The sequence below is a fragment of the Bacillus sp. AG4(2022) genome, from assembly GCF_031844465.1.
In the GTDB taxonomy this organism is placed as follows: domain Bacteria; phylum Bacillota; class Bacilli; order Bacillales; family Cytobacillaceae; genus Bacillus_AB; species Bacillus_AB infantis.
Genome location: NZ_JAUZVH010000011.1, coordinates 1 through 113,288 on the forward strand (window position 1 = coordinate 1; position 113,288 = coordinate 113,288).

Sequence of the window (113,288 nt, forward strand, 5' to 3'; positions counted from 1 at the left end):
CAAACTCTCCATATGAGAGTAAGATTTAGCTCTGATAAAAAAATTAAGATTAACGTTGACGTTTTTGTTCGTTCAGTTTTCAAAGAACAATCTTTATATTGGAGCGGGTGATGGGAATCGAACCCACGACATCAGCTTGGAAGGCTGAGGTTTTACCATTAAACTACACCCGCATATTAAACTTAAAATACTCATGGTCGGGAAGACAGGATTCGAACCTGCGACCCCTTGGTCCCAAACCAAGTGCTCTACCAAGCTGAGCTACTCCCCGTAAAATATGGCGCGCCCGAAAGGAGTCGAACCCATAACCTTCTGATCCGTAGTCAGACGCTCTATCCAATTGAGCTACGGGCGCATATTTTAATTTGCTTTTTTAGAAGCAACTTTTATATCTTATCACAACCAACTTCGGTTGTCAATAAGTTTTTTTGGTGCGGCCGAGAGGACTTGAACCTCCACGGGGTTAACCCCCACTAGGCCCTCAACCTAGCGCGTCTGCCATTCCGCCACGACCGCATATTATAAGTGACAGCAAAACTTAGTATACCAGGTAATTAAGTGAATATCAACTGGTAAATAATGCTGATGCGGGTGAAGGGAGTCGAACCCCCACGCCTTGCGGCGCCAGATCCTAAGTCTGGTGCGTCTGCCAATTCCGCCACACCCGCATATAGAAATTAAATGGTGAGCCATGAAGGACTCGAACCTTCGACCCTCTGATTAAAAGTCAGATGCTCTACCGACTGAGCTAATGGCTCAAAAATGGCTGGGCTAGCTGGATTCGAACCAACGCATGACGGAGTCAAAGTCCGTTGCCTTACCGCTTGGCTATAGCCCAATGTTTTTTGAGAAAAATGGCGGTCCCGACGGGAATCGAACCCGCGATCTCCTGCGTGACAGGCAGGCATGTTAACCGCTACACCACGGGACCATCTTTAAGAAAGAAAACAATATATTACAAGTGACCCCTACGGGATTCGAACCCGTGTTACCGCCGTGAAAGGGCGGTGTCTTAACCGCTTGACCAAGGGGCCATCATAAAACCAGGTTGCATCTGGCGGAGAAGGAGGGATTTGAACCCTCGCGCCGGTTGCCCGACCTACACCCTTAGCAGGGGCGCCTCTTCAGCCACTTGAGTACTTCCCCATATGGCTCCGCAGGCAGGACTCGAACCTGCGACCGTTCGGTTAACAGCCGAATGCTCTACCACTGAGCTACTGCGGAATGTCTTTAACATCTTATCGACTCTTACTATTATAAGAACCCAGAAACCAAAAGTCAACTATGTTTTTAAAAAAGTTTTAATAGGACTATCTAAACTTAATCTGCCTTGATTTCTCCTGACTTCACGAGCCTTCCCCTGCACTTTCCGCATACATATTTTGATGTATTGATCGACCGCCTTCTCTTATAGAGCTGGCCGCAGCCTGAGCATGTATAGGCAATTACTTTAGCCGCCTTCCTCTTTGGCCTGTCCGGTAAAGCAGAGCAAAATCTTGGTGCACCCACTTGTTCTAACAGCAATCTGAAATCCTTGTCTTTATGCTGGTATCCCCTCCCCTCCAGATGGAGGTGATAATGGCATAACTCATGCTTGATGATGCCGATCAGCTCTTCTCTTCCCAGCTGATCAAGATAGCTTTTATTTATATCAATATTATGGGTGCTTAAAATATATCTGCCTCCGGTTGTCCGCAAACGAGGATTAAAATAAGCTTTGTGCCGGAATGGCTTTTGAAAATATTCTTTTGAAATCCTTTCGGTCAGCAGTTGGAGTTCTTGATCGTTCATTCCTTTGTATCCTTTCTAGTTATGCCCTTTTTACTTTGTTTTATCAGCACCGCAGGTTCACGTGACAACCTTGCCCTGCATAGGCTATATATACAGATTTTACTACAGGAGGGTTCCTATGCCTACATGGTTTCAAAATCAGATTCAGCGTGCATTCCTGGAGAAAAACCGATATCAGATTAAATTGCTGAACCAGTGCTGGTATTTCTATAGAAAGAAACACTTGCAGTGAATTAATAAAAAGGGGGAGCGCATACTGACACTCCTCCTCCTGTAATTATTATTGATCAGAAAGCATGGTCAGGGCCACTCTTCCCTTTTGGCTGTCAATACTGTCGACCCACACTGTCACCACATCTCCCACCGATACAACATCCAGTGGATGCTTAACAAACTGTTTTCGCAGCTTTGATATATGGACAAGCCCGTCCTGCTTTACGCCGATATCGACAAAAGCGCCAAAATCCACTACATTCCTGACTGTTCCCTGAAGCTCCATGCCAGGCTTTAAATCTTCAAGCTTCAAAACATCTGTTTTAAGGATAGGCTTAGCGAGATCATCTCGCGGATCTCTCGCAGGGCTCCTAAGAGCATCAATGATATCCTTGAGCGTCAGTTCACCTGTTTCAAGCTCTTCCGCTGTTTGTTTGATATCAATTCCGGCAAGTGCTGCTTTCAGCTCTTCTGATCCAATATCAGTTGTTTTAAACCCAAGCCTGGACAGAAGCTTGACGGCATCCTGGTAGCTCTCCGGGTGGATACTCGTCCTGTCAAGCGGCTCCTTTCCACCTGCAATGCGCAGAAAGCCGATAGCTTGCTCATAAGTTTTGGCTCCCAGTCTTGGAATCTTTTTCAGCTGGACCCTTGATAGGAATTTGCCTTCTTCCTCTCTTTTCTTAACAATATTATTGGCAACTGTCTTTGATAATCCTGCCACATACTGCAAGAGAGAAGATGAAGCCGTATTAACATTAACGCCGACCTGGTTTACGGCTGTTTCGACGACAAATGTAAGGGATTCGCTCAGCCTTTTTTGAGATACATCATGCTGGTATTGGCCTACCCCTACAGATTTAGGATCAATTTTCACCAGCTCGGCCAATGGATCCTGCAGGCGGCGGGCGATAGATACAGCACTGCGCTCTTCCACCTGGAAATCCGGAAATTCTTCCCTGGCAAGGTCTGATGCTGAATAAACACTCGCCCCGGCTTCGTTAACAATAATATAATAAATATCGCCGCTCAGTTCTTTTAGGATATCTGCAATGAATTGCTCGGTTTCTCTTGAAGCTGTACCGTTTCCGATCGCTACCATCTCGACTTTGAAAGTTTTAATGATTTGTTTTACTTTTTCTTTTGCATCCTTTGTTTTAGAGACCGGCGGATGAGGATATATAACGCCAATGTCCATTACTTTTCCCGTCTCATCAACAACTGCCAGTTTGCAGCCTGTACGGTACGCAGGATCCACCCCAAGAACAACCTTTCCTTTAAGAGGCGGCTGAAGCAGGAGGTTCCTCAAATTCTCCGAGAATATATGGATGGCCTGTTCTTCTGCCTTCTCCGTCAATTCATTCCGGATTTCCCGCTCGATGGACGGCTGGATCAGCCTTTTGTACCCATCCTCAATCGCTTCGCTTACCGGTACAGCAGAGGGGGAGGAAAGATTCTTGATCCATTTTTTCTTCAAATAGCTCTGCATCATATCTATATTCGGCCGGATTGCCGTTCTGAGGATATCTTCCTTTTCTCCGCGGTTTACAGCCAGTATTCTGTGAGGAACGATTTTACTGATCGGCTCCTCATATTCGTAATACATTTCATAGACCTTTTTCTCATCATTGTCTGCATCTTTTACAGAAGTTTCAATTTTACCGCTTTTGAAGGTTTCCCTTCTGATCCATTTTCTGCTTTCCGGATCATCAGAGACCATTTCAGCAATGATATCCCTGGCACCAGCAATCGCTTCTTCAGCTGTATTCACACCTTTTTCCTCAGAAATAAATGCAGCCGCTTTCTCTTCAACCGGTTCTTTAGTGAACGCTAGCATCCACTCTGCAAACGGCTCAAGCCCTTTTTCTTTCGCCTGGGTAGCCTTTGTCCTCCGCTTCTGCTTATAAGGGCGGTACAGATCCTCTACCTCCTGCAGTTTGACCGCTTTTCCGATTTGGGCAGCAAGCTCCGGCGTCAGCTTACCCTGTTCCTCTATCGTCCGCAGCACTTCTTCCTTCCGCTGTTCAAGATTCTGTATGTATTGCCATCTCTCCATAATGTCCCTGATTTGCACCTCATCCAATGCACCAGTCTGCTCTTTCCGGTACCGGGCAATAAAAGGAACCGTATTCCCATCCTCGAGCAGGCTGATGACACTTTTCACCTGTTTGCTGTTTATCTTCAATTCAGCTGACACGAGCTTTAACATCTCTTCCTGTTTATGTGCAGTCTTCTCCAAATTCAATCCCCCACAACCTTCGATTTTCTACCACTATTTTATCAAATGTATTGAAGTTTCCCAAACAAAGAAAAAAAGCCGGCTCTCATTAGAGCAGGCTCCCAATAATAAAGGTCGAATCATCAGTGCTGTTTGAGTATTTGCTTTTAATCTCTTCGGCAATACAATCAATCGGCATAAAGCTTTTGAGCAGGGACTTTACTCCGCTGATATTAAAGCCATCCGAGTGGATAAGAAATTTGGATTTGGCTTCATAATTGAACCGCTGTGTATTGAACACCTGCGGCCTTCCGGACAGATATCCTGTTACTGGGAGCGGATAAGTCAATTTGCCTGCTGCTGAATACAAAAAGAATCTGATATTCCCGACACAGCTATATACAAATTCTTTATTGATAAGATCAACCTTGAATACCGAAACAGCCGCTCCCCTTTTCTGAACCAGCACTTTATTGCACAGCTTCATAAGGGTATCAACATCTTCCTGATGGTTTTCTTCTACCACCTGGATGACAGCAGAAGATGCTTCATGGGCATATTGGCCGCTTCCCAGTCCATCTGCCAGGACACAGACAAAGTATTCCTCTGTTGCTGTAAAAAAATAGCCATCCCCACATTGAGATTTTCCTTCTTTTGCTGTCTGATGAGCGAGGACCTCAAGATTATCTTTGACAATATGCGTCATGAAAGGCACTCCGAGTTATTGCTTTCAGCATTGATCGCTTCCTGGAGCTTTTTAATGGCCCTTCTCTGCAGCCTTGACACATGCATTTGGGAAATCCCAAGCTTGTCGCCGGCATCTTTTTGGCTCATATTCTCCAGATAGGTGTATTGAATGATTTGTTTTTCACGGTCTGTCAGGACATGGAGCACTCTTTCAAGCACCATCCGCTGATTGACCTTTTCGAATCCTTCATCCACATTACCTACAATATCTAAAAGGGTAACCGTCCCTCCATCAGAATCGGCTTCAATGGAGTGATCGACAGAAAGGGCCTGATAGCTCTTGCCCATTTCCATTGCTTCCAGTACTTCCTCTTCGGAGACCCCGATTTCATCCGCTATTTCATCAACCCTTGGTGAACGGTGGAGCTGGGTCGTCAGTTCTTCGACCGTTGTTTTAATCTTCGGCCCCAATTCCTTTATCCGGCGAGGTACATGAACACTCCATGTTTTATCGCGCAGGAATCGCTTGATTTCCCCGATAATCGTCGGGACAGCAAAAGCTTCAAAGCTTTTCCCGAAGGTTTCATCATAGCGGCGTATGGCCCCCAGCAGGCCAATGATTCCCACTTGTGCGATATCCTCATGATAAGAGCGTCCCTTTGAATACTTCCTGGCTATTGTCTCAACCAGGGCTTTATAGTTTCTTACCAGAATCTCCTGGGCTTCTTCATCCTGGTTTTCCTGGTAGGCTTTGATTAATTCGTTTATTTCTTCTTTGGATCTCTGGTTAGGTTGAGATTGTTTCTGCATCCCTCTCCACCTGCTCTCCTTCCAGGTACTTGGTCATAAAGACCGTCACACCCTCTTTATGATGGATTCTAACCTCGTCCATCAATGTTTCGATCAAGTAAAGGCCCAGTCCTCCTTCACGCAGAAATTCGACAGAATCCGTTTGATCATAGGGACCGATGCCTTCGCGTGCAGATTGGAAGTCAAAGCTTTTACCGCTGTCAGCCACCATAACCTCGAGACGGTCGTTATATAGGCCAAAGCCAATAACCACTTCACCTTTTTCGCTCGTTTTATAAGCATGCTGCACAGCGTTTGTGCAAGCTTCACTTGTCGCGATCTTCAAATCTTCTATTTCATCATAAGAAAATCCCATTCGGCTTGCAATGCCTGACAATGTCAGCCGGATAACTCCGACAAACTCGGGCTTGGCCGGAATTTTCATTTCTAAGTAATCAAACGGTTGATTCATTGTACCCCACCCTCAATCTGGCTGTTAATATCAATAATATCGGCTAGGCCCGTAATTTCGAACAGTCTTTTCAGACGTTCAGAAAGGCCGACAATCTGAAACTTGCCATTGTTGGAGCGTACATTTTTGAAAACCCCGACAAAAACGCCTAATCCTGTACTGTCCATATAAGATACTTCCGAAAGGTCCACAACCATTTCAACTGCCTCTTTTTCAGAAAGCGGGAATAATGATTCTCTTAGCTTCGGAGCCGTATATGCATCAATTTCTCCGCTGATTTTAGCTTGTACCAGTGTATCATTCTCTTTCAAATCTATCGTAATATTCATAACTAGACCCCACCTCTTAACATGTCAATTGCTCTTACCTTATACCCGGCGCGATGAGACGCTAAACATTCCTTTTTAATATTATTAATGTAAAATCATCACGCAATTGAAAATGCTGAAGCTTTTCAAGTTCTTTATAAATATTTGTGACTATCTCCTGCGCGCTGAGATGGATGTATTTGCGTATATATCCAATCAGCGTATCTTTTTCAATAAAGCCCTCATCTGTCCGGCACTCAGTCACCCCATCAGACATAAGCACGATCATGTCCCCGGGATGAACCTCCTTCTCGAACTGCTTATACTTCGTCCGCTTGTCGACCCCGAGCAGCAGCCCTTTGGCAGTCGTCTCGCTGAATTCATCTTTTTCAGCATTATAATAGAAACCGGGTTCATGGCCTGCAGACGCGTAATGGAAAAGATGGCTTTCCGTATTGTACATTCCGTAGAACATGGTAATGAACATGCTCGGGTCGACGTTCTGCTCTACAACCCTGTTCAGGTTCTCAAGCACACTGCTTGGCTCATGGCGGTTTTCCGGCAGGCTGTCCATGGCATATTTGATCATTGACATGCACAGGGCCGCTGGAATCCCTTTGCCGATGACATCGGCGATGGCGATGCTTATGTTATTATGCTCATCCTGAACAAAATGATAATAGTCCCCGTTCATATGTTTTGCCGGAACACTGATTGCCCCAATGTCAAGGGAATCGACATCAGGTACGCTCGTGCCGAGCAGTGTCTGCTGGACGTTCGCAGCAATTTCCATTTCGGACCTCAATTCTTCCTGTTTATGCCTTAAGCTCTGATGCTCGCGGTATGCAAGGCCGTAGCCGATCATCACTTCAAGCAGCACATCAAAGGAATGAAGTACATTTTCGGGAAGATCAGGATAAATTTCAAACAGAAGACTTTTGTGAAGACTGATGATTTCCTCTGGTGATATTTTATGTTCAATGGATTTTCTACTGAATTTTTGACCTTGATACAGCGTCTGTTCTGACTGGTCTTTTAAATAATTCTCTAGAATATCCCGATACTTTGATTCCATCATTTCTCGGAAATCCATAATGCCTCCCCCTAACGAAGCCATTTAGTCGCTCTTATATCTGTACCGTCTCCGGGTGATGAGCTGATATAGAATTCATCCATCAGTCTCTTAACCCCTGGCAGACCGGCTCCCAGTCCGCCGGAGGTAGAGAACCCATCCTCCATGACTTGGCGCATATCATTTATTCCAGGGCCGCTGTCCACTGCTACGATCTGCAATCCCGCTTTGCCGCCGTCATAAATTTTCTCTATACATATTTGACCTTGTCCGGCATATAAGTATATATTCCTGGCCAGTTCACTGATGGCCGTCGTAATACGGGCCTGGTCCACTGTACCGAACCCAAGCTCCTTTGCAACATTACGCCCCAGCTGGCGTGCTGCTACGATGTCCCATTCATTAATGATTTTTACGCAGGATTGGATACCCATACAGTTTAATCCCCCAATTCCTGTTGAAGTTTCTCCAAACCTTTTTCTAGATCTAATGCAGTAAGGACATCATCTAACCCTATGCCTAATTCAATTAGCGTAATAGCTACAGCTGGCTGTATACCGGTAATGACGACTTTTGCACCCATCAGTTTGGACATGTTTATAACGTCGCCAAGGACCTTGGCAATAAAAGAATCGATAAAGTCAATGGATGTTAAGTCTATAACAACCCCATTTGCACTGGTTTCATGGATCTTATGAAGCAAGTCTTCCTGAAACTGGAGTGCTGTCTGGTCATCAAGTTCCCATTGAATGGACACTAGCAGACAGTCATGCAATTTTAATATAGGTATTCTCACTGTTCTCCCTCCACAGCTACAATTTTACGGCTAGTCAGCTCAAGTGCTGCTTCAATTCCCTTTTTCAGTGTGTTCTTCGTTGTAAATTGATTCAGATCAATCCCCAGATTCACGATGGTCTGGGCTATTTCAGGCCTGATCCCGACAAGCATGCACTTGGCGCCCACCAGGCGGACGGCATCTGCTGCCTGAATGATATGATGAGCCACCATGGTATCCACGACAGGCACACCTGTGATATCTATTAAAACCACTTCCGATCGATGTTTGACCACTCCATTCAGGAGATTCTCCATGATTTGCTTTGCACGTTCCGTATCTATGGTGCCCACCAGGGGCATTACAGTAATACCTTCAAAAACAGGGATTAATGGAGCGGACAGCTCTTGAAGGGCGATTTTCTGCAGGGAGACGGTTCTTTCCCAGGTCGAGGAATACATATCGACAATTTCATTGGAGACGGGCGTCATCCAGCTTTCAAAGTCCTTGACGATTTCCAGCTGGTTCTCAGAGGTAATCAGCCCTTCCCCCTGCATTCCATCAAAAACGATTTTTCCGAAAGTCTGAAGCCCTTTCGTCACAAAACTCAGCGGCCAGCCGAGCCGGACTACTTTTTCGGCAAAATCGGACAGTTTGGAGGTGAACTCCTCATTCGTCCCCTTTATATTCGATATAATCAAATCGATGAACTCATAGCTCGTACCTGTGAAAACCTGGTCCGAAACTACGCGTATCACCCTTTCATCCGCGTTTTCCTTCGTGCTGCTAACCCATTCATTGAAGATCTCATCTTTTCGAGCTTGAATATAATCCAAAACCTTTTTATCCATTTGATCCTCCCCATTTTAACATACAAATATTTCTAAAGATGGAGTTACCCGGCACTTGTAAACCAAATTTAAAAATGTAAACAAAAAATATATATATATACCATTTAATGATAACAGTTAGGCACAGTCAAATAAAACCTCTAAGTATTGGAACTAGAAGAAAGACTTTTAATTTTACCCGTTTTTCGGATGATTAAACCTTTGCAATCTATCCTGTCCAGCAAAAATAGACATAATAAAAGACAAGCAACACACATGCTTGTCCTCAGCAGATACACAATATTAAGTAGGTTAAAATTTGATATGTACCCGAGATAAAGCAAATCCTTTATCTCTTGGTTTTCCGGAAGACACAGCGAATCTGTGTGTTATAAAAAGACACCCTGAAAGAGCGTGCGTGCTTATAACTAGAATTCAATTAGACCCAAGCTTATTTGCAAAGCTTCATCCACTTTTTCCATCATTTCGTCATCGAGATGGGTTATCTTATCGGTTAAGCGTTGTTTATCAATTGTACGAATTTGTTCCAACAGAATGACAGAGTCTCGTTCAAAACCGTAACGCTTCGCATCAATTTCAACGTGAGTAGGCAGCTTAGCTTTTTGAATTTGGGCTGTAATGGCTGCAACTATTACTGTGGGACTGAACCGATTCCCGATGTCGTTTTGGATGACAAGTACTGGACGTACGCCGCCTTGTTCTGAACCAACAACTGGGGATAGGTCTGCAAAATAAACGTCGCCACGTTTGACAATCAAAGGATTATCCTCCGCTTACTAGACGTTCAACTGTGTGTTCTGCCTCATATTCCGCTTGGAATGCCTCAGATGCAATCGTCAGATTAATTTTTGCCATTTCCATGTAGCCTCTTCTCATCGACTCACGAATTTGTCTCTTCTTCCGCTCACGCAAATACATTTTCGTTGCCTGATAAATGAATTCGCTCCGATTGACATTCTCCTGCTTAACAAAGCTTTCTAACTCGGTTAAAAGATGCTGCGGTAACTTTACCATGATCTCTGTTGTTGCGCTGGACTCAGACACAAACATACACCTCCACCATCACTACACACCATTTTTTATCTCTACCATTTTTTATATTACCATTATTCAGCTGCTGTGCAAAGGACTAATCAGCAATTCCTCTGTATTATCGGCCAAAAAAATATCCTTTTATGCATTAATACGCATTTATTTCCTGAAATATGAATGAAATGGCTTAGCTGGAACGGGAGCAGCAGGGAGCTCCCCCGTTCAAAGCTTGCCCTGCTTGCCGAGAAGCGGGTTATTCAGATCCACAGTCTTTTCTTCCTGCTTATACACGCGCGGCACCCGGCTGGATATCATGCAGGTGACCTCGTAATTGATGGTCTCAAGCTTTGCCGCAATTTCATTGACGGAGATCATACTGTCCCCCTGCGCACCTATCAAGGTCGCGGCTGTTCCAGGTTCCACCCCGTATGGCAGGCGGATCATGCATTGATCCATACAGATCCTTCCTACAATGGGGACTCTGTTCCCGTTCACCAGCACTTCCTGTCCCTGCAGCCTGCGGATCCAGCCGTCTGCATAGCCGATTGGGAGGGTGCCGATCCATTCGTCGCCTTCTGCTTCATAGGTGGCGCCATAGCTGACTTTATCACCTTTTTGGAGCTTTTTCACATGCACGATCCTGGCATGAAGCGAGAAAGCCTCCTTTAGCGGGAATGGCAGCTCATGCTCAATTTCCGGCGATGGGGTGAGGCCGTACATGCTGATTCCCATTCTGACAGCATTAAAGCGTGCTTCTGGAAATCTGAGCGAAGCAGCACTGTTGCTGGTATGGACCATTTCCGGCACCTTGCCGAGCCATGACAGCATTTCCCTGAATCTGCCGAGCTGCTCCCGGAAATAGGAATCGTCCAGTTCATCAGCTGTTGCAAAATGGGTATAGATGCCTTGCAGCTCAAAGGCATCCTCCCGCCCGGCAAGCTTTTCAATGGCAAGCAGCTCGTCCTTCTCCCTTACGCCGATCCGACCCATTCCGGTATCGAGCTTCACGTGAAAAGCCAGTCTTTTCCCCTGCAGACAAGGGAGTGCCTTCTCGAGCCAGCTTTCCTGGAAAACAGTCAGGGTTATGTCCGCAGATGCAGCCAGGGATGCATCTTCAGGTCTGCTGGCACCTAATACCAGAATCGGGGCCTCAATTCCCCTCTGTCTGAGGGAAAGAGCTTCATCCATAAAGGCAACAGCCAGGCAGTCCGCCCCAGCCTCAAGGGCTGCCCTGGCAGCCTGGAAATCTCCATGCCCGTATCCGTTTGCTTTTACCACAGCAAAGAGCTTCACATCTCCAGGAAGAAGCTTCTTCATTGATTTCACATTTTCTTTTATATGATCAAGATTTATTTCAGCCCATGTATCCCGGTAAAAACCTGTGGGATAATCCATTGCAACTCACGTCCTTTTCCTTCCGTGCAAAAAGTATACAAATACGATTATCAAACTCTCGAATCTTAATGTCAAATACGAAATGCGGAGGGCGCTTGCTCAGCCCCGACAAGCATAAGACGAGCAGGACGGAAGGTTGTTCTTTAACCTTCCGGCCTGATTGGCTTATGACTCGAGGGGCTAGCGCCCGGAGCTGGACAAATCGAAATGCGGAGGTGGCTTGCCCAGAGCCGACAAGCATAAGACGCACAAGAATAAAAGGCGTTCTTTGCCTTTAATTCTTGGGTGGCTTATGACTCGAGGCTCTAGCCGCCGGAGCTGGACAATACGAAATGCGGAGGGCGCTTGCTTAGCCCCGACAAGCATAAGACGAGGAGGACGGAAGGTTGTTCTTTAACCTTCTGGCCTGATTGGCTTATGACTCGAGGGGCTAGCGCCCGGAGCTGGACAAATCGAAATGCGGAGGGCGCTTGCCTAGAATTAAGGAACGCAGGCTAAGAACGCCACGTCCTGTGGCAACGCCTGCATGACCCGCGTCCTGCGGGCCTCAAGCATAAGACGAGCAGGACGGAAGGTTGTTCTTTAACCTTCCGGCCTGATTGGCTTATGAATCGAGCACCTAGCACCTGGACAACAAGAAACACGAATGACAAAAAAGGCAGCTGCCCGTCCCCGGGCAACTGCCTTTCCATTATTTCACTGCATCTCCCTGCACTGATTGTGCAAGCATGACCATTTCTTCCCTTGTCAGGTCGCTGGATGCGATGATATATTCAACCCCGCCGTGGGTCCAGCTGATTTTGTTATCGTCAATCGCCCCAATTGTAAATCCTAGGTCTACCGGCTCCCCTGATTCAGAAGTATAGGAGGTGTTTGCCGGCATGACATTTGCTTTTTCCTGGATGAGCGTAAAGGACTTGTCGCCGCCGTAAGTCAGGATAAAGCGTTTGCCGTCCTCCATGCTGATTTCCTTTTCATCGATCAGGCTGACATTTTCAAGCTCGGCCTGCGGATATTTGACAGAGAATTCCTCGCTGGCCGCTTCTTCTGCCATGACTGGAACCTCAATCTGGGCCCCGGTCATATTTTTCTGGGTGTCGAAATCTTTTTTATCAAGGGCAGCCTTGAAGTCAACCTTGGAGAAGTCGACGGTCACCAGCGGATTTCTGTCTGAATCCATAACCTTGACGCTCACAGGGGCAAGATCCTTTTTATCAAGGGTGATTTCCTGGTAAGGAAGCATCTTGTTGTTCTGGTATCTCGTCTTTGTTTCAAAAACATAATGTTCCTTAGTAGCGTTGAATTTCGCCTCTTTATCTTCGAGGATATCCTGCAGCAGGGACTCATACAGATATGCCTGGCTGCTGTTCTGCGGCCAGTCGCTCTGGAACTTGAAGCTCTTGTTGAGGGCCGGTGTCAGGACAAAAACGCCTTCCTCATTGCGGAGGATCATCTGGCTTTGGTTCTTTTCAGGATTCTTCAGGCTGACGCGATAGTAATCAGGTTTTTTATGCCAGATCTCAATTGCATAAGTCTGTGGCTCAGTTCCCATCTGAAGGGTCATTTTCGCTTCTGCTTTATATCCCTTCAGTTCCTCCACTTTTCCGCCAAGCTCCTTCACCACATCCTCTTGTGATTTAGTTCCACAGGCAGTTAAGGCAAAGATGGCCAAAAGCCCGGCGAGAAGCATGAACAATCTTTTCTTCATTCCTTCAACCCCTTCTGTCTCATTTCATCAATTGTGCGCTTCCTGCCTGCATACAGGCATTCCGCTTTCTGAAGGAGAGACAGGGCAAGCCCGGACAGCTGGTTCCGCATGAAAATGCCGGCTGGCAATTCGGGGCATAGCCTTGTCTCTCCTGTCGCACTATGAATATATGAGACAACCTCCGGGAATATGACTTGGCCTATGACAGCTTTTTAGTACCGTATTCCCGGCAGCGGGGTTTCAATGACAACCTGGGCAACAGCATAGCTTTCGCTGTGGGATATGGAAAGATGGAGGCCATCCCTTTCAGGCTTGCTGAAGAATGGCTTCCCTTTGCTGTCATTTGATATCTCAATATCCTGAAAAGACAGCTCGCTTCCTATCCCTGTGCCATTAGCCTTTGAAAAAGCTTCCTTTGCCGCAAACCGGCCTGCAAGGAATTCAAGCTGCCTCTTTTCGTTCAGCATGATGTATTTAGCCATTTCCCGCTCTGTCAGAATACGTTCTGAAAACTTAGCCCGATTGGCCATCCTGCCGATTCTTTCGATTTCAACGATATCAATGCCGATCCCTTCAATCACATTCATCATCCTTCTAATTGGTTTGCATCTCGCATACACAATAGTATACAAGCAGTGGCCATTTCCGGCTCTTTCAAGCTATAGTATAATTAACCTTCCATTACAGATAAAAACAGAAAGGGGACTGTTATGTTCACAAGGACAGAGAGCTTTAAAGAATTCATCCGCTTCTATCCCATTGTCTCCATCATTTTGCTTTTGAATATACTATTCTATTTGCTGACTGTATTGCCTGTATTCCCGAATTCCTACATATTTGAAAGGCTCGCCGGAGTCAATTTATTCATAAGGGAAGGCGAGGTATGGCGGCTTGCCACCCCGATGTTCATGCACAGCGGATTTGCCCATGTCCTGTTTAACAGCTTTTCCCTTGTCCTGTTCGGCCCTGCCCTGGAGAGTATTACAGGAAAAGCGAGATTTGCCGGCATCTATCTTATCACCGGCATCTCTGCCAATGTGGCCACCCTGCTGCTTGAGCCGCTCACCTACACGCATGTCGGCTCGAGCGGGGCCATTTTCGGCCTGTTTGGCTTCTTTGCAGCGGTCGCATACTTCCGGAAAGACTTGATGTCACGCGAAAACTCACAGATTATCATCACTATAGCCGTCATTGGGCTTATTATGACCTTCATCCAGCCAAACATCAATATTTCGGCGCATATCTTCGGATTCATCTCCGGTTTTCTTATAGGAGCCCTTTCATTAAAAAGGAATAGATAATGCAAAAAAAGCGCCGGCTGGCGCTTTTCTTTATGGCTGTCATTTTTCTCTGGAGTACCATCTGTAAATCTGTTCTGCATCACTTATATCCAGGTCAGCCGCCTTTCCGCCAGACCCGCCCGAGCCGGACTTGACGGCAGCTTCCACTGTCGCAAGCTACTTCCGTTTTTGAAAGCGGCTTTCCTTCAGGCTGAGTGACTGCACCTTATTTTTCATCATATAGACTGTATGCTTGCTGAACGCCCTATAACGGAGTGTCAGCTGGCTGCCGCTTATATGCCACCCCGCCGCCCTGAATTTCAATAAGGGCCAAGCCACAGCCGGCAGGAGCAGCAAAAGGGACAGGAATCCCCATGGACGAAAGATGGCCGGCGGAACAATAATGAATAAAGCTGCGGCAAGAAGCCCCCTAAAAAGGTACCGGGGCAGTGCCCTTTTCGGGAGCCCCGCAAGCTGAATTCCAGCATTATAATCTGTAAGATGACGACCAACCAGTTCCTGCAAGTCTTTTTTCTGGATAAGCGGGAAAAGCATTACCTTGGCACTATCCCTATCTACAGCTGACCCGCCCGCGCTTTCCACATATAAAGTACCGAACCCGAGCGGCTGCCTGGCAGGATTTTCACTGAAGCGGAGCGCCTGTATTCTGTGCAGGGGAATCGTGAGCTGCTTTTTCTCCAAGAGCCCCCGGGAGATGACCAGGTCATCTTCCTCTCTTCTGACGGTAAAGCCTGCATACTTCAGCATCGTCCCGATGACAGCAATGATCCATGCCAATAACAGGAGAAGAAACACAGCGCCGCTGATGAAAATCACGCCATTTTCTGCGAAATGCTCAAAACGGTGAAAAAGAGCTTTATAGGGAATAATCTCTTCAAACTGAAAGAAAAAAGCAATCACTGCGGAAATGACCACCCCCGCCCCGCCCGAGGTGGATGCAAGCAGCAGAAGCTGTCCGAGGGAGATCTTATAGATGTCTTGCCCGGCTTTGAGGGTCTTTTCCTTCTCTAAGTCCCCGACGGCCTTCTCCGCTGTAAGCTCAGCCTGGATGGCGGCAGCCTCCGCCTTGGTAATGGCTGTAAGGGTAGCCTCTCCCTCCTGGGTCCCGCTCGTCCCTGCTGTTTCAACCTTAACCTTCACAAGCCCGAACGGCCGGTGCAGGATGCCCTCGGAAAAATCAAGGCTCTGAATCCTTTCAAAGGGGATATACCTTTTTTTGCGGACAAAGACCCCATATTCGATCCGGAGCTCGCCCTCCTCCACCCGGTAGGTAAAGCGGAGCCACTTCAGGATGCCGCCCGCCAGTACAAGGAGGACAACGGCTGCAGAGCCAATAAGGTAGAAAAGGTCCCAGTTTGAATTTTTGAACCCGAAAACAATGAATACCAAAAACGGTACAATAAGTTCTTTAAGCTGCTTAAAAAAGTTGGCTGCCGCAGAAATCGGATGCAGCCTCTTAGGCTCAGACATCTTCATCAGCCACCCTTGCCAGCTTTGAAATGGAGAGGCGCAATTCTTCTGCTTCGTCCATATCAAGAGCAGGTATCTCATGGACAGTAGCTGCCGTAGACACAGCGATAGTGGCCAGCGCATATTTCCTGAGAATCGGCCCCTGCCTTGTATCAACATGCTGCACCCTGACCATCGGGACCAGCGTCCTTTTGACAATGAATATGCCATGCTGAAGCTCGATCTCCTGCTCCCGCACCTCATAGCGCCATCTTTTCCACTTCAGCGAAGGGAAAAGTATAATAAAAAAATACATATACACGCATGCCAGGATGACGGCTGCCGGGATGATCCATCCAGGCCCGTCAAAAATAAAGGCAAGTGCCGCAGCCCCTCCTATTGCAAGCACAAAAATGCCTGAATGGATTGCCCCTGATATCCTCCATACAGGGAGAGCCCTTTTTGAAATCCATTTTTTTGGTCCGGTGCTCATAAATAATTCCTCCTGAAAAGGCACTTTAGGATATAAGCCGTCCTTCAGGCTTCATACCTTCCAGTATACAGGACTTCAGGCAGCCCGTGAGGAAATTATTGCTGCATTTTAAACGCTGCCTGGTCCACCTCTTCCATACCCGCCTCATTCCGGAGATAGTCCGCCAGCTGGAAAAGGGCATCATCCTTCTTTTTCGCTTCAATCATGCAATGTATTTCCGGTACGCTCCCATTGATGTTCTTCAGGAAGTCCATGAACATCACCGGATCAACATAATCAGCGTGAGCCCGAAAGTCCTTGGCGGAACGGGGGCTGGATATATGCATCTTGATGGGAAGCTTTGCATGCTTCCAGGTCGCGGTGACCCTCTCCCAATTGCTTATCCAGTCTTCATTTTCGAAATGGGCCAAATGATGGTGATAGTCAAAGACAAGCGGAATGCCAAGCTTTTCGCACAGATACAATGTATCGTCCAATGTGAAGGCCGTGTCATCATTCTCGAGCATGACCATCTGCTGGATGGCTGCCGGGATCAGCCCCCAGTTATGGATGAACTGCTCCAGCGCCTTCTCCTTGTCATTGTAAGCCCCGCCAACATGCAGGACGCAGCGGTGCTCCGGTTCAATCCCCATCCCCTTCAGCAAAGCCTTATGCATGGAAAGCGTCTTGATCGACACATTCAGGATTTCCGGCTTCAGGGCATTCAGGAGGACAAAATGGTCCGGGTGAAAATCAACCCTCATTCTATGGTCTTTAATATAGTCCGCCAGGTCCTGCAGAGCCGGCTTCAGCGGCCTCATGTATTTCCAATCAGCCAGCTCCTCATGATTGGCGAGCGGGATCAGCTTGGAGCTGAGCCGGAAGAAAGAAATATCATGGGCAGCATTATGCTTCAGGAGGCGCAGGCAGTTTTCCAGATTGGAAATCGCAATCCTCTCAAGCCTCCTGATGGCTGCTTCCCGGTCCTTAATGCCGGAAAATTGTTTATAGGTCATGGTCTGCGAAGGCGAGCAATTCTGCAGATGCACGCTCATCGCCACATATCCAAGCTTTATGATCGTCAATGAGCAACCCCCTTTAATGATCCTTATCCCGCTTAGTATGCGCCAATTTTTTTTAAAAAAAGGGGAGCTAGTTTCTATGAGGTATTTGGGAATATATGTATTTTATGTAGAATCAGTTTGCTTTTATGTAGAATCCATCTCTTTTTATGTAGAAAAAAGCAAATTTTATGTAGAATACTCCCGAAAACGGGATGGATAAGGCAATAACAGGCCTCCGCACGCCAAAAATCCAATAAAACAGCAAAAAGGAGTACGGAATGATATAAATTCCGTACCCCTTTTGCTTAAAGCACTCATGGTGCCCATTTTCTATATTCTATTAACGGCTGCTGTCGGACGTACGGTTGGAATAATTGCCTTGACGGCGTCCGCCGCCCTGACCCTGCCTTGGTTTATACTGGCCGTCTTTCCTTTTGGAATCATAGCCTCTTCTGTTGTCGCTGCCTCTTCTATTATCATTGCTTCTTCTGCGGTCATAAGGCTTTCTGTCCCTTTTGGATGGAAGCGGCTTTTCTTCTGTCAGCTTGACAGGAGTGTCGTCCGGCTCTTTCGTCAACAGCTTCAGGACAGCTGCCACAACGTCAGAAGCATCATGCTGCTCAAGAAGCTCGTCTGCTGCCTCTTTATAGCTTTCCAGGTTATTGGCACTAATGGCCTGTGAAATTTTATCGACTGCAGCCTTTTGCTGGCCTTCAAGGGCTTCAGCAAGCGTTGGCGGAACCATTTTTTCCATCTTGCGCTTTGTTGTTCTTTCAACGACAGAAAGATAAGATCTCTCGCGCGGCGTGATGAAAGTCATCGCCATTCCTTCTTTTCCTGCGCGCCCTGTACGGCCGATGCGGTGAACATAGCTTTCAGGATCCTGTGGGATGTCAAAGTTGTATACATGTGTTACGCCGGAAATATCAAGACCCCTTGCAGCAACATCAGTCGCAACAAGAACATCGATGGATCCTTCCTTGAACTTCCTCAGTACAGACATACGCTTCGCCTGGCTAAGATCTCCGTGAATCCCTTCTGCAAGAAAGCCTCTCAGATTCAGCGCCTCTGCAAGCTCATCAACACGCCTTTTGGTGCGCCCAAAAATGATGGCAAGTTCCGGAGACTGGATATTCAGCAGGCGTGTCAGTACGTCGAACTTGGTTCTTTCCTGTACTTCCACATAGAACTGCTCAATAAGCGGAACCGTCATTTCCTTTGCTTTGACACGGATGACCTGCGGGTCTCTCATGAATCTTTCTGCCATTCTCTGGATTGGTGCAGGCATGGTGGCAGAGAACAAGAGGGTCTGCCTTTCCACAGGAACGCTTGACAGGATGGATTCGATGTCTTCAATAAAGCCCATGTTCAGCATTTCATCTGCTTCGTCAAGGATCGCTGTGTGGACATTGTCCAGGCGGAGCGTTTTGCGGTTAATATGGTCAAGGACCCTTCCAGGTGTTCCGACGATGATATGAGGTGGCTTTTTAAGGGCGCGGATCTGACGGTTGATATCCTGGCCTCCATAGATGGAAAGCACGCGCGCTCTTTTTCCGTAGCCGATCTTATAAAGCTCTTCAGATACCTGGATCGCAAGCTCGCGGGTCGGAGCAATGATGATCCCCTGGATAACATCCTTGCTTGTGTCGATTTTATCAATCAGCGGAACCCCGAATGCAGCGGTTTTTCCCGTACCGGTCTGTGCCTGGCCGATCAAATCTTTATTAGCAAGGCTCAAAGGGATTGTTTCCGCCTGGATTGGGGTAGCTTCTTCAAACCCCATTCTTTTTAGTGATTTCATTGTAGCAGGACTGATGCCTAAATCTTGAAACTTTGTCAATGTATTCTCTCCTTTGTTTCTTGGCAATTATTTATGGTGATTAGCGTCAGATCAGCAGGGTCAGCTGCCGCTCGGACAATACATGGCAAAACATGCTTTCCTGCACAAGACTTGGCAGGCAAGCGTTTTGGAGTGTTCTAAGAGGACCGAAGATCTTGTATCTCTGCCGGGATCTAAGTGGAGGGATCCTGGCTGAAACCCGGTAAAGGAGATGGCAGCTTATTTAGCTGGCTATATTTCATTCAGTATTTGAACAATTTTTATAATAAAGCCCCTTGCAGTCATACCTATATATTAAAGTGAAAAAAGACATTCTCCAGGTGGAGTATGTCCGGGTTTCAAAGAAATTTCTCTTTGGCACTTTAGGGTTTATCTTACCATTTTTAAGGGCGCTTTGCAATAAAGTGCCCACTCTGGCAATTATGCCTCATGCTGCAGAAATTCCAATATATCCTGGAACAGCCCTTCACATTCGCCGCTGTGGCAGATCAGGTGCTTCGATTCTTTTAGAAAAATAAGCTTTTTGGACGATGCACCTATATTTTCATATAGGTATGTGGCACTGCGCGGCGGGACGACTCCGTCCACTTCTCCCTGGGCAATCAGGGTAGGAATCCGGATCTGGTTAATGATCGGCCTTACAGAAGACACCAGCCTCCTGAACTGCATCGTGGCTGCAATCGGGGTTTCCCTGATTTTCCGGTTATATCTCAGGAACATTTCATTCTTGAAAAGATTCCCTTTAACGGTGTCCTTTATCATTTCTCCTATATCTTTCACAAGCTGCTTCGGGTTCACATAATAGGCGGCCGCACTTAAGAGGATCAGCTTTTTCACAGGGTAATGCACAGCCAGATAACTGGCAATGATTCCGCCCATGGAGAAACCGATCACATAGACTTCATCACACTTCTCCATCAGCTTCTGCAGCTCATCTTCAGCATGGCTTATCCACTTTTTATACTCAATGCCTTTCAGCTGCAGCCTGTCCCCATGTCCAGGCAGGGTAGGGACGGCAACCTCCCACGCAGTATGTTTCCTGAGATACTCCGTCAGCGGCTCGAGCTCAAACGGAGCACCTGTAAATCCATGTATACAAAGACACCCGATCATGTCCATCACCTTCGTCTGTATGATTTGCTCTCACAGTTCCTTTATTTTACACTTTGCTATGAGTATTATTCCAACAAAATTATCCGCCCGCAAAGGCAGTCACCATAAAAGAAAAGACTGCCTGAAAAATGGCAGCCTCTGTTTGTATCTATCTTTCCCCTGTTTATATAATCCTTTATGCTGTCATAAGTGCTGCCTTAAAGGCTGAACCAATGAATTCACCAATCCCGGGTGCTCTCCAGGAGCTTGTCTATCTCGAATTGGCCTATCGCATAAAATATATTCTCTTCTTGTAATTCACTGGTTTCATCGAGCAGCCGGTCAATATCCAGATAATGCGCTCTCATACGAAACCTCCTATGCCTCTTATATGCGCCTTTTTCAGGCCAGGCTTTTCTATCTCTAGTATAACATTCTCTTCAGCAAATCGGATTATGGGGGTCGGCCGGATTTTTCATTTTATTTACCCCTTAAAAATTCTTTTAAACATTTATCTATCGGAGCACATATTTCATTTACCCACTCACCATCCTAGTAAGGGACTACAATAATGAGGTGAGGATCATGAACCAATCGCTGGGCTATCTGCGTGAACTGCTGTCCAATTACACGGACCGCTCCCATGAATGCCGGGAGCTGTACCATAAAATCACTGACGATCTTTCAGAAGGAGATAATGCGTTTGTAAGCAGACTTACCGAGCAGGAAGCCGCTTTCCTGAACAGCATACTCCCCCCTGAAATCCAGCACGCCAAAGAAGAGCTGGATTATAAAAGAGCCAATAAGCTGAATGAAATTTATGAGCTTCTTACTTAGCCGGGAAAATATTTTTCTCGGGGATTGTTTAAAGGGATAGGTAAACCTTTTAATTGTTATGAGAATTATCTCCTGCTTTAAACGGGGCTGTTGATTTCCGTTCCAGGCACTTCGCTTTCCGCGGGGCGACGCTGAGCCTCCTCAGAGCAAGCTCTTGCGGGGTCTCAGCCTTGCCGCTATCTCCCGCAGGAGTCTACGTGCCTTGCACTCCAATCAACAGGTTTTCAAACTCTTTTTGCCTCTTTCTGCAATATCTTCAAAAAAACGGCCTCCGCCGTTTTTTTATTTTTCCATTGAACCTCCCTCCCCCTTCATTTGTATAATAGATACAATGCAAGCAAGGGAGTGTCTCAAATGGGGACTGGATTCATCGTTTCAATGATTGTCACAGTATTTATCATGATCATTATCTTCTCTATCGCCATTCCGTTTCAGCGGAAATATATCGTCAAAGAAAATGGCAAGATCAATTTTCGCAAGTCGCCTGTCCTGCTCCGCTGGAATGTTTTCGACGGCCTCGCGATCGGAGTGGCCGCCTACAGCATCATCTGCATCCAGATTTTAAACTTCATGATTTCCGGAGGAAGCACCATCGAAAATCCTTTTGTCCAATTTTTCACAAACCAGGGCCAGGCCTGGGTGATTGTCGGGACAGCCTATCTTATTTCACGGCTGGCCATGGTCATCAAAGGGGTCAAGGAGCTTCAGCGGGATGACTGAGCATGCCGGAAGAGCCAATCAATTCATGATAGCCTTCCAGGAAGGGAGCGAAGAGGCATTTGACCAGTTGTATCTTTCGCTTAAATCCCCCTTATATGCTTTTCTGTTCCGCTTCACGAAAGAAGAGCAGCTCAGCATCGATCTTGTCCAGGATGCTTTCCTGAAGCTCCACCAGTCAAAAGCAAGCTATGACCCAAAGAAGGCAGGCGTTAAAACCTATCTTTTTCAAATCGCTTATCATTTAATGATCACCAAGCTGAATAGGCGGAAAAAATGGCAGAAGCTGATGCCATTCCTGCTCCCCTCATCTGAAGGGCAGATGGACCAGGCAGATAAGATGACGGTTCGGGAAGCCATCTCCAGCCTCCCTGAGGCACAGAGGGCAGTCATTATTTTAAGCTATTATCATGATATGCCTCAGTCAGAGATTGCAGAGGTTGTCGGCATCCCTGTCGGCACGGTGAAGTCACGGCTCCATCATGCCATAAAAACATTGAAAACTGTCCTGGAGGTGGATGAAATTGAACAAAGAAAAAGCCAATGATGCAGAAGAATTATTAAAACAGGATCCGTTTTTAAAAATGCATCTGGATTCCTACCATGTAGATACACCGGAAATCCCTAGGAAAAAGAGCAGTTTCGACAGAATTCTCTCTTTTTTGGCATCACCTGCGGCCAATCCGCTTGAAAATTATATTAATAAAGGGGGAAGCTTAACCCTTCTGACCGCTTCCCCTATAGCCGTCGGCGCAGTATTGGCTATTGTCCAGCTCTTGCGTCTTTGACCCATATAGTTATAAGAAAATCCCTGTTTCATGTGAAACAGGGATTTTTTTCCTTATATCATTTCAGTGCTTCAGCTGCTTCTTCCAGCTTCATTCCCCTGGAGCCTTTAAACAGCACAATTGTTTCTGCACTCGTCAGGCTCTGCAGCTTTTCGATCAATGGGCCTTTCTCAGAAAAAGCAAAAACCCGGTCCTCTGAAAACGCCTCTTGTGCCCCTTCCGCGATAACGCGGCCGAGGGATCCGAACGTTAACACATAATCAATCTTTTCCGGGTCGATCGCTTGGCCAATCTCGCGGTGAAATCTCACTTCATCATCTCCAAGCTCAAGCATATCAGCCAGCACAAGCACCTTTCTGCTATATCCTGAAAGCTCTGACACGAGATCGATTGCCGCCCTCATTGAAGTCGGGCTGGCATTATAGGCATCATTGATGATCTTTTCGCCTCTGCTTCCTTCCGAAAGCTCCATTCTCATCGCTGTCAGCTTCAAGGAAGCAAATCCTTCATTCATCTGCTCATAAGGGACTCCGAGGAAACGGGCAGCCTCCATGGCGCAGAGGGCATTCATAACATTGTGGACACCGAGCACCGGCAAATGATACTCCATATCTGAAAGATTCGTCTGGAAGACGCTCCCCTTCTCTTCCTGATTGATCTTAACAGGATAGATGCTATTAGAAGAGCTTTGGCCGAACGAACGGATTTCTGCCGGGCCGCTATAGCCGGCAAGCCTGTCTTTCAGGAGAGGCTCATCCCCATGATAGATGATCATTCCATCGTCCTTCAGCCCTTCAATGATTTCAAGCTTGGCCTTTGCAATGCCCGCTCTTGAGCCGAGATCCTGGAGATGCGATTCCCCAATATTGGTAATCATGACCACGTCCGGACGGGCGAGCTTTGTCAGGAACTCAATTTCCCCAAAGCCGCTCATCCCCATTTCAAGGACCGCAACCTCAGTATCTTCCTCCAAAGATAGCAAGGTAAGGGGCAGGCCAAGATGGTTATTGTAATTCCCCTCTGTTTTTTGGACCTTGTATTTTAAAGAGAGAAGACGGGCAGTCATATCCTTCACTGTCGTCTTTCCATTGCTGCCTGTTATCCCGGCCACCTTAATATCCAGCTCATTCCGGTACGCCTCTGACAGCTGCTGCACCGCCTTGAGCGTGTCCTCTACCATAAGGATCGGCAAATGGAGCGGCGGATTCGGAACATCCTTCTGCCAAAGTGCAGCTGCCGCCCCCTTTCGAAGGGCATCCTCTACATAACGGTGCCCATCAGTCTGTTCCCCCTTGAATGGAACGAACAGGTTGCCGGGCTCCATTGTCCTTGAATTTATAGAAACTCCCTTGATGCTGACATCAGAAAAAGCCGAGTGGTCATTTAAAACGGGGATCATCCCGGCAATCTGAGCGATTGTACGCTGAATCATCTGCTGCGCCTCCTAACTGATTCTATTAATAGAAAAGGGACACGGCCCACATAGCCGTGCCTCTATCTAAAAGTTTACATTGTATGTTTGATGCTCTGTTTTTCCGTATGTCTTTCAATAGCCAGATTTACCAGCTTTTCAATCAGCTGCGGATATTCCACGCCAGTATGCTTCCAAAGAAGCGGGAACATGCTGAACGGTGTAAAGCCAGGCATTGTATTGACCTCATTGATCATGACCTTGCCGTCACGTGTCAGGAAGAAGTCTGCCCTTACGAGTCCGGAGCAGTCAAGAGCCTTGAAAGCCCTGATCGACATCTCGTTCAGTGTGCTATATTCCTCTTCTGTGATTTCAGCAGGAATGATCATGGCTGTATCGCCATCCTCATACTTGGCTTTATAATCATAGAAGTCTTTTTTCGGTACGATTTCGCCGGCCACAGAACACTCCGGCTCATCATTCCCAAGGACGCCGAGCTCAATCTCCCTCGCTGTTACGCCTTCCTCCACAATGATCTTCCGGTCAAACTGGAACGCTTCTTCAAATGCTGCTGCCAGCTCTTCCCGGTTTGAACATTTGCTGATCCCTACACTGGACCCAAGATTGGCCGGCTTGACAAAGCAAGGATAGCCAAGTTCATTTTCTACCTTCTCATAAGCTGTTTCTCCAGCCTTTTGCCATTCGCTGCGGACGAACCATACATATTTGACCTGCGGCAGGCCAGCCTGGGCAAAGATATTCTTCATGATGACTTTATCCATGCCTGCAGATGAGGCAAGCACACCATTGCCGACATAAGGAAGGTTAAGGAGCTCAAGCATCCCCTGAACCGTGCCGTCTTCACCATTTGGTCCGTGAAGAAGCGGGAAGATAACGTCAAAGCTGCTTTCTTCAGCTGACTTGAACATTGCCGGAGCCAGGGCTGCAGGCGACATAGCCTCTCCCTGGGAGAATTCCAGCTGCTTGACGCTCTCTGCCGGTGCTTCAAGCATGGGGCCCTTCACCCATTCCCCTTCCTCGGTTATGTAAACAGGATATATATCGAATTTCTCCAAATCCAAGGCTTTAATGACAGCAAGGGCCGTCTGCATTGATACTTTATGCTCTGCGGATTTTCCGCCGTATAATAATCCAAGCTTCTTTTTCATCAAAAGGAACCCTCCATTTATTCAATCACATGTTTCATTTTACCACTCCAAAAGCGAAAAAGGCGTGATTGACTATTGTTATTTGCAGGAATTTTTTTCTTTCCCAGTCTGCCCTGCTTTCTATATATGTATGATTTCCTATGCCCATTTGCAACCCATTCCCCTTAATTCCTCCAGCCTCCCGGGTAACTGGTTCTAAGGAATTATTCTCGAATAGTTTTTTAGATGTTATTGTTAGAATTTATAGAATATTTTTATTTATTCACTTTTAAAAATTTCCACTTAACAAGAAAGGTATACGACTGTATAATCCACGTTATACAAACAAATGTGTTTTTAAGGAGGACAATGATGAAACGGCTAGGACTACTCCCCAGAATTATTCTTGCAATAGCTTTAGGCATTTTAATTGGTTCTTTTTCTCCAGAAGGAGCCATTAGGCTGTTCGCTACATTCAACAGCCTGTTCGGAAACTTTCTCGGCTTTGCCATCCCTTTAATCATCATCGGGTTCATTGCTCCCGGGATCGGGACAATGGGAAAGGGTGCCGGCAAGCTTCTCGGCATTACGACAGGGTTTGCTTATGCCTCTACCATCGCTGCGGGAACAGCCGCCTATTTTGCCGCTGTCAGCCTGTACCCTGCCCTGCTTAAGAATCAGAGCTTAAAGGAATTCGGAAATCCAGAGGAAGCGCTCGCTGCCCCCTTTTTCCAGGTGGACATGCCGCCGGTCATGGGCGTGATGACAGCACTTCTGCTTGCTTTTACAATCGGGCTTGGACTTGCCGGCCTGAAAAGCAACGCCCTGCAAAATGTGATGGATGATTTCCGCGGCATCATCGAAATGCTGATCGAAAAAATCATTATCCCTTTGCTGCCATTTCATATCTTCGGAATTTTTGCGAATATGACGTACGGCGGACAAGTGGGAAGCATCATCAGTGTATTCGCAAAAGTATTTATCATGATTATTGCCCTTCATTTCTTATTCCTGCTTTTGCAGTACACAGCAGCAGGGGCTGCCGCCAGGAAGAATCCTTTCTACCTGCTGAAGTCAATGCTTCCTGCTTATTTCACTGCGCTCGGGACTCAGTCTTCTGCGTCTACAATCCCTGTGACACTAAAACAGGTCAAAAAGCTGGGCGCACGGGAGAAAACAGCTGATTTTGCTGTACCTCTCCTGGCAACGATTCACTTATCCGGAAGCACCATCACACTAGTGAGCTGTTCCATTGCAGTTCTTATGCTCCAGGGTGAAGCAGTATCCTTCGGGCAGATGTTCCCGTTTATTATGATGCTCGGGATTACAATGATTGCCGCGCCAGGCGTCCCGGGGGGAGCCGTCATGGCTGCGCTAGGCCTGCTGGAATCTATGCTTGGCTTTAATGGGACAATGACTGCTTTGATGATTGCTCTCTATCTTGCCCAGGACAGCTTCGGTACTGCCTGCAACGTAACAGGTGATGGCGCCATCACAATCCTGGCAGACAAAGCAAGTGGAAAGAAAGCCGTTCCGCTCAAAAATGAAGCAAAAGCTGTATAGCCTGAAAATTACTTTTGACATCTCCTGGATAATCATCTAAACTGTTTCTAACATTCAGTAAACAGTAATTAAATAGATGAGTTATGACAGGAATCAGTAGGGTTTGCTTCCCTGTTTGAAGAGAGCCGGTGTTTGGTGCGAACCGGTACAAAAGCAAACGTGAATTACCTCCTGGAACATTCTTTGTGAACCTTAGTAGCAAAGGACGGACGGTCCGTTATCCGAACGAGCGGAAGACAAATGTCTTCAACAAGGGTGGTACCGCGTGCAAAACCACGTCCCTTTTTACAGGGATGTGGTTTTTTGTGCATTCAAAACTCATCAGGAAGTGCCGCAAACAAAAAAACATAAGGAGGATATATCGTGGAGAATTTTATAGAAAAGCTGAACCCCAATCAGGAAAAGGAGCTTGAAAGGCAATATCAGCTTTACACCAGCGGCACTCAGGATGTGGTGCCCCCTCAGGAGCTGAAAAATAAAATCGCCAAATCACTCTTTCTCGGCAAGCCGCTGAAGGTGAAGCTCGGGCTTGATCCGTCCGCACCTGACGTCCACCTGGGCCATACGGTCGTATTGAATAAGCTGAAGCAATTCCAGGAAAATGGCCATACCATCCAGCTGATCATCGGCGATTTTACCGGAAAAATCGGCGATCCGACTGGGAAATCTTCAGCAAGAAAGCAGCTGACCGACGAAGAGGTAAAGCATAATGCGGAAACCTACTTCCAGCAATTCGGCAAAGTGCTTGATATGGGCAAGGCCGAGCTTCATTATAATTCCAAGTGGCTGTCCTCCCTCCATCTCCAGGATGTCATCGAGCTGGCCGGCAAAATCACTGTGGCCCGCCTGCTAGAGCGGAATGATTTTTCTGAACGGCTTGGGGCAGGGAAGCCCATTTCCCTCCATGAGTTTTTCTACCCGCTCATGCAGGGCTATGATTCAGTAATGCTCGAAAGCGATATTGAACTCGGCGGCAATGACCAGCATTTCAATGTCCTCATGGGAAGGCATTTGCAGGAGCATTATGGCAAAGAAAAACAAGTGGTAATCCTTGTTCCACTACTGGAAGGGCTCGATGGAACGGAGAAAATGTCAAAGTCCAAGAACAATTACATTGGGGTGGACGAAAAACCGGAGGACATGTACGGCAAAGCCATGTCGATTCCAGATGAGCTGATGGAGAAATACTTCCACCTTGCAACAAGCCTGCCGCTCGCTGAGAAAAGGTCCATTAAGGAAATGCTTGAAGAAGGGTCGCTTCATCCACGGGATGCTAAAATGCAGCTTGCCAGAACCATTGTCAGCATGTACCACGGACATGAAGCTGCCAGCAAGGCAGAATCCCATTTTAAAAGCGTATTCCAGCAAGGCTCCATACCGGAAGACATGCCCGTCCTTACATGGGTTGGCGGTGATGAACCAGAGCTGCTGGAGCTGCTGATGTTTGCCGGCCTCTTTTCTTCCAGAAGCGAAGCAAGACGGATGGTTCTAAACGGCGGTGTCAGGATGAATGGCGAAAAGGCTGAGGATATCAACACGAAGGTTTCTTTGCAGGCAGAGCTGATCCTGCAAGTTGGAAAGCGGAAATTCGTCAGGATTAAAAAGGCTTAGAATAAAATAAGGGAAGACACCATTTAGGATGTCTTCCCTGTTTCTATTTTAATGGCCGGAAAGCTTGGCTCCATCCTGTTTGTGGACAGCCAGCTTATCAACCAGATGCAGGCTCGGCTCGTTGAGGCCGATCAGCTGGACGCTTGTTCCATTTTCCCGGAGCTTCATCACAATTTTATCAATGGCAGCTACAGCAGAGTCATCCCAGACATGTGCTTCAGAGAGGTCGATCACTACTTCCTGCGCCGTTTCCTTCAAATCAAAACTGCCGGCAAAATCAGTGACAGAGGCGAAGAACAGTTGTCCTGTCACTTTATAGGTGCGTTTGCCTGCTTTTTCATCTAGGACTGTTGACACCTTCACCTTTGAGATTTTGGCAACGAAGAATATCGCACTCAGGAGCACTCCCGCAAAGACGCCTTTAGACAGGTCATGGGTAAAGACAACCGTTACAACCGTTACGACCATTACAATCGAATCGGTGGCAGGAACCTTTGCCATATTGCGGAGAGAAGTCCAGTCAAATGTACCAATGGATACCATAATCATGACTCCGACCAGCGCAGCCATCGGAATCTGGACGACCAGGTCGCCGAGGACCAGAATCAGGAACATCAGGAACACACCTGCTGTTAAGGTAGATAACCTTCCTCGTCCCCCAGATTTCACATTAATGACGGATTGGCCAATCATCGCACAGCCGGCCATCCCGCCGAAAAATCCGTTAATGATATTGGCAATCCCCTGCCCTCTGGCTTCACGGTTTTTGTTGCTTTCCGTGTCGGTCATATCATCGACGATGGAAGCAGTCAAAAGTGACTCAAGCAGGCCGACAATGGCTAGTCCGAGGGAATAAGGGAAGATAATCTTCAGTGTTTCCAGGTTCAGCGGGATATCCGGAATCAGGAAGACCGGAAGCTTTCTTGTCAGCTCTCCCATGTCTCCTACTGTCCGTACATCCGAACCTGTCGTTATCGCAATGATAGAAATGACAATAATGGCAACAAGCGGCGATGGGACAGCCTTTGTAATGCGCGGAAACAAATAAATGATGGCAAGCGCACCGGCTACCATGGCATACATGACCCATGTAGCACCGACAAACTGTTCAAGCTGTGCCATAAAAATCAAGATGGCGAGCGCATTTACAAACCCGATCATCACGGACCTTGGAATGAACTTCATAAACCTGGCCAGCTTAAAGACACCCAGCAGCAGCTGAATGATCCCGGTCAGGATGGTGGCAGCAAACAAGTACTGAAGCCCGTGGTCTGCAACAAGCGTAACCATCAGCAGGGCCATGGCCCCGGTTGCCGCTGAAATCATCCCCGGCCGTCCCCCGACAAATGCGATAATGACCGCAATGCAAAAAGAAGCATAGAGACCGACCATCGGGTCCACACCTGCAATAATGGAGAAAGCAATCGCCTCGGGAATGAGCGCAAGCGCTACGACAATCCCGGCCAGGATATCTCCTCTGACATTGCCAAACCATTGTTCTTTAATTGATAAACCTTTCAAATGAACACCCCTTAGTTTATTGGATTTATAGTGTGACTTTGAACTCTCATCAAAGTCCGGGCCGACAAAAACATAGAGTATCATACCATATTCCAGATAATTTACAAGAGCTGGTGTAAGCGCCGAATTAATGGGTTTCCACTGTTTCCCTTCGATTTTCTTCGAAATACTTAACCGGATAAATCTTGTTCACGCAAAAAAATAAGCCCTCTAAAAAGAGGGCCAGGCATTTTTAGCCGATGGGTGTGCAAATCTCAATATAATGCCCATCCGGATCTTCCATATAGGCGACAGTCTGCCCCCAGGGCTTTTTCACGGGTTCCAGCAAAATGCGGACTCCTGCCTTGCGTGCCTTTTCGATTGTCCCTTCCACATCCTCCGTCACAAAGCCCAGCTCCATCGTCTGCTCTTCCCGGAAACCTGCTGGTATTGGAAGATCTGTCAGTTCACGCCCATTTTCCCTTGTGTTCATGGAGAGGATCGTGCTGCCTGTGTCATATTCTATGTAGGTGCCAAATTCATTTTTCAGCTCGAGACCGAGAAGTTCGCCATAAAACCGCTTCGTCTTTTCCAAATCCTCAACATATAAAATTATATAGCCCAGCTTCAAACTCATCTTTCCGCCCCTTTCAACAGGCCGGCCCTTCCGGCCGGCTGATCTGTCAGCTTTTCTTTTGCGCTTTTATAATGAACCGGTGCGATCGGACTTCCGCATAGCCCGTCCGCTGGATTTCCCCGTGCAGCTCCCTTAGCTTTTTTTCGTATCTTGCGGCAGTAAACCCTTCTATCTGCCAGGGAATGGCCTTCAAATAGTAGAGAATAGCGCCGACATCATAGAATCTTGTATAAGGGTATGCTTCATAAGAGTCGGCAATATGGAAGCCGGCATCTTCAAGCTGGTGAATGGACTTCTCAAGGTTCCAGCCGGCATATCCGAAGTCCTCTTTAGCGCCAAGCATACGGTTCAATCCTAAGTTATCAGTTCCGCCAACCTGCTGGGTTACAAAGACCCCGCCGGGCTTCAGGATGCGGTTTACTTCCTGCGGATCATATGATTCATGGCGGTTAATAATGAGATCAAACAAACGGTCACCAAAAGGCAGTCCCGAATCATCTTTTACCTCATAAACCTCTATTCCCAGCGGCTTTAGACGTTCTGCTGCAATCTCTATATTTGGCCCGTAACCTTCTGTGGCAGCTGTATAGGACGGAAGCGGGGATAATAAGGAAAGAAACTCTCCCCCGCCGGTGCCCATATCCAGCATGGATGCCGCATCCAACATCTCAGGCAGCACCCAGTTCGTATAATTCCAGCCCAGCGGCTCAGAGGCCATCCTCCCTGTTTCCGTCAGATAAGAGAAGTCCCATCCTGTAAATTCCTTCTCAGCTTGTTTTACTAAAAAATCAAAATATGCTCTGTTCATTCCGTCTCCTCCTGTCTATTGTTTATTAACTTGGCAAAATAGAAGGAAGGCGGCCCCCTTTTCGGGTTGCTAACTGTCGGTTAGTTGGCAGTACATTGGTTATGGCTCCTTTTTTCTTATATTTTAGCATTTATGTTGTGTTTTTTTATAATTTTTCGAATTTTTTATGAGGTAAATTGGTAATAAATGTTACACGGAAAAATTATCACTATTTTTAGGTAGAATCCAGCCGATTTCAGGCAGAAAAAACAAAAATTCAGGTAGAATAACTCTGAAATCAGGTAGAAACAGCCGAAAAAAAGCAGCAGCTCTACATTTTAGAGCTGCTGCCTCTGCTTAGCTGATCGTTTTTAAGCCAATAACCCCGCCAATGATCATCCCAATAAATACAACCCGCTTCCAGTCCCGGGATTCACCGAAAAACAGCATGCCAAGCAGCACGCTTCCGGCTGCACCGATTCCGGTCCAGATCCCGTAGCCGGTGCCAATCGGAATCTCCAGCAGTGCCCGGGAAAGAAAATAAAAGCTGATGAAGCCTGATAACGCGGATAAGATTGTATACTTTTTTCTGGTAAAGCCTTCTGACAGCTTCATGAAAATGACAAAGCCTATTTCACCGAAGCCCGCCAATACTAAATAAAACCACGACATGCCTACTCAGCCCCCTTTTCCGTCTCTTCTTCTTTGGAGGTCATTTTCAGCCCGATGATGCCGCCGAGCAGCAGCGCCAGGAATAAAAGCTTCACAGCCCCGCCCGGCTCCCCGAGGAACATCATACTGACAATTACAGTCCCTGCCGCTCCAATCCCAGTGAATACTGCATAAGCTGTTCCGATCGGGATGGTCTTCATCGCATTTGAGAACAGCATAAAGCTGATGATGATCAATATAACCGTGATGGCAGCGGGCAATGGCTTTGTGAATCCTTCTGAATACTTAAGCCCGAAAGCCCAGCCTATTTCGCATAATCCTGCTGCAAATAAATATACCCAAGGCATTGATGCTACCCCTCTTTCTTCATGATGATTCCGGCCAGGAAGATCTTCCATGCCGATTCTCTCCGTTTGTTGTATTCCTCCTGGCTGTAATAATGCTGTTCAACCAGAAGCCCGTCAATCAGGCAATAAAAAGCAGCAGCCATTTCGCCGCTTCCGGCCGCCGTGAACATCGACTCTTTTTTACCGTGCTCAAAGAGGCCCTGCAGCATGTCAGTGGAATGCTTTTCATATTCAAAAAATTCTTCTTTCAGCTTTGGCCCGAGATCAGCCGGCGGAAAGAATATCGCCCGTTTAAAAAACTGGATATTCTCATTTTCTTCCCTCAACTCGGTCAGCGCATCAAAGATCGCCTTGATCGTATCAAGAGCATTATCAGAGCTTTGATCTTCCATGGCTTCCTTAATTGTGAGCAGCTCCAGGGAAACAGTATCCCGGAAAACCGAGAGGAACAGCTCTTCTTTTGAAGGAAAATGCGCATATAAAGAAGGGGTTTTAATGCCAACCGCCTTGGCGATGGCAGAAAGCGGCGTTCCCTCGTATCCTTTTTCAGCAAAAAGCTTTAGTGCTGCTTGTTTGATCTGCTGTGAAGTCATCCTTCCTCAGCCTCCCTAACTATCGTTAGTTAGAAGTATAGCAAAATCAATCTCTATATTCAATAGAGAATATTGTTTCTGCTGCCTCACCGGCATATCCTCTAGTCATGCATCGGTAAACTTTTTTCTATACATGACTGTCTTCTTTTCCTATCAGTCATGTATCGATTAACCTTCTTTCTATACATGACCGCCTTCTTTTCCTGCCAGTCATGCATTGATTAACCTTCTTTCTATACATGACCGCCTTCTTTTCCTAACAGTCATGCATCGATTAACCTTCTTTCTATACATGACTACCTTCTTTTCCTGCCAGTCATGCATCAATTAACCCTCTTTCTATACATGACTACCTTCTTTTCCTAACAGTCATGCATCGATTAACCTTCTTTCTATACATGACTACCTTCTTTTCCTGCCAGTCATGCATCAATTAACCCTCTTTCTATACATGACTACCTTCTTTTCCTGCCAGTCATGCATCAATTAACCCTCTTTCTATACATGACTACTTTCTTTTCCTGCCAGTCATGCATCGATTAACCCTCTTTCTATACATGACTACCTTCTTTCCTAACAGTCATGCATCGATTAACCTTCTTTCTATACATGACCGCCTTCTTTTCTTACCAGTCTTGCATCGATTAACCCTCTTTCTATACATGACTACCTTCTTTCCTAACAGTCATGCATCGATTAACCTTCTTTCTATACATGACTACCTTCTTTTCCTGCCAGTCATGCATCAATTAACCCTCTTTCTATACATGACTACTTTCTTTTCCTGCCAGTCATGCATCGATTAACCCTCTTTCTATACATGACCGTCTTCTTTTCCTGCCAGTCATGCATCAATTAACCCTCTTTCTATACATGACCGTCTTCTTTTCCTGCCAGTCATGCATCAATTAACCCTCTTTCTATACATGACCGTCTTCTTTTCCTATCAGTCATGTATAGATTAGCTTCCTTTCTGTACATGACTTTAAATTTCCACTAAAAAAGCTGAGGGTCCTAGACTCTCAGCTGATTGCTGTGCGCACTTCCCACTCACCGGCAAGCTCCACTTCACGGGTTTCTATGCCCAGTTTCTCCCCCAAAATGTCCAGGAGCCCTTTGCTAGCGGCCGTCCCATGAATCATACCCTCATCCACCTCATAAAGTACCACGGAAATAGATTGGAAATACCGCTCTTGCGAGGATCCCTCTATCAGTCTATCGTGCAGATGATCCATAAAATAATCGTAGCTGGCCCTGCTCTCCCATAAACCAAAGATAACGGCATCCGCATCCCCTTCCGGTCTGGTCCAGCCGCCGAACTGCCGGATAAATCCGGGGACGTGCTTTAATGGCTCCCATCCCATTTGGGCGAGGCTGAATTTTTCCCTGGAACCTGCCTCAACCCTGCACCTGATAAATTTCACGAGCATTCAGCCTGGCACTCCGATATGGGAAAGATCGCCGGCGAGTACAAGCTCGAGCACTCCGTCCCTGTATGTCATATGGGTGAGGCTGGTGCCATGGATGAACGGGGGCTCCCATATTTCATTAACTGTCACCTTATTGGCGAGCATGACCGCTGTTTTGATGACAACCGCGTGGGTGACGATCAGGATTTTCCCTGTGCTCCGGCTGTCCCCGAGCTCCTGCAGGAACCCGGCCAGCCTGGTTTTCACATCGGGAAAGGTTTCTCCCTCCGGGTTCTCGAACTTTGCCGGCTCGTTCCAGTAATAACCGTACTGTTCAGGAAAGAGCATCTTTATTTCATCGCCCGTTTTTCCCTGCCACTGGCCAAGATGGATTTCCATCAGTCTTTCGTCCGTACGGATGGCCGCAGTGCTTCCGGCAAGCTTTTCAGCAGTCTGGATGGTCCGTGAGCTCGGGCTTGAGATGATTTCGTCGAATTGCGTCTCCCGCAAATATTCCCCGAGCCTTTCAGCATCCTCCAGCCCCTTTTCGGTCAAATTTGAATCGAGCCTGCCCTGCATCCGTCCGGCTTTATTCCATTCCGTTTCACCATGCCTTACAAAATATAAATCAAGCAAGTTTCATTCCTCCTCTAGTTGATCTCCAGCTGATGATGAAAGCTTCCCGCCTTCACCAGTATTTCCTGCTCAAGCTCTCTGGAATAGGAGGCGATGAAGCAGCAGGAAGGACCGCCTGATTTTAAGAGGTCCACGCCCTTGCAGGAAACTTCACCTCCAGTGAACTCCCTATTGGAAAAAAGCTGGTTCAGCTCATAAAGTATTCCCTTCGAGCCGACAGGCAGTGTATGGATCCCATCCATCCTGCTGATTTCCTTAAATAGAGAAAGCGGTGCGATTGCCTCATTTTTGCTCAGGACCTCCTCACCGACAAGGGGCAGCCCGATGACAGCCAGCTTCTCCCGGCCGGTGTAAAGGGGAGGACCTTCAGGGCTGCCTGTCTTTTTTCCGATAACGATCAGCCCGACCGCTGATTGGAGGAGATCAAAATTGCTTTCGGTGCTTCCTGTGACAGCCAAGCCTTCAATCCCCGCTTCCTGTGCACCCTTCTCAATGCCCCCGGCAAGGGCATTCCAATGCTCTTCCCCAGCAAAATTGTGCAGGACGGCTGCAAAAGGAGCACCGCCGGCTGAAAGATTTTCCATGACAGCCGTACGAAAAGCAAAGTAAGCAACCGTTTCATACGGGACCTTTACATGGTCAGCCTCCTTCAGGCCGATGCCGCCGCTGTTGTCGCTGCTGATGACCAGTGTTTCCCCGTTTCCGCCTGGTATGTATAATACGTCCCTCATTCCGGCACATTCCCTTCCCTCTGCCTCTCACCAAGCACCCGGCTGATGCGCGGGACTGCCCAGAAAGCCAGCAACCCATTTAGAAGCGAGCCAACCAGAAGGGAGGGGACGATCGCAATATAAAAACCAGTTCCCATTAAAAAAAGGAACGGGAGCGGTGCTGCAAACGTGTTGCCTGCTGCAAAAACGGCGAAAGCAGCCTTCCTCCGGCCGCTTGCCCACAGTTTTCCGTATATCCAGACCAGAACGGCCATTTCGGCTGCAACTAGAAAGTGAAGCGGGCCAAGCGGCATACCGCCGACAAGTGCAGACAAGAGGTGGCCGAGCCCGGCCACCACGCTGCCGGCCCCGCCCCCCAACAGGGCAGCGGCAGCTAAGGCAGGAAAGGTATCGAGTGCCACACTCCCTATGACCGCCGGAATCTTGACTGCTGCCCCAATGGCTGAAAAAGCTATGAACAAGGCAGCCAGCATCATCTTTTTATTTTTCACAATCAGTTCTCCTTGCGCTTTCCGCCGCGGAAAACCTTCGCGCTCCGAACATATTCCACATCCTTCACTTGAAGGCGGAAATTGATCACCCTCGCCAATGCGAAGAAATAGTCAGAGAGGCGGTTCATATACTGCAGGCAAACTTCAGGAACCTTTTCTTCTGTTTTAATGAGTGTGACGATGAGCCGCTCCGCCCTTCTGGATACCGTCCTTGCAATATGAATGGAAGCAGAAGGCTTTGAACCTCCAGGGAGGATGAAGCGTTCTAGCTCGGGCGCCTCTTCAATGAATTCATCGATCCTGCTTTCCAGATAATCGATGGATTCCTGCCCAAGCTTCAGTTCCCTTTTAGCCGACACATTGGCCAGGTCTCCTCCGCAGTCAAACAGCTCATGCTGAATCTTTTCCAGATCATCAAGCACATCCTTGAATACTTCCCCGTCCAGCTCAGCCATGGCCTGTCCGACAAAGCAGTTCACCTCATCAACCGTGCCATACGCTTCAACCCGGACATCATCTTTATCCACCCGGCCGCCAATGATGCTTGTCTGTCCCTTATCGCCTGTCCTTGTATAAATCCTCATTTTCATTTCCCCTATCTTTTTATTTTAATCTCCGGCTGATGCCATACCAGATCAGATCTGCCCTTTCAGCAGCTGCAGCAGCATCCTGGAATATCCACCCGGAGGCATCCCGCCAGTCCCGGTCTTCTTTTTCAATCGGTACAATCCCTTTGGTGATATCTGTTCCTATCAGCACCAGTTTTCTCTCCTGCACGCCGGCTTCCCAGCGGAGCCAATCATCCAGCCGCTCCTTCCACAGGGCTCTTGCCTGGCCCTTATCCATTCTCTTTATATCTTCGCGGATCCACTGTTCGATTCCTTCCAGAATGACGCAGTCTGTCGCTGCACCAGCACCTTCAGGAAAACACTCGCCCTTATAGGCACTATGCCAGGAAGCCTCTTCCTCTGCATACTGTCTTTTCACCCAGGCAGCTTTCCCATTGAAGCTTCCTCCAATAATAAAGTGCATCTTCCACCCCTCCTGAAACCATTGTTTTCCCAGACCAATGTGGTGGCGCCGGCATGCGGGGCTTTCCACTCCCAGAATGGCCTTTCCTCTGGCGCAAGCCTGGTCAGCAGCTGACGGATCACCCCGCCGTGCGTGACGACAGCAGCTCTTGTTCCTTTATCCCGAATCAGGCTGGTCCTGATTTTTCCCCAGCCATACATGACCCTTTCAGAAAACTGCCCATAATCCTCGCCTTCCGGTATCGGGGCAATAAAAGGATCATTGAGCCAGGCCTGGTAGGCAGGATCATTCTTCAGCTCTTCATAGACACTGCCTTCCCATCTGCCAAAATTCATTTCCCGCAGCTCCTTCAGCTCTCGGGCTTCCCCTCCGGGCAAAAGGCTGGCAGTCTCGAGGCAGCGTCCCAGATCGCTTGAAAAAGTGAAGGGATACTCTGGGAGGGATTGTGCCCAGGCTTCAAACCGCTTCTTCTCTTCAGGGCATAAAGGAGAATCTGTCCAGCCGAGATAGGCATGCCGCTTGTTTTCTTCTGTCAGGACATGGCGAAATAATGTAACAGCCACAGTACCATCCATAAAAAGCATTCAGCTCCTTCTGCAGATGCACCAAGTACATCCCCTGTAATTCCGCCAAACCATTTAACCGACTTTACAGCGGCAAATGCGAGAAAGCCTGCTGCAGCCAAGAGCAGGATCGCCGCTTGGACTGCAAGGCTGATATCCGCCATAGCATACAGCACGAACACCAGCAGCACTGCTGCCGGGTAAAAGGCCAAATCCCTGGCACTGGCAGCTTTTTGAAACAGTGCCCCCAGTCCTTCAGGCTTTGCCGGGCGCACCTGCATCAGGAGGACGCCCATGATCTGCTTTCCGAGAAAGGGAATCAGGGCAATGAGCCAATATGTCTCCGGCTCCCGCTGCAGCGCAATTTCATAGATGAACAGAAAGCGCGCGGCAAGAAGCACAATGACAGAAAGAACGCCAAACGCACCTGTACGGGGATCTTTCATGATCTCAAGCCGCTTCTCCCGATCCTGATAAGAGAAGAAGGCATCGCTTGCATCCATCCAGCCGTCAAGGTGGATTCCCCCGGTCAGGATGATCATCACAAGCCATAGGGCAAATGCCGAGGCGAGCGGCGAAAACGGGGTCCATTCCAGGAATCCATACAGCACCAGGCTGTAAAAGAGTCCCTGGAGAAGCCCGAGAATTGGAAAAGTGATCACGGCTCTTTTCAAATGTGCTTTATCCATAGGAATCTGCATCGGCACCGGGATGCTTGTGAAAAATTGAATGTTGATCAGCAGTCCTTTAATGGTTTTCATATGCTTTTTTATATCCTATTATTTCTTTGATTTTGTCCCACTGAAGATGCTGCTTTGCCTCACTGGCAAGTTTCTCAAAGCGTTCGTCCTTCATGTCTCCGATCCGTACAGGCTCCTTTTGCGGCAGGCCTTTTTCCTTCCGGATGCTCTCAAGCCATCTGTTTCTGAAGGTGTCATTATGAAAAACATGGTGCAGATAGGTCCCGATTATTTTTCCGCCGCTATAGCCTTCCTCTCGGCCATCTTCCATCAAAAATAAACTCCTGCCTGCATCTATGCCTTTTTTGGCTGTTTGGCCAAGGTGAATCTCATAGCCTTCAACACTGCCGCTGCCAAACCCGGCGGATGCTATGTATGAACCCTTCGCCTGGACGGTTAATTTGTCTCGGAAGAAGGTCGTATCAGCCGCTATCAGGCCCATTCCCTTTTCTTTCAAACCTATCGTACCGCTGTCAGTCCCTTCAGGATCATACAGCTGCTCCCCTAGCATCTGGTAGCCGCCGCATATTCCGGCAATCCTGCCGCCTTCCTCAGCAAAACAGGCAATAGAGCGTTCCAGGCCGGAAGACCTCAGAAACTGCAGGTCATGGATCGTACTTTTCGTCCCGGGGATAATGACGGCATCCGGTTCTCCAAACTCCGCTGCATCTTTCACCCAGCGCACCGACACATCTTCTTCGCAGAGAAAGGGTTCAATATCACTGTAATTCGAAATGTATGGCAGCCTGATCACAGCAATGTCAATCCTCCCTCCAGCCTTCTTGTAAAAACTGCCCTCGAGTGAAAGGGAATCTTCTCCATCAATCATATGGTTTTCAAGATGGGGGAGAACGCCGAGAACAGGAATCCCTGTCCGCTCCTCCAGCCAGGAGATGCCGTCCGCAAACAAATCCGGGTCGCCCCTGAACTTATTGATGATCAAACCCTTCACCCGCAGCCTCTCTTCAGGAGTGAGCAGCTCAAGGGTGCCGATGATGCTTGCGAACACGCCTCCGCGGTCGATATCCGCTGCCAGGATGACCGGGATGTCAGCCAGATCGGCCACCTTCATATTGACCAGCTCCCGATCCTTCAGGTTGATTTCTACCGGGCTCCCGGCACCCTCCGCAACAATGACATCAAAATCGGCTTCAAGCTTTTTCAATGATTCCTGGATCACAGCCAGGCCCTTTTCATAGAAATTCTCACGGTAGCTGCGGCCGGAATAGGTTCGAACAGCTTTTCCGAGCAGAACCACCTCTGAGCTCATATCAGATTTCGGCTTCAGCAGGATCGGGTTCATCCAGACTGTTGCTTCAGCCCTCGCCGCCTCTGCCTGAATGCCCTGTGCCCGGCCGATTTCCCTGCCGTCCGCCGTCGCATAGGAATTATTGGACATATTCTGAGACTTGAACGGCGCCACCCTAAGGCCTTCATTGGACAGCAGCCGGCAGAGAGCAGTAGCAATAAAGCTCTTCCCCACATCTGAAGCCGTTCCCTGTATCATGATGCCTTTCATGGTTTCCTTCCTTTCATAAGAAGCGGGATTCCCGCTTCCACAAGATAAGCCTGGACTGCCATCCCCACAATCTTCTGATGGAGCTGGCCAAGCAGCCTGGCGTATATATGGGACACACTCCCTGCTTCAAACGTTTCATACTGGACTTCATTGCTGACAATAATCAATGCTCCCGCACTCTCATTCAGGGAGTCGATATCAGCAAGGATCCGCTCCTTGACCGCTTCCTGGAATTCCGGACTCTCACACCTGCCGCCTGTGCCGAATAATTCATTATTCAATAGAGTGGTCAGGCAGTCCAGAAGCAGCACATCCTGCTTTGTAAAAGCGGCAGCCAGCTCCCCTATTCCTGCAGGCTGTTCCCAGGTTCTCCAACCGCTTCCGCTTTCATCCCGCTGCTTTTGATGCAGCAGGATCCGCTCGGCCATTTCTTCGTCCAAGCTCTTCCCTGCAGCAATATAATGAAGACGGCCAGTGGAGGCGGCGGACGCTGCTGTTTTTTCCGCAAAGGTGCTTTTGCCGCTGCGGACGCCTCCTGTAATAAATATCAGTCCTTTTGCATTGTCCATTCGTCGATCGCCTCCATCAGCTTCTGGTTATCTTCTGTCCCTTTGACGGCAAACCGCAGCCAGCGTCCGGAAAGCCCGGGAAAGTTATAGGTATGGCGGGGGACAAACCCTTTTTCAAGCAAAAAGTAAAACAGCTTTTCCTGATCACCAAGCTCCGGGTCACGGAGAAGATAGAAGTTGGTTTTCGATTCGGACACGTGCAAGCCTTTATCCTTGTAAAAGCTAAAGAGCCTGCTTCTTTCTTTTTCCATATAAATCTGTGTTTCCTCTATGTATAGATCTTCTTCCAGGCAAATCAGCCCTGCCTGCTGGGCAGCGGAGTTGATGCTCCAATGGTATTGAAAGCGGGCCATCCCCCTGATCAGCTCAGGGTCTGCCAGTGCATAGCCCAGCCGCAGGCCCGGGATACTGAACATTTTCGTCATGCTGCGGAGCAGGATGAGGTTCTTGTATTCTGAAAGCAGCGGCACGAGAGGTTCATATTCCGGCAGAAAGTCATAAAATGCCTCATCTACGATGACGAGCGTTTCAGGGCAACCCTCTAATAATGAAACGATATCTTCACGGCCATAGTATCTGCCTGTCGGGTTGGCAGGATTGCAGAGAAACAGGGCATCCGCTATTTTGGCGTCTTCGCAGAGCCTCATTGCATCCAGCTCCCAGCTCCCCTCATCCAGCTGAAAATAGCTGATTTCACAATCATTCACCTCACAGGCCTGTTCATATTCAGAGAAAGCCGGCTGCACGATGATGACTTTTTTACCGGCCAGAAGCCTCGCTGCCAGGCTGATCAGTTCAGAGGCACCGTTCCCGGCGAGTACATATTCCTTCCCGACGCCTTCCTTTTGAGCCAGCCTTGCAGTCAGGTCTGCTGCAAAAGGATCAGGGTAAACCGGCAGTTTCTCGAAAAATTGATGCCAGCCTGCCTTTAGCCGTTCAGGCGGCCCCATAGGATTGATATTGGCACTGAAGTCCAGCAGCTCCGATGGCTCCCGCAGCCCAAGTGCCTTAAATAAATGCTGCGGATTGGATCCATGCGACGGCCAATTCAAAGAGCATTCCCCCCAGCCATAAGAATAATAGAAATAATAAAGAGGTCCTTTTCATAATCTCAATGACGGACAATATATGGCCTTTTTCAAGGATAACAATAGGGTCGCCCATTCTTGCCCTGTCAGAAACGATCCCTTTATAGTAATTGATGCCCCCGAGCTGGACGCCCATCAAGGCTGCGGCTGCCGCTTCTCCCCAGCCGCTGTTCGGGCTCGGATGCTTCCTGCTGTCCCGGAGGAGAATGTCCCATGCTTCCTTAAAGCTGGAATGCTCCGGCTTTTTCCCGAGCAGCATCAGGAGGCCGGTCAGCCGGGCAGGAATGAAATTCAGCAGATCATCGAGCCGCGCAGAGGTCCAGCCAAACTCAAGATACCTTTCGTTCTTATAGCCTGCCATAGAGTCGCAGGTATTGGCTGCACGGTACAGGAGAGCCAAAGGTGCTCCGCCGATGAGCGCCCAAAATAGAGGAGCGGTGATCCCGTCACTCGTATTTTCCGCAACCGTTTCTACTGTTCCTCTTACAATTTCCGGCTCTTCCAGCTTTTCTGTATCACGGCCGACAATATAGGAAAGCTTCAGGCGTGCTTCAGATAAGTTTTCTCTATGAAGCGGACTATAGACCTCAAGCGCCGCCTCCTTCAGGCTTTTTTGCGCGATTGCGGTGGAAATGAGGATGGCTTCGATTATGATTCCTGCCAGAGGATGGATGTAATAGCCGGTGTATGTGATGGCACTTGCAGCAAGGAATACAGCACCAAGGACAGCCAGGACCATCATTGCCCCTTTCAGCTTCCGCTTTTCGCCGCGGTTCCACTTTTTATCCAAAAATAGAATAAATGACCCGATCCACCGGACTGGATGGGGCCATTTAGGCGGATCTCCAATAAGCTGATCGAGCAGAAATGCAAGGGTAAGGGCAGCCAGATGATGGACAATCATGATGACACCCTCTTCCGGTATTTGCGGAGCGCTTCAGCTGTACAGTCATATACGGCTTTGCTGATCAGCTTGCCAAGCGGTGTAATTGTTCCTGCAAACTCCAGCTTTTTCCCTGACTGGGCAGCAGCAATCAGGATGCTGTCTGTGCTTGTGCCTGTCGCCAGAGTGCCTGACACCTTATCCTCAATATAATGGTCATGAAGCACCTTCACCTTTGTTTCTGTGGCTGTCATGATACTTTGAATGAAGGCTTCCTCTGTCAGGTTTCCGTTGATGAAGATCCATGTGTTGATCGTGCCTGGAGAAAATTCAAAGCTGTGCAGGCCGCTGCGGGAAGCGTCAACAGCATTCCCTGTTCCTGCGGTGACAACTGCGAGGAGAGAAAAGCCATCGGACTCATAGAGCCTATAGCTAGCGTCTGCCACCTGGACGGCTGTCATCATGCCTACCGTCTCGCCTGGCTCATAGCCGTTCTCCCGCAAATATTCTTTCATTTCTGCCCGGTGGTCGCTGCAGTCATAATGGTTCGGCACCTGGCGGTTAACAAACAGTCTGTGCCAGCCGACCCCGGATCCTGCCACCCCGGAGGACATCGTACGGAGCGGGAAGGGAGATTTCACAAGCACATGGTCCTCGTATACCTGGACATCATTTTCGCCAATAGCGGCCGGTTCAGCACTCAGGTCCCCTGGCAGGATTGCCATCTGCGGGGCAGGGACGGCAGGATGGGCATGCTTCATGATATCCGTCTGATAGACTGTGCGGATCCGGTCCTCGCGGAGTACCTCATTCGGGACATCCGCCGCGACTACCTTCCCGTTTTCCATTAAAAGCAGTCTGTCGCAATACAGTGCTGCAAGGTTCAGATCATGGAAAATGGAAACAACAGTCATCCCGCATTCCTTCGCCCATGTCCGCAGCAGGTCAAGCAGCTCTTTCTGGAAAGATAGATCAAGATGGTTGGTCGGCTCGTCCAGAAGCAGGATCTCGGGCTCCTGGGCCAGCGCCTGGGCAAGGAATACCCGCTGCCTCTCCCCGCCGGACAGCTCGTGGATATAATGATCCTTGAATTCTGCGACCCGCGTTTGTTCCATCACGCGCTGGACGGTCTTTTCATCCTCCTCCGACCAGGTCTGGAACCAGCCTTTCTGATGGGCATACCTGCCCAAAGAAACTGTTTCTTTGACTGTATAAGAAAAAGACTGTGATGAATGCTGCGGCAGCACCGCAATGACCTTAGCCAGCTCTTTCACTGAGAACTCCGGCAAAGGCCTGCCTTTTACAGAAATGCTTCCGCTCTTATAGGAGAGGATGCCGCTCAGCATTTTTAAAAGAGTCGTCTTTCCGCTGCCATTTGGCCCGAGGATGCCGAACAGCTCCCCTTTTCCCACTGAAAAACTGACCTCTTGAATGATGCTCTCATCCCCGTAGCCGCCGGTCAATCCTTGTATGTTCAGCATCAGACCGCCCTCCTATTTCTTCTTTTCAGCAAAATAAGCGCAAACACAGGCGCTCCGATGATGCTCGTAATGACGCCGATCGGCAGCTCTGTGGGCGAAATGACCGTCCGGGCGACCAGGTCAGCAAGAATCAGGAAGCCGGCGCCAGTCATCATTGACAGAGGCAGCAGATGAATATGGTCAGGCCCCCAAAGCCGCCTTGTCAAATGCGGAATTACAAGGCCGACAAAGCCGATGGTGCCTGACACCGCGACGGCGGCGCCTGTCAATATGGACCCCGCCACAAGGACCATCATTTTTCTTCTCTGCACATTTACGCCAAGATGCTGGGCCCGTTCTTCTCCAAATGACATAGCATTCAGCTCTTTCGCATTTATCATTAACAGCAGGCTTCCTATTATGAAAAACGGCAGGATAATGCGGATATATGCCCATCCCCTCATCGAAACGCTCCCCATGATCCAGCCGATGATCTGCCTGAGCTCTTCGCCAGTCAGGGCAATCATAAGCGAAATAAGCGCGCCCAGAAAGGAGCTGACAATGATCCCTGTCAGGATGATAGTCTCCACCTTCATGGCCCTGTCAATCCTTCTTGCAAAAAACAGCACGGCAAAAATGGTTAAGAATGAGAATACCATACTGAGAATAGGAAGCGTAAACAGTCCGGCAAACGGGATCGATATTTGAAAAAACAGCACCAGCACTGCACCGACGGACGCACCGGATGAAACCCCAAGTGTATAAGGATCTGCAAGCGGATTCCGCAAGAGGCCCTGGAAGGCTGCCCCCGCAATGGCGAGGGAAGCTCCTACAAGCCCGGCAAGAATGACCCTGGGCAGGCGGATATTCATCACAATATTGCTGTGCATCGGGTCAACCGAAGCATCAAGCTGAATCGGCAGGAGCTTAGATCCAACTATATTAATGATAGAAGGGATCGGCACAGAGACTGTACCGATTGAAATCCCCACCAGCATGCATATGACAAGAAAAGCGGCTGCAAGCACATAGGCTGACAGCTTATTCTTACTTAAATACGTCCGGATAGACAGCTTTGGCAAATTCCTCTACTCCTTCAGCAAGCCTTGGGCCGGAGCGGCTTACTGTGTCTGAATCCACACTGAACACCTGCTTGTTTTTAACGGCATTTACATCCTGCCAGCCTTCACGGGCGAGCACCTCTGCCACAGCATCTTCATTGCGGTAACCGGAAGTGGAAATAATCACGTCCGGATTTTCCTTGATGATGGCTTCAGGATCTACCTTTGGCCAGCCTTCTTCTTTTACAATATTCTCTGCATTAATCATCGTTAGCATTTCATCCATGAATGTATTTTTCCCAGGCGAATAAATCTCCGGCGCTGGAGACACCTCTACAAACACTTTCTTCTTTTCTGTTACTGCAGCAGCTTTTTCTTTGATTGCCTCTATCTTCTCTTTCATGCCGGCAATCACTTCTTCTGCTTCTTCCTTGGCGCCTGAAGCCGTTCCGATCATCTCGATCGACTCATATACCTGTTCAAAGCTCTGGGCATCATTGACAACCAGCACAGCAATGCCTGAATCCTTCAGCTGCTGCAATCCTGCAGTTGAATTATGCGCGCTTGAAGCATGTGCAAGAACCAGGTCCGGAGCAAGGGAGATGATTTTTTCAACATTGAACTCCATTCCGCCGATCTTCTCTTTATCTGCTGTTTCTTCTGGATAATTATCAAAATCAGATACCCCAACCACTTCTTCTCCCAGACCGAGTGCAAACGCAGTTTCCGTGTTGCTTGGAATCAGGGAAACAATCTTCTCCGGCTTTTCTTCAATGACAACTTCTTCACCGGCGGCATCTGTGATGGTAACCGGAAATTCTGCTTTTTCTGTTTCTGTCTCTGTCTGTTCAGTGCTGCTGCCATTGTCCTTTTCAGGCTCTGCCGCTGAATCGCCGCAGCCTGACAGAATACCCGCTGCCAAAAGCATGCTGAAAAATAATGAATAAAGCTTTTTCATGGTAAATCCCCCTGTAGAAATAAGTGTCGCAAAATTCATGCTGCAAAGGTCTTATGCCCAAAACGGGACCAGCATCCTTCGGAACCAAAAAAAGCATCCCCAATAAACATGGGGATGCTTGGCACGGCGTGTGCAGATTCAAAATAAAAGATTCCAAAAGGCTGCCGTACACCTCCCTATCCTCGTAGGTTTATGGGTGCATAAGAATCAGGCAGGTCTCCTGGCTCATGGTCAATGCTCGCTGCGCCTTCCCATACGTCCGTACAGTGGCTTCTGCAGCTTGCTCCCATTTACAGTGGCGGGACCGCGTTGGAATTGCACCAACTTCCCTTTTAAGTCTTTCAAAGAAAAACACCTGTTTCTGCATATATATGAAATTTTCCGCTATCGCCATTATACACTATTTTTTCTTTAAAACTAGCAGAAAAAGGGCCGTCCGGAAGAAGCCCGGACGGACCCTTTCTGCTAGACGGTCGGACTGCTGCTTCTTGCTGACCGCCTGCTCTTCAATCCTGCCATCGAAACAGCGGCAGCTCCAAGCGCGAAGAGGATGAAAACTCCCCCTGCCGAAGCGTTCCACTCGACTGAAGCCTGCTCAATTACTATGCCCCCGATCAGAGATCCAAAGGCAATCCCAAAGTGCAGGGCTGAGTTATTCAAGCTTTGCTGGATATCCGATGTTTCCGGCGAAGACTCTATCAAATAGCTCTGCAATGCCGGTGTGATCGCCCAGCTCAGCATGCTCCAGATAATCATGACCGCAATGAACAGCGGCAGGGAAAAAGCAGTATGCGGAATTGAAAACAGTGCAGCTGCAAACAGTATGATAATGGCTAGGATTGTCGGTTTTGTCCCGAAGCGGTCGGCAAGATATCCGCCTGCACCGCCGCCGGCGACCGCGGCAATACCGAACAGCAGATACATGATGCTTACCCAGTTTCCGTCCATGCCGAGTACGGTTTTTAGGAAAGGTGTCAAGTATCCATACAGCGTCAGGTGCCCTGCTAAAAATAAGAATGATGCCAGCTGGGCAAATAAGATTTTCCGGTTCTTCAACGCAGCGAACATCTGCCTGATGGATATGGCAGCTTTCGGTTCAATACGGTCCATAAAAAAGTACACCCCTGCTATCGACAAACATGTCAGGACTGCAATCAGCAGGAACGGTGCCCTCCAGCCAAATTCATTTCCAAGCATAAGTCCCGCCGGGATACCAAGAACAAGGGAAGCGCTCACGCCCATAAACACGATGCCGATCGCCCGTGCGCGGTATTTTTCCTGCACAATATTCGATGCAATCGTGATGCACAGCACAACAAGCAAAGATCCGCTTGCCGCGGATACGACTCTTGCGAGAAAAAGAATACTATAACTGGGACTCAGGAAAGCCAGGATATTCCCTGCCAGGAAAACGAGCAAGGCCATGAGCGTCAGCTTCTTCCTTTCCACGCCTCCGGTCGCTGTCAGCAGAATCGGGGCCGCGACAGCATATACAATCGAGAACACACTGATCAAAAGTCCGGCCTTTCCGATGCTGACATGAAGATCGGCCGCAACCAGATCAATGATCCCTCCTATAATAAGCTCGACCATCCCCACTACAAAGGAAACAATCGTCAAAAGATACACACGTTTATCCATTTTATACACCCCACAATTAGTTACCACCACAATGGTAACTTTTTATAGAGTGAGGTGCAAGTGTTATTTTTCCCAGTGCGATTTGGCGGAAAAGGTATGCTATTATTAAGGAAAAACTGACTCAGGAGTCCAATTATGCTGCAGCAATTCGGATTTACCCAATATGAAAGCCAAATTTATCAGGCGCTTATTTCCGCGGACCAGCCGCTGGACGCCACAGGGATCGTCAAGCTCTCTGCTGTCCCCCGCTCAAAGGTGTATGAAGTGCTTCACCGCCTGGCTGAGAAGGGCATCATCCTCGAAACGACCGTAGAAAAAAAGCGCTTGTACACCGCCCTTCCTGTAGAATCGGTGATCAGCAGGCTGAAAGCAGATTTCGAAACCAGCGTCCAGGAGCTGCGGGAGGCAGCTGTCAAAAAACCTGTCGCGGATGACCGGGTGTGGACCTTGAAGGATAATCACTCCATCCTTTCCCTGCTGGAGGAAATGCTCGGCAGGGCGGAAAGAAAAATCATCATCTCTGCCTGGGGTGATGATCTTCAGAAGTACGCGAAGCTGCTGGAGGAAAAGCACGAAAGCGGCGTCAGCATCCATGTCCACTCTATCGGAAGTATTGAAACAAGCCTACCGTCCGTCTCGGTCCTGATTCCGGATAAGCATCACGAAACACTCGAAAGAAGCAGGATTGCCATCATCGACGAAGAAGAAATGCTGTTCGCCGGCATGGAAGCCGGCAAATGGAATGCCATCACGACCCGTTCAAGGCCGCTCGTGAAGTTTTTCGCTGAGTTCTTCTACCATGATGTCGCCCTTACCGAAATTACACAAAAGTATAAAGATACGATCATGGAGGATAAAGCGATCCGGGATGTTCTTTTGAATTTGCGGTATTAAGGCAAGGCGGGGCGGAGTGCGGGTATCTTTCGGTTGACGGGGGGATTTGAGGTGCAGAAGAGTGCACGGACACTGGCACCCTATGTTTTGATAAAACTCTTTTAGAGGGCCTTAGTTGGCTCACTGGCACCCTCTGTTTTGTTAAATCTATTCTAGAGGGCCTTTGTCGGGCTCACTAGCACCCTCTGTTTCACAAAAACTCTTCTAGAGGGCCTTAGTCGGGATCACTAGCACCCTCTGTTTCACAAAAACTCTTCTAGAGGGTCTTAGTCGGACTCACTAGCACCCTCTGTTTTGATAAAACTCTTCTAGAGGGCTTTAGTCAGGCTCACTAGCACCCTCTGTTTCACAAAAACTCTTCTAGAGGGCCTTAGTCGGGCTCACTGGCACCCTCTGTTTCACAAAAACTCTTCTAGAGGGTCTTAGTCGGGCTCACTGGCACCCTCTGTTTCACAAAAACTCTTTTAGAGGGTCTTAGTCTGCTTACTGGCACCCTCTATTCATCAAAATTAAAATTCCATCCAAAAAAAACAAAAGCCCGGCACTTCTGCCGGGCTTTCCTCATCTCGCATACAGCTTCCATTCTCGTGTTTTTTTATCAAAAACGAGCTTGGCTTCGCATTTTTCTTTTGCGATGCTTTCGTATTCTTCGTACATGTCGTCCATATTGGCAAAATCGCCGATTACCCAGATGGGGATCTCAATCCGCGCACGGTTTTGATCGGTCTGTCTGATGGAGATGACTGCACCTTCCCTCATCATATCCTTCATGTAGGAAATGGCCTCTTGGGGCACCGGCGGGAAGGAACCTTTCTTCCGCAGGCCGAGGAGTGATTTTTCCGGCTTGATTTCGCTCAGCTTTTCGGGAATCAGCTGGCTCAGCAGGCGGTAAAAATCAGCCATGTCACGGTAATAGGTCTTGTTATACCAGCCGTCATCATGGGCCAGATAAACAAAGCGGTTGCCAAGATAGTTATAAAATGGCGCTTTCAGGTGCTCCTTTAGATGTCCAAGATACAATAGCTCTGCAATCGTCTGACCCGGAAGCTCGTTCAGCCCTTCAAGCTCCTCGAAATCGATCCAGCAGAAATCCCCATAGTTATAGACTTCATCAGAAAGCAGCTTATTCAGCTTTTCATACGGAACATACTCCAGGAGCGTATGCCGGTTGAATTCCCCATCATCAAATCCGTGCTTCAGCAGCAGGAGATTCGCCATTACATCTGACAGTGAACGGGCAAACTCCTCAAATTCAATGCCGTATGACAGAACATAATTTTCCTGTTCATTTAAGTGGACATATATGAGATCACGCGAGCTGTTATGATTCTTTTTCAATAGCAGAACCTCCGAATAAAAATAAAAAAGATGATTTCTGAGCCGATGGAGCGCGGTACTGAACAGTTGTCGAAGTTTTTAAGCATCTTCTGATCTATTATAGTGCACAGCCTTTCTTCACGCTTCAGCTGCCATGCCCGTCCGGATACAATATCCCTATTTTAGCAAAAAACATTGAAAATTTCTTAGTTTTAATAAAAATATAAACCAGTAGACTATTTCCAATTTATGGTGAACGATACAATGCAAGAATAACGGCACTCACTCATTTAACAATAAAGCATCAGCAGATAGAGCAGAAAAGTTTGATCATCATAAATATTCTATTTCCCCTAACTAAATTGAAAAATTCCCCTTTTAAGGAAACAATATACCTGGCAGAAACGTCTATACTATTAACCACTTTACTTGTTCAAAAAACTAATCCGGACTTTTGCCAGAATCCACTCGCCCTCCCTCTGCAGAGGGGCGGCTTATATAACAATGGCCAAACTGAAATGAAACAGGGTGTATTTTATAATGGATCGTTCACTTAAGCCTTCCGACCGTTTTGACTGGACGCTGAGCTTTCTGCTGCTGTTATTTGCCATAGTCAGCTGTACAGCGATTTACAGCGCCCAAACCTTGCAGCAATATGATAAAAACTTCTTGCTCATGCAGATTTTCTGGTATGGTGTCGGTGCCTTTATCGCGGGTGTGACCATGTATTTCGACAGCGACCAGTTCAGGAAGCTTTCCTGGATTCTTTATGCTTTCGGCATACTCCTGCTTGTGGCACTGGCTCTTGCTCCGAAAGAGATTGCCCCTGTCATTAAAGGGGCAAAAAGCTGGTTTGTCATCCCCGGCGTCGGTTCTATCCAGCCATCCGAGTTTGTTAAAGTATTCCTGATCATGGCGCTCAGCAAGCTGATCGCCTCCCATCATGAGAAATTCATCCAGAAAACACTGAAGACCGACTTTTATCTTTTGATCAAGATTGGCGCTGTGACCGCTTTGCCGCTCGGCCTCATCCTTGTCGAGGATTTGGGGACTGCCCTCGTCATTATTGCCATCATGCTCGGGATCATCTTCGTTTCCGGGATCTCATGGAAGATTCTGCTGCCCATTTACAGCGCAGGCATCGGTTTTGCCGCCAGCGTCCTTTATCTGGTCATTTGGGCGCCAAGTATCATCGAGAAATATCTGAAGGTCGATCCTTACCAGTTTGACCGGATCTATTCGTGGCTCGATCCCGAGAGCTACGGGCAGTCTGCCGGCCTCCAGCTGCTGCGCTCGCTCCAGGCGATTGGCTCCGGCCTTATTACCGGAAAAGGAGTCGGCGACAGGCAGGTCAATATCCCCGATAATCATTCCGATTTCATCTTCAGTGTCATCGGAGAGGAATATGGGTTCCTTGGGGCAAGCGTCGTCATCAGCCTTTTCTTCCTCTTAATCTATCATTTGACCAAGACGGCCATGGAAACCAAGGATCCTTATAATACTTATATTTGTACAGGGATCATCAGTATGATCACCTTTCACGTGTTCCAGAACATCGGCATGACCATACAGCTGCTGCCGATCACAGGGATTCCGCTTCCATTCATCAGCTATGGCGGAAGCTCGCTGATGGGCAATATGTTTGCAATGGGCTTGATCTTCAGCATCCGATTCCATCATAAAACCTATATGTTTTCATCTGATTCACAATAGTCTTGCAATTTTAATACTATGGGTTATAATACGTTTAATATTCAACGCAGCGATATATTCAATCAATGATGAAGAGAGTAGTAAAGGGCGGTCCCCTGAAGCGATGCAGGGATGGTGAAAGCCTGCAGGGACCCTTTTATGAAGCGCACTTCGGAGATGCCGGGCCGAAAGTCAAAGTAGGTCCTGCCGGGGAAATCCCCCGTTATCATTTCAAGAGGTCCTATGGACAATCAGAGTGGCACCGCGGGTATAACAGGCTCGTCTCTTTTATAAGAGGCGGGCTTTTTTGCGTTCAATCAAAACAACTGGAAGGAGAAAGATCCATGGTCAAACTGAAAGCCATTTTTACTGAAGCGCTTATGGAACTGTTTGAAGGCCGGTTCACAGCTGCTGAGCTTGCCGGCTTGATTGAAGTGCCAAAGAATACGGCGCACGGCGATCTCGCATTTCCCTGCTTCACCCTTGCAAAAAAAATGAAGCAGGCGCCTGCAGTGATAGCTGCTGAAGCCGCTGGAAAGCTGCAGCACAGCCTCATTGACCGGGCAGAGGCACATGGCCCGTACCTGAATATTTTTCTATCGAAGGAGAAAGTTGGCTTGAAGATCCTGCAGGTCCTTCTTGAAGCCGGCTCCCTCTACGGCAATAGCGCCACCGGCACAGGAAAGACTATCACTATCGATTTCTCAGCCCCCAATATCGCCAAGCCGTTTTCAATGGGCCATCTGCGTTCAACAGTCATCGGAAACAGCATCAGCCTGATTGCTGAAAAATGCGGCTATGAAGTCATCAGGATCAACCATCTTGGCGATTGGGGAACCCAATTCGGCAAGCTGATTACCGCCTATAAGAAATGGGGCAGCCCCGGCACTGTAAAAGAAAAGCCGATCGCTGAGCTGTTTAAGCTTTACATCCGTTTCCATGAGGAGGCAGAGAAAGATCCTGTTCTCGAAGACGAAGCGCGCCGCTGGTTCCGGGAGCTGGAACAGGGTAATGAAGAGGCTTTTGCGCTATGGAGCTGGTTCAGGGAGGAATCATTGAAAGAGTTCAACCGGATCTATGATCTTTTGGGCATCTCTTTTGATTCCTATAACGGAGAGGCCTTTTACAACGATAAAATGGAAAAAGCCGTAGAGCTCCTCCAGTCCCAAAACCTCCTCACCCAATCCCATGGAGCAGAGGTGGTTCCCTTGGAAGAGCACGGCCTCCCTCCCTGCCTGATCAAGAAATCGGATGGAGCGACCCTGTATGCAACCCGCGACCTGGCCGCTGCGATCTTCCGGCAAGAAACCTATCACTTTTCCGAAAGCCTGTACATCGTCGGCCAGGAGCAGTCAGTTCACTTCAGGCAGCTGAAGCTGGTTCTGAATAAGCTTGGCTTCCAGTGGGCAGATAATATGCATCATATACCTTTCGGCCTCTACCTGAAAGACGGAAAGAAAATGTCGACGAGAAAAGGAAGAGTTGTCCTGCTCGAAGATGTTTTGAAAGAAGCGGTCGATCTGGCCTATCAAAATATCTGCCTTAAAAATCCTTCGCATGAGCAGAAGGAAGAAACTGCTGCCGCTGTCGGCATCGGCGCTGTCCTTTTTCATGATTTAAAGAACGACCGCCTCAACCATATCGAATTCTCATTGGATGAGATGCTCACCTTTGAAGGTGAAACCGGTCCTTATATCCAGTACACAAATGCCAGGGCACACTCCATCCTTCAAAAGGCCGGGACAGCCGGCAAAATGGAGCAGGGGCTCAGCGACCCATACAGCTGGGATCTGCTCAAGCAGCTCAGCCTTTTTCCCGGGAAGATTGAAGAAGCCCATAAGCATTATTCGCCTTCAGTGATTGCCAAATATATCACCAATGTGGCCCAGAGCTTTAATAAATATTATGGGCAGATCCGGATACTGGACGATACGCCGGGGCTTGAGACAAGACTAAGCCTTGTCCGGGCTGCTTCTCTTGTCATGGAGGAAGGACTGAGGCTGCTTGGGATTGCGGCGCCAAAGAAAATGTAAAAAAAGAGGAGGGCAAAACGCCCTCCCCCTCCTGCTTTTATGCTTCTGCTTCCTTCTTCCTGATGATCTTCGACAGGGACAGGAAAAAGAAATAAGCAATAAATAGGCTTAGCAGGACTATTCCGATCAGATTGTGATGGATCAGCTTGAAAACGACGCTTAGGAGAGTCGCGATATACAATCCTGAAAGCAGCAGACTGATGTCCTTATTTTTATAAAAATTGGTCAGCCATGCGCCAGCCTGTGATCCGACAAGGCCGCCGGCAACTAGCAGGATGGCAGTCAGATAGCTGATCTCCACAGCAGATGCATACGAGAGGAATCCAGTGCTTACAATCAGCAGGACAGCAAACAGGCTTGTCCCTACTGCCTTTCTCGGCTGCAGTCCCAGGAAGGCAATCGACAGGGGAACCATGATGAATCCTCCCCCAACACCTAGAGCTGCCGAAACAAAACCGCCTGAAAATCCGATCAGCAGCATTCGCGCAAGGGATGGCCTGCCCTCATGGGACTGTTCATTTGACTTTTTGCCCTGACGGAACATGGTGAACGCGAAATAGGAAAGCAATATAATATAGCATGCCGGAATAACGGTTGCATCAAGCCCCTTTTCACTCAGTAACAGCACCAGCGGCTTGGCGGCCTGGGTGGCAAGCATACCGCTCACCCCAAGTATTGCCCCTTCCTTCCATAGTATATTTTTCAGCCGGAAATGGGCGCCGATCCCTGACAAAGAAGTGCCAATCGAGAAAAAAAGACTGGTAGCAATCGCTTCAAGGGGCGCAAACCCGATCAATAGCAGTACAGGCGTCAGGATGAATCCTCCTCCTACTCCGAAGAAGCCGGACAGGACGCTGATCACTCCGCCCAGCAATAAGAAAAGTAAATATTCCATATAAAAACTCCTTTGGTTATCTCTATACCCATTGTAACTGATTTCATTACCCTTTGCCCTTTACCTTGTATTACAATGTACATTGAAGTACAATGTATATAAATGAACCTGGGGGTACACTTCGTGGATAAAGAACTTTTAAAAGGAAGCATCGATATACTTTTATTATCCCTTCTTTCTGAAAAAGACAGCTATGGATATGAAATGACAAAGGAAATCCGCAAAAAAAGCGATGAAGCATACAGCATGAATGAAGGAACTCTCTATCCGGCTCTCAAGCGGCTGGAGGCAAAAGGGTTTATCACTTCCTACTGGCATCAGGAGCTTGAAGCCAGCAGGCGGAAGTATTACAGCATTACCGAAGACGGCCGCAAAGAATTACGCAAAAAGCTCAAAAACTGGAACAAAATCAGTGATTTGATCCACAAATTTTCGGAGGGCTACTCATGAAGAAAATCGATCAATATATTGATAATATCGTTGATGGGCTGCCAATGGACAATACTGAACGGGAAGAACTGAGGCTTGAGATGACCTCTCATCTTGAAGAACATGCAAAAGAGCTGATGGCCTTCGGCTGGTCCGAGGAAGAAGCAGCCGGGGAAGCTATCAGATGCTTCGGGAATGAAAAAAGGATCAGCTCTGAGCTGAAGAAAGCTGTTTTTCCTTTTTATAAAATAGTCAGGTTCCTCTTCAGCACGATTTTTTTAACGGCTGCCCTTCATCTCCTATCATACGAGGCTATGGTGTATTATAACCCGCAGTATGAGTTCGGCCTGGAACCAGGCTACCTTTTTACCACTTATATGCTTGTGTTCTTCCTGGCAGGGATCGCAGAGATATTGTATGAAGCTGTGTCACAGGCTTATAAAGTGAAGTGGCTGCAGAGCCCCTGGGTGGTCATCCTCGTCCCGGCTGCTTTTATCTCGGGATTGACATCGCTTGACTGGTTCAAGCAGCCTGAAAGATACCAGAATGGGCTCTGGCTCGACCTGTTCGCCATCCTTATCGGGGCATTCATTTATCTTCTTGCAAGGCAGCTGTATACCCTATTATTCTTAACCACTAAAAGAAAAGCCGGATCAGCCGGCCAGCGGTAAAGCCCCCTTGCCTATTTATGAAAATTAATGTAATTATCGGACTCCTGCATGACTTGGCAGACAGTAAATGATATACTTCTCGTGTGCTGTCCTTCAGCTCTGTACAAGGGGGCTTGAGGATATTTAACGAAGCTGCTAAAGGAGATCCGTTATGTCAGAACTGATTCACACGATTGAAGAATGGCTTATGGAGTATGGTATCTTTGGATTGTTTTTTGTTTCCTTTGCCGACTCATCCTTCTTCCCTATCCCTCCGGATGTACTTTTAATCCCAATGGGCATTTCCAATCCGGACCGCGTCATCTGGTATGCGCTCATTACAACCGTGGCATCCGTCCTGGGCGCCATTCTCGGATGGATCATTGGAAAAAAACTGGGCCGCCCTGTTTTGCGGTTCATCATCTCTGAAGAAAGAATCCAGAAAGTCGAGAACTATTTCAATAAATACGGGCCAGTAGCCATCCTTATCGCAGGCTTTACCCCAATTCCTTATAAAGTGTTCACCATCTTTGCCGGCATTACAACAGTGCGGCTCCGGACCCTCGTCATCTGGTCCATCATAGGCAGAGGCGCCCGCTTCTTTCTTGAAGCTGCCCTTATTATGGTGCTTGGCGCCCAGGCGCGTCCATTCATTGAAGAGAACTTCGGGATGCTTACACTCGTAGGCGGCGCCCTGATCGTCATCGTGTATATCATCTATCTGGTTATGCGTAAAAAGAAAAAAACTGTCTGATCGAAAACGGCCCTTGGATGGCCGTTTTTTTATACTTATTTTTTATTTATAATAATTATAAATAAGTATTGATTATAAAGTAATATTTGATATAATATAACTGCAGACAAAACGAGGAGGAATATTTATGACTTTGACAAACAGCCTGAATAAACAAATTGCCAACTGGAGCGTCCTTTACACAAAACTTCACCGTTTTCACTGGTTTGTAAAAGGACCGGCATTTTTCACCCTGCACGGGAAATTCGAAGAGCTTTACAATGAAGCGGCGGCGAATGTAGATACAATTGCAGAACGGACATTGGCAGCAGGAGGAAAGCCGATTGCTGCCATGAGCCAATTCCTTGAGCAGGCGTCCATCGCAGATAACGGCAGCGAAGAAACAGCAGAAGAGATGGTCGCTTCCCTCATCTCAGACTACGGCACAATCAGCTCTGAACTTAAGCAGCTGGCCGGCATTGCGGACCAGGAAGGAGATCCTGTAACAGAAGATCTTGCTATCGGACTGATTGAAGACTTGGAAAAGAAAATCTGGATGCTGAAAGCCTTCATAGCCTAAAAAAAGAGCCCAGCGGCTCTTTTTTTGTATACTCCTATAAGAAAATAAAGGAGTTCTCCCTTCTATGGGGAATATTTATGAAAGGAAATCTTTTGTAAAGGCAGGAACAAAATAAATGCAGAAAAATTCAATGGTGCTCGACATTCTCTTTTATGTTGTGCTCCCTCTTGTTGTTTGGAATTACGGCCGGGACATGCTCGGTGATTACTTGGCGATGATCCTGTCATCTGTACCTGGCATCATCTATACACTGTACCGCTTCTTTCAGCTGAAAAAGGTCAATTTATTCGGCCTCTTCCTTCTTTCTAACCTGGTGATCGGCACCATGATCGATGTGCTTGCCGGGTCAGCCCTTCAGCTTCTTTGGAATAATGTGATTTACTCTTATGTGCTGGGCTGCCTGTTTTTATTGACGATTGTCCTGAAAAAGCCAGTCTTCCTCTATTTCACTCTCGATTTTATGGAGTTGCAGGGAAAAGACAGAGGCAGCATGAAGGAAGTTTTCTTTAAAAGCAAAACCTTGATGATCTTCAGCCTGATCACGGCGGGCTTTGCTCTGAAGTTTATTCTTCTTGCCTCCATTAAGGTCTGGCTCATTGGAAAATACGGCGTAGATGCCTTTGACCAGGGAATCGTGCTGAGGCAGATCCTGAACTGGGGTTTTACCATTGTATCCGCAGGCGGTTTTTATTTTATCCTGAAAGAAATCGGAGCGCTGAACGAGCCTCCTGAAACAACCATAAGCCAGGACAGCCCTTAGAGCTGCCCTGGCTTTATCATTTGCAGATGTCCGTCATGGACGCTTATCCGGCAGGGAGTTGCCGAATACACCTCCCCATCCATATCTGCCTCCATCCTCTTGTCTGTGCTTACTAGTATTTCCTTCCCTTTATAATGAAGGATGTTCTCGTTCGCTTCCATGCTGTCTTCTGTAAGTGCTTGTTTCATTAAAGAAAGATTGGCATCTTTTATAATAAATAAATCAGCCAGTCCGTCATTATATTCGAGATTCCTGAAAGGCAATGCATTGGTCCCTATATATTGGCCATTGGCCAGCAGGATCATGACAGCATCCTCCTCTATCTCCTTCCCATCGATTATAATGGATGCATGGAATGGCTCCATTTCCTTGATTGTCCGCAAGGCGCTCAGGAAGTAGCTGATCCGCCCAAACAAGTTTTTTTCTGTTGCCTTGATATTTTCCGAGGCCTCTGCCACCAGGCCGATGCCCCAGAAGTTGAGGAAGTAATCTTCATTGGCCTGCATGACGTCAACCCGCTCCATTTCTCCTGCAACCATGCTGAGCGCCGCATCACGGATATTCTGGGGGATATTCAATGTTCTTGAAAAATCATTGCAAGTACCTCCAGGCAATATGCCGATGGCCGGCCGGGTCTCAAGCGGCGCCAGTCCATTGATGCATTCGTGTACCGTCCCGTCTCCGCCCAGGATGAAAACAACATCCACTTCAGATCCATATTCCCTGCAAAGCTCCCTTGCATGCCCTTCCCTTTTCGTTGGCAGCAGAACCAGTGAATCCAGTTCTGCAGACAAGATCGGAACACAGGCTGCCAGGGACTTTTCCATATTTTTTTGCCCGGCATTTCCATTATAAACAAGCATTCCTTTTTTAAACTCCATCCTGGCCAAGGCCCCCTTTTCCGAACAGTGTACTGCTATTACATTTACATTTACCCAACTTTTGATGTTTCAATTATTCTTGATGTTTAAATTGCTGAAAGGGATAAAATATCTATTTTTAAATGAGCGGTATTGGATTATATTGTAATTAGGAAAAGCCAAGGAGGAGTACGAATGGATGCAATACGGTTCCTGCAGGGAGAGCGGATTTATCTGCGGCCCATCAGTACAGAAGATACGGATATATATGTGAAGCTGCTCTATAATGAACAGTCACGAAAGCTCACTGGGCTGAAAAAAGCTTTTTCGAAAGATCAAATCTTCTCTTATATTAAAGACAAAGCGGAGGATTCATCTTCCATCCTCTTATTGATTGTCCTTGATGGAACGAATGAAGTGATTGGTGATATTGCCCTTCAGGATATAGATGCCACCAACCGCAATGCCAATATCCGTGTGAACATCAGTGAGGAAGAGAACCAGGGGCGCGGCTATGGAAGCGAAGCAATGGAGCTTATGCTTGGCTATGCTTTCGGTGTGCTGAATCTGCACAGGGTTGAGCTGAATGTTTTTGTCTATAATGACCGGGCGCTCCATGTCTACGAGAAGCTTGGCTTCAAGCAGGAAGGCGTCCAGCGCGAGGCTTTATTTTACGATCACCAGTACCATGATTCCATCATGATGAGCATTCTGGAGGATGATTACCGCAGAATTCATCTGGAGGAAAAATAGAGCTGCAGGCCGTGCAACCTGCACGGTTTTTTAAACAGGAAAAATTCACAATTTCCTGATTGACTTTGCGAATGAGCGGGAGTATTTTATAGATTATAATCACACTTGAATTTAATACCTTTGCTGAATCTTATTTTAAGAACGGGGGAACCAATATGGCAGGAGGCTGTTGCGCCTGCCCGGGGTGAATCCTGGCTCAGGCCAGGAAGGAAGCTCTCAATTCCTAATCCGGCAGCTAACTCCGTAAGCATATTGAGAGAAAGGCCAATAGACATATTGACCATTCTTTTCCGTGGATAAGAATGGTTTTTTTATGGTCAAAATTAAATTTGCTTTTCACCATTTGAGGAAAAAGGAGCTCTTTCGATCATGAAGCGAAAATACCTGAATATCACTCCGCCCCAGCTTTTGACCCTTATATTCCTGTTTTTCATCCTGCTGGGGGCCGCCTTGCTGAAGCTTCCCTTTTCAACCATTAATGGTGTTACATGGATTGACGCTCTGTTCACAGCCACTTCGGCTATGACCGTGACAGGGCTGACAGTGGCTGATACGGCCTCAACCTATACTCTGTTCGGCCAGACTGTCATCATGTGCCTTATCCAGCTTGGAGGTCTTGGCATTATGTCCTTCGCTGTGCTGATTTACTTAATGCTCGGAAGGAAAATCGGGTTCAAGGAGCGTCTCGTCCTGCAGCAGGCATTGAACCAGACGTCGGTAGGCGGGGTCATCCGCCTCGTCCGCTACCTGTTTATTTTTTCCTTTACGATCGAGGCCATCGCCGTGTTCTTTCTTTGCCTGAGATGGGTTCCGCAGTACGGATGGTGGGATGGCTTCTATTACAGCCTCTTCCACTCTGTTTCTGCCTTCAATAATGCCGGCTTCCAGCTCTGGCCCGATGGCCTGAGCCAATTTGTCGGCGACCCTGTCATCAATATTGTGATTTCCATGCTCTTCATCATCGGGGGCCTTGGATTTACCGTACTGGCCGACCTGTGGAAATCAAAACAATTCAGAAGGCTGTCGCTCCATTCTAAAATGATGATTGTGGGCACCTTTGCAGTCAATATCGTGTCAATGGCCATCATCTTTTATCTTGAATACAATAATCCGCAGACCCTCGCCCATCTGACCAGCTGGGAAAAGCTTTGGGCCTCCTATTTCCAGGCTGTATCACCAAGGACTGCCGGGTTCAATTCCATTGACATCGGCGGGCTTGAGGATGCAACAGTCCTGTATATGCTGCTGTTAATGTTTGTGGGCGCTGGGAGCGCGTCCACCGGTGGCGGAATTAAACTGACGACCTTTATCATCATTATCATGGCTGTGATTACGTTTATACGCGGCAAAAAAGACATCGTCATTTTCCGCCGCACCATCAGCGTCAACTATCTGACAAAGGCATTGGCCATCTCGATGATTTCCATCCTGTTCGTCTTTATCGCCATCTTTGTCCTGAGCATCACGGAGGATTTGCCATTTATTAAAATTATTTTCGAAGTTGTATCCGCCTTCGGAACGGTCGGCCTGTCCATGGGCATTACTGCAGACCTGTCAGAAATCGGAAAAGAAATCATCATCTTCATCATGTTCCTGGGCAAACTTGGCCCGCTCACACTCGCCTTCTCATTTGCCAGACAAAAACCGGAGAAGATCAGGTACCCTGGTGAGGATGTTTTGTTGGGTTAGGGAAGAGCTGAGGACGATTGCCTAAGTTGATTAATAAGGCGGCACCTCCATATTATCGGCAGAATGCACACAACAAAACCAGGCCAGAACTCACTGTTCCGGCCTGGTTTTTAATATAATGTGTTAAGCAGCATTCTACTCCAGCCTAAGCTTCACTTCTCCCTCGACCCAGGAAGGAAACGCTGATAATTCAAGTCTAATGGGATTCTTATACTTGGCGGGATCTGCTTCAGATAAGCCCACGCCAAACTCCTGATAGAGGCCATCGCTTCCGCGGTAGAAAGACCTTCCCCCATAAAGCTCCCTGCCCTCTGCATCTTTTGCAGCTGCAAAGAGCTGATGATTGTATTCCTCCCCTGCCCGAACCTGGACAGAGAGATCTCCACCATTTAAGACTGCACCTGACAATTTATTGCCCTTTGGCTGTTTCACAATCTCTTTCGTTTCGGTGTTAATGACCACTTCCGCATCCTCCTTATCCACGGCCATCACTTTATTCAGGGCCAGATACAGCTCCTTCGGCTCTTTAAAATAGTTGCTTTGCAGATAAATTATTTTCTCGTTTTCCTTAATATCTTGTGCTGACACACCATTGGCAATGCCAGACCAGGCTTCTCCATTCTCATCAACAAGCCGCAAATCTTCCAGAGCAAAGATTTTCTTGCTGTTCTCCGGATCAAACACCACATGGATGGCCACGCGCAATGGATAAATGGCAATGTCCTTAAATGTGATTTTCTGCCCTTCTATTGAAACAGTTTCATTTAAGGGATATACCTTTTTCTTCACTTTTGGGTTTTCAACCGAAAAGTTAATTTCGAATGTTTCTGTGCCATTCTTTGTTTTGACCTCTGCCTCTGCCTTGAACTCTTTCCCTTTCAAGTCTTCACTGAATAGATAGTCAGCTGTTCCATTTACAGACTTTACTGGTTCATCTGTGTAAGAGCTATCACCAGAACCGGAAAAGCTGACAGGAAGCTCCTTCCCATCACCGCCAGTGATTTCAATACTATTTGTATGCAGCACCTGCTTCTCCTCTGACTCAACTGTGTAAAATACCACCAGCCCCCGCTCATCCCGTATAGCACCATCAAGCGTAACCCGGATCCCGTTTTTCTCCTGGGATATGCCGAGCGGCTGCATATAGTCATTCTCCACAGCGGATATCCATCCCTTGTCAAAACGGATAAGGTCTACCAGCTTTTCCATACCCGGCATTTCTGCTACATAGTGGGCAAAGGCCGGGGAAACTCTGATGCTGGTCAAAAATCCGAGCAATAGCAGGGCGGCCGCAATACCGGGCAGCCAGCTCCTTTTGATCAATCGCTTCTTCGGTGAAGCAGCCTTGGCTTGCTGGAACCCTTTCATGATCGCTTCTTCCAGCCGTTCATCCGGCACAGGAAATTCCTGATACCGCTCTCGTATAGCCTCAAGCTTTTTTTCTTCCTTCTCAAACATCCATCTTCCCCCCGCTTTCCTCGAGCTTCTCTCTTAATGACTTCAACGCTTTATTGAGCCATGTTTTTACAGTTCCTTCCGGACGGTTGTACAGGGCAGCCACTTCCCTGATTTTCAGATCATGGAAGTATTTGAGCGTCAGCAGTTCACGGGAGCGGTCATCGAGCGCCTCCATCGCATCCTGGACTTCGAATAGAAGAGTATTCTCTTCCCCGCCTGCTGCGAGGAGCAGCTGTTCGTTATATACAAGCCTGTTTTGCTTCTTGAGCCTGTCGCAGCAGTAATGGATCATAATCCGGATGATCCACGTTTTGAAATAGGCAGGCTGCTTCAAATCTTTTATGCTCCTGTAAGCCCGGAAGGTTACTTCCTGCACGGCCTCAAGAGCTTCTTCCTCATTTCGCATATAGGCAAGTGCGGTTTTGTACAAATCCGCCTTACAGGAACGGATGATATCAAGAAAAGCTTCATCATCCCCTTTTATGGCTTTGCGGACAATATGCTCCAAAGCTGATCGATCCCCCTCTTGTTTTCCTGAATATTAGACTGCTCCTTAGGAAAAAGGTTTTGCTTTTTCAAACTTTATTTTCCAATTCAGCTGCCTGCAGCCTGTTTATCTGCTAACTCACTGGGTAAATGTAAATATCTATGATAAGGAGTGGATCTAGTTGGATAATAATTATGCATTTTGGAGTGGCTGGAACGGTTATCTGAACCAGCTTCCCGACCTTCTGCTGGCATTAGTCGTCCTCCTGCTGGGATGGATCATTGCAAAGGCGGTTGAGAAGGCTGTCCTGAAAGGGCTCCGCAAAACAAACCTTGATAATAAACTGTTTGCCGATTCAGGAAACAGGAAGTATTCCCCTGAGAAAATCATAAGTAAAATCGTTTATATTCTCATCCTCATTTTTGTCTTTATTTGGTTCTTCAATATCCTAAACTTAAGCTTCCTGGCTACTCCGCTAGTAGGCATGTTCTCGACTATTACAGGTGCCATCCCAAGTATTCTAAAGGCTGCTTTGATCCTGCTGGTTGCCTGGCTGGTGGCATCCGCGCTCAAGTTTCTCATCAAGCGTGGAGGCAGAACGCTTCGCGTCCATGAAACACTGAACAAATATAAATTCATTAAAGGAGATCACGACTCCTCCAATATCGTCGATAAAGCCGCCAATATCGTATTCTATCTGGTTCTGCTGATTTCCCTTCCTGCCGTGCTGTCAGCCTTGAATCTCGAGGGAGTCTCCGGACCGTTTGCCAGCATGCTCAATGATATTCTGGCTTTCCTTCCTAAACTCCTTGCCGCTGCCCTTATTCTGTTTATCGGCTGGTTCATCGCCAAGCTGGTCCGTGATATTGTCACGAGCTTCCTGCAGAGCATCGGTACGGAAAAGCTTGTCGGGCGTTTCGGCCTGTCCAAGCTGTTTGAAGGGACCACCCTTTCATCTGTTGCCGGCTATATCGTTTTTGTCTTCATTATGATCCCGGTCGTAATCGCGGCACTCGAAGAATTGGATCTGGAAGGAATATCACAGCCTGCAATTGCCATGCTGAACGATGTCCTCACCATGATCCCGAATATCATTGTCGCCATCGCCTTTATCCTTGCGGGCATCTGGCTCGGAAAATGGGTCAGGGGGATGGTTGCCGGCCTTCTTGAACGAATCGGCGCAGATTCATATTTTAATAGCATAGGATTCACAAAAAATAAAACCAAGGCTGCAAAAAGCGGGATTTCCCAGCTGATTGGCTATATTGCCCAGATCATTGTTGTCCTCTTATTTGTTGTACAAGCTCTGAACCTGCTGAAGCTCGACTTCCTTGTCACACTGGCAACCGGTGTCATAGCCTATCTGCCTCATGTTCTTGCAGCCCTTGTCATTCTTGGCGCAGGATTATGGCTCGGAACTCTGGTAAAGAAGCTGCTTTCAAGCCTGCTGGAAGGCCCTCATTTCCGCCTTCTATCATCTGTGGCGCAATATGCGATCGTAGCCGTTTCCATCTTTATGGCCCTGGACCAGCTTGGCGTCGCCCATTCCATCGTCAATTCTGCCTTTATCCTTATCCTCGGCGGACTGGCTCTCGCCTTTGGCCTTGCCTTCGGTTTAGGAGGAAAGGATTTTGCCGCCAAGTATCTGCAAAAGCTTGACCGTAAAATTGAGCAGACGAGCATCAATAAAGATGCCCGCACCGCCCAGATTAAAGAATCAATGACTCCAGATGCCTCTATGGGCAATCAAGCTGGAGATTCCGGTCCTGCCCGGCCGATGACGCCTGATAACGCTGATCCGATAAATCCGGAGCATAATCGCATGAATGAAAACAGAGAAGGATAGCAGCCGCGCACGAGAGATATTTTGAAGCACGGGATGAAGCCGGCCTCCTGCGGGAAGCCGGCTTCTAAAAATCATTTTAGGAGAGCTGATTATGAAAACAATTCAAAAAGCATTGCTGAAAAAAGAAGATATGACCAACCCTGACATTGTGCCTGCCTGGGTCATTGAAGAATATAAGACCTTCCATCAAACTGTCACAGACAAGACCTTCCCATGCTATTTCGGCATGACTGCTGAAAACCGAGGGGAGCTGCGCTATGCATATATTTCACAGGATGACTGGTCACAGCTTCCAAAGGCGCTGGAACAGTTCATTGACCTTTTTGATGCTCCCAAGCTTATCCGCCATGGCCTGTTTGTGTTTGTGGAGCCGGAAAAAGAAGAGAAGGATATCCCTTACTACCGCGAATATTTCTGGAACATCCTGCAGTATCTTCATGATCAGGATGAAAAGCCTTGGCCGAAGGATTATCCAGAGGACCCGGACCACCATCTATGGGCATTCTCTTTTGCAGAAGAGCCATTCTTTGTGTTTGGAAACGCGCCTGCCTATAAACAGCGGAAAACAAGGGATCTCGGAAACAGCCTTGTGCTGGGCTTCCAGCCGAGGAGAATCTTTGAGGGGCTTGAAGGCACTTCTAAAGGAGGAATCATGTCCAGGGAAAAAGTCAGGGAACGAGTGGAAAAGTGGGATGGACTGCCAAAGCACCCGAATATCAGCCATTACGGGGATCCTGAGCATCGGGAATGGAAGCAATACTTCATCGGCGATGACATCGAGCCAATCGAAGGGAAATGCCCTTTCCATTCTAAGTGATAGAATGGGTCAATAATTTATGCAAACAGGTTTCATTTTCCTTTTAAAATGGTATCACTATATTAAAATATCATTAAGAAAGGAATAAAAAAGCATGGTACAAGTAACTGTAACCGTTAATCACGGCGGAAAAAACTATATGACAAATGTAATCGCACATAGAGGAACTCAAGAAGAGGAAATTGCCCGCCTTGCACAGGAACAGGTGCAGAGGCAATGGCAGACTGTAAATTAAAAAAGTGAAGCGTGAGCGCTTCACTTTTTAGATTCCCCATTTAATATAAACACCCAGTGCGACGATGGAAAGCAGAATGACTACTGCATAAATTACAGTCAGGTTGACCGTATTTTTCCTCGCTGACTTCGAGTAGTCAGCATCACTTTTGCCGGCCAGCATAAGGGTAAAAATTAAAGAAAGAATGATAATGGCGATAACGATGATTAATCCCAGCTTCATGTTCGACTCCCCGCTTTTTAAGAAGGCTGCTTAATAGATTTCCCTTCAACTGTATATGATTAGTGTATCACTTTATATTTAATTCGTTCCCCTTTTATATATAAGTTTCACACAAATATCACCTTTTAGTTTGTTCGAATCCCGCTGACATCAGCGCCTGCTTAAGATTTGCCCTTGTCGGGATTTCCCGGAACTCTATTCCGAGAGCCACGATCGTCTGGGCGATTTCCGGCCGTATTCCGGTCATAGTTGCCTTCACACCGATCAGGTTTAATGACTTTACAATCTGGAACAGATTATGGGCGACCATCGTATCTATCATCGGTACGCCGGATACATCAATGAACAGCTGCTTTAGTTGAAGCTCTGTGCTGTTTTTCAGGCATTTTTCCATAATGAATTTTGCGCGCTCTGTATCCACTTCCCCAACAAGTGGAAGAACTGCTATATCCGCTGAAATCGGGACAACCGGAACGGACAGCTCCTGCAGGGCAGTCTGGGCGACTTCAATTTTCCTGGTGCTGTGGTTCATGTAAATATTGCTGAATATATATGCGACCTCATCCAGGAGCGGGTTGATGATTTTGCTGACATCAAGCATCGTGACTGCAGCAAATTGATTTTTCTCCAGCTCCTCAGTGAAAACGTCCCAAATAACCGATCTGAACAGGGACAGCACACGCAGGGATTCGTCCAGGGGAACGCCGTTTTCTATCGCCGTTTCTCCTGTTTCACGCGCCCATTTTTCAATTCTGCGCCCGCTTTCCTCCCGATCCGTATACAATGATTCACCCAGGATTTGAATCAGGGCTTTGCGCCATTCAGCTATCTGATCTCTGGCGACAGTCGATTTCTTAAGCTTTTCCTTATAAAAAGGGCATTCCCTTTCAAATATATGTTTGACGAGCTGCTCTTTGCTCTCTACTATCCTTGTGCCAATCTTAATCAATTCGTTTTTCAAAGCAATCCCTTCCCCTGTGAAAAAGTCTGACAATTATATCATAGCATTTCCGTGCAGTATTGCAACGCAGACCTCATCTGAACCCCGGCATGGAGGCACTTTGTGACATATATTACAGGCCGGCTGAGGTTTAGGCCATTTTCACCTGAGGGTATGTACTCTAGTAGAAACATTTTTAAACGATTAAGGAGGAATGAACATGGCAGATGATAATAAACGCGTAGTAGGCTCATATGCAACAGAGGATGAAGCGGTTGAAACAATTGAACGTTTGAAAGCGGAAGGCTACCGGGCTGAGGACATTTCGGTCATCAGCAAGAACCGTGATGATCTTGACGCTGTGAGCGAAGAAACCGGAACGAAAACAGAGGAAGGACTTGCGGCTGGCGCTGCTGCCGGCGGAGCATTGGGCGGGCTCACAGGGCTGCTCGTGGGCATCGGCGCCCTTGCAATCCCTGGAATTGGACCGATCGTTGCGGCGGGTCCGATTGCTGCAACACTGACCGGGGCAGCGGTTGGCGCCGGGGCAGGCGGACTTGCAGGCGCATTGATCGGCATGGGCATTCCGGAAGAAGAGGCCAACCGTTATGAAGCAGAGGTAAAAGAAGGAAGAATCCTGATCCTTGTCGATCCTGACGACCGGAACCGCGACCGCCTGACGGATGATGAAACGATCTTCACCGGAGGGGCTGTCAATGACGCCCGCCGCACTGACGAAGATTTCGTTGGCACAACAGACAGGAATACAGCCATCCGGGCTACGGACCAGGAAGATAGGTATGACAACTATATAGTCGATCCGCTTAACCCGGGCGAACTGGATAAAGGCGAAAATGCATTCCAGGACCACAATGATCAAAACCGCCCGTATACGGATGAAAATATAGATCCAAACACCCCTCTCAGTGACAAGGTGGTAAGCAATCCCTTTGCAGATGAAGACAGGCTGAGAGATGAAGTGAACCGCGATTATACTGACCCGCGCCAGCCTAATTCAGACTATCCTAAAGGATAAGGTCTCAGCTGGCCAACAAGGACCTGGCAGACTAACCCGCCAGGTCCTTTGGCTTTTTCATTTTTGCCCTGCTGAATACACTGAAAAGGTTCATGATATAATAGAGGCAATCCGCATGTTGAAAGGAGAAATAGTAATGAGGGACCATACTTTTTCCGGATTTATCGGCACCTACACAAAAGGCGACAGCAAAGGCATCTATTCTTTTGAATTGAATACAGAGAACGGCAGGATTGAAAACGTCAAGCTCGCCGCAGAGCTTGAAAACCCTACATATGTGACAATCAGCGAAGATAAAACCCGACTTTATTCTGTCGTAAAGGAAGGGACGCAGGGCGGCGCCGCCGCGTTCTCCATCAGTGATGGCAGCGGGCTTACAGAACTGAACCGCCAGCTGTCTGACGGTGCCTCCCCATGCCATATCAGCGTAAATAGAGACTCGAGCTATGCAGTGACTGCCAACTACCATAAAGGTACGATTGAAGCCTACGGACTGACGGGGGACGGTTCCCTGCTTTCAGCTTCATCTGTTGCCCAGCATGAGGGCACAGGACCAAACCCAGACCGCCAGGAAAAGCCGCATGCCCATTATGCAGGCTTTACGCCAGATGAGAATTATATTGCCGCCGTTGACCTGGGTACAGATGAAATCATTACCTATGCGTTAAATGATGGGCAGCTGAAGGAAGCGGCCAAACTGGATGTAAAGCCTGGCAGCGGGCCGCGGCATCTTGTTTTCCACCCGGAAAGGAATATTGCCTATGTGATGACAGAGCTGAGCTCCGAGGTGATCGTGCTCGAATACAGCCCGAATGACGGCAGCTTCAAGGTAATGCAGACAGTACCGGCCATCCCTGAAACATTCCGGGAAAATAACCAGGGAAGTGCCATCCATATCTCTTCTGACGGCCGCTTTGTCTATGCCGCCAATCGCGGACATGACAGCATTGCCGTGTACTCTGTAAATGAAGAAACCGGCACGCTGGAGTTCATCGAGCATACCTCCACTGAAGGAAACTGGCCGCGCGACTTTGTGCTCGATCCTTCAGAAAGATATATCGTTGCCTCCAACCAGGAAACCGGAAACCTCACTTTGTTTGCTCGTGACGCACAAAGCGGCAGGCTATCCCTGCTGCAGAAGGATGTTTCAGTTCCTTACCCTGTATGTGTGAAATTCTTATAAAAAGCTTTTAAAAAGGGATATGCCCTGTTATCAAAGTATTCATAAGCGCATGGATGTTAACATCCATGCGCTTATTATATGGTCCTGATCACCATGTTGGCTGTACTGTTACCTGGATGAAAAAGGGCGTCCTATATAAGAAAGCAACAGGCTTCTGATACACCGCAAAAAAAATCCTGCACTTGCAATGAAGGCCAATGCCAGTAGAACCCGTTCATTGATAGGCAGCTCAAAAATAAGGCTTATACCCAGCAAAAGGATACACAGCAGGCCATTTACTCCAAACAGAATACCCCATAGGATATCTTTTACATACTTATAGATCCTTCTTCCTTTCACGTATTTGATATAAAGGAAACAAACTATGCATGCACCTGTCATGATAAGCACAGTCTTTATAAAAGGCAGGGAGGTACGTTCTTCCCAAGGCATATCAATTATGACCATGTTTACGTAATAAGTTAGATTAAAAACAATCATAAAGAGGACAGCATAAAAAAACACCACCCACTCACTTATATAAATAATAGGCATAATAAGCTTCTTTAACATAGTTCCTCCATTGATTATAAGCCAGGCTGTTTTCTTTCTATCGTAACAAAATCACTTTGCCATTTCATGTTTTTTCAGGGTAAAAAGACTTTAATCTAAGCCCTACGTGATGCTAGTCTTTTTCATGTTACATAACCATATGCTATAATAGGATTAAGTTACATTGGAGGTGATTAAATGAAAACAGTCGGTGCAATAACTGACAAACAAAAGATCCTGATGATGAAGGAATGGCTCCAATCCCGCTCTTCCCGCGACTATTGCTTGTTTCTGCTTGGCATCAACACCGGAATACGCATCAATGACCTGCTTCACCTGCAGGTAAAGGACGCAGCAGATGAAAGCGGAAATATCCTTTCCTATCTGCATACCTCTGAGGCTTGCTTTCCCCCTATCTATTTCAATCTGCAGGTCCGTGAAGCCCTCCACACATGCATCCAGGAGAATGGCCTCAACTGGGAAGACCCGCTCTTTAAGTCAAGGAAGTCCAAAAATTCAATCACGAGGGTACAGGCGTACCGGATCATTAATGAGGCTGCCCAGGCCGCCGGCATTGAAGAGCCTGTCGGCACACACACACTAAGAAAAACCTTTGGCTATCATGCTTATTCAAAAGGTATTGCCGTGTCGCTCATTCAAAAGAGGCTCCAGCAATCCTCCCCTTCAGAAACCTATAGCTATCTGGGGATTTCACCTAAGAACCCTCCATCTGTCACTCTCGACGTCAATTTATAGAAAAGGAGCTGATATCAATGATTAATGTTTTGCATACAGATACATTCATCCTGCTTGCGGCCATCCTGTTCATTACCGGCGTGCTGACAACTAAGTTCTCCTCACGCCTCGGCGTTCCTTCCCTCGTGCTATTTATGGCAGTCGGGATGCTGATGGGCAGTGACGTACTGGGCATCATTTATTTCGACAATGCCAGCACAGCCCAGATGATCGGTGTCCTTGCTTTAATCATTATCCTGTTTGAGGGCGGCCTGCAGACTAAGTGGAAAACACTGCGCCCTGTCGTCCTCCCATCCTTGTCACTCGCCACCCTCGGCGTCATCCTCACATCCGGAATCGTCGCAGCCGCAGCGAAGTTCATTCTGGGGACAGGCTGGCTCGAATCGATTTTATTCGGTGCCATCGTCGGATCAACAGATGCCGCTGCCGTTTTCGCTGTTCTTAAGGATAAGAATATCGATGAACGGATCGGTGCCACTTTAGAAGCAGAATCAGGCTCCAATGACCCGATGGCTGTCTTCCTGACAGTCGCCATGATTGAATTGATCACCCTTCCGGAAGCAAGCATCTGGTCGCTGATCGGAACCTTTTTCCTTCAGATGAGCATCGGCCTTCTGTTTGGCCTGATTTTCGGCAGATTGGCCGTCTTTGCCCTTAACCGCATCAATCTTGATTCTGGCGGCCTCTATCCTGTTTTTGCCACAGCCTTTGCACTCTTAACCTATGGTATTACAGCCTTTGCAAGCGGAAGCGGACTCTTGGCCGTCTATATCGCTGCCATTATCATCGGAAACATGGAACTTGCCTACAAGCATACCATCTTCCGTTTTTCTGAAGGATTTGCCTGGATGATGCAGATCATGATGTTTGTGATTCTCGGCCTGCTGGTGTTCCCTTCAGAGCTGTTCAGCCTGGATATCTTCCTGAAAGGCATTGCCATTTCTGCGATCCTCATATTGATTGCAAGGCCTGCAGCCGTCTTCTTGTCTACCGTCAGGATGGGATATAAAACGAATGAACTCATCTTCCTTTCCTGGGCAGGACTAAAGGGAGCTGTCCCTATCGTCTTGGCCACCTTCCCCCTTCTTGCAGGAATCGAGGGAAGCCAGCAGATCTTCAATGTCGTGTTCTTTGTCGTCCTGACCAGCTGCCTCATACAAGGCTCAACGATTACAGCGCTCGCAGCTAAACTGAAGCTGACCGGACCGAAAAAAACGACGCCCATGCATTCGCTTGAGCTTGTGTCCATCGGAAAAGCCGATGCAGAGATGATTGAATACGAAATGGAGGATGATGCCCAGATCATCGGGCAGACCCTGATTGATATCCCGTTTCCAAAAGGTGCACTTGTGAATGCCATCATCCGCAATGATGAACTGATCACACCGGCCGGCAGCACCATCATCCTTCCAGGGGATGTTCTGTATATCCTGGCAAGCCGCAAAAGCAAGCCGCAGCTCAAAAAGCTTCTCCTGCAGAAAAAAATAGAAGAAGCGGCCGAGCCGACTGCTTAAGAAGGTACCGCGTTCACCCGGTCCATCAAAAAAACACCGTCCTTATCCGGACGGTGTTTTGCTTTACTCTATTATCAGGTTAATTCCCTGTTTTTCTTTTTCTCGGATTCACCGACGATGACTGCACAAGCAGCATCACCTGTAATATTAACTGCTGTTCTGGTCATATCCAGAAGCCTGTCGATCCCGATGATCAGGGCAATCCCTTCAACAGGAAGGTTAACAGACTGAAGGACCATCGCCAGCATGATCAGGCCGACGCCCGGCACACCTGCTGTACCGATGCTCGCAAGGACGGCAGTCAGGACGACCGTCACTAGCTGCGTGAACGTCAGGTCAAGGCCATATACCTGAGCGATAAAGATGGTTGCGACACCTTGCATGATCGCTGTTCCATCCATATTGATTGTCGCACCAAGCGGCTGAACAAAACTGCTCACCGATTCAGGGACCTTCAGGTTCTTCTGTGCCACATTCATGGAAACCGGAAGTGTGGCATTACTGCTCGATGTACTGAAGGCCACGCTCATGGCCGGGGCAAAGCCCTTGAAGAATTCGATAGGGCTGCGCTTGGCCAGGAAGTATACCGATCCTCCGTACGTCACAAGCGTATGGACGATAAGTGCCGCAAGCACCACACCCATGTACAGCCCCATCGCTTTGATCGCATCAACTCCCTGGGTGCCGACTGCCGATACGATCAGGCCGAAGGTTCCATATGGCGCAAAACGCATGATCAGGTTCACAAGGTACATCATCAGCTCATTCCCCTGGTCAAACAGCTTCAGGACGCCTCTGGTTTTCTCGCCAAGCATAGTAAGACCAAAGCCGACGAAAACAGAGAATGTAATGATCTGAAGCATGTTACCTTCTGTAAATGCCTTGATAGGATTTGTCGGAATGATATTCAGCAGGGTTTCAGATACAGGCGGAGCTTCCTGTGCTTCAAACTCTGCACCAGTGGTATCGAAGGTCCCGACATTCCCCGGCTGGAAGATGTACGCGAAGACGATCCCGATGATCAAGGCCATACAAGTAGTAGCCAGGAAGAAAGAGATTGTCTTCAGGCCGATCCTTCCGAGCTTTTTAGGATCCCCGAGGCCGGCTGTGCCAAGAGTGATGGAGAAAAACACGATTGGCACCACGAGCATGTTAATCAGGTTGAGGAATATTTTCCCCAGCGGAGTGAACAGATAAGTATTCAATGTTTCAAATAAATCCGGGGAATATAGATTCAGCAATAAGCCGACAATGCCCCCTGCAATCAGAGCGATGATAATCTTTGTTGAAAGTTTCATGCTGCAAGCCTCCTTGTCAAATTCTGATTTTTTAGCATAGAAAAACACAGAGAGCGAGTCTCTGTGTTTGAACGCAGACTTGTCCTCCCAAATAACGCTTACGAGGTTAGCTGTCGGATTCGGGCTTTGAGAGTGCCCTACCTGTAAAGGATTCACCCCGAGGCAGATATATGCCCGTTGGATCCCCCGCTCTTTAAAAAGATTAAGCGCATCTTTCGATAATTTTTTTTAATTTTACTCTATGAACCTATCGTCTGTAAATATTTAAATACTGGAACTGTACTTTTTCCCTCACAGAAAAACAAAATAAATGACAGCCGCGAGGATAATCCTGTAAATGGCGAACGGCACCAGCTTGATTCTGTTGATGAGCGCCAGGAAGAAACGGATTGATGCCAGGGCGAACACAAAGGCACTGATGAAGCCGACTATAAAGAATGGGATGGCATCAGGCGTGAAGTACTCCCAATTTTTCAGAAGCGACAGCCCGCTTGCCCCAAGCATGACAGGCACCGCCATGATAAAGGTAAAATCAGAGGCTGCCCTGTGGCTGAGGCCGAGCAGCACCCCGCCCGAGATTGTGGAGCCTGACCGTGAAAAGCCCGGCCATAAGGCGATGCACTGGAACAATCCAATGAGGATTGCCTGCCGGTAAGTGATTTTGTCCACCGTCTCGATGGCCGGCTTCCTCTTTGAATAATAATCAGCTGCAATCATAAGCAGAGCGCCAGCCACCAGGCCGATTACCACTGTATTGATAGAGAAAAGGTATTTATCTATATAATCCTCGAAAAGAAGCCCGAGAACCGCCGCAGGCAGCAGGCCCGCAATGACTTGTGTAAGCTTCAGCCTCGGTCCATCCGATTGTTCCTTCCCCCCTTTACCCAGCCCTAAGAGCTGGATAAACCGGTCCTTGAACACAATCACCACCGCAAGGATCGACCCAAGCTGAATGACAACCTTGAATGTATTGGCTACTTCCTTCGAGAAAAGCTCTTTTGACTTTAATAAAATATCGTCCACTATAATCATATGGCCGGTAGACGAAACGGGTGCAAACTCAGTAAGACCTTCAACAATGCCCAATATCAGGGCAACAATCATCTCTTTCATTATTTTCCTCCAGAACAAAACAGCTGCCCCGCACGCAAAAGCTGCTAATATGAGCTCTCATCGGCGGAGCAGTCCTGCCATCTATTTATTTTTCTTTCTCTTTATCATCTTCCAGGATGCCTTTTGTTGCCTTTTTGAATTCACGCAGCGTATTGCCGGCAGCCCTGCCAAGCTCCGGAAGCTTTTGCGGTCCAAATATAAGCAGCGCAACAAAAACAATGACCATGATTTCCCCAAAGCCTAAATTCCTCATCTCTGCACCTCTTTTTTCAGTTTAGTTTTATTTATTACTACCAGAGGAGGAGATAAAGAACTTAGAATGAAAAAAGACCGGTGTAAGCAGGATCCTCAGCTTTTCCAGCATAATATCCATCCGGAAAAACCTTCGGAAAAGCAGCATGCCGGCCGGCGATGCCAACAATGGAAGATACGCGGCCGTCCCAAGGAGCTTTCCTTTTCGCTCAAAAGGCTTTTCTTTCGAAAAAACCTTGCCGTCCTCCAGGACCAGCATTTCAAAGCGCTTCTCATCACCCGAAAGCAGGCTCGAGAAAGGATCATGCCCTAATCCCCATAGACTATAGACACTGATTGCAAATAGGAAAAGGAGATTCATTCCCGCCATATTGTCTTCCCTTTCAGTTTGATAGAATTATCATACTTCGTCCGCCCCGGTTTGGAAAGACTGAAAATCAATAACCAACCCCCTTTTTATGGAAAAAAGAAAAAGGACAGGCTATCCTGTCCCCTCCTATCCCAAAAACTCATCAGGCAGGTGCCGCTGGCAGTTCAAAAACATGGCCACCCTTCTTTTATGATCCAGCCTGAACAAATGAACTCCGGTATCTCCTGTAGCAAAGAGCTGGCGGCTTGTATTGGGCAGCCCAAGCAGCGCCAGGATCAGCATGGAAATCAATCCGCCGTGCGAAACTGCAGCAACCCTCTTATACCCTTTTTGTTCAGCATCATCCAGGATCTCTGATAGAACGGTCTCGGCCCGGAATCTCATTTCAAGCATCGACTCCCCCTTCTCGATGCGCACATGCGGCTTTCTGCCCTCAGGCGGTTCTGGATAACGGATGCCCGCTTCCTCCCGGGACATCCCGGCCAGAACGCCATTATTGAATTCCATCAGCCTTTCATCCTTCCTCAGCCTGCACCCTGCTCTATCAGCTGTAATAGCCGCTGTTTCATAGGCCCTTTTCAGCGTACTTGCCCAGATGATATCAGGAGGATAGTGTTCAGTGATAAATTCAGCAAGGAGTCCCGCCTGCCTCCTTCCCAAAACGGTCAGCGGAAAATCCGCCCTGCCCTCGTGTACGTCCAGCAGGTCAGCTTCTGACTGGCCATGGCGGATCAGCAATAATTCAAGCATCCACTCCAACTCTCTTTCTTTTTTATGTATAAAAAGATATTACCCTGCCAAAATAAGGATGCATTCTTACTAAGAGATTCAATTTCTCTATAAAAATAATCCTGATTGAGGTGGAACATGAATATTCCAGAAGTGCTTATAAGGATTACCGTTTCTTTTCTTGTGCTTTTTGCGCTTGCCAGACTGATGGGGCGGAAAGAAATTGCCCAAATGACCTTTTTTAACTTTGTATCAGCCATTGCCATCGGTTCTATTGCAGCCAACCTTGTCCTCAGCCCGAATGTGACCATTCGAAATGGGGTCATTGCCCTGGCCGGCTGGGCCGCGTTCACCATCCTCATGGGCTATCTTGATATCAAATCCAGGAAAGCAAGGGTATTCCTGGAGGGCCAGCCGCTGATCGTCATAAAAGACGGCAAGGTGATGGAAGACTCCCTCCGCAAAGCCAGACTGGATATTGATGCCTTAAGCGCTTTGCTCAGGCAAAAAAATATCTTCTCCATCTCAGATGCAGACTATGCGGTCTTTGAGACGGACGGCAAGCTGTCGGTGCTCAAAAAAGAAGGAAAGCGCCCGCTGACACAAAGCCATGCAGCCCAGGGAAACCCGGTGCCCAAAGATGCCTATCCGGTCGGCACCGCCGTCATTTCCGATGGCCAGCTTGTCTCCCAGAATCTTGACGGCTTAAACCTTTCCCAGGAATGGATTGAAGACCAGCTCCAGCAAAGCGGCGCCTCCCTGTCTGATGTCTTCTACGCTGAAGTCCAGCAGAATGGCACCCTTTACGTTGACTATAAGGATGATCAGCTTCACTAACCGGAGGCGAAGATCTTCAGAACTGCCCCAGCGCGGGCTTTACTGCAAAGACAGGGACCTGTAACCAGGCCCCTGTCTTTCTTTTGTGCTATTTCACCAGCTCAACAAATTGCTCCAGCTTCTCAAGACTGGTCAGGTTCTGGTTGCATTTTATGGTGTCGCTGCAAATATAATTGCCTTTTCTTACGTAAGTCCCCTGAACGGCGCCCTTCTTTTGGGAAACAAACAGTCCTGCTTCTCCATGTTTGCCGCAAATAGAACAAATCCCTTTTTGGCTGATCGGCTTGAAGGTTCCTGACAAGCCGGCAAGCTTATTTTTATTCAGCACGGCCATATACCTTCTCCCAGTGCCTTTGTCGTCCCAGGAAAAGTAGGAAATGCCTTTCTGCTCTTCCAGCCCGGCTTCAGGCACCTTCAGCTTTTTAGCCTTGGGAAACAGCTTCCTGGCTGCCTGTTCGCTCACTGCCGGAAATGGAATGATATAATCCTGCAGGCCTTCCAGGTACCGGTCTGCCTCTGTCCTGTCCTTTATATCAGGCAAAGGGGCAAGAAGCTCCTCCTGTTCAGCAGTGAGCTCTGGAAACAGTGCTTTAGCCTTCTCAGAGGTGATGGCTCTCAGTGCATTCAAAACCCCTTTATCATTTACAGAGCTGTGCCCGTTCACAAGGTGGGCTGCCTGTTCTTTTATAAAATTATACTGGTCGTTCCGGATAAACGGCTCCATTGCATTCACTCCTATTTTGTCCCGGATCAGGCTGTTGACTTCTCAAGATAATTATAGATAAAATCAGCAGCCGGGAATAGGCAGAGAATGACTCTGAACCAAAGTGTACCCTATTGCCTGCTTTTCTGTTTTGAATAGACTATCTTTTTGATTGTTTCATTGGCCAGGAAGTATTCGCCCGCCAGCACTTCAACCGGCTTTCCGTTCCGGAATGCCTTCCTGATCTCCTCATTGCGTGCATCGATCTGCTTCCGGCCCCCGGAGGTTTCCCCCCATTTTCGCCGGGCAGCCCCAGGCTTTGGAATATAAATCATTTCACCTTGAATATATTTCTGGATCTCCGCTATTAGCTCTTCAGGCAAAACAGCGGCTGCTTTTACATAGCTCATTTCGGCCAGCTCCTTATTTTAATGGTTTCTAAATAAGGGGCAAAGCCAGTAATAGAAATGAGATCACATTGTAAGGGCGATTATATGAATCTTCTCCCCATGCAAAGTATCGCCTTTCCTCTTACAGGCTTTGCATGAGCCGCTCCAGTATCCGGCAGCCAGAATGTTTCTGCCATTATATCCACCTCCCGATTATCCTGATTTTGGTATCCATTATAGTACAATTCGAGTGTATTTGCATGATTTTTTCATATGAACAGGGAAGATGCCCTCTGCTTCCCCTTTCCGTCTCGAGGAACTGATCAGGATTAAATGCTACAAAAAAAAGCACGGAAAGAGCAGAAGCCCATTTCCATGCTTTCTTATTCTAACAGCAATTGCCCGTATTCCCCAGCAGTACAAGGCCTTTCTTGTCTCCGCTAAGATCAAGGACCAGGTCCTCCACATTCGGTTCAATGATTGGATCGATTGCTACTTTGATTTCATTGATTGTAGATACATTATCGTCCTCTTCCGGCTCATCCAGAGCCAGTCCTACTTTTGGCTGTCCTCAGCCATAGCCTGCGAAATATATGCGGATATTCCGGACATTTTCTTTTTCAAACATCTGCTTTAAGATATCGCGTGCCTGATCAGTGATTTGCATCTGCATTTCCTCCTTTGCTGTTATTATTACTTTACCATACAAACACCCGGGCTGGTATCAAATCAGCCTCTGCACCCCCTAAGACTTCCATCCAATTGATTCCTGCGATTGCATTTTTGCCCCAAGACTGTCAGACTAGGATTGACAGATTATGAAGGCGAAGGTGAAAAGCTTGATTGAAGTTAGAATCTCAAACATTACTGATGACGAAACCAATAAAGGTGTGTTCGCTACCCGTGATATCAAAAAGGGAGAGCTGATCCACAGAGCCCCGGTACTTGCCTATCCAAATGAAGAACATAAATATATTGAGAAAACCAGGCTCGCCGACTATGTATTTGAGTATGGGACAAACCATTCTGCCCTTCTCCTTGGGTATGGAATGCTGTTCAACCATTCCTATGAGCCGAATGCCGATTATGAAATCAGTTTCGAGAATCACTCTTTTGATTTCTATGCTTACAAGGATATAAAAAAAGATGAAGAAATCATGATCAACTATAACGGCGATCCTGATGATGATGCTCTCCTATGGTTTAACGGAGGAGAAGAATAAGGAGGGGCAGCTTCCCTCCTTATTCACTCTGCCATCCTGTTGTTCACATAATATACAAGCCCCATCATAATGGCTATACAGAGCATGATTAGGAATTTCGGTGAACCCACACCCAGAATGCCGCCGATAAGGAGAACAATGCCAAGAACCGCTTCCGTTCCTCCGACCAAATGGGCCAGTTTCTTTTTATCCCTCACCCTTTTTTCATTAAACCCTGATAAAAGCCACGTCATTTTCTTAACTCCTACCAAAAAACCAAGCACAAGAAAAATAGTCCCAAAAATAATCAAATCCTGATTCATTCATTCCATCTCCTTAAAATTTCTTCACTATTGTTAAATTAGAATAAAGTTTGCAGAAGCGAGGAATCACGTTCACCCCTTGCCACATCTGACTTCAAAGGCATTACCCAACTTATTTCATGAGAATAAAGTTTGCTCAAAGATTTGCCCATTTTCAGCCGAAAAGTAACTCTAAAAGTAAAAAAGATAAGAATAAAGTTTGCTTAAACATAGTGGAGAGACCACCATACTAGGGGAGTGACCAAAACCCAATTAGGGCACCTAACGGTGCCCCCTGTACCATAACCGATTCTTGCCTTCTAATCTGGTGCCTATGCAATTGTATTTTTTAAATTTGTTGGAATTGCCGAAATTGGTGGAGGGGGATCTTAATTGGCTATGGTTAAGAGAAGATAAGCCATTAATGGGGTGTTTTCGGAGGAGTTGCCTTGGCGTAATAAGGTGGTAATTACTACATTTCGAACATTCCCATGCGGAGTATATGCTGCTATGGAGGAGTCCTTCCGTATTTGAGGATGGGGTATACCTTATTTATACGATTGGATAGATGCTGGTATCTGTTTAGTGGGTGTTTCAGTAATGATATTCGCACCTCGCCAATAAATGAGGTATCGAAGATACCTTTAATCCATCGGCCTCATACATAGCACCTTACGGTTTCTCATATACCACCGTCAATCCCATACTTTCCACGTTACCCATACATAATTATTTATTTTTATTTTTTAATAATTTCTTTATGGGCGAGTGCTTATGTCTGAAGCACGGTATACCTTCATGGACGTGGGCTTTCCTTGGAAGATGAAGCACTCTACTATACCTTACGGTTTTGCCTGTACCACCGCCGTTTCCATACTTACCTCCTGACCCCATACCTAATTATTTATATATATTTATTTTTAAGGGCGAGGACCTTGCTTGGGGCATGTTACACGTTGCTGGACGTGGGCTTCCCTTGAAAGATGGAGCACTCTACTATACCTTGCGGTTTCCCCTGTACCACCGCCATTCCCCATACTTACCAAATTGACCTATGCCTAATTATTTATATATTTATTTGTTTTTTTATGGGCGAGAACCTTGCTTGTGGCGTGTTGCACGTTGCTGGACGTGGGCTTTCCTTAATTGGTTTGGTTCTATTACTACTCATTCAAAGTGATACACGAACACCCCTTGTGATGTCTTTATTCTTAGATATTATCTAACCCGAAAGGGATACCTTAACCCCCACGAAAAACCTTTGCTAGCCTATAAAAAACATAAAAAAACCCCGTGAATATACCCATACTATGGATACACCCACGAGACTTCGTGCAAACTTTTTTCTTCTTATGCAGACTTTTTTCTCATTCTGCAAACTTTATTCTGATTCAACATATTTATCTGTGTACAATTTGTAGAAAAAGAAACGACAGAAATAATATAGACTATCACTAATTGAGTAAGCATAATCCCCCTTCTTTCTATTGAAACCAATATAAAAAAGAAAGGAGCGCTTTGGTATGTATTTGGGAATTAAAAAATGCTATAAATGGCATTATCTTTTATGAATGTAAAAAGAGCCAAAATACGAAAGTAGTGTATTTAGGCTCTTTATGAAGTAACGCACCATTATATGTAGTATGGTATTTGACCTAATTCAACGTAAATGAAGATATAAAAACAGCCTATTTACTAACTATTTTTACTTATTATATTTAGTAAATAATAGTTTTCAACGTAAACAACGATAGGGCTTTACTTGGAGGGGTGGGTATGATAGGCTGGTTTGCCTACTGAAACACGTGCTTCAGCCTTTCAAGACAAATCATACCCACAGAGTCTCCAAGTCAAGTCCTTAAACGCTTTTCTATGGTTACATGTAAACAGTATAAAGGGTGCACCATATCAGTGCTTTGAAAAGGATACTATATATAAGGGACGTTAGTTGAAGATTCAAATTAACTTTTAATACTTTTTATATACTTTGTAACATTACCCAAACAGCAACTTCCTTGTGGATTGTTTACCTCACAACCACATCGGTTTTCCTTTATGTTTTCTCGAATATGTTCAATTGGATTAGGAGAAAGTTCTTGTTTTACATATTTCTTAATTTTCTCTTTTGTCCAGTCAAAGCAATAGCAAATAGGTGTTATTACATAGTCATCTTTTTGATGTACTGCTACCTTTATGTCAGATGTAAGATATTTCTTATTATCAGCATCAAAATAAACTACATCACACTCTTTACTTAAACAGAAATAGTGATTTACATTCGCATTTAAAGTTTCTAATGCAGTCGGTTTAAGTAATGATTTTAGTGTAATCAACTTTACGTTTTTTGCTTTATTATTACAAGATGGGCAAGCACCATTATTTTCCGTTACCACTTCATTAACCTTACTACTACAACAATCCATCGTTCTCCCACCTTTATTTAAACCGCCCTATAGTAATAACTTCAACAAAAAGAGCGTAAATCATTGTCGGATCAACGCACCCTTTAGTTTAATAAGAATTACACTAGGCAAAAAGGCAAGGGAACAAAAATTTTCCCTTGCTATGAAACCTTATTTTTATTCTTTAACCTTTAGTAATCTTAAACTGTTTAATGTAACAAGCAATGTTGCGCCCATATCGGCAAATATAGCAATCCATAGGGTCAACCATCCGGGCATAACTAATAGTAATGCCACTAATTTAATGGCTAAAGAGAAGGTAATGTTTTGCTTGATAATGGTTAATGCCTTACGGCTTAATTTAATGGTATATGGCAACTTGCTTAAATCATCAGACATTAATGCAATATCGGCTGTTTCTAGTGCTGTATCAGTTCCAGCACCACCCATCGCTACACCGACCGTTGAAGCCGCAAGTGCTGGTGCATCATTTACACCATCTCCTACCATTGCCACACTTTGATGCTTTCCACGAAGTTCTTTAATAAAGTTTAATTTATCTTCTGGAAGTAAATCGGCTTTAATATCTGAAACACCAACCTGTTTCCCAATGGCTTCTGCTGTTCGTTTATTGTCACCAGTCAGCATTACTGTTTCAATTCCCATATGATTCAATTTGTTGATGACTTCTTTTGATGTTTCTCTCATTTCATCTGCTACGGCAATTAGCGAAAGGATTTCTTTATCCGTTCCCAAAACCATCACCGTTTTTCCTTCTATTTGCATACGAGTAATTTTCTCTTGAATGGTACTTTCAATTGTTTGATGCAATTCTTCAAACAAATTTGGACTTCCGACATAATACATTTCATTATTTACTCTTGCTTTTACACCTTTACCCGTAATTGATTGAAAGTCTTCTACCGACATTCCATTAAAGTTCAAGCCGTTTTCTTCTGCTTTTCTTATAATGGCTGAAGCAAGTGGATGTTGTGATCCTTTTTCAATGGCTGCTGTAACTGCAAGCAATTCGTTTTTATCGTCACCATATGTCACGATGTCTGTTACAGTAGGAATTCCTTTTGTTAATGTTCCTGTTTTATCAAAAGCAATGGCTTTAAGGGCTCCTGCTTCTTCTAAATGAATACCACCTTTAATTAAAACACCATTTTTCGCTGCATTTCCAATAGCAGTAACAATCGATACCGGCGTGGAAACAACTAAAGCACACGGACAACCAACAACTAAAACTGCCAACCCTTGATAAATCCATTCACTCCAATCCCCACCAAATAATGGAGGTATAACAGCGATTAAAAGGGCCAAAATCATAATAGATGGTGTATAGTATTTCGCAAATTTATCGACAAATGCTTGAGAAGGTGCTCGTTCTGCTTGTGCTTCTTCTACAAGATGAATAATTTTTGAAAGAGTAGTATCTTCCACTCGTTTGGTTACTTTAACTTCGAGCAATCCTTCTTCATTTAATGTTCCCGCAAACACTTCATCATCAATTGTTTTTGTTACCGGAACACTTTCCCCAGTAATTGCAGCCTGATTTAATGTTGAAGTTCCTTTGATAACTACTCCATCCATTGCTAACTTTTGACCCGGTTTTACAATCATAATGTCTCCAACTTGAACATCATCAACGTGGATTATCATTTCTTCATTCCCACGACGGACTAATGCTTCTTTTGGAGCAATATCCATCAATGATTCAATGGATTGACGAGCCTTATCCATTGAATAGCGCTCTAATGCTTCACTAATCGCAAATAGGATAACAACAGTTGCACCTTCACCCCATTCACCAATGATTGCAGCACCTATAATGGCAATCGTCATTAGTGTATTCATATCAAATTGTAATCTGCTTAAATTTTTTAGACCTTTAATAAACAGCGAATATCCACCAATTAACATGGATGCTGCATAACCAATAGTTGGAAGAATATGCTCTTCCCCGTATTGCGCCCCTAAAAACCAACTAATCAACAGTAATATCGCTGAAATATAGACCTTAATATTTTCTTTTTGCTTCCAGAATGGTTCACGTTCTACTCTCTGTTCTTTTTCATCCCGAATCTTTAAATTTTCAAATGCTCCTGCTTTTTCTAGTTCTTCAATCGTTGCAGTACCTTTCACATACACTTTAGATGCTCCAAAATTTACTTTCGCATCATCAACACCGGGCAATTCTTTTACATTATTTTCAAAAATGGCTGCACAATTTACACAAGTAAATCCTTGAACACGATATGCTTTCATTTCTTCTTCAGTTAAATTGGGTTGTTGATTAGACATTGACTTTCACCTCTTTCTTATGTGCTAACGCAATAGTGATTAATTGCTTGATGTGGTCATCATCTAGTGAGTAAAACGCTAATTTGCCTTCTTTTCGGTATTTTACAATCCCTTGTTTATGAAGAGTTCGTAGGTGATGAGATGCTGTTGCAACGGTAGAACCTATAATATTGGCGACATCACACACACATAGTTCGTCATCTTGACATAAAGCAAAGGATATTTTTGCTCTGTTTTCATCTGCAAGTGCTTTAAATAATAAGGCAACACTAGACATATCCTCTTTTTCTAATTCGCCTTGTATTCGATTAACTTTTTCTTCGTCATAACAATAAATTTCACAAGTATCCTTCTTACCCATTAGTTTCACTCCCTTTTCATTCAAATATTCATTTGAATATATTATAACCCTTTTTTATCTTTATTCAAACATTTATTTGAATGAAATAAAAACAAAAATGCTTGGATAAAAAATCCAAGCACTTTTTCTTAACTGCTTTCGTCTGATTCAACCCAATTACCTGTTTGTTAAAATAGGAATGAGAACAAGGCATTGAATGTCCCATTTTCATACATAATATAAATTCCTAATCCTATAAAGACAATTGGAACAATCCAACGTTCATACTTTTCTATTTTTTCCGATACGAATTCCAAGTGTGCTAAACGATAGCCCACGTAGAGTAAAACCCCAATCATTATTAAAAAGACAATAATAGAGACAATGATTTCAGTCCCATTTAATGTTGTGAAATACGGTACATAAATGGAAAAGTCATCCGCACTGGAAGACAATACAATAAAAGTGACCGTTAGAAATAATTGATTAAACCTACCTGATGAAAATAAGGACAAAATGTTGCTTTCATCTTCATCTTGTTCTCCTTTAATCCATATTTTTATTCCTAAATAAATTGGTAAAAGTCCAAGAAGTCCTATAACCCATTGTTGAGGGATCAAGTTGGCAACACCTAAAGAAACTAAAAGACTTGCTCCTATAACAATTATCGTTCCAACATACTTTCCTATCCAAATATGTATTTCCTGTCCTTTTTTTATTTGCGAAAACAATAGAATTAAAATAACAAGATAATCAATCCCTGTCGCTACATAAATAGTTGCGGCTGTAAGTATCGTTGTTATCATTTATTTACCTCCAAAATTTCAATTTTTAATTTTTTAAACAAAGGAAAGACCCGACTCCCTTTGAAATAATTCTTTTTTGTTCTAAAATATCGAACCCTGTTTCCTCAAGATGATTTGTAAATTCATCCCAAGTAAAGTAGGCTTCTGGCGGATGATCTAATTTAAAATAAGTGGCAAAAAAATGAGAAGCATCTTTATTCAAATCTTCGACTAAAAGTACCCCTCCAGACTTTAAAACTCGATAAAGTTCTGTAATAGCATCTTTCCATTGAGGAATATGATGCAGTATTCCGAAAACAAAAACAGCATCAAACTTATCGGAGTCTAAATGTGTTTCTAACACGCTGCCAACAAAGAAATTTAATTCGGGATATGCTTGTTTTGCCTTTTCAATTTGTGATGGCATAATATCGAACCCTATCAATTCAGCAGGACTAAATTCTTGAATTAACTTTGTACTATATCCTGATCCACACCCAGCATCTAATACTACTTTTCCCTCCAAAGAAAGATTATTCTTATCTAAAAACTCTTTAAAGGTTTTAAACTCAATGTTCTTTTGAAGCCATTTCCTCATTGGATTATTCATCAAATGAAATTCGATTTTATTTAATTCCATAACAATCACCCCTTTATTCAAATATTCATTTGAATGTATTATATCAAATTCATTTTATTATTCAAATATGCATTTGAATAAAATTACAAAATTTACATAAAAAAAGAATTGGAAAAGTCCCAATTCTAATACAAACTTTGTTAAATTATCCTGCCGGTTAATACAAAAAGCACTGCCTTACAAATATGTATAAATATAAGCATATAAGCGTTTATACGTTAATGTATTGAGAAATGATTCAAAATGATTTATAAACATAAACATACTGCCAAAACCTACATCATTTAAATGCCAGAAACATTTTGGTATTCAATTTCCATTTAAATGCTTTGATTTCGGATATTTACCCACCGAAAGTAACGTTACAACTCTACTACATTTTATTTTGAAACTGCTTGTTCCAAATGCTTATTCATTTCAATAAGAGTACCTGTTTCATTATTTACCGAAAGAACCTTTCCATCAATGCTATATTCTTCACCAATTCGCAAGTCCGGGTCTTCTTGTTTTAGTAACTCCAAACATTTATATGTAGAGATAAGTTGACCTCTACAGAATTCAATAAAATTCTGGTTAGACATTCCATTAACGGAATAAATTTTAGATTGTTCAACTCCTGTATAATATCCAGTCAATTCCTGCATAAGGGAATTGGAAAAATATTGTGCACATTGCGCATTAATTTCCTTCCAAGTATCCATTCTGGTATGAACTACTATATGACCCCTTGAAGTCTTGTCAATCGATACCCCGCCACTAATCAAATAATGTCTTAGTTTTTCCTTTAAATTTATGTTCTCCCCATTTTGCAAATAGTACTGGGAAAAAACATATATAAATGAATTCATATATATTTCACTATTAACCAAGTAAATAAGATTCTTTTTTACAGTATCTTCCTTGTATTTTCTATCTTTATATTCATTATAAGAATGCTCGATTGTTTTATTTGATGCCTTAGAGAGACTTGCCGTTAAATAGACATATACCCCCGTAATAGAGACCAATAAAATATTTATTAATACTGTTAATGCTCCATTATTTTCATTTAGAAAATTTATACCTTCTTGTATAAGGCTCATATTGGTTGCTTCTCCTTTTCCCCAATTGCTGGAACCATATCTACATTTAGAGGGTTAAGTTCTTTTTTAATTCATCATCAATTTCTTCTAAACAAGCAATACATAAAAATTCTTTTGCTCTACTAAATGCAACATACCCAATTCTACAAGTATCTTGCTTGTCTCCAAACCTTAATTGCTTGTCCACTTCTAGCCATTTTTTTAACTCATTTTTACTCTTTGCAATTACTAGAACCGCATCAGCCTGTAATCCCTTTGATTTGTGAATGGTAAGATGATAATCTTTAATTTCTTTAATACTGCTAGAGTATTGCAGTTCGAGATTAATCTTGTTAATAAATCCCTCTGCAATATGGTCTGGATTATGTTGTACCTTTTTATGAACAGATTTATAAGGATCGCATTTGAAGTTTGTTTTTAACAATGAGATTATCTCACTGCTATTTATAAATGGATTTGATTTAATGCTTTCTACTATTTTAAAGCAGAGTTGTCTATAGGCTAAATCATCTATTCCCAACTCCATCATAATACTTGTCCTGCTCTTATTTAAGATTTCGCAAATGAACGTTGAACACTCTCTTAATAACTGTATTGAATTAGAATCGCTATCATCTTTTTGAACCAATCCATATTCATTTTCAACTGTCTTAAATGTGCTGCGTCTGTATCCCAAAAAGAATCTTGTTGATGGGCTATTTTCACACATGGTTCTATCATTACACAGGGAATTAAATGAATTAATAATCTCCCGCAAATCATAAGTATCCGAAATAAAAGTCACTTTATTATTGGTGTTATTATCCTCATTTGTTTTTTGTTGAGTGATTGATGTATGGAAGTTATTAATAAAATCAATAATTGTTAAACTTGACCTATTATTACTATCCAGATATTCCTTATCAATAGTTCCACTGTTTATCGCTTTATATATTGGCCGCTTATCTAAAGTTTGAATTTGACCACCTTGATTTTGAAAAGTCATTATACTTTGCTCCGGATCACCTACAAAATACATTTCCGTTGCGGATGCTTTTCTTATTTCTTCAAAAATATTAAACTGTCCTGAGTTTGCATCTTGAAATTCATCCACAAATAAAAATTGTAGCCTTTGAGAAACAAGTTCTCTAATCTTTTTGTTTTCTTTTAATAAATTACTAGATAATGACACAATTTTTTCATAGGGAACTACTCCCTTTTTCACGATATTATTCTTAATAATGTTCTCTTCTTTTCTGTCATTGGCCTTTATACTCACATCTTTATAAACAACCTGCTCTGGTAAAACACCTTGAACCACCCCAAATGGTTTAAGTATAAAACGCACTAAAAAACTATGAATAGTTCCAATAAAGACATTTGGGGGAATAACCGTTTTCTCCATTAAGCGTTCCTTAATTTCATTAGTTGCAGAGTTTGTGTACGTAATTACAGCAAGAAATCTATGGTGTTCAAGCAATGGTAGTCTATTGATCACTTTTTCAATTATATAATGAGTTTTCCCTGCACCCGGTCCAGCAATGACTAGTGTAGGTTTTATTTTTTTAGCCATAAACTTTACCCCTTTATAAACTCGAATGCGTTTTTAATATACTTTGGGATCTTGAATTCCACATCTTCTTTCTTTAATTCGTCACAAAGATTAAAGGCAAATTCAGATTTATATTCCTCTACTAATTCAAAAAATGAATTTGTATCAATTTCCTTGTCCCCAATTTCTGCAATATATTTTGGTCCGTTTATAGGTCTAGTTGCTTTCAGTGCATTTAATAATAACTCTTTACCTTTACCACTTTTGTTAGCACTTATTAATTCCTTTTCAAATGTCTCTTTGTTCACTTCAACTTTTATAGGGCCATCTGTAGTTTCATATTCTTTTTTTAGATTATCCGCACGATTTTCCGTCTTCTTTCCAACATCTCCGTCTGTAAGCACTGCACATTTAATAAAATAACCATTTTTTACAATCTCTAAGAAGTGCTTAAAAGCAACCCCATTTACATTAACTATGTTGCAGCCTATACTTTCTATTGATTTTTTGGAAAATAATTGGTAAATTACAGGTACAATAATTTCTTCCGCAATTCCTTCTACCAAAATGATCCTTCGTGCATAGAACATACTAGACTTTGTAGCATCTAAGTACTTCCCAAGATAATGCCGGTGAACCTTCCCCTTTTTATCATTTCCAAACCCATCAAGTAAAAAATGTTCTTTTACTTTACCACTTTCATTAAATAAAACTACCATATTGTCCATATTTAAAGCACTTGTTATATGGGTAGAATGCGATGTTAATATAATCTGCAAATCTTCTCTTTTTTCGTTTATTGATTGTATATTGCTAGCAAGATGCCTTTGTAAATGCGGGTGCAAATGTGCTTCAGGCTCTTCGATACCTACAATTCGGAAGCATGTCTCAATATTATCATCTGGTGCCAAGCGGGAAAGGATTAAGGAAATATATAAAAGGTTATTTCTTCCCAATCCATTTCTATCAATGCTGATTGGCTCTTGACCATAGATTAGGCTTAACTTTTTTAGAATTTCTCCTGTTTCTAATGTTGAAAAGTGAAAATCAACATTATTACTGCCTGTTGTTTCTTGCAATGATATCTTTTCTAATTGCTCTATCAGTGTCTTTCTTATATTTTTCAGTTGTTCGTTATCTTTAATTTTTTCGTCAAGATTGCTCAGAACTCCCTTTATGTCTTCATAGGCTGTTTCGTCATTTTGGTTTAGAACCCTAAATAACAATTTGTAATCACCGTTAGCAATTAACTCCCTTTTTGCATCACGAAGAGCATCCAGTAGTTCTAGTTTCAACATTCCAAGGAAATAAGGATCAACACGATTAGTACTGTCATTTCCACCATAAATGAGATATTGATATTTTTTTATTGGAAATTCAATAAAATTTAAAAGTTTCTCTTCTTGCCACTCTTTATTTTCTTCTTTTAACTTTTGTATATATTCTCTTTGTTGTTCAACCCACTCTTTACAATTAAAGCCGTTAGAAGGTTTAAACAAATACGTCAGTTTAGCCTTATTCATAGAGTTGTCAGAAAACCAATCACCAACAACTGATAATTGTTTAGTATCCATCTCCTCAAATGTGAGTTGAACTTCTACTTCTGGAAATTTAACATTTTTGGGAGTAATCGTTGTATCTAATACATCCTCCTTGAATTTGATTCTAGATTTATAGTTTATATCATCCAACTGCAACATTCGTTTTCTTAACATTGTAATATCCTGACTTAAAATGAGACCAATTGATTCTAGTAAATTAGTTTTACCAATGTTGTTTTCACCAATTATAGTCGTAAACTTTTTTAACTTAGTCTTAAAGGGTTCGTTCCCAAAATTCCGATAATTTTTGATTGAGATATTAGAAATATACACTTTGATAATCCTCCAATAGCATTAAAAATATCCACCATTTAACATTAGCATAAATAAGTAGACAACCTCTATAAAATAATAGTAGGAAGAGTCTGTAGTATAAATAACAAGCAAAAACACCCAAATATTTAAAATCACAGTGTTAATAATTCGTTCTCCTTCTTAACCTAGCCCAAACTTTAGACATTAGAAGAAATATAAAACCACCTATGCCCAGTCGCCCCTTTTAATGCATGTGCTGTTTCTAAACAACAAAAAAGGCAAGGAGTTTATCTCCCTACCTCTTTTCTATTCAAATACCACATATTTCCTCAGTACTTTCATAGCACGTACCGCATCTTCGTCAGTTCTAATATTTATACCAGATAGTTCACTTGTAATTTTCTTTATGATGTCAATTACCCTCCTATCAACTAATTGCAATTCACAACATAATTCTGAAACCCGATGAAAATTAACACTAAACTCCATACGCTTGTCTTCCTTTGGAACCAATTTTAAATACAATTTACTCATCATAATTCTCCTCCCTATCAAGTTGGGCTCTAAGAGAATAATAGGCGTCCATATTTTCAATTGTTACGTACTCATTGACTAAATCAAGAACTTCCTCATAACTTTTCAAACCATCATGTTTAAAACGATAATTCAGTTCCTCACACTTATCAAATTCCTCTAAATATTCAAGCATTGCTTCTGCCTTCCACATTACATGATAGACATTTCCCTCTGGACCTGACCAATCGATTTTTATAATTGGTCTACCATATTTTGTTTTCAAATTGCCACCCCCTCATCAGTTGCTAAACTAATTGGGAAGTAACAAAGGTTCGGGATTTTATTCCTTTTTCTTAACTTCACGTACTCTCTCTCTGTCATCTCTTTCATTATCATTGAATTATTTTCGCCATAGAAAGCAAATATGAAGTCAATATTTTTCATAGACATTCTTTCAAGTGTCTGTAAACTAAACACATTTAAGAAAATTGGACTGAAAGTAAGTATAGTTTCATTAAACCTTAAAGATGTAACATATTCCGTCATATCCAGAGGCTTATAGTAATAGATAAGTTCTTGCATTGGTTTAGAGAAAATATCAAACTTACTAATGGCAAGGCCCTTCTCTTCCGAAAATTTAATCAGTTCATGCTTATGTTCACTAAACTCCTCTTGAACCTCATGTTCATTATTGTTCTTTCTAATCAATACAGATAGTGCTCTAACTTCTTTCATATTAACACGCTCCTAATAGTTTTTTTGAAGTTCGACATAGTTAAAAAATTATGCTTTCACCGATTCTAGTTCAGATTCGAAATATCCTATACCTTCTATAATCTTTCTTTTTAAAATAATTCTTTACTTCCTTTTCAAGATCACTAAAATGGTATTTAAGACTTGCATAAGTTGGAATTCCAACAAGTAATCCTAAAATAGTGATAAGCGCTTTGTCATCGATGTTCATTAAAATATTAACCACAAGCATGATGGTTAAACACGACAAGAATATAATCCATCGGGTCATTCTTTTATTTACCTCTCCATGTAGTTTTAATTTCCCTGACAGAACTCCCGCAGACGTGCCCCCGATGTACAAAAGCCAAGTTTCTTGTGTCATTTGAAATTCGCCTAAAAAAAGTACGAGTGGGTAAGTTAGAACGGTTATGAACATCATTGTAACGATTTTTCCAATTAGCAAGGCGATCTTTGCAGTTTTTTCACTTTTGAACCGTGGTTTTATCATTTTTTTACCTCCCGTTTTTCATTTGCTTTTGTCCAACGCCCAACACTGCACGATACTGAGGATACAATTAGGAGAATTAGAATTAGAAATGTTACGGCAAAATTAGGCTGGTTATCTACTATATAGTTTGTTGCCAATCCTAATATTCCCCCCATGATGAGTGAGTAGATTGCCATTCCTTTATAGTTCATTTCTATAATTGTTTTTCGCATCCAGTTCATTATTTTCCCCCCTACCTCTAATTTGATATCCATTTTTCAAATAGAATTGAATTACAATTGATCTAATTATAAATATTGTGGTTTTCAAATACTTTGTTACTTGCATCTGCCAACTCTTCTTTAATTTCGGCAAGCATGTAGAGTTTAGTTAAAGAAAGTAATCTCTTAAAGGGGGTTACAAACACCCCAATATCCTGCTTTCTACCGGTATCAATTCCTTCTTTTGCAAATATCAGCGGGAATTGGTGCGAAGTAAACATATCGATACAGTTTATACACTCTCTAAAATCCCTAAAAGAAAAGATACTGTCAATTACAACTGCCTCAATACCTTCTTGCCTTAGCCACTTAAAGAAGTTTTCTTGCATATTTAGATTTCTTGTAAGTTGAATGAATTCTTTCTTTTCTTTTTCAGTAATAACGTCATAGGTTGTTATTAACTCCAATTTAAATTGTGAAATAAGAATATCCGAATACGAATAAATACTGTCGTCCTTGAACTTTAGATGCCCCACTTTCTTAATTTCCAACTTTTTGAATCCCATAAAAATCCGCCTCCTTCCAATTGGTGTTCCTTATTGTCCATACAGTTTTTTACCACTCTTCGTAATCACCTTCTATGAAAAGGCCCATTGGCAAAATATATTGTGCTTTCACCTCAATACAATCTGGGTGGACAATATAGCCTTTTTCCAATACATATTTAACAGGAACAGGTAACATATAATCAGTAATTTCACCTTTCCTTGCATCATCTATATGTTGTGTTAATACACACATAATTGAGTGACCGCAGTCTGGTAGCCACACATAATAATAGTCGAGTTCTTTAGGTAGTTCAGAATGATAAGATCGTAATTTTCCAATCATAAAACATCCCTTCTTTCGTCATAATTTTCTCTTTGCTTCCTTTTACAAACAATTAAAATTAGTTGCTGGCTAATAATTCCCAAGCGTTAATTTGAATCTCTATGAAAGGTACACCATTTAATGATCCTCAAGAATCCGAATTTCTTTAACAATTTTGTGCTCAATGTTTGCTAGATAAGTTTGTTGTTGTTCTGACATTTCAGGCCAAAATCTATCAAATAATGAACGAATGATACTCAATTTCTCTTCTAAGTCTTGTAATCTTTTATGCCTTGAATTATTCATTCCCCCGCCTCCTTTAGATATATCAAAGGTTTCTAGTCAAACCTTGTAACCGTCAAGTAGAAATCAACAGTTTTTAGCAAATAAGATTAAACAGTTTTCATCAATTAAGATTCAACACTCTGGTTATCAAATAACGCTTTTCTGTATTTCATTCTGATACTGTCCTGTTCTTCGCTGAAGGTCAAAATTTCACTCCGATGAAGGAGACGATCCAGTATGGCTGTCGTAAGTGTCGGATCCCCAAGGAACTTTCCCCATTCTCCAGGACCTTTATTAGAGGTAAGGATAAATGCAGCTTTGTCATACATCTCATATATAAATTGAAAGAATAAATGGGCATCCTGTGGTTCATAAGCCATATACATGACATCATCAATGATAATCAGATCAGATTTGACTATACGGTTATATCTTGTTTTAGATTTACTAATGTACTCTCTTGATTTTAAGACATAAATTAAACGATCCATTGATATAAAAGAAACCTGGTACCCACGCTCTATTGCGTGGATACCTAAGGCAGTTGATAGATGGGTCTTGCCGACACCTGTTGGTCCCATCATAATTAAGGTATAAAATTCATCAACCCATGATAAATGTTTTAAAATATTTAGCTGTTTTTCTCCAATCGCTGTCTGTTCCTCAAGTCTAAAGTTTTCAAATGTTAAAGCTTCTGGAAACTCAGCCCACTTCATTAATCTTTCACTGTTTTTTCTTTCCCTACAACGCATTTCATGACTAAGAAACTCATGGATAAATTCATGATAGGTCCATCCCTTTGCCTCAGCTTCCCTTAGAAGAGAAGGTAATTCCTTGGCTGTTTCAGCCAGACGTAAGGTTCTGCATTTATCCTGAAGTGATTCGTAAGGTTGGCTCATTGATTTGCTCCTCCTTGAAGGACACTAAAATAAATATCTTCCCTTCGTTCGGGGGCAACTAATTCCTTATATTTCTCGTTAGCGATTCCAGTTTCTTTATGTTTCTTTCGGCTATGGATTTCTAAAGTAATGGCAATATCCCTAAGATCATTTGCACTAGTCAACCGCAACCGTTTCATTTCGCTAAGTGCCTCATCGATGAAAGATGGATGTTTTAAAATGACAGATTGTACAACTTTAAGCTGATCTACTATATGGCGTGGATATTGATCAGAGAGAATTTCCATCAGCCAACTTGCAGCTTGTTTATCGGTTAACATTTCTTTGATTTGCTGTATTAATAGATCCCGTTTAGGCTGTTCACGTTCCCGATGGGAAGGCTCTGAAATAACAGCACCACTTCCTTGTGCAATTTTATGCTTGGCTAGTGGTTGCCCATTTTGCTGCAGTCGTATGTATAGATACTCAGTATCTGTTCCGACATAAGCTATATTGGGAGCTCCTTTTCGGTAAGTACCGCGCGGTACGCTGTACCTGTTCCCATCAAACCGTATAACATTGTCTTTGTTTATAGTTCTTGTTATACTGGTACCTAAGATATCTTCAAAAATGTAAGTACCGGAGACCGGTTGTAGGTGTGGCTTTTCCAGGGCGAACACCTCGACAGGTCTCTTTTTTATATTATGATGTACTTTATAATTCCCGGTTCTCTTTAACCAACTCATACTAGATTCCTGCCAATCTAGTAGATTATCAAAAGTACGGTTTTTCGCAAAGTTATTCTTTACATATTTCACTACTTGCTCTATTTTCCCTTTAGACTCTGGATCAGACTTTCTGCATAGGTAGACCTTAAACTTTCTTGTCTGTTGATATTTTGTGAATTCCACCGTCATGATAAGATCTCCAGCGTTTTCACTAACAGCGAGTAAACGATCTTGGTCGTAGACGATTTCAATAGACATGCCTCCATAAAAACGGAAGGCATTTTCATGCATTCTAATAAGATCTGATGCTCGAAAAGGTCGGTCTAGCCATTCTACATATTTATATCTTGAATGGGCTAAAACGAATCCAATAAAGTAGAGCCGTTTAAATGTTCCATTCGTTGTAGAGACCTTCACCTGGCCAAAATCTACTTGTAACTGTTGAGCCATTGGAAGGTCCGGGACTGTACTATAACTTCTCTCAGAAACCATTTTAGGGATATGATAAGCTTCACGTAACTCATTGACATAATTCCTCACAGTTCCTTCTGAGACAGCACTAACGTCTAATTTCTCCCCCAACCAGTCCAATACTTGAGCTCCTGATAAGTCTGGGTGTTCCTTTAACCATCCAATGATTTTTTCCCGAAAGGGATCTAGCTTTTTACTCCGGCTTTGTAATGAGATTGAAAACGAGTAAAACTCTTCTGGTGACATCTTTCCATATTCAATTACTCTATTCCTAGAAATCTTTAATTTTCTAGCTATCGCACTATTTGTAAAACCCTCACTGCGAAGCTTATGAACCTCGTTGTAGATCATCAGTCTTTCCACTCCTGTTTATTCCTCGCTTTCCATAGACTGATTTAAGTATATAGAAAGGGGATCAATTAAGATAAACTGTTGATTCTTAATTGTTGGAATCTGTTTAGCTTTATTTGTGGAAAACTGTTGATTCTAGTTTATCGTTTACAAACCTCCGTTATAACTCCTCTCTAGTAAGGAATTCGAATCAGTATACCCTCATAAGCGAACTTAATAGGCAGATACGTTAATACCAGTAGAAGATTCGAATTCATCTACTAATTCATTCGACATTCTTGCAAACCTTTCATTACTAATTAAAGCCTTTCTATAGTTAGAACCTAAGTTTTCCCATCTGACTTTACTGAATCTGGCTACATTATGTAGATCAGTCTTCAATTGGTTGTTAGTAATCTCTTCAATCCTATATTTTGTTTTGCTACTGTTAACTTCAACCAAAATGAAATTAAACCCCTCTTCGATAAACAGGTTGATGATATCCTTCTTAAAAATCGAACGATCCTGTACAGCAATTGTGTCGATGTCCTGCTTTCTTAATAAACTGATAAAATACTGAGCAACTAGTGGATTACTCTTATAAGAATGGTAATTGGCAACACTTACTCCTTTAACATTTTCTAATAACACCTCTAGTACGCGGCTTTTCATTTCTAAGTCAATACTGTCATCCCTTTCAGCACTTAAGTGAACCATATACCCAACTTTAATAACTGTATTTTTTTTCATGGTAAATCTCCTCCTTAATATCTAAGTTCGGAATGTTCCGACCATTTTGTTTAGAAAGGTGCTCGATTGCACCCATGTTTTTTGGCAGCATTCTTCTGGTGTCTCACAAAATAGGCAAATACAGTAATTTTCTTTTACTTTTCTTCCACCATTATCTAGTTTCATGCCTTCATTGTTATAAGGTCCCATATACGATTAGTTGTTTTATACTTATTCATAGTTTCTTGGACCATCTGATTAAATTCATCTATTGACCACAACAGGTCTTCTCCTTCAAGATATTTACAAGCAATTTCCCTTATTTCATTTGGAATCACTAAAATATCAAATGGTTTGTTTTTCTCATCAACTAAAAAGTACTGCAATCGTTCTTGATTAATTAAATAGAACAATTCATTCACCTGTAATGTCTTATCAAACCAAGAGTGGTAAATCTTATTTTTCATCCCACTAAACCTTGTCATGAAGATTAAACCATTTGCTTTTTCGTTTCCTTTTACAGTCGCTCTTACATTTGCATAGTGTGATTTCATTAATTTTTCCAACTTATAATTAAAATCTTTAATGATAAACACTGTCTCAATGGTATTCAATTTTTGATTATTAATTACAACAGCATTCATAAAACCCGGTTTCATAATTCTACTGGCATCTTCCATTTTCAACATATAATCTCCCCCTTACAATTTTTATTTACCTAAAAAGGAACTTTTGTCCTATAAAATTAAATGAAAGTGGACATTTTGTTCAAACTGTAGATTTATGATATCACTGTTGTTTATTATTTGTAAATACCCAAAAGTAAACTTTTTTCAAAATACAAACAAACTTTGTGGACATTTGGTTCAATTAATAATATTATTTATTTAAATCATATTTTGGGGTGAAACGTTATGAGTGATGAAAAAGTAATGATTGGGGATCGCCTACAGATTCTGTTAGACAAGAACAATATGGATATTTCAAAAGGATCTTTAATGGATAAACATGGTTTTAACAAATCAAATTTACACAAATACATTACAAATGTTAGAAGACCTGCCTTAGAAGATATCATTAAATTAGCAAATATTTTTAATACATCAGTAGACTACTTGGTTGGAAACAGGGAATATATATTAGATACTTGGGACCCAGATTATTTAAAGGAGTTTCTAAATTTTGCAGCAGAAAAAATCAATGAACATTTCGTAGAAAGGCAAAATGTTCATTTACCTGATAATGATTCAAACTACGCTTTATTGTTTGCATTAACCCATCTATTGTTGTCAGAAGGCAAATCTTTTGAAGATTTTACAGATGAAGAAAAAGAAGTTCAAAAGGAATTAATTGATTATATAATCGCAATTTATTATGGAACTATTAGGATGGCTCAACAAAAACATTTCCATATTGATGAACTAAAGGGTATGTTAGGTAGTATTTTTAATAACATTGATGGTGACTATAGTTTCAAAGACGCTTCAATAATAAATGAACTAGAAAAACGTGAAGATAAAACTGATGAGGAAAAAATTGAAATATTAAAATCATATATCCATGTGAATATGAAGAATAGTCAAAAAGCATTAGAATTACTCCAAGAACTTAGCGAAAAAAAATAATATTGTTTTACGTAAAGTCTAAACATCATATCAGCCTTATTTTTTCAAATAAAAAGACCAAACAGTAATAAAAATCTGTCTGGTCTTTTAAGACATCCAAGAAAAGGATTAACACAAGAAAAACACTCAGGAAATTAGGCGTACCATCAGGAATCTAAGGGGAAGATTCCTGATACCTTAATCTTCCCTATCCAATATCGAAACCCTTGTTTTTTAAAAATTTATTGCAAAAAATCTCATGAATCATAACTATTTCGAATCAGTAAACACCACTTGCCTACCACTTAACATCTCCGATAAAGTATAGTACCATCCACCAGCATTATTTTTTTCAGGACGAGGATTATGTGATAAGGAAATGTGATCATTTTCAGAGAGAATATAGAATCTATACGTATCATTACTCTTGAAGCCATGCCCCTTTTTTCTGTCCTCAACATATGCTGATAGCCTATCTTTATATAAAAGATTGCTTTCAGATATATCTTTAAGAACTGATAAGTTTTCTGGAGCAAGAATCAGAATATCTTCAATCTTATACAATTTATTCATTACTCCACCCCCCTTTTGACGAAACGTTATGAAAAGTGGGTCACGATAGTTATATGAAGGTGTGTCTGGACAAGCATGTATATGATAATTGGTGATTTCTTCAAACGTTTTACCTGCTGGAACAGATAGTATTTCTTTTTCGTAATAGTGCATACCTTTATCTACTCCTGTAATAAATTTATAGTAATCCATTAAAACTGAAGATTTTGTTGTATCTAAATTTAATTGAAGCGTTTGATGTAGTACTTCTATCATTTCAACCCAAGTAAATGAAACAAACGCTTCTGTCTTGAAAGATTGTTTATACTTCGTCAGAGCAACAGCAATTTTAGGTACTTGTTCATCATGTGGGAAGTATTTAGGATTAACGTATCTCTGGAGTTGTTCTTCTAGACTATGGTTAATATCTAATTTAATGTTTTTTGCTTCAATAATTAAAACAAGCACTTTTTTGCTATTGTGATAAAAAGTGAGGGTTATATCCCTTCTAATCTTCTCCTCCCCATCACTAATCATTTCTGCATCAACTTTTAAAAAGTCACAACTCAAAAACTGAAGAAATTCATTTTTACGAAGTGTTTTCTTAATAACTTCTTGTATTTTATTTATAGACAAAAATTCTATTAATAACTCCGAGGACAGACTAAATAAATATGCTAGACCTTTAGTTTGCTTGGTTTCACGGTCACCATCAATTAAATCGAACAGAGACGACTTATATTTACTGTTTTCGGTTTGATACAATCTAAATACAGCATTACTTAAATGATTAAACATAAAATGACCCCTAATCAGTATTTAGTTCATTTCCAGATAATCTATCAAACTATAATAGATTAACTAATAAAGTTAACCCCTCCACAAATCCTCAACGGCATTTTGTTTATCCTCTTCAGTAGGAGCAGAATACCGAAGTACCATTTCGGCACTTGTATGACCACTGAGTGATTGGATTACGCTTATGTCTTGGCCATTTCGAACAAGTGATGTGATAAAAGTATGTCTCAATGCATGCACATTAAATCCTTGCTTTTCTAGTATATACTGAACGGCTCTTGTACTAATTCTTTTACCCCTATTTGATAGAAATAGAGGTTCTTCGGAATCCTTTCTATCTTCAAGATATTTCAATAATGCTCTTCGTACTTCCTTGTTTAAGGGGATTGACCTTTCTTTATTTCCTTTACCTCTACGGACTTTAACTTCCCCTTTTCGATCACTCAACACAATATCTGACTTATCCAAAAAAACCAACTCTGATAGGCGTAATCCACTATTTAATAGTAATTGTACTATTGCCATATCCCGTTTGTTTTCATTTCTATCAATTTCCCTTATTAGACGGTTAACTTCAAGACGATCAAGCGCTTTAGGTGCTTCGTTCTTATAATCAACGGGTTTGACTACAGCAATATCTTCAATTGTATTTTCTTTATGAGACCATTTGCTAAACTTCTTAATTGCATTCCAGATTTTATTAATAGTTGCAGCGCTTTTACGCCTGCTAACTAAAAAATCAATATATTGTTGGACATCACTTCTGGCATAGCATCTTAAGTCAGTTCCAGCACCTTCCAACCATTCACTAAATTGCTTGATTGCATGAACATAAGTTTTAATTGTCTGCTCTGATTTTCCTCTTAATGCTTCTTCTGCAAATTGGTTAATCATATACTCTCCTCCACATTTTTCGGCTTAAATAATTCTATGCAATATTTTTTTGCTGTTAATAGCCGTTTTTTATTTCATTTTCACTGTTATTTGGTCGCATGATAGCATGGAATACCTATTCTACGCAATAAATCTATGCAATCTTAGAAATACTTCTTTTCTGAGTACAAAAAAAGAACCTTTCCAGTATATAACCTGATAATCGGAAGGTTCTTTTATTGTTATTTAATTCATAAATACATTTACTTAAAATTCTTTTTCTTTCTTTATATTGTCATTTGTCTTCCATACCTATTAAAGGTCAACTTACTTAGTATGCTGGTGGTAAAATTCGGTATGATACTGTTACTTCATCATCGTAGTATCCATACTTATGCCAATCTTTTTTAGATATTATCCTACACGAAAAACTAAGAAGGTGAGAAACATGTTCATTTTTAATTTCTAAAGTAAATTTACTTCCTTTAAGATTATTTACTAGATGATCACTTATTCTCCATTCAACATCGTATGACTCTTCCTCAAAATTTGGATCAATTTGGACTTCTATAGATAAATAATCTCCCGGACGTAAAAAAAACTCTTCATTTTCATGAAATTGCTTTATACCACAACCTACACCAGTATCTACCATTTGGTTACGGTGTACCTCGTTTCCAAAGGAATCAACAAACTTCATAATAGTTGGAACATTATAAATCACATTTAGTCCCTTCTTTCTGTAGTATTCTTTTAAAGAATCTATAATATCATTGCTATAACAAATAATTTGCTCTGCTTGTCTTACACTAATTGGATTTGCATGTGCCAATTGGTTTCTAGGATCAATTATTTTTTTTATAGTAAACCTTGCATGATCTGCTCCGAATGGGAAAACTTCTCCTAAAGCATCTTTAAAGAAAGCACTAAAATTATTTGGATTGCATATGATATCTATCAAGTTATCCAATAGTGTTGCATCAATGAGTCTTGGATACCTAAAAGGTTCCCTTTCCTTTCTTGCCTTAATGTCATTTCCTATGCTGTTCTTAATGACACTATCTCCATTTTCCTTCTTTACAAATAAATAGTCTGAACCATATGCTTCAGTAAAGGAATCATCAACTAATCGTCTTAACCAATTTTCAAGTGACTCAATTTTCTTTTTACAAGTACTCCGTAGTTCTTCTTCTTGAATTTTGTGTAATGACATTAAAAATTCTCCTTAAATTAATCATATCTTATAATGAGTTTAATTCGCTGACATACTCAATTCCTTGATTTCAATACCATTCTACCAATTCCTAAAAATGATTTATATATTTCATTTTTATGTATAATTAAATGTTCACACATAAAAAATCTTTGTCCATTTTCTTCCTAATGCTCCTTCTTCGTTTCAGACTCCTCTTCACACGATAATCCAATAATATTTTACTAAATTTACCATATAATTAATTACTAAATTACATGCTAAAAGCAGTGCTATTTCTTGTGAGAAATACACCGCTTTAATACTTGTTTTTTACATATACTTTTCCTTTGCAGGTACCCCAAAAGACAACGGCTTAATACATTACTTCTATTTTTTGCGAGAACACTTTTATACCTAATTAAAGAAAATAATAACCCACATTACTCCGATATTAAATGTCATTAAACTAGTCCATTCTAGTGTTTTCTCAATTCTATTTGCCATTGTTTCTGACATGAAACCTTTTATCCTATTAAAAATGAAAGACTTCATTAAGGTTATTGCGAAAAAGATTGCTACTACAATGATGCAGCCATTTGCAATGCGGTTGATACTGTCTACTAAAACCTGCAACTCAATTGTCATTAAGATTAGCCCCTTTATCAAAATGTTTGTTTACTCACCTATTCTTTATATTTCTCTGCAACAAAACCTTTATTTTTTCTGAGTTTCACTGTTGGAAAATCATATAGAATCTACAAAGGTTGGAAATATTTGATCCGAAAATTCACAAGATTAGTCAAAGGGCTTAACCTTAAATTCCGTCAAAATGTACTGAATTTCGCATTATACTGTCAAATTAAATAAATGTTATTGAAAATCTAATTTATTCGTTTCTTTTCTTTTTTCTAGACAGTAAACAATCACTTTAATTACTATATATGGATTTTTTTCGGACGGGGAATTTATTATTTTCATTAATAAAATTTTCCTAAAAGTAAGACATGGAACTCACATAAACTACTATATTTGGTCCCATTTTTTATAAGAAAAGACCAAATAGCATATATCACTATCTGGTCTTAAGTGTATAGTTTTTATTCCAAACGAAAGGAGCGTATATACAAGAAAGGGTTCTAAGACATTTCAAGGAATACTAACCATCAGGATACTATGAGGAATCTTTAGTCCTGACACTGTCATCTATTAATATTGGCAGGAATTAAGTATAATTTAAACTTGATTTCCCGTTCAAAATTTATATCGGATTAACTATTTTTCGTCATTCTTAATCACCTTAAATTCTAATTTCTTCTTTTCTTTTTCCATTCTCTTGAAATATTCCTTCAGAAATTCTTTCCAATCAATAGGCTTTTCCATCTATTTCTCCTCTCTGAATTTTAAAAATATTGTTAGCGTAATTTTTAAAGTTATTAAAATTATTTAATAGTACAATGTTGTTTAAGTTTAACAAGACTTCCTTCCTCTATTTAAAAAATATCATATGACTAGTATATATGGTCTCATATTTATAAAAAGAAAAGACCAAATAGCAAATATCACTATCTGGTCTTAACTGTATAATTATTATTTCAAACGAAAGGGGCGTATACACAAGAAAGAGATCTAAGACGTTTCAAGGAATACTAATCATCAGGAATCTATCAAAATCTTTAGTCCTGATACTGTTAAATTCAATATCAGTTGCCAATTTCCTTTTTAATTAATGACATTTTGAAATAATTTATTTGCAATATTATTATCGCACATAAAAAATTGCCAATCTTTATTAACTAATATTAATTATTACTAATCAATACTACCTATAACTTAAAATATAGTATCTTATTCCCATTTTCATCAATAAAGATTTTGTTAGATCTTTCTTCCCTAATCTGTCTTTCCTTTACTTCCCTTCTTATTATATTTAGAGGTATAAACCAACTGATTGACCCGCAACTATAAACCATTACTGTAATTTCCGCATAAGTCATGTCTTTAGTAATCATATAAACTAGGAACCCTGTGAACAAACCTGTTAAGTTAAAAGTAATAAGTGTAATACCATTCCAAAACATCTCATTCTTAATTTTAAAATGCCTAATAACATTATCAAATAGGTTTAAATAAAAACGGTGAAACAGAATACCACTACAAATAAATACTCCAGCAAATAGACAAAAATAGTCAATGGGACTGAATTTTAAGATGAAGTAATTAATTGGGTAGAACAAAACTGAATAAATTGAACAAAGTATGATTGCCCAAATAAACAGAGTAATAATAAATCGGACATTTGAATTAATCTCTTTCATGGCATCCCCCTTATAACAATCTAATTAACATCTTGTGATTTATACATACCCTTTGCTTCAATTACATTATTAATTACTAGATTCCAACAGAATGATCCCATGAAGAAAAAGAAAGGCATGAAAAAAGTAGAAAACACATTGTTTCCTTGAAAAAATAATATCAGTCCGGATGTTATTGAGACAAATAATATTAAAGTTAGCATCAACCAAGAATAAGCAGGTGGCATTTTATTATTATATTTATTCTCATATACAACATATTGATATGTGGGAATATACATTCGCTTATAAATTAATCCCCCTACCTGCATGGTCAGATACGTAACAATAACTAAAGACATAAAACTGTGATTCCAGAATTGTAAGGTCAAAGGGGTAAACAATAAGATTAACAAAAATCTACACAAGGCGTTAAATAAGTGAGTATTCACTCTCTTCTTCTTGTTAGGTATTAGCAAATCTATAATAAACGCCTCCGCTCTATTAAAATCTATGGATATTCTTTTATTATACGTTGATCAAGAGTTACAGTCAGGGCCAAATAAACGTCAAATTAAGTACCTATTCAACATATTTTGACATAATAAAAAGGAGCGGGATTTATTGCTCCTTCTTCTTCAACAACTTTTCTGGAAGATTTGGCACTATCTTTGCTAGATGAAAACTAATTAACCATATAAAGCCAGCAATAACTGTGTACCATGTATAATTTAACGTATCTACAAGTCCTGACTGCAGTACAAACCAATTTCCTAATAACACTATGGAACAGTTAATCAAAAAAACGGAGAGTAGAAAAAGATTTCGGATGAATATTGCAAGGAAATCCTTATCCTTGATTTTTTTATGTAATCCAAAATATATCTCACTAAAACAAACCGTACCAATTATAGAAAAGATCAAGGCAGTCACGTATGTGTATTCGTCAACTTGGAACGAAATAGGAACCGTTGAGATTAAAAAAATTATTGTTACTACAAAGAAAAATAAATATGTGAATGATTTATGTATTTCATGTTTATACATCATGCTCAACTCCTTTTAATGGTAGTATTTACAAAAAAGAAAAAGAGCAAACGTCATGTTTACTCTTCAATATGCTCTGCTCTAGAGCCATTTGTTTTGTTTATATATATATTTCTTCCCCTTCCTCTTTGGCAAAATAACAATGTATAATCCCCAATGCATCACGCACGTGCTCGTTAGTTCTTAGTTCACCATATATTTTATGTATAGCCGGCTTTATTTCTTTCTTACTGGCTCTTCCATTTCCTGTGATAGCCTTCTTAATAGAAGCCGGGGCATATGTCTTTATTTCTTTACCCTTGTTTGCTGCAATGAGAAAGATTACTCCTATAACCCAATTTACTTCCTTACTTCCACCAGTATAGTTATTTTCACATAAAATCAGTCGCACATTGTTTTCGTCAATTATTTTTTCAAGTTCCATATATACAAAATGAATCCTTTTGTGAATAGGTGTATCAGCATTGGTTTTTATTGTATGAAGAATGACAATTTTTTGTTCGAAGGTTGTTATAGCAACGCCAGTAGAAGTTAATGAGGCATCTATTCCCATAATCGTTGGTTCATTTGTCAATTGCATATGCACACCTCCCTACATTTGCACCAACATTTAACGATCAAATATTTTGTTGGTACAGGTTTTGTCATTGGTGAGCACACTATCTCTTTGTACTTTAATTATTTTTATCTAATTAACATTTTCTTTTTGTTTTTTCAATGAATTATAGATAAATTCGAGTTCTTTGAAATTGCAAAAGTACCTTTCATGAATTTCATTTTGATACGTAAAAATAATTTCAACCGGAAAATTCTCAACACTGGGATTTAATTTAACACTCATAATTAGTTCATCGTCCAATCCGTCTAGGATAATATCATTAAGTATGCTTATAAAAAAATCAGTTTGAATCGCCTTAAAATCTCTTTTAGTCAGGGTAAAACAATTTTTTTCACCTTCACGGTCAATTATTTCCACATAAACAAATTTATTTAAGTTATGCAATAGGACACTTGCTGCATCGTTAAATAACTCATTTATTCTAATTAACTCATGAACGCTATATTCATATTTGCCCATTCATCTCCTCTCCCTTCTTTTTAATCCCCTATTTCAAGGGAATGCTCTATTTGTAACTTCTTTTTTTAGAAGGAAAAACCTTTATTAATAATGAAAGCCATATAGATATTGTTATAGATTTTTGTAAATAAAATAAAAAAAAAGCAAGGATACTATCCCTGCCGTTGTTATTATTCACTGTTATTCTCATGAAGCAGATTGTCATCAGGTTCTTCTAATTCCTCACATAACATAATTACTTTAAAGAGTTCATCGTTGTCTAAAATATATTCAGCCAGTATAGGAACTATCACTTTCATTAGACTTATAAAGGATGAATAAAAATTTTGAAAACAGAGGATATTATACTCACCTACATGGGCTGTATTTTTATCCACGAAACACTTTTGACTTTTCGTGATGTATAAAAAATAAATAAACTTGCTTTCAGAATGATTTATCCATTGAAAGCGGGGATGCTTTGCAATGATAATAGTATAATCATCGTGAATCGCCTTAACATAATCCAATTTCTTTTGTCTTTCCTTGCTAACCATATGAGTGTACACACCTTTCTAGTGAAAATATTTACACTTATTACTTTATACACACATATGTTCTATCCTTGTTTTCAATCTATTAAATTTTAAAAATGAACTTTTAAAAAAGACCACTTTAATATGAATTGTAGTAATTAACAATTATAGACATACAATAACTTAATTATATGTTTTAAAAGATTTTAAGGTTTTTAAAGAGAATATCATGAATATATAGGTATTTCTCATTTTCACAAAACTCGTCACAATTATGTTGCAACATATTAATCTGGTTTTTTCTCTTTTATGTTATAAAAATATTAAGCCTTAAACAATTGTTCTTAGGGAGGAATGATATTAAGAAAGGAAGTGGTATCTTGGAAGTAAATAATGAAATTTTGAACAAAATGAAGGAGTTATTTATCACAGTAAGGTACAAGTATATCAAACAAAACAATGATGGCAATGGTTATCAAACTTTTAATCAATACGAAAAAGAGAGACACAAACCTTTGCACGATGGATTTTTAAAGTCCCACTTAATGCGAGAAAATACATACGGAATTTTTTGCAGAAAAAATCTTACAAAATTTGTGACATTTGATGTAGATGTCCCCGATAAAACAGAGGCAAAGAGGGTGGTTTTGGCTCTCTATGAATCTTTAAATAACTTGGGAATCCCAACCCATAAAATCTATACAAGTTGGAGCGGGACTAAAGGATATCATGTTGATATTTACTTTTCAAAAGAGATTCCATATAAGTCTATGGAAAAACTCTATAATGCAGCGATCAAATCAACACTTAATCTCCTAGGTGGAAATCTAGAGGGACAAATTGAAAAAAGGCCTTCGCCTACTCAAGGTTTAAAACTCCCCTTGAGTATCAATTTTAAAAACAAGAATCAAATCGATAATATTTGCTGGTATGTTGATGTCCAAAATAACTTTACACCTATCCGTTCCTTAGATTTTATTTTAACTATAGAACCTATAGATGCTCAGATTATAAGTGATTTAATCAATGACCTCCCTGATGTTGAAACAGACCAATCTCTTGCAAACGGAAAAATATTAGAGAAAAATAGAATTAATGTTGATTTTTCTAATTTTTATTTATCTAAAGAAGATCTTAATACTTTAGAAAAATTATATAATGAAGGATTAAAGAACTCTGGAACCCGGAATGCTTCTCTTTGTAAACTAGCGATTTATTTTAATACACTTAAAGTAAAAAAAAGTGAATGTAATCAACTACTTAAAGATTGGATGGACAATCAAGACCCAAATCTCTATAAAACACCTTTAAATACGTGCTATCAAGAAATTAACCGGATTGTAGATCTAGTATATAAAAAAAATATTATTTTATTTAAAGGTAAAACAGAGATTTCAATCTCTAAGTCCGATATGTTAACTATTTTTCAATATCCTAAAAAGTTACACAACATTATTACCGTACTCCTTATTCATTCGAAGCGGTTTGAGGATAAAGATAGAAAATTTTATATGACATACGAACAAATAAGCAGGGCTTCACGATGTGCAGTACGTACAGCAATGAATCAAATAAAAGAACTAGAGCAAATTGGCATTATTAAAGTAACAAGAAACCATATACTTGGCACTCCTGAAAATCATCCAAATACATATGAACTAAGTCTGAATTGGTTAAAATCTGACAGAGAAATTATGATTAATGTAACAGCCGAAAAATTAGATTCATATTTGGATATTAGGATTGATTTAATAAAAGAAACATTCTCCTATATTGAATTGTCGAATATTAAAGAGATACTGATTAAAGCAAAAGAGCAACAAGCAATTACAATACAATAAATTAGGTACTTCTCAGAAGTTTTTTCAAATGTATTTAAATTTATCACTTTTTTCATATAATTCAAGGACCCTTTGGTTTATCCAAATGAGGTCCTTATTCAAATTTCCAATCTATATCAATCCATTATCTGCTACTATACGCTTCAATGATGTAAGGTTTAACCTGTTCAAAATCTTCTACCCATTCTAAACGAATATAGGCCTCATGTGGATACTTAATCGTATCAGAACTGCTTCTGTTATAATCTCTTTTTAGTATTTTGTCGATTTTTGTTTGAATTTCTAACCCTTTCATTTCATCTTTATTTCCAACATGGAGAATTAAACACCTTTGCCTTGCAGTAGTTAAAGTCGCAAATTTTGGGAATCCTTTTCTTCTGTATCCAATTCCATCTGCTGTTCCCGCATCTTCTACTTCAAATTTCGCATTATTCCATATAAAACTATCAATTTCACGCGCCAGTTTTCTTGCTTTATCTTTTTCAAAACGCAAAAAGAAATATTCTTTAGATTTTTGTCTATCACCGATACAATTAATAACACAGAATTCCTCAAATTGTTTTAGTAAAAAACTAGAAAGGACATCTCCCTCTTTTTCAAAATCCTTTTGTTTAGCCCGAAAAAATTGCCGAATTTCTATCCATGTCATAATAATAGGTTCATCTAGAATATTTTGACCGTTCGCAAATAACCTTCTATGTCCCTCCAACTGCTCCTTATTTAAGTAAGAATTATAGCCAATCTTATTTTCTAATAGGAGAGAGATCTCATCTGATAATATTGCACCATCAGGAATGTTTGAATCTTTATATGTACCGTTCTTAATTTCTTTATTTTCGGCAATACCAACTACCACCGCAATAGGAGTAATTGTATTTAATTGTGATGTTAACTGTTGCCTGAACTCAAAATTATCGATTTCTTTTATCTCAATACCAATAAATCTTATAAACTCACTTGCTAAAACTGGGGATGCGTGCTGTAAGACATTTAAAAATGCCTTAGTTACATTATTTTCAATTTGCAATTGATTTGTCTCTTCGTCTTTATTTCTAGTCTGCCCCCGGTAATAATGAAAAATATTATTGTAAATTGACATTAACTCATTACTCCTTTATTTTAGAAGGCACTTCAATAATGGCTATCTTAAACTCTCCACCAGTAGACTCCGTAACTTTAGAATAAGGAAGCCAATTTAGTTTATATGTACCTAAAATATTTAAGGAAGATTCCCTTCCCTTCATAGTTCCTTGCCCTGTATTTTGTCCCCACTTTATCTCACCTTCTAAAACTTTTCCATTATGAATTCGATACTCAATATCATTAGGGACCTTCTCACGAAGCACAGGCTGTTTCCACAGTGCAGATTCATTCGAAAGGATGATAGCAAATCCATTGGTGTTATCTAAAGTGTTACACACAGTTTCGATTCTCACAATGTCTTTAATAAAATCATACCTTGCTAAATCAGGTGCTCCGTGATTTTTCAAGTTATATGTTTCATCATTTATTTGCAAACTAATTTTTTTAGTAATATATTTTAACTCTATTACTGTTCGATAGCCATTTGGATGCGAAACCCAAATATCAAGATACATATTACCATCGGAAATTGCCGGGTTGTATTCTAATCTTAGATTACTCTGGGAATAGTTTTTATGGATTTCCCAAGCCAAAGCATGTTGAAAATCTGCTTCTGAATGAAACACTGGTCTTTCTTTAGATAAGGTAGTCAATATCGAAGACAATTGATCCATAAGGCAACACCCCTATTCGATTTTTTAAGTGATTTATTAAATAAAGAAAGAACCCATTAATTTTCATAGATGGGCTCTTTCTATCTGCGCTGAACATTCATTCCATATATTCTTTACTACAAACAAATTTCTCTAGGCATCCATTGGCCAGCCCTTAAACTGCTCCTCAGCCTGTTCCATAAATTTGTTGGTTAAAAATTGAAGTTGTTGCCCTGTTACTTTCTCCTTCATCAAAACCATTTTGACAGCAAGTTTCACTTTGGCATAAATATCTTGTCGGTGAGGGCTAGTCCAATCAACATCAAGTTTCTTTTTTAATTCATTAACAACTTTGTGTATTAAGTTTGCTAAGAACTCATTAGAAAAAGCGCCTTCTTCCATAGAAGTAATTGCTTTGTAAAATTCAATTTCTTCTTCAGACAAGCCTAAGTCCTGCCGTTTGCGCATTTCCTCTTCCATTTCTTTACGCATTTTAATCATCATGCGAACGACATCTGCCGCTTGAATAACACGATTATGGTATTCAGTTAATGTTTTTTCTAGTAACTCTTGCATTGTTTTTGTTTGCGGACTTCCTTGTTTAAAGGTTACTCTGATTTTGTCCTCAAGAAGTTTTTTAAGTAATTTTAACCGTAGATCCTCATGTTCTTTCTTTGTTAAATCGGCTAAAAATTGCTCATCAAGAATACTAATATCCTGCCGTTCTATTCCTGCCACTTTAAAAATATCTACCGTTTCTTTTGCTAATAAATTTTGATCTAATAGCGCTGACAATTGCTCTTCTAATGTCTTATTCCCTCCTGCAGTCCCACCGGGAGGTCGTAAATGTTTGCGTAATTGAGCCTTTAACATTAAATAAAGTGTTACTTCATCAGCAATGACCATTACTTCTGGCTGATTTTTAACAAGTTGGTAGGATTTCTCTAGTTTCGTTGCATATTGTATATAATCCTCTGTATCGCTGCTTAATAGCACATTTACTAAATCTGCTATAAAATCTTCCCTATCTATTTGGGGTTTATGTCTCCAACCTTCTATCTCTATATTTGAAGGGATAAAGTTTCTAACGGATTCTAAATTTTCATTAAAAATTCTAATTGCCTCAGCAACATCATAAGCAGGATTGCCTGTTCCTCCGCCCTTAGTATATTTTTGTGTTGCCTCTTTTAGAGAAGTAGCAATGCCTATATAATCGACAACCATTCCACCTTCTTTACCGGGGAAGACTCGGTTAACCCTTGCAATTGCTTGCATTAGATTATGCCCCTTCATAGGCTTATCAACATATAGGTATGAGAGTGGCTGTGCGTCCATACCTGTTAGCCACATATCCACTACTATTACAAACTTAAGTGGGGCTTCAGGGTTCCTTAATTTAGCCTTAACATCTTCTTGTTCTTTCTTAGACTTAATATGGGAATATTGGCTTCCTTCTTGAATTTCTCTCCATTCGCGCGGATCTTTTGATACATCGCCTGTCATAATGACTTCCATTTTTGGACAACCTTCTACCTCTTTCAGACAATCGTATAAATCTGCAGCAATTTGACGGCTCATACAAACGATCATTGCTTTTTGAAAAGGATTGGCCATTGAATTAAAATGTGATACGATATCGTTTGCAAGACGTTTGAGCCGTTTTGGAGTTCCCACAACTTTTTCTAAAGCGGCCCACTTTCTTTTATATCCCTCTGAATCATCACTTTCACCATTGTCTACAAATATATCATCGAATTGACCATCTATATCCTCTGCGGTTAAATCAAGTGGTACTAGTCGGCTTTCATAATAGATTGGTAATGTTGCTTTATCCGCAACAGCCTGTGCCATGTCATAACGATGAATAGTGTGTCCAAATATCTCTTCTGTATTGTTTCCAACAAAATCTACTGGAGTCCCTGTAAAGCCGATATGGGAGGCGTTTGGAAGTGCAAAACGCAATTGCGCCGCGTAACCACCTTCAAATCCTGACTGTGTACGATGCGCCTCGTCAGCAATTACAACAATGTTCCTCCGTTCTGAAAGTACAGGGTGTTGTGTTTCTTCACCTTTTAGGCGAAATTTTTCTATTGTTGAAAAGACAACAGGGGTGGCTTCACCTCTAAGAATTGTTCTTAACTTTTCAGTGCTACTTGCCCTTTCAACCTTTCCTATTAATGACTCACCCTCAACAAAAGTATCATACAATTGTTCATCTAAATCATTTCTATCCACTTGAATCACAATGGAAGGATTATTTAGTTCAGGATGTCTGCTTAAAATACCTGCAAAGAAAAGCATACTTAATGATTTCCCTGAACCAGTCGTATGATACATAACGCCAATTTTACGGTCTCCATCTGGCCTTGTTGCACGAACTGTTTCCGTAACTGCAAAATTAACCCCGAAAAATTGGTGGTATTTTGCCCCTATTTTCTTCGTTTTGTCGCCGGCCTTAAGGAAGACTATAAAGTTACGAATATAGTTTAACAGACGGTCTTTAGGGAACAGTCCTTCAATTAATGTACGCATAGTATTTGCCCGATTGTTGTCTACATTTCTTCCGTCAATTGATTTCCATGAAGCAAAAAAATCATAATCAGCAAAAGGCATTCCATGCTTGGTTTCCACATTATCCGAAACAACTGTGAAGGTATTATAATTAAAAAGTTGTGAAATATCATAGGTGTAATTTTGAATTTGTGTATAAGCATCCTTCACAGTTGCTTGTTCACTATTAGGATTTTTTAATTCAAATACAATGAGCGGAAGCCCATTAACATATATAATAATATCTGGTCTTCGAGACATTCTTCCTATAATTGAAAGTTGATTAACAACAAGAAAGTCATTGTTTTCTGGGGTTTTCCAATCAATTGGAAAAACGTGAGGAGTATAAGTTTCACCGTTCAATTCATAGTTAAACTCTACTCCCTTAACTAACATTTGATGAAATGCTTGGTTTCGCTGTATTAAATTGATACCATCAGGCGAAGTAAATATACTTGTCAGTCGTCTTATTTCTTGCTCTGGTATAGTAGGGTAAGCCTTCTTTAGGAAGGCTTCAAACCTATTTAATAATATTACTTCCTGCAAGTGTTCACGTTCACCACGCTGAAACAATTCTTGTGCATGA

At 43.3% G+C, this 113,288-nt stretch carries 120 protein-coding genes, 11 tRNA genes, 3 riboswitches and 2 other annotated features (1 of these 136 running past the window's edge); of the genes, 30 read left to right on the forward strand and 101 right to left on the reverse strand.

Translation table 11 applies throughout. The annotated features are described in order from the left end of the window. Positions 1-99 precede the first annotated feature (99 nt). From Q9R36_RS23290 to Q9R36_RS23345, 12 genes are all read right to left on the reverse strand, one after another. Positions 100-173 (reverse strand) — tRNA-Gly (locus Q9R36_RS23290). 21 nt (positions 174-194) lie between these two features. Further along, positions 195-271 (reverse strand) — tRNA-Pro (locus tag Q9R36_RS23295). Positions 272-278: 7 nt separating this feature from the next. Next, positions 279-355: transfer RNA gene (locus Q9R36_RS23300), tRNA-Arg, on the reverse strand. Positions 356-429: 74 nt separating this feature from the next. Then, positions 430-516: transfer RNA gene (locus Q9R36_RS23305), tRNA-Leu, on the reverse strand. Between the two features lie 70 nt (positions 517-586). Then, positions 587-668, reverse strand: a tRNA-Leu gene (locus Q9R36_RS23310). Between the two features lie 14 nt (positions 669-682). Beyond that, positions 683-758, reverse strand: a tRNA-Lys gene (locus Q9R36_RS23315). 5 nt (positions 759-763) lie between these two features. Then, a tRNA-Gln gene (locus tag Q9R36_RS23320) sits at positions 764-838 on the reverse strand. A gap of 17 nt (positions 839-855) precedes the next feature. Further along, positions 856-931 (reverse strand) — tRNA-Asp (locus Q9R36_RS23325). 31 nt (positions 932-962) lie between these two features. Next, positions 963-1,034, reverse strand: a tRNA-Glu gene (locus tag Q9R36_RS23330). Positions 1,035-1,055: 21 nt separating this feature from the next. After that, positions 1,056-1,146, reverse strand: a tRNA-Ser gene (locus Q9R36_RS23335). Positions 1,147-1,149: 3 nt separating this feature from the next. Continuing rightward, positions 1,150-1,224: transfer RNA gene (locus Q9R36_RS23340), tRNA-Asn, on the reverse strand. A gap of 96 nt (positions 1,225-1,320) precedes the next feature. Then, a complete protein-coding gene (locus Q9R36_RS23345) occupies positions 1,321-1,791 on the reverse strand; it encodes a SprT family protein (RefSeq protein ID WP_009795798.1) in 471 nt (156 codons plus the stop codon). A gap of 118 nt (positions 1,792-1,909) precedes the next feature. Between Q9R36_RS23345 and cmpA the strand changes: the two genes are divergently transcribed. Then, positions 1,910-2,023: a cortex morphogenetic protein CmpA gene (gene cmpA, locus Q9R36_RS23350; RefSeq protein WP_009795797.1), complete on the forward strand. Its 114-nt coding sequence runs from the start codon at positions 1,910-1,912 to the stop codon at positions 2,021-2,023. Positions 2,024-2,071: 48 nt separating this feature from the next. Here the strand turns inward: cmpA and Q9R36_RS23355 are convergent, their stop codons facing one another. From Q9R36_RS23355 to acpS, 14 genes are all read right to left on the reverse strand, one after another. Further along, positions 2,072-4,213: a Tex family protein gene (locus Q9R36_RS23355; protein WP_180827443.1), complete on the reverse strand. Its 2,142-nt coding sequence runs from the start codon at positions 4,211-4,213 to the stop codon at positions 2,072-2,074. 118 nt (positions 4,214-4,331) lie between these two features. Further along, positions 4,332-4,928 (reverse strand): PP2C family serine/threonine-protein phosphatase, encoded by a 597-nt coding sequence (locus tag Q9R36_RS23360; RefSeq protein WP_009795795.1) that lies wholly within the window; start codon positions 4,926-4,928, stop codon positions 4,332-4,334. Next, positions 4,925-5,719, reverse strand: coding sequence for an RNA polymerase sigma factor SigB (gene sigB / locus Q9R36_RS23365; RefSeq protein WP_009795794.1), 795 nt, complete (start codon positions 5,717-5,719; stop codon positions 4,925-4,927). The genes Q9R36_RS23360 and sigB overlap by 4 nt, the downstream gene beginning before the upstream one ends. After that, a complete protein-coding gene (gene rsbW / locus Q9R36_RS23370; RefSeq protein WP_009795793.1) occupies positions 5,697-6,170 on the reverse strand; it encodes an anti-sigma B factor RsbW in 474 nt (157 codons plus the stop codon). Before rsbW ends, sigB begins: the two co-directional genes overlap by 23 nt. Further along, positions 6,167-6,499, reverse strand: coding sequence for an anti-sigma factor antagonist (locus Q9R36_RS23375; RefSeq protein ID WP_009795792.1), 333 nt, complete (start codon positions 6,497-6,499; stop codon positions 6,167-6,169). Before Q9R36_RS23375 ends, rsbW begins: the two co-directional genes overlap by 4 nt. Positions 6,500-6,560: 61 nt before the next feature. Beyond that, the gene (locus Q9R36_RS23380; RefSeq protein ID WP_248138829.1) at positions 6,561-7,571 is read right to left on the reverse strand and encodes a PP2C family protein-serine/threonine phosphatase; all 1,011 of its coding nucleotides are present in this window, start codon (positions 7,569-7,571) and stop codon (positions 6,561-6,563) included. 11 nt (positions 7,572-7,582) lie between these two features. Next, a complete protein-coding gene (locus Q9R36_RS23385) occupies positions 7,583-7,984 on the reverse strand; it encodes an anti-sigma regulatory factor (RefSeq protein WP_009795790.1) in 402 nt (133 codons plus the stop codon). 5 nt (positions 7,985-7,989) lie between these two features. Continuing rightward, positions 7,990-8,346 (reverse strand): STAS domain-containing protein, encoded by a 357-nt coding sequence (locus Q9R36_RS23390; RefSeq protein WP_009795789.1) that lies wholly within the window; start codon positions 8,344-8,346, stop codon positions 7,990-7,992. Beyond that, positions 8,343-9,176 carry an RsbT co-antagonist protein RsbRA gene (locus Q9R36_RS23395; protein WP_009795788.1) on the reverse strand — a complete coding sequence of 278 codons (834 nt, stop codon included), beginning with the start codon at positions 9,174-9,176 and terminating at the stop codon, positions 8,343-8,345. Before Q9R36_RS23395 ends, Q9R36_RS23390 begins: the two co-directional genes overlap by 4 nt. 407 nt (positions 9,177-9,583) lie before the next feature. Beyond that, entirely contained in the window at positions 9,584-9,934 is a 351-nt protein-coding gene (gene ndoA / locus Q9R36_RS23400) for a type II toxin-antitoxin system endoribonuclease NdoA (protein ID WP_009795787.1), read from the reverse strand. Between the two features lie 4 nt (positions 9,935-9,938). Next, positions 9,939-10,220 carry a CopG family ribbon-helix-helix protein gene (locus Q9R36_RS23405; RefSeq protein ID WP_009795786.1) on the reverse strand — a complete coding sequence of 94 codons (282 nt, stop codon included), beginning with the start codon at positions 10,218-10,220 and terminating at the stop codon, positions 9,939-9,941. 210 nt (positions 10,221-10,430) lie between these two features. Further along, positions 10,431-11,603, reverse strand: a complete 1,173-nt coding sequence (gene alr, locus Q9R36_RS23410) for an alanine racemase (protein WP_311225967.1) — start codon at positions 11,601-11,603, stop codon at positions 10,431-10,433. Between the two features lie 691 nt (positions 11,604-12,294). Then, entirely contained in the window at positions 12,295-13,311 is a 1,017-nt protein-coding gene (locus Q9R36_RS23415) for a LolA family protein (RefSeq protein ID WP_101552657.1), read from the reverse strand. 212 nt (positions 13,312-13,523) lie between these two features. Further along, on the reverse strand, positions 13,524-13,892 hold the full coding sequence (gene acpS / locus Q9R36_RS23420) for a holo-ACP synthase (RefSeq protein ID WP_129614056.1): 369 nt from the start codon (positions 13,890-13,892) through the stop codon (positions 13,524-13,526). Positions 13,893-14,021: 129 nt separating this feature from the next. Here acpS and Q9R36_RS23425 point away from each other — a divergent pair, with 129 nt between their 5' ends. Further along, the gene (locus tag Q9R36_RS23425) at positions 14,022-14,612 is read left to right on the forward strand and encodes a rhomboid family intramembrane serine protease (protein WP_311225968.1); all 591 of its coding nucleotides are present in this window, start codon (positions 14,022-14,024) and stop codon (positions 14,610-14,612) included. Positions 14,613-14,768: 156 nt separating this feature from the next. On the opposite strand, the gene Q9R36_RS23430 is transcribed toward Q9R36_RS23425, so the two are convergent. From Q9R36_RS23430 to Q9R36_RS23455, 6 genes are all read right to left on the reverse strand, one after another. Continuing rightward, complete coding sequence (locus Q9R36_RS23430; RefSeq protein ID WP_311225969.1) at positions 14,769-16,082, reverse strand: PH domain-containing protein; 1,314 nt, start codon at positions 16,080-16,082, stop codon at positions 14,769-14,771. After that, positions 16,075-16,554 (reverse strand): PH domain-containing protein, encoded by a 480-nt coding sequence (locus tag Q9R36_RS23435; RefSeq protein WP_101552651.1) that lies wholly within the window; start codon positions 16,552-16,554, stop codon positions 16,075-16,077. The genes Q9R36_RS23430 and Q9R36_RS23435 overlap by 8 nt, the downstream gene beginning before the upstream one ends. A 95-nt stretch (positions 16,555-16,649) precedes the next feature. After that, entirely contained in the window at positions 16,650-17,618 is a 969-nt protein-coding gene (gene uvsE / locus Q9R36_RS23440) for a UV DNA damage repair endonuclease UvsE (protein ID WP_101552650.1), read from the reverse strand. A 319-nt stretch (positions 17,619-17,937) separates the two neighbouring features. Then, on the reverse strand, positions 17,938-19,437 hold the full coding sequence (gene cshA / locus Q9R36_RS23445; protein WP_101552648.1) for a degradosome RNA helicase CshA: 1,500 nt from the start codon (positions 19,435-19,437) through the stop codon (positions 17,938-17,940). Between the two features lie 420 nt (positions 19,438-19,857). Beyond that, a complete protein-coding gene (locus tag Q9R36_RS23450; RefSeq protein WP_311225970.1) occupies positions 19,858-20,550 on the reverse strand; it encodes an alpha/beta hydrolase in 693 nt (230 codons plus the stop codon). Between the two features lie 218 nt (positions 20,551-20,768). After that, on the reverse strand, positions 20,769-20,897 hold the full coding sequence (locus Q9R36_RS23455; protein WP_257964304.1) for a hypothetical protein: 129 nt from the start codon (positions 20,895-20,897) through the stop codon (positions 20,769-20,771). A 217-nt stretch (positions 20,898-21,114) separates the two neighbouring features. Here Q9R36_RS23455 and Q9R36_RS23460 point away from each other — a divergent pair, with 217 nt between their 5' ends. The 4 genes from Q9R36_RS23460 to Q9R36_RS23475 all read left to right on the forward strand — a co-directional run bounded on the left by Q9R36_RS23460 (position 21,115) and on the right by Q9R36_RS23475 (position 22,871). Beyond that, the gene (locus Q9R36_RS23460; RefSeq protein ID WP_101552644.1) at positions 21,115-21,366 is read left to right on the forward strand and encodes a sigma-G-dependent sporulation-specific acid-soluble spore protein CsgA; all 252 of its coding nucleotides are present in this window, start codon (positions 21,115-21,117) and stop codon (positions 21,364-21,366) included. 354 nt (positions 21,367-21,720) lie between these two features. After that, complete coding sequence (locus tag Q9R36_RS23465) at positions 21,721-22,086, forward strand: group-specific protein (RefSeq protein WP_101552642.1); 366 nt, start codon at positions 21,721-21,723, stop codon at positions 22,084-22,086. A 25-nt stretch (positions 22,087-22,111) separates the two neighbouring features. After that, positions 22,112-22,630 (forward strand): RNA polymerase sigma factor, encoded by a 519-nt coding sequence (locus Q9R36_RS23470; protein WP_129614063.1) that lies wholly within the window; start codon positions 22,112-22,114, stop codon positions 22,628-22,630. After that, positions 22,608-22,871 carry a hypothetical protein gene (locus Q9R36_RS23475; RefSeq protein ID WP_129614050.1) on the forward strand — a complete coding sequence of 88 codons (264 nt, stop codon included), beginning with the start codon at positions 22,608-22,610 and terminating at the stop codon, positions 22,869-22,871. The genes Q9R36_RS23470 and Q9R36_RS23475 overlap by 23 nt, the downstream gene beginning before the upstream one ends. A gap of 58 nt (positions 22,872-22,929) precedes the next feature. Here the strand turns inward: Q9R36_RS23475 and Q9R36_RS23480 are convergent, their stop codons facing one another. Together Q9R36_RS23480 and Q9R36_RS23485 are read right to left on the reverse strand one after the other, a co-directional pair. After that, positions 22,930-24,303, reverse strand: coding sequence for a UDP-N-acetylmuramoyl-tripeptide--D-alanyl-D-alanine ligase (locus tag Q9R36_RS23480; protein ID WP_101552637.1), 1,374 nt, complete (start codon positions 24,301-24,303; stop codon positions 22,930-22,932). A gap of 74 nt (positions 24,304-24,377) precedes the next feature. Then, a complete protein-coding gene (locus Q9R36_RS23485; RefSeq protein WP_101552635.1) occupies positions 24,378-25,451 on the reverse strand; it encodes a D-alanine--D-alanine ligase in 1,074 nt (357 codons plus the stop codon). A 351-nt stretch (positions 25,452-25,802) separates the two neighbouring features. On the opposite strand from Q9R36_RS23485, the gene Q9R36_RS23490 reads away from it, so the two are divergent. Both Q9R36_RS23490 and tyrS read left to right on the forward strand, forming a co-directional pair. Next, a complete protein-coding gene (locus Q9R36_RS23490) occupies positions 25,803-26,993 on the forward strand; it encodes a dicarboxylate/amino acid:cation symporter (protein ID WP_101552633.1) in 1,191 nt (396 codons plus the stop codon). A 74-nt stretch (positions 26,994-27,067) separates the two neighbouring features. Beyond that, positions 27,068-27,279: a binding site (T-box leader), on the forward strand. 77 nt (positions 27,280-27,356) lie between these two features. Further along, positions 27,357-28,604 (forward strand): tyrosine--tRNA ligase, encoded by a 1,248-nt coding sequence (gene tyrS, locus Q9R36_RS23495; protein ID WP_101552630.1) that lies wholly within the window; start codon positions 27,357-27,359, stop codon positions 28,602-28,604. A gap of 48 nt (positions 28,605-28,652) precedes the next feature. Here the strand turns inward: tyrS and Q9R36_RS23500 are convergent, their stop codons facing one another. The 22 genes from Q9R36_RS23500 to Q9R36_RS23605 all read right to left on the reverse strand — a co-directional run bounded on the left by Q9R36_RS23500 (position 28,653) and on the right by Q9R36_RS23605 (position 47,921). After that, complete coding sequence (locus Q9R36_RS23500) at positions 28,653-30,125, reverse strand: SulP family inorganic anion transporter (protein WP_101552628.1); 1,473 nt, start codon at positions 30,123-30,125, stop codon at positions 28,653-28,655. Between the two features lie 232 nt (positions 30,126-30,357). Further along, a complete protein-coding gene (locus tag Q9R36_RS23505) occupies positions 30,358-30,741 on the reverse strand; it encodes a VOC family protein (RefSeq protein WP_101552625.1) in 384 nt (127 codons plus the stop codon). 46 nt (positions 30,742-30,787) lie between these two features. Then, positions 30,788-31,549 carry a class I SAM-dependent methyltransferase gene (locus tag Q9R36_RS23510; protein WP_311225971.1) on the reverse strand — a complete coding sequence of 254 codons (762 nt, stop codon included), beginning with the start codon at positions 31,547-31,549 and terminating at the stop codon, positions 30,788-30,790. A gap of 336 nt (positions 31,550-31,885) precedes the next feature. Then, positions 31,886-32,200, reverse strand: a complete 315-nt coding sequence (locus Q9R36_RS23515) for a DMT family transporter (RefSeq protein WP_101552621.1) — start codon at positions 32,198-32,200, stop codon at positions 31,886-31,888. 2 nt (positions 32,201-32,202) lie between these two features. Further along, complete coding sequence (locus Q9R36_RS23520; protein ID WP_101552619.1) at positions 32,203-32,547, reverse strand: DMT family transporter; 345 nt, start codon at positions 32,545-32,547, stop codon at positions 32,203-32,205. 5 nt (positions 32,548-32,552) lie between these two features. Continuing rightward, positions 32,553-33,140, reverse strand: coding sequence for a TetR/AcrR family transcriptional regulator (locus Q9R36_RS23525; RefSeq protein WP_224905242.1), 588 nt, complete (start codon positions 33,138-33,140; stop codon positions 32,553-32,555). A gap of 1,022 nt (positions 33,141-34,162) precedes the next feature. Continuing rightward, positions 34,163-34,570: a YdbC family protein gene (locus Q9R36_RS23530; protein ID WP_311225972.1), complete on the reverse strand. Its 408-nt coding sequence runs from the start codon at positions 34,568-34,570 to the stop codon at positions 34,163-34,165. After that, positions 34,571-35,185 carry a histidine phosphatase family protein gene (locus tag Q9R36_RS23535; protein WP_311225973.1) on the reverse strand — a complete coding sequence of 205 codons (615 nt, stop codon included), beginning with the start codon at positions 35,183-35,185 and terminating at the stop codon, positions 34,571-34,573. A 14-nt stretch (positions 35,186-35,199) separates the two neighbouring features. Further along, a complete protein-coding gene (locus Q9R36_RS23540; protein WP_311225974.1) occupies positions 35,200-35,916 on the reverse strand; it encodes an ATP-binding protein in 717 nt (238 codons plus the stop codon). After that, on the reverse strand, positions 35,913-36,407 hold the full coding sequence (locus tag Q9R36_RS23545) for an ECF transporter S component (RefSeq protein WP_311225975.1): 495 nt from the start codon (positions 36,405-36,407) through the stop codon (positions 35,913-35,915). Before Q9R36_RS23545 ends, Q9R36_RS23540 begins: the two co-directional genes overlap by 4 nt. A gap of 2 nt (positions 36,408-36,409) precedes the next feature. After that, the gene (locus Q9R36_RS23550) at positions 36,410-36,991 is read right to left on the reverse strand and encodes a cob(I)yrinic acid a,c-diamide adenosyltransferase (protein WP_311225976.1); all 582 of its coding nucleotides are present in this window, start codon (positions 36,989-36,991) and stop codon (positions 36,410-36,412) included. Positions 36,992-37,010: 19 nt separating this feature from the next. Continuing rightward, positions 37,011-37,439, reverse strand: coding sequence for a bifunctional adenosylcobinamide kinase/adenosylcobinamide-phosphate guanylyltransferase (locus Q9R36_RS23555; RefSeq protein WP_101552605.1), 429 nt, complete (start codon positions 37,437-37,439; stop codon positions 37,011-37,013). Then, positions 37,391-38,014 (reverse strand): histidine phosphatase family protein, encoded by a 624-nt coding sequence (locus Q9R36_RS23560; protein ID WP_311225977.1) that lies wholly within the window; start codon positions 38,012-38,014, stop codon positions 37,391-37,393. The genes Q9R36_RS23555 and Q9R36_RS23560 overlap by 49 nt, the downstream gene beginning before the upstream one ends. Beyond that, positions 37,972-38,763 (reverse strand): adenosylcobinamide-GDP ribazoletransferase, encoded by a 792-nt coding sequence (gene cobS / locus Q9R36_RS23565; protein WP_101552601.1) that lies wholly within the window; start codon positions 38,761-38,763, stop codon positions 37,972-37,974. Before cobS ends, Q9R36_RS23560 begins: the two co-directional genes overlap by 43 nt. Then, positions 38,750-40,261 carry a cobyric acid synthase gene (locus tag Q9R36_RS23570; protein WP_101552600.1) on the reverse strand — a complete coding sequence of 504 codons (1,512 nt, stop codon included), beginning with the start codon at positions 40,259-40,261 and terminating at the stop codon, positions 38,750-38,752. The genes cobS and Q9R36_RS23570 overlap by 14 nt, the downstream gene beginning before the upstream one ends. Next, on the reverse strand, positions 40,258-40,830 hold the full coding sequence (locus Q9R36_RS23575; protein WP_101552598.1) for a bifunctional adenosylcobinamide kinase/adenosylcobinamide-phosphate guanylyltransferase: 573 nt from the start codon (positions 40,828-40,830) through the stop codon (positions 40,258-40,260). Before Q9R36_RS23575 ends, Q9R36_RS23570 begins: the two co-directional genes overlap by 4 nt. Next, entirely contained in the window at positions 40,809-41,882 is a 1,074-nt protein-coding gene (cobD, locus tag Q9R36_RS23580; RefSeq protein ID WP_101552597.1) for a threonine-phosphate decarboxylase CobD, read from the reverse strand. The genes Q9R36_RS23575 and cobD overlap by 22 nt, the downstream gene beginning before the upstream one ends. After that, positions 41,839-42,822: an adenosylcobinamide-phosphate synthase CbiB gene (gene cbiB, locus Q9R36_RS23585; protein ID WP_101552594.1), complete on the reverse strand. Its 984-nt coding sequence runs from the start codon at positions 42,820-42,822 to the stop codon at positions 41,839-41,841. The genes cobD and cbiB overlap by 44 nt, the downstream gene beginning before the upstream one ends. Beyond that, positions 42,819-44,282 (reverse strand): heme ABC transporter ATP-binding protein, encoded by a 1,464-nt coding sequence (locus Q9R36_RS23590; protein ID WP_101552592.1) that lies wholly within the window; start codon positions 44,280-44,282, stop codon positions 42,819-42,821. The genes cbiB and Q9R36_RS23590 overlap by 4 nt, the downstream gene beginning before the upstream one ends. After that, positions 44,282-45,343, reverse strand: coding sequence for a FecCD family ABC transporter permease (locus Q9R36_RS23595; RefSeq protein ID WP_101552590.1), 1,062 nt, complete (start codon positions 45,341-45,343; stop codon positions 44,282-44,284). The genes Q9R36_RS23590 and Q9R36_RS23595 overlap by 1 nt, the downstream gene beginning before the upstream one ends. Continuing rightward, entirely contained in the window at positions 45,309-46,280 is a 972-nt protein-coding gene (locus Q9R36_RS23600) for an ABC transporter substrate-binding protein (RefSeq protein ID WP_311225978.1), read from the reverse strand. Before Q9R36_RS23600 ends, Q9R36_RS23595 begins: the two co-directional genes overlap by 35 nt. Positions 46,281-46,473: 193 nt before the next feature. Then, positions 46,474-46,654, reverse strand: a riboswitch (cobalamin riboswitch). A gap of 91 nt (positions 46,655-46,745) precedes the next feature. Next, complete coding sequence (locus Q9R36_RS23605; protein WP_311225979.1) at positions 46,746-47,921, reverse strand: MFS transporter; 1,176 nt, start codon at positions 47,919-47,921, stop codon at positions 46,746-46,748. Between the two features lie 135 nt (positions 47,922-48,056). Between Q9R36_RS23605 and Q9R36_RS23610 the strand changes: the two genes are divergently transcribed. Beyond that, the gene (locus Q9R36_RS23610; RefSeq protein WP_253616011.1) at positions 48,057-48,815 is read left to right on the forward strand and encodes a TrmB family transcriptional regulator; all 759 of its coding nucleotides are present in this window, start codon (positions 48,057-48,059) and stop codon (positions 48,813-48,815) included. Between the two features lie 561 nt (positions 48,816-49,376). Here the strand turns inward: Q9R36_RS23610 and Q9R36_RS23615 are convergent. After that, entirely contained in the window at positions 49,377-50,153 is a 777-nt protein-coding gene (locus Q9R36_RS23615) for a hypothetical protein (protein WP_253616010.1), read from the reverse strand. Between the two features lie 519 nt (positions 50,154-50,672). Between Q9R36_RS23615 and Q9R36_RS23620 the strand changes: the two genes are divergently transcribed. Continuing rightward, entirely contained in the window at positions 50,673-51,845 is a 1,173-nt protein-coding gene (locus tag Q9R36_RS23620) for an FtsW/RodA/SpoVE family cell cycle protein (protein ID WP_253616008.1), read from the forward strand. Between the two features lie 56 nt (positions 51,846-51,901). Beyond that, positions 51,902-52,114, forward strand: a binding site (T-box leader). Between the two features lie 54 nt (positions 52,115-52,168). Continuing rightward, positions 52,169-53,857 (forward strand): arginine--tRNA ligase, encoded by a 1,689-nt coding sequence (gene argS / locus Q9R36_RS23625; protein WP_311225980.1) that lies wholly within the window; start codon positions 52,169-52,171, stop codon positions 53,855-53,857. Positions 53,858-53,894: 37 nt separating this feature from the next. Here argS and Q9R36_RS23630 read toward each other — a convergent pair whose 3' ends face one another. After that, a complete protein-coding gene (locus Q9R36_RS23630; protein ID WP_101552576.1) occupies positions 53,895-54,752 on the reverse strand; it encodes a sulfite exporter TauE/SafE family protein in 858 nt (285 codons plus the stop codon). A 123-nt stretch (positions 54,753-54,875) separates the two neighbouring features. On the opposite strand from Q9R36_RS23630, the gene Q9R36_RS23635 reads away from it, so the two are divergent. The 5 genes from Q9R36_RS23635 to Q9R36_RS23655 all read left to right on the forward strand — a co-directional run bounded on the left by Q9R36_RS23635 (position 54,876) and on the right by Q9R36_RS23655 (position 57,904). Next, the gene (locus tag Q9R36_RS23635; protein WP_224905198.1) at positions 54,876-55,202 is read left to right on the forward strand and encodes a PadR family transcriptional regulator; all 327 of its coding nucleotides are present in this window, start codon (positions 54,876-54,878) and stop codon (positions 55,200-55,202) included. Beyond that, a complete protein-coding gene (locus tag Q9R36_RS23640; RefSeq protein ID WP_253616003.1) occupies positions 55,199-55,852 on the forward strand; it encodes a permease prefix domain 1-containing protein in 654 nt (217 codons plus the stop codon). The genes Q9R36_RS23635 and Q9R36_RS23640 overlap by 4 nt, the downstream gene beginning before the upstream one ends. 151 nt (positions 55,853-56,003) lie before the next feature. Next, a complete protein-coding gene (locus Q9R36_RS23645; RefSeq protein ID WP_311225981.1) occupies positions 56,004-56,585 on the forward strand; it encodes a YqaA family protein in 582 nt (193 codons plus the stop codon). Between the two features lie 127 nt (positions 56,586-56,712). Beyond that, complete coding sequence (locus Q9R36_RS23650; RefSeq protein WP_101552569.1) at positions 56,713-57,144, forward strand: Dps family protein; 432 nt, start codon at positions 56,713-56,715, stop codon at positions 57,142-57,144. A gap of 115 nt (positions 57,145-57,259) precedes the next feature. After that, positions 57,260-57,904: a VC0807 family protein gene (locus Q9R36_RS23655; RefSeq protein ID WP_253616001.1), complete on the forward strand. Its 645-nt coding sequence runs from the start codon at positions 57,260-57,262 to the stop codon at positions 57,902-57,904. Here Q9R36_RS23655 and Q9R36_RS23660 read toward each other — a convergent pair. Further along, complete coding sequence (locus tag Q9R36_RS23660) at positions 57,901-58,785, reverse strand: diacylglycerol/lipid kinase family protein (protein WP_101552567.1); 885 nt, start codon at positions 58,783-58,785, stop codon at positions 57,901-57,903. The two genes, Q9R36_RS23655 and Q9R36_RS23660, sit on opposite strands and share 4 nt — an antisense overlap. Before the next feature lie 174 nt (positions 58,786-58,959). On the opposite strand from Q9R36_RS23660, the gene Q9R36_RS23665 reads away from it, so the two are divergent. Together Q9R36_RS23665 and Q9R36_RS23670 are read left to right on the forward strand one after the other, a co-directional pair. Next, entirely contained in the window at positions 58,960-59,517 is a 558-nt protein-coding gene (locus Q9R36_RS23665; protein ID WP_101552565.1) for a GNAT family N-acetyltransferase, read from the forward strand. A gap of 111 nt (positions 59,518-59,628) precedes the next feature. Beyond that, a riboswitch (cyclic di-AMP (ydaO/yuaA leader) is annotated at positions 59,629-59,781 on the forward strand. Positions 59,782-59,886: 105 nt separating this feature from the next. Continuing rightward, on the forward strand, positions 59,887-61,206 hold the full coding sequence (locus Q9R36_RS23670; RefSeq protein ID WP_253615997.1) for a TrkH family potassium uptake protein: 1,320 nt from the start codon (positions 59,887-59,889) through the stop codon (positions 61,204-61,206). Positions 61,207-61,341: 135 nt separating this feature from the next. Here the strand turns inward: Q9R36_RS23670 and Q9R36_RS23675 are convergent, their stop codons facing one another. Both Q9R36_RS23675 and Q9R36_RS23680 read right to left on the reverse strand, forming a co-directional pair. After that, complete coding sequence (locus Q9R36_RS23675; protein WP_311225982.1) at positions 61,342-62,664, reverse strand: DUF4179 domain-containing protein; 1,323 nt, start codon at positions 62,662-62,664, stop codon at positions 61,342-61,344. After that, positions 62,657-63,172: a sigma-70 family RNA polymerase sigma factor gene (locus Q9R36_RS23680; protein ID WP_101552560.1), complete on the reverse strand. Its 516-nt coding sequence runs from the start codon at positions 63,170-63,172 to the stop codon at positions 62,657-62,659. The genes Q9R36_RS23675 and Q9R36_RS23680 overlap by 8 nt, the downstream gene beginning before the upstream one ends. A gap of 160 nt (positions 63,173-63,332) precedes the next feature. Here Q9R36_RS23680 and Q9R36_RS23685 point away from each other — a divergent pair, with 160 nt between their 5' ends. The 3 genes from Q9R36_RS23685 (at position 63,333) to Q9R36_RS23695 (ending at position 66,049) form a co-directional block, all read left to right on the forward strand. Next, positions 63,333-64,997 (forward strand): mechanosensitive ion channel, encoded by a 1,665-nt coding sequence (locus Q9R36_RS23685; RefSeq protein ID WP_253615994.1) that lies wholly within the window; start codon positions 63,333-63,335, stop codon positions 64,995-64,997. 91 nt (positions 64,998-65,088) lie between these two features. Then, positions 65,089-65,814, forward strand: a complete 726-nt coding sequence (locus Q9R36_RS23690) for a YqcI/YcgG family protein (RefSeq protein WP_101552555.1) — start codon at positions 65,089-65,091, stop codon at positions 65,812-65,814. 94 nt (positions 65,815-65,908) lie between these two features. Continuing rightward, positions 65,909-66,049 carry a BA3454 family stress response protein gene (locus Q9R36_RS23695; protein WP_142385315.1) on the forward strand — a complete coding sequence of 47 codons (141 nt, stop codon included), beginning with the start codon at positions 65,909-65,911 and terminating at the stop codon, positions 66,047-66,049. A gap of 27 nt (positions 66,050-66,076) precedes the next feature. Here the strand turns inward: Q9R36_RS23695 and Q9R36_RS23700 are convergent, their stop codons facing one another. After that, entirely contained in the window at positions 66,077-66,271 is a 195-nt protein-coding gene (locus tag Q9R36_RS23700; protein WP_009795711.1) for a hypothetical protein, read from the reverse strand. Positions 66,272-66,389: 118 nt separating this feature from the next. Further along, a complete protein-coding gene (locus Q9R36_RS23705) occupies positions 66,390-67,232 on the reverse strand; it encodes an STAS domain-containing protein (protein ID WP_253615993.1) in 843 nt (280 codons plus the stop codon). A gap of 199 nt (positions 67,233-67,431) precedes the next feature. On the opposite strand from Q9R36_RS23705, the gene Q9R36_RS23710 reads away from it, so the two are divergent. From Q9R36_RS23710 to Q9R36_RS23725, 4 genes are all read left to right on the forward strand, one after another. Continuing rightward, complete coding sequence (locus Q9R36_RS23710; protein ID WP_101552551.1) at positions 67,432-68,247, forward strand: general stress protein; 816 nt, start codon at positions 67,432-67,434, stop codon at positions 68,245-68,247. A 136-nt stretch (positions 68,248-68,383) separates the two neighbouring features. Continuing rightward, positions 68,384-69,430, forward strand: coding sequence for a lactonase family protein (locus tag Q9R36_RS23715; RefSeq protein WP_253615991.1), 1,047 nt, complete (start codon positions 68,384-68,386; stop codon positions 69,428-69,430). A gap of 729 nt (positions 69,431-70,159) precedes the next feature. After that, positions 70,160-70,717 carry a tyrosine-type recombinase/integrase gene (locus Q9R36_RS23720; protein ID WP_101552545.1) on the forward strand — a complete coding sequence of 186 codons (558 nt, stop codon included), beginning with the start codon at positions 70,160-70,162 and terminating at the stop codon, positions 70,715-70,717. Between the two features lie 17 nt (positions 70,718-70,734). Continuing rightward, entirely contained in the window at positions 70,735-72,231 is a 1,497-nt protein-coding gene (locus Q9R36_RS23725) for a potassium/proton antiporter (RefSeq protein ID WP_101552543.1), read from the forward strand. A gap of 74 nt (positions 72,232-72,305) precedes the next feature. Here the strand turns inward: Q9R36_RS23725 and Q9R36_RS23730 are convergent, their stop codons facing one another. The 5 genes from Q9R36_RS23730 to Q9R36_RS23750 all read right to left on the reverse strand — a co-directional run bounded on the left by Q9R36_RS23730 (position 72,306) and on the right by Q9R36_RS23750 (position 76,014). After that, positions 72,306-73,529: a dicarboxylate/amino acid:cation symporter gene (locus Q9R36_RS23730; RefSeq protein WP_224905164.1), complete on the reverse strand. Its 1,224-nt coding sequence runs from the start codon at positions 73,527-73,529 to the stop codon at positions 72,306-72,308. Between the two features lie 79 nt (positions 73,530-73,608). Then, positions 73,609-73,748, reverse strand: a riboswitch (cyclic di-AMP (ydaO/yuaA leader). Between the two features lie 72 nt (positions 73,749-73,820). Continuing rightward, a complete protein-coding gene (locus tag Q9R36_RS23735; protein WP_253615990.1) occupies positions 73,821-74,642 on the reverse strand; it encodes an undecaprenyl-diphosphate phosphatase in 822 nt (273 codons plus the stop codon). Between the two features lie 85 nt (positions 74,643-74,727). After that, the gene (locus Q9R36_RS23740; RefSeq protein WP_101552538.1) at positions 74,728-74,895 is read right to left on the reverse strand and encodes a twin-arginine translocase TatA/TatE family subunit; all 168 of its coding nucleotides are present in this window, start codon (positions 74,893-74,895) and stop codon (positions 74,728-74,730) included. A gap of 27 nt (positions 74,896-74,922) precedes the next feature. Continuing rightward, on the reverse strand, positions 74,923-75,264 hold the full coding sequence (locus tag Q9R36_RS23745; RefSeq protein WP_101552536.1) for a hypothetical protein: 342 nt from the start codon (positions 75,262-75,264) through the stop codon (positions 74,923-74,925). A 126-nt stretch (positions 75,265-75,390) separates the two neighbouring features. Then, positions 75,391-76,014: a histidine phosphatase family protein gene (locus Q9R36_RS23750; RefSeq protein WP_253615988.1), complete on the reverse strand. Its 624-nt coding sequence runs from the start codon at positions 76,012-76,014 to the stop codon at positions 75,391-75,393. Positions 76,015-76,131: 117 nt separating this feature from the next. Between Q9R36_RS23750 and Q9R36_RS23755 the strand changes: the two genes are divergently transcribed. Then, positions 76,132-76,830, forward strand: coding sequence for a DUF421 domain-containing protein (locus Q9R36_RS23755; protein ID WP_253615987.1), 699 nt, complete (start codon positions 76,132-76,134; stop codon positions 76,828-76,830). An 88-nt stretch (positions 76,831-76,918) separates the two neighbouring features. Here Q9R36_RS23755 and Q9R36_RS23760 read toward each other — a convergent pair whose 3' ends face one another. Both Q9R36_RS23760 and Q9R36_RS23765 read right to left on the reverse strand, forming a co-directional pair. After that, on the reverse strand, positions 76,919-77,554 hold the full coding sequence (locus Q9R36_RS23760) for a FusB/FusC family EF-G-binding protein (protein WP_253615985.1): 636 nt from the start codon (positions 77,552-77,554) through the stop codon (positions 76,919-76,921). 110 nt (positions 77,555-77,664) lie between these two features. Continuing rightward, entirely contained in the window at positions 77,665-77,943 is a 279-nt protein-coding gene (locus Q9R36_RS23765) for a CD3324 family protein (RefSeq protein WP_253615984.1), read from the reverse strand. 818 nt (positions 77,944-78,761) lie between these two features. Between Q9R36_RS23765 and Q9R36_RS23770 the strand changes: the two genes are divergently transcribed. After that, positions 78,762-79,145 (forward strand): SET domain-containing protein, encoded by a 384-nt coding sequence (locus tag Q9R36_RS23770; RefSeq protein WP_035403454.1) that lies wholly within the window; start codon positions 78,762-78,764, stop codon positions 79,143-79,145. A 23-nt stretch (positions 79,146-79,168) separates the two neighbouring features. Here Q9R36_RS23770 and Q9R36_RS23775 read toward each other — a convergent pair whose 3' ends face one another. Further along, positions 79,169-79,447, reverse strand: a complete 279-nt coding sequence (locus Q9R36_RS23775) for a DUF3784 domain-containing protein (protein ID WP_101552525.1) — start codon at positions 79,445-79,447, stop codon at positions 79,169-79,171. A 522-nt stretch (positions 79,448-79,969) separates the two neighbouring features. On the opposite strand from Q9R36_RS23775, the gene Q9R36_RS23780 reads away from it, so the two are divergent. Beyond that, on the forward strand, positions 79,970-80,050 hold the full coding sequence (locus Q9R36_RS23780) for a YnfA family protein (protein ID WP_311226016.1): 81 nt from the start codon (positions 79,970-79,972) through the stop codon (positions 80,048-80,050). Positions 80,051-81,387: 1,337 nt separating this feature from the next. Here Q9R36_RS23780 and Q9R36_RS23785 read toward each other — a convergent pair. The 20 genes from Q9R36_RS23785 to Q9R36_RS23880 all read right to left on the reverse strand — a co-directional run bounded on the left by Q9R36_RS23785 (position 81,388) and on the right by Q9R36_RS23880 (position 97,308). After that, positions 81,388-81,849 (reverse strand): putative iron-sulfur cluster-binding metallochaperone, encoded by a 462-nt coding sequence (locus Q9R36_RS23785; protein ID WP_098799333.1) that lies wholly within the window; start codon positions 81,847-81,849, stop codon positions 81,388-81,390. A 156-nt stretch (positions 81,850-82,005) separates the two neighbouring features. Beyond that, positions 82,006-84,135, reverse strand: a complete 2,130-nt coding sequence (locus Q9R36_RS23790) for a heavy metal translocating P-type ATPase (RefSeq protein WP_098799334.1) — start codon at positions 84,133-84,135, stop codon at positions 82,006-82,008. Further along, on the reverse strand, positions 84,128-84,496 hold the full coding sequence (locus Q9R36_RS23795) for an ArsR/SmtB family transcription factor (protein ID WP_066192486.1): 369 nt from the start codon (positions 84,494-84,496) through the stop codon (positions 84,128-84,130). Before Q9R36_RS23795 ends, Q9R36_RS23790 begins: the two co-directional genes overlap by 8 nt. Before the next feature lie 167 nt (positions 84,497-84,663). Beyond that, complete coding sequence (locus tag Q9R36_RS23800) at positions 84,664-85,281, reverse strand: CadD family cadmium resistance transporter (RefSeq protein ID WP_098799335.1); 618 nt, start codon at positions 85,279-85,281, stop codon at positions 84,664-84,666. Positions 85,282-85,306: 25 nt separating this feature from the next. Next, the gene (locus tag Q9R36_RS23805; protein ID WP_098799336.1) at positions 85,307-85,900 is read right to left on the reverse strand and encodes a class I SAM-dependent methyltransferase; all 594 of its coding nucleotides are present in this window, start codon (positions 85,898-85,900) and stop codon (positions 85,307-85,309) included. Between the two features lie 380 nt (positions 85,901-86,280). After that, complete coding sequence (locus Q9R36_RS23810; protein WP_098799337.1) at positions 86,281-86,982, reverse strand: hypothetical protein; 702 nt, start codon at positions 86,980-86,982, stop codon at positions 86,281-86,283. A 46-nt stretch (positions 86,983-87,028) separates the two neighbouring features. Beyond that, complete coding sequence (locus Q9R36_RS23815; RefSeq protein ID WP_098799338.1) at positions 87,029-88,534, reverse strand: UvrD-helicase domain-containing protein; 1,506 nt, start codon at positions 88,532-88,534, stop codon at positions 87,029-87,031. A gap of 5 nt (positions 88,535-88,539) precedes the next feature. Next, on the reverse strand, positions 88,540-90,387 hold the full coding sequence (locus tag Q9R36_RS23820) for an ATP-dependent nuclease (RefSeq protein ID WP_311225983.1): 1,848 nt from the start codon (positions 90,385-90,387) through the stop codon (positions 88,540-88,542). 288 nt (positions 90,388-90,675) lie between these two features. Continuing rightward, entirely contained in the window at positions 90,676-90,906 is a 231-nt protein-coding gene (locus Q9R36_RS23825; protein ID WP_159347165.1) for a hypothetical protein, read from the reverse strand. Beyond that, positions 90,896-91,168 carry a hypothetical protein gene (locus tag Q9R36_RS23830; protein WP_159347163.1) on the reverse strand — a complete coding sequence of 91 codons (273 nt, stop codon included), beginning with the start codon at positions 91,166-91,168 and terminating at the stop codon, positions 90,896-90,898. The genes Q9R36_RS23825 and Q9R36_RS23830 overlap by 11 nt, the downstream gene beginning before the upstream one ends. Then, positions 91,165-91,620 (reverse strand): hypothetical protein, encoded by a 456-nt coding sequence (locus Q9R36_RS23835; protein WP_311225984.1) that lies wholly within the window; start codon positions 91,618-91,620, stop codon positions 91,165-91,167. Before Q9R36_RS23835 ends, Q9R36_RS23830 begins: the two co-directional genes overlap by 4 nt. Positions 91,621-91,690: 70 nt before the next feature. Then, a complete protein-coding gene (locus Q9R36_RS23840; RefSeq protein WP_311225985.1) occupies positions 91,691-92,128 on the reverse strand; it encodes a hypothetical protein in 438 nt (145 codons plus the stop codon). After that, positions 92,125-92,349 carry a hypothetical protein gene (locus Q9R36_RS23845; RefSeq protein ID WP_311225986.1) on the reverse strand — a complete coding sequence of 75 codons (225 nt, stop codon included), beginning with the start codon at positions 92,347-92,349 and terminating at the stop codon, positions 92,125-92,127. Before Q9R36_RS23845 ends, Q9R36_RS23840 begins: the two co-directional genes overlap by 4 nt. Positions 92,350-92,411: 62 nt before the next feature. Beyond that, entirely contained in the window at positions 92,412-92,894 is a 483-nt protein-coding gene (locus tag Q9R36_RS23850; protein ID WP_311225987.1) for a hypothetical protein, read from the reverse strand. A gap of 49 nt (positions 92,895-92,943) precedes the next feature. Further along, on the reverse strand, positions 92,944-93,219 hold the full coding sequence (locus tag Q9R36_RS23855; RefSeq protein WP_311225988.1) for a hypothetical protein: 276 nt from the start codon (positions 93,217-93,219) through the stop codon (positions 92,944-92,946). A 117-nt stretch (positions 93,220-93,336) separates the two neighbouring features. Next, entirely contained in the window at positions 93,337-93,504 is a 168-nt protein-coding gene (locus Q9R36_RS23860; RefSeq protein ID WP_311225989.1) for a hypothetical protein, read from the reverse strand. A 104-nt stretch (positions 93,505-93,608) separates the two neighbouring features. Then, positions 93,609-94,382 carry an IS21-like element helper ATPase IstB gene (istB, locus tag Q9R36_RS23865; RefSeq protein ID WP_009792737.1) on the reverse strand — a complete coding sequence of 258 codons (774 nt, stop codon included), beginning with the start codon at positions 94,380-94,382 and terminating at the stop codon, positions 93,609-93,611. Then, entirely contained in the window at positions 94,379-95,911 is a 1,533-nt protein-coding gene (gene istA, locus Q9R36_RS23870) for an IS21 family transposase (RefSeq protein ID WP_101548984.1), read from the reverse strand. Before istA ends, istB begins: the two co-directional genes overlap by 4 nt. Before the next feature lie 213 nt (positions 95,912-96,124). Next, positions 96,125-96,640 (reverse strand): hypothetical protein, encoded by a 516-nt coding sequence (locus tag Q9R36_RS23875; RefSeq protein WP_311225990.1) that lies wholly within the window; start codon positions 96,638-96,640, stop codon positions 96,125-96,127. Positions 96,641-96,801: 161 nt separating this feature from the next. Then, entirely contained in the window at positions 96,802-97,308 is a 507-nt protein-coding gene (locus Q9R36_RS23880) for a hypothetical protein (RefSeq protein ID WP_311225991.1), read from the reverse strand. A gap of 225 nt (positions 97,309-97,533) precedes the next feature. Here Q9R36_RS23880 and Q9R36_RS23885 point away from each other — a divergent pair, with 225 nt between their 5' ends. Then, complete coding sequence (locus tag Q9R36_RS23885; RefSeq protein WP_311225992.1) at positions 97,534-98,244, forward strand: helix-turn-helix domain-containing protein; 711 nt, start codon at positions 97,534-97,536, stop codon at positions 98,242-98,244. A gap of 249 nt (positions 98,245-98,493) precedes the next feature. Here the strand turns inward: Q9R36_RS23885 and Q9R36_RS23890 are convergent, their stop codons facing one another. The 7 genes from Q9R36_RS23890 to Q9R36_RS23920 form a co-directional block, all read right to left on the reverse strand. Continuing rightward, on the reverse strand, positions 98,494-99,573 hold the full coding sequence (locus Q9R36_RS23890; protein WP_311225993.1) for a hypothetical protein: 1,080 nt from the start codon (positions 99,571-99,573) through the stop codon (positions 98,494-98,496). 72 nt (positions 99,574-99,645) lie between these two features. Further along, positions 99,646-100,467 carry a tyrosine-type recombinase/integrase gene (locus Q9R36_RS23895; RefSeq protein WP_311225994.1) on the reverse strand — a complete coding sequence of 274 codons (822 nt, stop codon included), beginning with the start codon at positions 100,465-100,467 and terminating at the stop codon, positions 99,646-99,648. A gap of 310 nt (positions 100,468-100,777) precedes the next feature. Next, complete coding sequence (locus tag Q9R36_RS23900; protein WP_311225995.1) at positions 100,778-101,659, reverse strand: hypothetical protein; 882 nt, start codon at positions 101,657-101,659, stop codon at positions 100,778-100,780. A gap of 396 nt (positions 101,660-102,055) precedes the next feature. Next, on the reverse strand, positions 102,056-102,286 hold the full coding sequence (locus Q9R36_RS23905; RefSeq protein ID WP_311225996.1) for a hypothetical protein: 231 nt from the start codon (positions 102,284-102,286) through the stop codon (positions 102,056-102,058). A gap of 2,796 nt (positions 102,287-105,082) precedes the next feature. Beyond that, positions 105,083-105,562: a crossover junction endodeoxyribonuclease RuvC gene (locus Q9R36_RS23910; protein WP_311225997.1), complete on the reverse strand. Its 480-nt coding sequence runs from the start codon at positions 105,560-105,562 to the stop codon at positions 105,083-105,085. A gap of 108 nt (positions 105,563-105,670) precedes the next feature. Next, positions 105,671-106,060, reverse strand: coding sequence for a hypothetical protein (locus tag Q9R36_RS23915; protein ID WP_311225998.1), 390 nt, complete (start codon positions 106,058-106,060; stop codon positions 105,671-105,673). 170 nt (positions 106,061-106,230) lie between these two features. Then, complete coding sequence (locus tag Q9R36_RS23920; RefSeq protein WP_311225999.1) at positions 106,231-106,596, reverse strand: hypothetical protein; 366 nt, start codon at positions 106,594-106,596, stop codon at positions 106,231-106,233. 299 nt (positions 106,597-106,895) lie between these two features. Here Q9R36_RS23920 and Q9R36_RS23925 point away from each other — a divergent pair, with 299 nt between their 5' ends. Beyond that, positions 106,896-108,416: a TOTE conflict system archaeo-eukaryotic primase domain-containing protein gene (locus tag Q9R36_RS23925; protein ID WP_396137136.1), complete on the forward strand. Its 1,521-nt coding sequence runs from the start codon at positions 106,896-106,898 to the stop codon at positions 108,414-108,416. Positions 108,417-108,540: 124 nt separating this feature from the next. Here Q9R36_RS23925 and Q9R36_RS23930 read toward each other — a convergent pair whose 3' ends face one another. The 3 genes from Q9R36_RS23930 to Q9R36_RS23940 all read right to left on the reverse strand — a co-directional run. Continuing rightward, entirely contained in the window at positions 108,541-109,515 is a 975-nt protein-coding gene (locus Q9R36_RS23930; protein WP_311226001.1) for a hypothetical protein, read from the reverse strand. A 7-nt stretch (positions 109,516-109,522) separates the two neighbouring features. Continuing rightward, positions 109,523-110,173 (reverse strand): hypothetical protein, encoded by a 651-nt coding sequence (locus Q9R36_RS23935; RefSeq protein ID WP_311226002.1) that lies wholly within the window; start codon positions 110,171-110,173, stop codon positions 109,523-109,525. Positions 110,174-110,305: 132 nt separating this feature from the next. Continuing rightward, positions 110,306-113,288 carry the 3' portion of a type I restriction endonuclease subunit R gene (locus Q9R36_RS23940; protein WP_311226003.1) on the reverse strand. Its footprint extends 77 nt past the window's final position, so the window shows 2,983 of its 3,060 coding nt (coding positions 78-3,060); its start codon lies beyond the right edge, outside the window; it ends in the stop codon at positions 110,306-110,308.

Bases quoted from the DNA above. Each gene is read 5' to 3' on its own strand.
- Q9R36_RS23645 (WP_311225981.1), top strand. From the start codon at position 56,004: ATGTCAGAACTGATTCACACGATTGAAGAATGGCTTATGGAGTATGGT.
- Q9R36_RS23425 (WP_311225968.1), top strand. From the start codon at position 14,022: ATGTTCACAAGGACAGAGAGCTTTAAAGAATTCATCCGCTTCTATCCC.
- Q9R36_RS23355 (WP_180827443.1), bottom strand. From the start codon at position 4,213: ATGTTAAAGCTCGTGTCAGCTGAATTGAAGATAAACAGCAAACAGGTG.
- Q9R36_RS23730 (WP_224905164.1), bottom strand. From the start codon at position 73,529: ATGAAACTTTCAACAAAGATTATCATCGCTCTGATTGCAGGGGGCATT.
- Q9R36_RS23765 (WP_253615984.1), bottom strand. From the start codon at position 77,943: ATGAGCTATGTAAAAGCAGCCGCTGTTTTGCCTGAAGAGCTAATAGCG.
- Q9R36_RS23345 (WP_009795798.1), bottom strand. From the start codon at position 1,791: ATGAACGATCAAGAACTCCAACTGCTGACCGAAAGGATTTCAAAAGAA.
- istB (WP_009792737.1), bottom strand. From the start codon at position 94,382: ATGAGCCAACCTTACGAATCACTTCAGGATAAATGCAGAACCTTACGT.
- Q9R36_RS23460 (WP_101552644.1), top strand. From the start codon at position 21,115: ATGAACCAATCGCTGGGCTATCTGCGTGAACTGCTGTCCAATTACACG.
- Q9R36_RS23760 (WP_253615985.1), bottom strand. From the start codon at position 77,554: ATGGAGCCGTTTATCCGGAACGACCAGTATAATTTTATAAAAGAACAG.
- Q9R36_RS23835 (WP_311225984.1), bottom strand. From the start codon at position 91,620: ATGAAAGAAGTTAGAGCACTATCTGTATTGATTAGAAAGAACAATAAT.
- Q9R36_RS23725 (WP_101552543.1), top strand. From the start codon at position 70,735: ATGATTAATGTTTTGCATACAGATACATTCATCCTGCTTGCGGCCATC.
- Q9R36_RS23550 (WP_311225976.1), bottom strand. From the start codon at position 36,991: ATGAGGATTTATACAAGGACAGGCGATAAGGGACAGACAAGCATCATT.
- Q9R36_RS23900 (WP_311225995.1), bottom strand. From the start codon at position 101,659: ATGTCATTACACAAAATTCAAGAAGAAGAACTACGGAGTACTTGTAAA.
- Q9R36_RS23380 (WP_248138829.1), bottom strand. From the start codon at position 7,571: ATGGATTTCCGAGAAATGATGGAATCAAAGTATCGGGATATTCTAGAG.
- Q9R36_RS23520 (WP_101552619.1), bottom strand. From the start codon at position 32,547: ATGCCTTGGGTATATTTATTTGCAGCAGGATTATGCGAAATAGGCTGG.
- Q9R36_RS23450 (WP_311225970.1), bottom strand. From the start codon at position 20,550: ATGATCGGGTGTCTTTGTATACATGGATTTACAGGTGCTCCGTTTGAG.
- Q9R36_RS23790 (WP_098799334.1), bottom strand. From the start codon at position 84,135: ATGTCTAATCAACAACCCAATTTAACTGAAGAAGAAATGAAAGCATAT.
- Q9R36_RS23465 (WP_101552642.1), top strand. From the start codon at position 21,721: ATGGGGACTGGATTCATCGTTTCAATGATTGTCACAGTATTTATCATG.
- Q9R36_RS23470 (WP_129614063.1), top strand. From the start codon at position 22,112: ATGATAGCCTTCCAGGAAGGGAGCGAAGAGGCATTTGACCAGTTGTAT.
- Q9R36_RS23930 (WP_311226001.1), bottom strand. From the start codon at position 109,515: ATGTCAATTTACAATAATATTTTTCATTATTACCGGGGGCAGACTAGA.
- Q9R36_RS23560 (WP_311225977.1), bottom strand. From the start codon at position 38,014: ATGGATGGTACTGTGGCTGTTACATTATTTCGCCATGTCCTGACAGAA.
- Q9R36_RS23490 (WP_101552633.1), top strand. From the start codon at position 25,803: ATGAAACGGCTAGGACTACTCCCCAGAATTATTCTTGCAATAGCTTTA.
- Q9R36_RS23670 (WP_253615997.1), top strand. From the start codon at position 59,887: ATGAAGCGAAAATACCTGAATATCACTCCGCCCCAGCTTTTGACCCTT.
- Q9R36_RS23610 (WP_253616011.1), top strand. From the start codon at position 48,057: ATGCTGCAGCAATTCGGATTTACCCAATATGAAAGCCAAATTTATCAG.
- Q9R36_RS23555 (WP_101552605.1), bottom strand. From the start codon at position 37,439: ATGCACTTTATTATTGGAGGAAGCTTCAATGGGAAAGCTGCCTGGGTG.
- Q9R36_RS23395 (WP_009795788.1), bottom strand. From the start codon at position 9,176: ATGGATAAAAAGGTTTTGGATTATATTCAAGCTCGAAAAGATGAGATC.
- Q9R36_RS23735 (WP_253615990.1), bottom strand. From the start codon at position 74,642: ATGAAAGAGATGATTGTTGCCCTGATATTGGGCATTGTTGAAGGTCTT.
- Q9R36_RS23710 (WP_101552551.1), top strand. From the start codon at position 67,432: ATGGCAGATGATAATAAACGCGTAGTAGGCTCATATGCAACAGAGGAT.
- Q9R36_RS23840 (WP_311225985.1), bottom strand. From the start codon at position 92,128: ATGATAAAACCACGGTTCAAAAGTGAAAAAACTGCAAAGATCGCCTTG.
- Q9R36_RS23915 (WP_311225998.1), bottom strand. From the start codon at position 106,060: ATGGGCAAATATGAATATAGCGTTCATGAGTTAATTAGAATAAATGAG.
- Q9R36_RS23485 (WP_101552635.1), bottom strand. From the start codon at position 25,451: ATGAAAAAGAAGCTTGGATTATTATACGGCGGAAAATCCGCAGAGCAT.
- Q9R36_RS23515 (WP_101552621.1), bottom strand. From the start codon at position 32,200: ATGTCGTGGTTTTATTTAGTATTGGCGGGCTTCGGTGAAATAGGCTTT.
- Q9R36_RS23935 (WP_311226002.1), bottom strand. From the start codon at position 110,173: ATGGATCAATTGTCTTCGATATTGACTACCTTATCTAAAGAAAGACCA.
- Q9R36_RS23815 (WP_098799338.1), bottom strand. From the start codon at position 88,534: ATGGCTAAAAAAATAAAACCTACACTAGTCATTGCTGGACCGGGTGCA.
- Q9R36_RS23850 (WP_311225987.1), bottom strand. From the start codon at position 92,894: ATGGGATTCAAAAAGTTGGAAATTAAGAAAGTGGGGCATCTAAAGTTC.
- Q9R36_RS23775 (WP_101552525.1), bottom strand. From the start codon at position 79,447: ATGAATCAGGATTTGATTATTTTTGGGACTATTTTTCTTGTGCTTGGT.
- Q9R36_RS23505 (WP_101552625.1), bottom strand. From the start codon at position 30,741: ATGAGTTTGAAGCTGGGCTATATAATTTTATATGTTGAGGATTTGGAA.
- Q9R36_RS23530 (WP_311225972.1), bottom strand. From the start codon at position 34,570: ATGCTCGTGAAATTTATCAGGTGCAGGGTTGAGGCAGGTTCCAGGGAA.
- Q9R36_RS23575 (WP_101552598.1), bottom strand. From the start codon at position 40,830: ATGGACAATGCAAAAGGACTGATATTTATTACAGGAGGCGTCCGCAGC.
- Q9R36_RS23665 (WP_101552565.1), top strand. From the start codon at position 58,960: ATGGATGCAATACGGTTCCTGCAGGGAGAGCGGATTTATCTGCGGCCC.
- Q9R36_RS23805 (WP_098799336.1), bottom strand. From the start codon at position 85,900: ATGGAATTAAATAAAATCGAATTTCATTTGATGAATAATCCAATGAGG.
- Q9R36_RS23890 (WP_311225993.1), bottom strand. From the start codon at position 99,573: ATGTTTAATCATTTAAGTAATGCTGTATTTAGATTGTATCAAACCGAA.
- Q9R36_RS23690 (WP_101552555.1), top strand. From the start codon at position 65,089: ATGAAAACAATTCAAAAAGCATTGCTGAAAAAAGAAGATATGACCAAC.
- cobS (WP_101552601.1), bottom strand. From the start codon at position 38,763: ATGAAAACCATTAAAGGACTGCTGATCAACATTCAATTTTTCACAAGC.
- Q9R36_RS23630 (WP_101552576.1), bottom strand. From the start codon at position 54,752: ATGGAATATTTACTTTTCTTATTGCTGGGCGGAGTGATCAGCGTCCTG.
- Q9R36_RS23385 (WP_009795790.1), bottom strand. From the start codon at position 7,984: ATGGGTATCCAATCCTGCGTAAAAATCATTAATGAATGGGACATCGTA.
- sigB (WP_009795794.1), bottom strand. From the start codon at position 5,719: ATGCAGAAACAATCTCAACCTAACCAGAGATCCAAAGAAGAAATAAAC.
- Q9R36_RS23360 (WP_009795795.1), bottom strand. From the start codon at position 4,928: ATGACGCATATTGTCAAAGATAATCTTGAGGTCCTCGCTCATCAGACA.
- Q9R36_RS23720 (WP_101552545.1), top strand. From the start codon at position 70,160: ATGAAAACAGTCGGTGCAATAACTGACAAACAAAAGATCCTGATGATG.
- cmpA (WP_009795797.1), top strand. From the start codon at position 1,910: ATGCCTACATGGTTTCAAAATCAGATTCAGCGTGCATTCCTGGAGAAA.
- argS (WP_311225980.1), top strand. From the start codon at position 52,169: ATGGTCAAACTGAAAGCCATTTTTACTGAAGCGCTTATGGAACTGTTT.
- Q9R36_RS23895 (WP_311225994.1), bottom strand. From the start codon at position 100,467: ATGATTAACCAATTTGCAGAAGAAGCATTAAGAGGAAAATCAGAGCAG.
- Q9R36_RS23640 (WP_253616003.1), top strand. From the start codon at position 55,199: ATGAAGAAAATCGATCAATATATTGATAATATCGTTGATGGGCTGCCA.
- Q9R36_RS23855 (WP_311225988.1), bottom strand. From the start codon at position 93,219: ATGATTGGAAAATTACGATCTTATCATTCTGAACTACCTAAAGAACTC.
- rsbW (WP_009795793.1), bottom strand. From the start codon at position 6,170: ATGAATCAACCGTTTGATTACTTAGAAATGAAAATTCCGGCCAAGCCC.
- cbiB (WP_101552594.1), bottom strand. From the start codon at position 42,822: ATGATTGTCCATCATCTGGCTGCCCTTACCCTTGCATTTCTGCTCGAT.
- Q9R36_RS23480 (WP_101552637.1), bottom strand. From the start codon at position 24,303: ATGATTCAGCGTACAATCGCTCAGATTGCCGGGATGATCCCCGTTTTA.
- Q9R36_RS23740 (WP_101552538.1), bottom strand. From the start codon at position 74,895: ATGAGGAATTTAGGCTTTGGGGAAATCATGGTCATTGTTTTTGTTGCG.
- Q9R36_RS23905 (WP_311225996.1), bottom strand. From the start codon at position 102,286: ATGACAATTGAGTTGCAGGTTTTAGTAGACAGTATCAACCGCATTGCA.
- Q9R36_RS23700 (WP_009795711.1), bottom strand. From the start codon at position 66,271: ATGAAGCTGGGATTAATCATCGTTATCGCCATTATCATTCTTTCTTTA.
- Q9R36_RS23800 (WP_098799335.1), bottom strand. From the start codon at position 85,281: ATGATAACAACGATACTTACAGCCGCAACTATTTATGTAGCGACAGGG.
- Q9R36_RS23510 (WP_311225971.1), bottom strand. From the start codon at position 31,549: ATGAACAGAGCATATTTTGATTTTTTAGTAAAACAAGCTGAGAAGGAA.
- Q9R36_RS23845 (WP_311225986.1), bottom strand. From the start codon at position 92,349: ATGAACTGGATGCGAAAAACAATTATAGAAATGAACTATAAAGGAATG.
- Q9R36_RS23650 (WP_101552569.1), top strand. From the start codon at position 56,713: ATGACTTTGACAAACAGCCTGAATAAACAAATTGCCAACTGGAGCGTC.
- Q9R36_RS23605 (WP_311225979.1), bottom strand. From the start codon at position 47,921: ATGGATAAACGTGTGTATCTTTTGACGATTGTTTCCTTTGTAGTGGGG.
- Q9R36_RS23660 (WP_101552567.1), bottom strand. From the start codon at position 58,785: ATGGAGTTTAAAAAAGGAATGCTTGTTTATAATGGAAATGCCGGGCAA.
- Q9R36_RS23600 (WP_311225978.1), bottom strand. From the start codon at position 46,280: ATGAAAAAGCTTTATTCATTATTTTTCAGCATGCTTTTGGCAGCGGGT.
- Q9R36_RS23430 (WP_311225969.1), bottom strand. From the start codon at position 16,082: ATGTCTGAGCCTAAGAGGCTGCATCCGATTTCTGCGGCAGCCAACTTT.
- Q9R36_RS23750 (WP_253615988.1), bottom strand. From the start codon at position 76,014: ATGCTTGAATTATTGCTGATCCGCCATGGCCAGTCAGAAGCTGACCTG.
- Q9R36_RS23755 (WP_253615987.1), top strand. From the start codon at position 76,132: ATGAATATTCCAGAAGTGCTTATAAGGATTACCGTTTCTTTTCTTGTG.
- Q9R36_RS23875 (WP_311225990.1), bottom strand. From the start codon at position 96,640: ATGAAAAAAAATACAGTTATTAAAGTTGGGTATATGGTTCACTTAAGT.
- Q9R36_RS23785 (WP_098799333.1), bottom strand. From the start codon at position 81,849: ATGGATTGTTGTAGTAGTAAGGTTAATGAAGTGGTAACGGAAAATAAT.
- Q9R36_RS23810 (WP_098799337.1), bottom strand. From the start codon at position 86,982: ATGAGCCTTATACAAGAAGGTATAAATTTTCTAAATGAAAATAATGGA.
- Q9R36_RS23715 (WP_253615991.1), top strand. From the start codon at position 68,384: ATGAGGGACCATACTTTTTCCGGATTTATCGGCACCTACACAAAAGGC.
- Q9R36_RS23620 (WP_253616008.1), top strand. From the start codon at position 50,673: ATGGATCGTTCACTTAAGCCTTCCGACCGTTTTGACTGGACGCTGAGC.
- Q9R36_RS23375 (WP_009795792.1), bottom strand. From the start codon at position 6,499: ATGAATATTACGATAGATTTGAAAGAGAATGATACACTGGTACAAGCT.
- Q9R36_RS23860 (WP_311225989.1), bottom strand. From the start codon at position 93,504: ATGAATAATTCAAGGCATAAAAGATTACAAGACTTAGAAGAGAAATTG.
- Q9R36_RS23655 (WP_253616001.1), top strand. From the start codon at position 57,260: ATGCAGAAAAATTCAATGGTGCTCGACATTCTCTTTTATGTTGTGCTC.
- Q9R36_RS23540 (WP_311225974.1), bottom strand. From the start codon at position 35,916: ATGAGGGACGTATTATACATACCAGGCGGAAACGGGGAAACACTGGTC.
- Q9R36_RS23885 (WP_311225992.1), top strand. From the start codon at position 97,534: ATGAGTGATGAAAAAGTAATGATTGGGGATCGCCTACAGATTCTGTTA.
- Q9R36_RS23795 (WP_066192486.1), bottom strand. From the start codon at position 84,496: ATGGGTAAGAAGGATACTTGTGAAATTTATTGTTATGACGAAGAAAAA.
- Q9R36_RS23570 (WP_101552600.1), bottom strand. From the start codon at position 40,261: ATGAAAGGCATCATGATACAGGGAACGGCTTCAGATGTGGGGAAGAGC.
- Q9R36_RS23910 (WP_311225997.1), bottom strand. From the start codon at position 105,562: ATGCAATTGACAAATGAACCAACGATTATGGGAATAGATGCCTCATTA.
- Q9R36_RS23590 (WP_101552592.1), bottom strand. From the start codon at position 44,282: ATGCTGAACATACAAGGATTGACCGGCGGCTACGGGGATGAGAGCATC.
- Q9R36_RS23525 (WP_224905242.1), bottom strand. From the start codon at position 33,140: ATGACTTCACAGCAGATCAAACAAGCAGCACTAAAGCTTTTTGCTGAA.
- Q9R36_RS23880 (WP_311225991.1), bottom strand. From the start codon at position 97,308: ATGTTGAAAATGGAAGATGCCAGTAGAATTATGAAACCGGGTTTTATG.
- Q9R36_RS23435 (WP_101552651.1), bottom strand. From the start codon at position 16,554: ATGAGCACCGGACCAAAAAAATGGATTTCAAAAAGGGCTCTCCCTGTA.
- Q9R36_RS23825 (WP_159347165.1), bottom strand. From the start codon at position 90,906: ATGATGAGTAAATTGTATTTAAAATTGGTTCCAAAGGAAGACAAGCGT.
- Q9R36_RS23695 (WP_142385315.1), top strand. From the start codon at position 65,909: ATGGTACAAGTAACTGTAACCGTTAATCACGGCGGAAAAAACTATATG.
- Q9R36_RS23920 (WP_311225999.1), bottom strand. From the start codon at position 106,596: ATGGTTAGCAAGGAAAGACAAAAGAAATTGGATTATGTTAAGGCGATT.
- Q9R36_RS23745 (WP_101552536.1), bottom strand. From the start codon at position 75,264: ATGGCGGGAATGAATCTCCTTTTCCTATTTGCAATCAGTGTCTATAGT.
- Q9R36_RS23415 (WP_101552657.1), bottom strand. From the start codon at position 13,311: ATGAAGAAAAGATTGTTCATGCTTCTCGCCGGGCTTTTGGCCATCTTT.
- alr (WP_311225967.1), bottom strand. From the start codon at position 11,603: ATGGATTATCCCACAGGTTTTTACCGGGATACATGGGCTGAAATAAAT.
- istA (WP_101548984.1), bottom strand. From the start codon at position 95,911: ATGATCTACAACGAGGTTCATAAGCTTCGCAGTGAGGGTTTTACAAAT.
- Q9R36_RS23455 (WP_257964304.1), bottom strand. From the start codon at position 20,897: ATGAGAGCGCATTATCTGGATATTGACCGGCTGCTCGATGAAACCAGT.
- Q9R36_RS23675 (WP_311225982.1), bottom strand. From the start codon at position 62,664: ATGTTTGAGAAGGAAGAAAAAAAGCTTGAGGCTATACGAGAGCGGTAT.